Raw genomic sequence first — 115,343 nt, forward strand, 5'->3', positions numbered from 1 at the left:
AAAATTCGATGGCAAGTTCACGTTTCATAGCTGACTCATTTAGCAAACAGAATTGCCGGGGAGTTTAGCACAGGCGAGGAAAGGGGCGGGAAAGACAGAGACTGAAAGGCCCCTATTCAGGGGCCTTGTAGGGATTACTTCTCTTCGTGATCTTCCCAGGCAAGAGCGCGTTTAACCGCCTTTTGCCAGCCGGCGTAGCGGTAATTACGCTCGGTGGTTTCGATACCAGGACGGAACTCTTTCTCGATGACGGATTTCTCCTGCAGTTCGTCGAGGTTCTGCCAGAAGCCCACGGCCAGACCGGCCAGGTAAGCCGCACCCAGCGCGGTGACTTCGCGAACTTCAGGACGCTCAACGCGGGTGCCCAGAATGTCGGACTGGAACTGCATCAGGAAGTTGTTGGCTACCGCCCCGCCGTCCACGCGCAGTGCATGCAGACGAATACCGGAGTCTGCCTGCATTGCTTCCAGCACGTCACGGGTCTGGTAGGCGATCGATTCCAGCGTGGCGCGAATGATGTGATTAGAGTTCACGCCACGGGTCAGACCGAAAATAGCCCCGCGTGCATACGGATCCCAGTAAGGTGCGCCGAGGCCGGTGAACGCAGGCACAACGTATACGCCGTTGGTATCCTTCACCTTGTTGGCGAAGTACTCAGAGTCGAACGCATCGCCAATCAGCTTCATTTCGTCACGCAGCCACTGAATGGACGCACCCGCCATGAACACCGCGCCTTCCAGTGCGTAGTTCACTTCACCTTTCGGGCCGCAGGCGATGGTCGTCAGCAGACCATTGGTGGAGGCCACGGCTTTCTCACCGGTGTTCATCAGCATAAAGCAGCCGGTCCCGTAGGTGTTCTTCGCCATCCCTTCTTTCACGCACAGCTGACCAAACAGCGCGGCCTGCTGGTCACCTGCGATCCCGGCAATAGGAATACGCGTGCCGCCCTTACCGCCGATGTTGGTCTGGCCATAGACTTCAGAAGACTTACGTACTTCTGGCAGCATAGCGCGAGGAATATCCAGCGCCTCCAGCATGCGGTCATCCCAGTCCAGCTCGTGAATGTTAAACAGCATGGTACGAGAGGCGTTGGTGTAGTCGGTGACGTGTACACGCCCCTGAGTCATCTTCCAGATGAGCCAGGTATCGACGGTACCGAACAGCAGTTCACCGCGGCGAGCACGCTCGCGGGAACCTTCGACGTGGTCGAGGATCCACTTCACCTTCGTGCCGGAGAAGTACGGGTCTACCACCAGGCCGGTGTTGTGACGGACGTATTCTTCCATGCCGTTGCGCTTCAATTCTTCACAGATATCAGCGGTACGGCGGCACTGCCAGACGATAGCGTTGTAAATTGGCTTGCCGGTTTCACGCTCCCATACCACCGTGGTTTCACGCTGGTTGGTGATACCGATGGCCGCGATTTCGTCGGAGTTGATGTCGGCTTTCGCCAGCACTTCTACCAGCGTGGAGCTTTGGGTGGCCCAAATTTCCATCGGGTCATGCTCTACCCAGCCTGGCTTAGGATAGATTTGTTCAAACTCACGCTGCGCAACGCTAATAATGTTGGCGTCATGATCCAGGACGACGGCACGCGAACTGGTTGTTCCCTGGTCGAGAGCGACGATGTACTTTTTTTCTGTAGTCATAATCAAGTCCTGAAGTCAGTATTACAGTGCTTTTTGCTGAGAGGTCACCTTGCTGTCTGGTTTGTCTTCTTCGACAACGCAGACGTCGCATGGCAGGTGGCGACCAATCAATTTACGGTAGCCGAATGCACCAAGGGAGGCGCCGAGAATAGGCGCAAACAGCGGCACCAGGAAGTAAGGGATATCTTTCCCACCTGTGAAGGCGACGTCGCCCCAGCCAGCCAGCCACGCGAAGGTCTTCGGCCCAAGGTCACGTGCTGGATTCATCGCAAACCCGGTCAGTGGCCCCATGGAAGCGCCGATCACCGCGATCAGCAGGCCAATCAGCAACGGAGCCAACGGACCACGCGGCACGCCGTTGCCATCGTCGGTCAGCGCCAGAATAACGCCCATCAGAATGGCAGTGATCACCATTTCTACGGCGAATGCCTGCACGAAGTTAATGTGTGGGTTCGGATAGGTGGAGAAGATGCCGGCCAAATCCAGACTTTCTACGCTGCCGCGCACCATATGGTGCGTTTGTTCGTAGTCGAGGAACAGATTGTAATATAAGCCATAAACCAACGCGGCGGCGCAGAATGCGCCAAGGAACTGTGAAATAATAAACGGCACGACTTTGCGTCCGTCAAAACAAGCGAACAGCCAGAGTGCGATCGTTACTGCCGGATTAAGATGTGCGCCGGAAACCCCTGCGGTCATATAGATGGCCATCGCCACCCCTAAGCCCCAGATGATGCTGATTTCCCACTGCCCGAAGGTGGCACCGGCCACTTTCAATGCAGCAACACATCCCACACCGAAGAAGATCAACAACGCGGTACCCATGAATTCGGCGATGCACTGGCCTTTTAAGGTTGTTGTAGCGGTCTGACTCATAGTGGGGTCCTGAAGGCAAATTGATGATTATTGTTGTCGAGCATCCTTGTCACCTTTATGCCATGTAGGCATGGTGTTAATTTATCGTTAACGAGCACAAACGAGAAATATCGAACTTAAAATGTGCGTGGTGCGTCAAGAAAATGAGCGTTTTCGCGCTAAAAAATGAGCGGTGCTTCATGTGAACGCAGGGGGAATTACGCGTTTTGTTAACGTGTTTTTTAACAATTCGAATCGACCGTGAACCCTGGCTTTCAGCATAGGCTGAAAAACGTCATGTTACGCAAAGAGCGCGGTAAGCCGCTGGACACGGGCATCCGGGCTACTTACAATCGAGTTACGCTACGTGTTGCGCATACGTTCATAAAGGCGTCGCCGAAGAATCGGGACGAGGATAGCCATCCATCAACGCCTTGCCATTCAGGAGAGTTCGAAATGTCATTTGAAGTGTTTGAGAAACTGGAAGCAAAAGTTCAGCAGGCGGTTGACACGATTACGTTGTTACAGATGGAAATCGAAGAGCTGAAAGAGAAAAATAACGGTCTGGCTCAGGAAGTTCAGCAGGCACAAAGCAACCATGAAGAGCTGGTGCGTGAAAACAGCAGCCTGAAAGAACAACAGCATGTCTGGCAGGAGCGTTTGCACGCGCTGCTGGGCAAAATGGAAGAAGTGTAATTCCGCTTCCGACAAAACAGAACGGGCGCCTCAGGCGCCCGTTTTACTATCTACCGGCTGGATTATTCAATATCCAGCGGGTCTTCGGAGAGAATGATGCCGGTGTTGTCGGCATACAGATGATCGCCGGAGAAGAAGGTCACGCCACCAAAATTGACGCGCACATCGCTTTCGCCAATGCCTTCTCCCGCGGAGCCAGCCGGGATAGCGGCAATCGCCTGAATGCCAATATCCAGCTCTTCCAGATCGTCCACCTGACGCACCGCGCCATAAACCACAATGCCTTCCCACTCGTTTTGCAGCGCAAGACGAGCCAGTTCCGCATCAATCAGCGCGCGACGTACCGAACCACCGCCGTCTACCAGCAGGACTCGACCACGGCCATTCTCTTCGAGCAGATCGTACAGCAACCCGTTGTCCTCGAAACATTTCACCGTGATGATTTGCCCACCAAATGACGAGCGGCCACCAAAGTTAGAGAACAACGGCTCAACGACGTTGACCTCTTCCTGGTAGATGTCACAAAGCTCAGAAGTATCGTATTTCATAGGATTAAGGTTCATTTGCTGCAGGAGTTGTCAGTATATCGCGTTCTGTTAACTGTTGGCAAAATCATCAATTGTTAATTGATATTTGTCAGTCATCACGCGACGGTACTGAGGACGACGCCCAGAGCAAACAGCAGATTTGTCAGCAACGCGGCTTTGACGGTGCGTTCCAGCATCGGGCGCATCGCCACGGGATCTTGCTCCCGCAGGACATAGGCAGCCTGCTTGAGCAGAAGCGGCGCAGCCAGAACAAACAGCCATCCCCACAGGCTCTTGAGCCAGATAAGGTTAAACAGGGCGAGGCAGGCCAAAGAACCGATCAGCAGAGCGGCATGATAACGGCGTGCAACAGTGGGGCCCAGGCGCACGGCGAGCGTACTTTTACCGTTTTCACGGTCACTGTCGATATCACGTAGGTTATTGATATTCAGTACGGCCGTTGCGAGCAGACCGCAAGCGGTAGCGGGCAGAATAACCAGCGGTGCGAGTGAATGAGCCTGCAGGTACCAGGTCCCTGCGACGCTAATCCAGCCGAAGAACACCAGCACAGAAATATCCCCCAGCCCCATATAACCGTAAGGGCGGGTGCCGACGGTGTAGGTAATGGCGGCGACGATAGACATTACGCCAAGCAGCAGGAAGCCCATGAAATCAGCAAAAGTGTGACAGGCGAGGGCGACCAGCGACAGGCCCGACAGACAAATGAGGATGACGGTGATGACCAGCGCACGTCTCATCTGCGCCTGAGTAATCATCCCTTTCTGCATCCCACGCAGCGGCCCAATGCGATCCTCTTTATCGCTGCCTTTAACCGCATCGCCGTAGTCATTGGCGAGATTGGACAGGATTTGCAAGAGGCCGGCGGTCAACAGCGCCAGCAGCGCCACGGCGGGGTCAAATACGCCTTGCCAGTAGGCCAGGGCTGAACCGCAGACGATTGAAGCAAACGCCAGAGGCAGCGTGCGTGGGCGAAGGCTTTCCAGCCAGGCCTGGGTGACACTTGTAGATTGCGAATCGCTCATTATTTGGTTGCCAGTTTAGATAAAAAAATGGAGGGCATAAGCCCTCCATTTCAAATGAAGAAAATGCGTTAGCCGGATTATAGGATAAAACGGCTCAGGTCTTCATCTGCAACCAACTCATCCAGATGTTTGCCGACGTATTCGGCATCGATCAGAATGGACTGGCCATCTAACTCGCTGGCGTCATAGGAGATATCTTCCATCAGACGTTCAAGGACGGTGTGAAGGCGACGAGCACCGATGTTTTCGGTTGATTCGTTCACCTGCCAGGCCGCCTGAGCAATACGACGGATACCGTCCTCGGTAAAGTCGATGTTCACGCCTTCGGTTGCCATCAGCGCTTTGTACTGTACGGTCACGGAAGCGTTAGGTTCGGTCAGGATGCGCTCGAAATCGTCCACGGTCAGCGCCTGCAGCTCAACGCGGATAGGCAAACGCCCCTGCAGCTCAGGAATCAGGTCTGACGGGCTGGCAACCTGGAATGCGCCGGAAGCGATGAACAGGATGTGGTCAGTTTTCACCATGCCGTGCTTGGTGGATACGGTGCAGCCTTCTACCAGTGGCAGCAGGTCACGCTGTACGCCTTCGCGGGAGACATCCGGGCCGGAGCTGTTGCCGCCGCGTTTACAAATTTTGTCGATTTCGTCGATAAACACGATCCCGTGCTGCTCAACCGCGTCGATGGCGTCCTGCTTCAGCTCTTCCGGGTTCACCAGCTTCGCCGCTTCTTCTTCCACCAGCAGCTTCATCGCATCTTTGATTTTCAGCTTACGTGGTTTCTGCTTTTGGCCGCCGAGGTTCTGGAACATGGACTGCAGTTGACTGGTCATCTCTTCCATGCCAGGAGGTGCCATGATTTCTACGCCCATCGGCGCAGCGGCGAGATCGATTTCGATCTCTTTATCATCCAGTTGCCCTTCGCGCAGTTTCTTGCGGAACGACTGGCGAGCTGCAGAAGGTTCCTGCTGGGCTTCCGCCTGGCCCCAGTTGTTCTTCGCCGGCGGGATCAGCACGTCGAGAATGCGCTCTTCGGCCATCTCTTCAGCGCGGTAGCGGTTCTTCTCGATAGACTGCATGCGTACCATTTTGACTGCGGCATCGGTCAGATCGCGGATAATAGAATCCACCTCTTTACCCACATAGCCGACTTCGGTGAATTTGGTCGCTTCAACTTTGATGAACGGCGCATTGGCCAGTTTTGCCAGGCGGCGGGCAATTTCGGTTTTACCCACGCCGGTCGGGCCGATCATCAGAATGTTTTTAGGGGTAACTTCATGGCGCAGCTCTTCATCAAGCTGCATACGGCGCCAGCGGTTACGTAAGGCGATAGCGACGGAGCGCTTAGCGTTGTCCTGGCCGATAATGTGTTTATTCAGCTCGCTAACAATTTCGCGTGGGGTCATTTCAGACATGGGAGATCCTTACGCTTTAGACGGTAATTCTTCGATGGTATGGAAGTGGTTGGTATAAACGCAGATATCACCTGCAATATCCAACGCTTTCACAGCGATATCGCGCGCGCCCATTTCGGTATTTTCCAGAAGGGCACGGGCTGCGGCCTGGGCGTACGGGCCGCCGGAGCCAATGGCAATCAGATCGTTTTCAGGCTGGATGACATCGCCGTTACCGGTGATGATCAGCGACGCGCTTTCGTCGGCCACGGCCAGCAGCGCCTCAAGCTTGCGCAGCATGCGATCGGTACGCCAGTCCTTCGCCAGCTCAACAGCGGCTTTCACCAGGTGACCCTGATGCATTTCCAGCTTGCGCTCAAACAATTCGAACAGCGTGAAGGCATCCGCAGTGCCGCCGGCAAAGCCTGCGATCACTTTATCGTTGTACAGGCGACGTACTTTTTTGACGTTACCTTTCATGACGGTATTACCCAGCGTGGCCTGGCCATCGCCGGCAATAACCACATGGCCGTTACGACGTACACTTACTATTGTTGTCACGATCGGACCCCTTTTGCATCAGCTAAACAGGAGCCCTGCGCGGTGCGCAGGGCCTAATGCCATTATAAATGGGGGGCAATTTTGGGGTTTCAACCCCCGGCAGCAAGACGAATACAGCTGGTATGTCCAGCCATCTTCAGCCGATTGATGGTGCCATCGGCATTGTCTTTACCTTTGATTGGCCCAATGACGACGCGGTTCCAGCCGTTATTGGTGGTAATGCGGGAATCAAAGCCTTCAAACGCCAGCTGAGCGCGAACGGTTTCCGCCTGCTCGCTGCCTTTAAACGAACCACACTGCACCATCCAGCGTTTTTCGTCTTTTTTCTCCTGAGCAGCAGGAGCCTGCTTAGCCACTTCTGGCTCACGCGTAATTGGCGCTGGCTGCACTTCACGCTGAACCGGTTTGGTTTGCTGTGGCGCTTTTTGCTGGCTGTGCGGTGGCGTTTGCAGCAGGTCCTGATAAGGCTGCTGATTATTTGCCGTAGAGGTTTTCGGCTGTTGCTGCTGCACGGTTTTTGGCTGCTGATAAGGCTGCGTGGTTTGCTGCGTATTGCGCGGCTGCTGGTATGGCTGCTCGGCTACACGCTGCTGTGCCCGTGGCTGCTGCGTTTGCGTATTCCACTGCTGCTGTTGTACAGGTTGAGTTTGCTGGACAATCTGTTTCTGGCGCTGCAGCGTTTGCTGGCGCTGGGCAGGGGTTTGCTCATTCCATGGGACTTCATTCAGCTGCGTTGGCTGCTGGCGCATATCCGCCTGCATTTGTTCCAGCAACTGACGCTGTTCGTTGGTCAGCTGGCTTTGGTTCATGACTTCGCCGCCGGCGGTAGGTTCGGTAGGCGCACGGACGCCGGGCTGGCGGTTTTCCAGCTCTTTAATATAACGCCAGCGCTCTTCCGGTTTTGGCGGCAAACCATTGCCGGTCACTTTGTGGCCAGGGAGCGCGTCAATCTCTTCTTTCTTATGGTGAGTAATAAAGTAAAGAGCACCGACAAAGGCCACCACGACTGCGGCCGCAATGGCAACCATCGTCGGAGAGACGGAGGGCAGACTACGTTGCTTTTTGCGGGGTGTACTTTTTTTGCGCCGCGTCCCTGCCGATTGCCCGCGGCTTACATAATCTCGTTGTGCCACTATCGTTTCGCTGTCTTTATTCGTTTATCAGTCCGCCATGTTACTTAAGGGGCGGGGCTTTGACCAGTTTATGCAGTCTTAAAAACGGCTCAATTTCTGCTGCCGGGCGCGGCGGTGCTGCCTCGCTCAATAAGATCGCAGTCCAGCAGGCGTGAACCGCTGTTAACGTTTTGGCCGTTCATGTTGTCCAGCAATAGCAGCATAGCTTCCTTACCAATATCGAAACGGGGTTGCGCGACGGTGGTGAGGGGCGGGTCACAGAACTGCGACAGGGCAATGTCGTCGAAGCCCATAATCGATAAATCTTCCGGCACTTTAAGCCCGCTGCGTTTCGCCTGAGAAAGCGCACCCAGCGCCATTACGTCACTATGGCAGAAAATAGCCGTTGGGGGTTCGGGCAGAGCAATAAGCTGTGCCAGCGCTGTGGCGCCTGCTTCATAGGTAAAATCGCCGCGCGCAATATAGTGAGGGTCGACGACGATGCCGTTGCGGCGAAGCGCCTGAACGTATCCCTGTAAGCGATAATGGCAAAGCGGCATTTCTTCAGGCCCGGCAATACAGGCGATGCGCTGATGCCCCAGCTCTTGCAGATAGTAAACGGCGTTAAAGGCGGCGGTCAGATTGTCGATATGCACCGTGGGCAGTTCCAGCTCAGGGGCAAACTCATTGGCCATGACCATCGGCGGCAGATTGCGTTGCTCTTCTTTGCTGGCGTCAAACGGCAGGCGTGAGCCCAGCAGCAGCATGCCATCAATTTGTTTGGTGATGATCAGGTCGATGAAGGTTTTTTCCTGCTGATTTTGGTGGGCGCAATCGCCAATCAGCACGAGGTAGCCGTGTGAAGCTGCGGTGACTTCAATCCCGCGAATGATTTCGCTGAAAAACGGATCGCAGATATCTGGCACGATGACCAGAATAGTGCGTGATTCGCTGCGCTTGATGTTACGCCCCAGAGAATGAGGCAAATACCCCACTTCAATCGCCGCCTGTTCTACGCGATTACGGGTGCTTTGTGAAACTTTGTCCGGGTTCATTAAGGCGCGGGATACCGTTGCAGTAGACACTTTTGCCTGCACGGCGACATCTTTCATAGTGGCATTCACCACCGGTTTCTTGGGCTTCACTTCTTCTCCTCACATGCACGCCGCTATCGTCAACACTCCTGTGTGTCTGACAGTCATCACATTCTTAGCAGAAGTTGGCTGTAAGCGGTTACAAATTTTTCACAAGAAATGTGATGAGTATTAGATTTTTCGATCGGCTTCGCATAACCAGCCCGATTGTGCTACCCGTCGATAGGGTCGACATCCAGCATCCACTTCACTTTCCGGGCTTCAGGCAGCGTATTGACCAGCGTGAGCGAGTGGCTGACCAGCTTTTGCAGGCGCGCGCGCGAAGGGTGCTGTAGCAAAATTTGCCAGCGGAAACGTCCACCTCGTTTTGGCTGCAGCGAAGGAACCGGCCCCATGATCCACAGTTGCTCATCGCGCAGCGGGCTGACTTCCAGCAGATTACGTAACTGCTGCAAAAATAGCGGTGCCTGGTGGTTGTTCTGATCTTCGGCCCGGATCAACACATGGCTGGTATACGGCGGCAAAAATACCGTTTGGCGCTCGTTCAATGCCTGACTGGAAAACGCATCGTAGCCTTTGGTCAGCAGCGTTTGCAGCAAAGGGTGCTCGGGATGGTGTGTTTGCAGCAGGACTTCACCTTGCTTACCGGCTCGGCCCGCCCGGCCAGACACCTGGACGTAAAGCTGGGCAAAACGCTCAGCGGCACGGAAATCTGCGGAGAAAAGCGCGCCGTCTACATCAAGTAAGGCGACCAGCGTGACATCAGGGAAGTGGTGGCCTTTAGCCAGCATTTGTGTGCCGATAAGAATTCGTGCGCCGCCCCGGTGCACTTCGGCCAACTGTTGTTCCAGCGCGCCTTTACGGCTGGTGGTATCGCGGTCGATACGAGAAATCGGTACGTTCGGGAACAGCGGCTCAAGGCTGTGTTCAAGCTGTTCGGTCCCCATTCCTACTGGAACCAGATGCGTGGAGCCGCACTGTGGGCACTGCTGCGGGATCGCGCGCTGGCTGTCGCAATGGTGGCAACGCAGGTGGCGCTGGCCCTGGTGCAGCGTGTAGTAATGATCGCACCTTGCGCATTCCGCAATCCAGCCGCATTCGTGGCAGAGCAGGGCAGGAGCGAAGCCGCGGCGGTTAAGGAAAAGGATCACCTGGTTATCTGCGGCAAGATGTTCGCCGATCTTTTTAATAAGTGCAGGGGCTAAACCTGCTTTGAGCTGCTGCCCTTTCAGATCGACAACCTGCTGATGAGCCGGGCGCGCGTTTCCGGCTCTTTTGGTCAGGCGTAACTGGCGATATTTTCCCACCTGAACATTGTGCAGGGTTTCTAATGCTGGCGTTGCCGAGCCGAGAATGATCGGAATGTTTTCAGCATGTGCCCGGTAAACGGCTAAATCGCGAGCGTGATAACGCCAGCCTTCTTGCTGTTTATAGGAACTGTCATGCTCCTCATCGATGACGATGACGCCGAGACGGCAGAACGGCGTGAACAGAGAGGAGCGGGTACCAATGACGATGGCTGCCTCACCGCTGCGTGCTTTTAGCCACACGCTGAGCCTTTCGCTGTCATTCAGCCCGGAGTGCAGGACTTCAACCGGCGCGTTAAAGCGCTCCCGGAAGCGGGCGATAGTTTGTGGCGTCAGGCCAATTTCCGGCACCAGCACTAAAGCCTGCTTGCCCTGCGCCAGCACATTTTCAAGCACGCTGAGGTAAACCTCAGTTTTGCCGGAACCAGTGATGCCGGCGAGCAGCCAGGCAGAGAAATGGTCCGATTCGCTGTGGATTGCGCCCACGGCGGTGGCCTGTTCCGTATTCAGTCTCAGCCGCTCACCGGCCACGGCATAGTTTACCCGCCAGTCTTCTTCCGCAGGCGCCGCGCTTTTTAAATCACACAGGCCTTTTGTTCTCAGCGCCTGTAACCCAGGCTCACTGATTTCCAACTCGCCAATTTGATGCCGCCAGACAATATTGTGCCGCAATGCCGCCAGCGCCTGCTGCTGCTTAGGCGCACGTTTGAGGCTGTTCAGGTCAACGGCTTTGCCTTCTTCAGTAGCAAACCAGTACCAGAGCGGAGCATGGTGCGCAGGTTTTCCCTGGCGCAGAAGGATCGGCAGAGCGTGAAAGAGCACTTCGCCAATTGGGTGGTGATAATATTCCGCTGCCCACAGCAGCACGCGCCAGAGTGACGGCGTGAACAGCGAACTGCCATCGAGAACTTCGCCAACGGGTTTGAGTTTTTCGAGCGGCAAATCGCTCGACTGGCTGACCGACATGACGATACCGACAGCTTCGCGTTGCTTGCCAAACGGCACCTGTACGCGGCAGCCTGCGCTAACCTGCACGCCTTCTGGCAGCAGATAGTCGAAGGTACGGGCCAGCGGAACCGGCAGTGCAACGTGGGCTACGGGCATGAAAGCATCCAGGCTGAAAAAAATGACGTATTAGTGTACACTGTGCGCTTGCAAAATTGCGGATCAGTTTGCACCGGGTGAGCAATTTCTGTATGATTCGCCGCCTTTGATGCGCAGTTTTGGTATCAAAAAACCTAATTTATTAACATCGCGTGGTGTCTGGCGTTAGGGCTGGAAGAGCGACGCGGCCTTTACCGAGGTTTACCATGAAAAAAGATATCCATCCTAAATACGAAGAAATTACTGCAAACTGTTCTTGCGGTAATGTTATCAAGATCCGCTCCACCGTAGGTCACGATCTGAACCTGGACGTATGTGGTCAGTGCCACCCGTTCTACACTGGTAAACAGCGTGATGTTGCTACCGGCGGCCGTGTTGATCGCTTCAACAAGCGCTTCAGCGTACCAGGCGCGAAAAAATAAGTTTCGCACTCTGGAAAGAGAAAGGCGCCTGAAGGCGCCTTTTTTGTGTCTGTTATCCGGTAAAGCAATGAGAAAAGGCGCCCGCAGACGCCTTAACACCAGATCTTAATATTCCCACGTATCCGGATCGATCCCCAGTTCACGCATAATGACCTTAGCATCTTCCGGGATTTCATCGCTGCGCTCTTTACGCAGGTCAGCATCGTTCGGCAGCGGCTGGCCGGTGAAGGCGTGCAGAAAAGCCTCGCACAGCAATTCACTGTTGGTCGCATGACGCAGGTTATTCACCTGGCGACGCGTGCGCTCGTCGGTGAGGATCTTCAACACTTTCAGAGGAATGGAAACCGTAATTTTCTTTACTTGTTCACTCTTCTTACCGTGCTCAGCGTAGGGGCTGATATATTCGCCGCTCCATTCAGCCATGAGATACCTTAATCCTCTTAATCTATGAAAACGTGCCAAAGCCGGGTAAATCCGCGGCGTTGACGATTATCTCTTGTAGTGTACAGCACAGGATAACCCTTTCCTGAGCGCGAAACTCAGACATATACACTCTAAAACGCATAATTTTAACGGCTATTTGCCTTTTGCTCAATCTATACGCAAAGAGGTTTAGATGTCCAGATGTATTGACGTCTATACTGCGGTTGTTTACTCTGAGGCCTGACTTTTATTCGACCAGCAAGGATCGGACATACAATGACGCGTAAACAGGCAACCATCGCAGTTCGTAGCGGTTTGAATGATGACGAGCAATACGGCTGCGTCGTTCCACCTATCCACCTCTCCAGCACCTATAACTTTACCGGCTTTAATGAACCGCGTGCCCATGACTATTCACGCCGGGGTAACCCAACGCGCGACGTAGTACAGCGGGCGTTAGCGGAACTGGAAGGCGGTGCTGGGGCAGTCATGACCAATACCGGCATGTCGGCCATTCACCTGGTCACCACCGTATTCCTGAAACCTGGCGATCTGCTGGTGGCGCCTCACGACTGTTATGGGGGCAGCTACCGCCTGTTCGATAGTCTGGCAAAACGTGGGGCTTATCGCGTTTTATTCGTCGATCAGAACGATGAAGAAGCTTTAAACTCTGCGCTGGCTGAAAAACCAAAGCTGGTTCTGGTAGAAAGTCCAAGTAATCCGTTGTTGCGCGTCGTGGATATTGCGAAAATCTGTGCCGCAGCGCGTGAAGCGGGCGCAATCAGCGTGGTGGATAACACTTTCCTGAGCCCGGCACTGCAAAACCCGCTGGCGCTGGGGGCCGATCTGGTTCTGCACTCTTGCACCAAGTATCTCAACGGCCATTCGGACGTCGTTGCTGGCGTGGTGATTGCAAAAGATCCGGCCACGGTCACCGAACTGGCATGGTGGGCGAATAACATTGGCGTCACCGGTAGCGCATTTGACAGCTACCTGCTGTTGCGTGGCCTGCGCACTCTGTCGCCGCGTATGGAAGTGGCTCAGCGTAATGCTCAGGCCATTGTTGAGTTTCTCAAGCAGCAACCGTTGGTGAAAAAGCTGTATCATCCTTCACTGCCGGAAAACCAGGGCCACGAGATTGCCGCCCGTCAGCAAAAAGGGTTTGGCGCAATGCTGAGCTTTGAGCTGGATGGTGACGAGCAAACGCTGCGTCGTTTCCTGGGGGCGCTGTCGCTGTTTACCCTTGCAGAATCGCTGGGGGGCGTGGAAAGTTTGATTTCTCACGCCGCAACCATGACCCATGCGGGCATGGCGCCGGAGGCACGAGCCGCTGCCGGTATTTCTGAGACGCTGCTACGCGTTTCAACAGGTATAGAAGATAGTGAAGATTTAATTGCCGATCTGGAAAATGCCTTCCGGGTCGCTGCCGAGGGGTAAGCATGAGTGTTTCAGCACCAGCAGGGACGCCGGTTCGTCAACTGCACAAGTTTGGGGGCAGCAGTCTTGCCGATGTGAAATGTTACCTGCGCGTGGCGGGTATCATGACCGAATATTCCAGACCGGGTGACATGATGGTGGTTTCGGCCGCCGGCAGTACCACTAACCAGTTGATTAACTGGCTCAAGCTGAGCCAGAGTGACAGGCTTTCCGCGCATCAGGTGCAGCAAACGCTGCGCCGCTATCAGAGCGATTTGATCAGCGGCCTGCTGCCGCCGGAAGTGGCCGATGGCCTGATTGCCGGGTTTATCCACGACCTTGAGCGCCTTGCTGTTCTGCTCGACGGCAAAATGACCGATGCCGTTTATGCCGAAGTGGTTGGCCATGGGGAAGTGTGGTCGGCGCGTTTGATGGCCGCTGTGCTGAATCAGCAGGGCGTTGAAGCCGCGTGGCTGGACGCCCGTGATTTTATGCGCGCTGAACGTGCGGCTCAGCCACAGGTTGACGAAGGCCGTTCCTGGCCGCTGCTGCAAAACTTGCTTGCCCAGCACCCGAATAAACGCCTGGTCGTGACCGGCTTCATCTGCAGCAACGAAGCTGGTGAAACTGTTCTGCTGGGACGTAACGGTTCTGACTATTCAGCGACGCAGATTGGTGCGCTGGCTGGGGTTTCTCGCGTAACTATCTGGAGCGACGTGGCTGGGGTTTACAGCGCCGATCCGCGTAAAGTGAAAGATGCCTGCCTGTTGCCTCTGCTGCGTCTGGATGAAGCCAGCGAGCTGGCCCGTCTCGCCGCGCCGGTACTGCACGCCCGTACATTACAGCCTGTATCCGGCAGTGATATCGACTTGCAACTGCGCTGCAGCTACTCGCCAGAGCAAGGTTCGACCCGCATTGAACGCGTTCTGGCGTCCGGCACAGGTGCCAGAATTGTGACCAGTCACGACGATGTTTGCCTGATCGAATATCAGGTGCCGTCGCATCAGGATTTCAAGCTGGCGCAAAAAGAGCTGGATCTGATCCTCAAGCGTGGTCAAGTGCGTCCGCTGTCGATTGGCGTGCACCCCGATCGTAATCTGCTGCAGCTTTGCTACACCTCGGAAGTTGCCAACAGCGTGTTGCAACTTCTCCAGAACGCCAGTTTGCAGGGCGAGCTTCGCTTGCGTGAAGGCCTGGCGCTGGTGGCGATGGTCGGGGCCGGCGTTTGCCGCAACCCGCTGCATAGCCACCGCTTCTGGCAGCAGTTGAAAGATCATCCCGTGGAGTTTATCTGGCAGTCGGAAGACGGCATTAGCCTGGTGGCCGTGCTGCGCGTAGGCCCAACGGAAAGCCTGATTCAGGGGCTACACAAGTCGCTGTTTCGTGCGGAGAAGCGTATTGGTCTGATGCTGTTTGGTAAAGGCAACATCGGTTCCCGCTGGCTTGAACTGTTTGCCCGCGAACAGGAAATACTCTCCGCCCGTACCGGGTTTGAATTTGTGCTGGCTGGCGTGGTGGACAGCAGCCGTAGCTTGCTGAATTACGAAGGTCTGGATGCCAGTCGCGCGTTGGCCTTCTTCAATGATGAGGCCGTTCAGCAGGACGAAGAGTCGCTGTTCCTCTGGATGCGGGCTCATCCGTATGATGATTTAGTGGTACTGGACGTGACCGCCAGCGAGCAACTCGCCGATCAATACCTGGACTTCGCCAGTCATGGCTTCCATGTGATCAGCGCCAACAAGCTTGCCGGCGCGGGGAACGGCCAGAAGTATCGACAGATTCGTGATGCGTTTGAGAAAACGGGCCGGCACTGGCTGTATAACGCCACGGTGGGCGCAGGGCTGCCGGTTAACCATACGGTTCGCGACCTGCGCGACAGCGGCGATGCTATTTTGGCTATCAGCGGTATTTTCTCGGGGACGCTTTCATGGCTGTTCCTGCAGTTTGATGGCACCGTACCGTTTACTGAACTGGTTGATCAGGCCTGGCAACAGGGGCTAACCGAGCCGGATCCGCGCGTTGACCTGTCAGGTAAAGACGTCATGCGTAAGCTGGTGATCCTGGCCCGCGAAGCGGGTTATGACATCGAGCCGGATCAGGTTCGCGTGGAATCGCTGGTGCCTGCAGGTTGTGAAGGCGGCTCCATTGACCATTTCTTTGAAAATGGTGATGAGCTGAACGAGCAAATGCTGCAGCGGCTTGAGGCCGCGCAGGAGATGGGACTGGTGCTGCGTTATGTGGCCCGGTTTGATGCGAACGGCAAGGCGCGCGTAGGGGTTGAAGCCGTGCGGGCAGAGCATCCGCTGGCCGCTCTGCTACCGTGTGACAACGTCTTTGCGATTGAAAGTCGCTGGTACCGTGACAACCCTCTAGTGATCCGCGGACCTGGTGCCGGTCGCGATGTTACCGCCGGGGCCATCCAGTCCGATCTGAACCGTCTGGCACAATTGCTGTAGTTTCTTGCCCGCACTCTCTTGCTTCGTGAGAGAGTGCGCTTGTCTGTACGTCTTTTTCTCCGCTTCTCCTGAAAAAAATTCATCTTATGTGAGAATTCCTCCACATTTTGTGGTGACATTTTCATTGACGGCTTTCGCCTTTTCGGTCATCTTTCTATCTGGACGTCTAAACGTCTGGATAGCAATAAAACGCCACCACACGATAACGATGCGATTGACGAGGTAAGGGTATGAGCTTTTTTCACGCGAATCAGCGGGAAGCGCTGAACCAGAGTCTGGCCGAAGTGGCCGGGCATATTCATGTTTCCTTTGAATTTTTCCCGCCGCGCAGCAGTGAAATGGAACAAACCCTGTGGAAGTCTATCGACAGACTGAGCATCCTGAAGCCAACATTTGTTTCTGTGACCTACGGGGCAAACTCCGGCGAGCGTGACCGTACCCACAGCATTATCAAAGGCATCAAAGAGCGTACCGGCCTTGAAGCGGCCCCGCATCTGACCTGCGTCGATGCAACTCGCGATGAACTGCGCTCGATTGCGCAAGACTACTGGAACAACGGCATTCGCCATATCGTTGCGCTGCGGGGTGACCTGCCGCCAGGCAGCGGTAAGCCGGATATGTATGCTTCTGACCTGGTCGGGCTGCTCAAAGATGTGGGTGACTTCGATATTTCCGTTGCGGCCTACCCGGAAGTCCATCCCGAAGCCAAAAGCGCCCAGGCGGATTTGCTCAGCCTTCGTCGTAAAATTGAAGCCGGCGCTAACCGCGCGATCACTCAATTCTTCTTTGATGTTGAAAGCTATCTTCGTTTCCGCGATCGCTGTGCGGCCACAGGCATTGATGTTGAGATTATCCCGGGCATTTTGCCGGTCTCAAACTTCAGGCAGGCGAAGAAATTTGCCGATATGACTAACGTGCGTATTCCGTCGTGGATGGCGCAAATGTTTGAAGGCCTGGATAACGATGCTGAAACCCGTCAACTGGTGGGCGCGAACATCGCCATGGATATGGTGAAAATCCTGAGCCGGGAAGGCGTGAAGGATTTCCACTTCTATACGCTGAACCGGGCGGAAATGAGCTATGCGATCTGCCACACTTTAGGCGTTCGACCAAAGCTGTAGACATTGATTTCACATAAAAAAAAGCCCCGTTCATAAGTGAGCGGGGCTTTTTGCTTTATGGGCTAAGAGCGTTACTGATTACTGCCGCTATCGCCGTAAGGCAGTGAATCGTAATCCCGCAGCGCATTTTTCTCATACGGGTTGCCAATCCAGCGGGTCGCTTCGACAAACTGCGGGCTGGCGATGGCTCGCGTCGCGTCGTAGCCGTCATAGCTTAAACCGGCCAAATCAGACCAGGTATGAATCAGTTCTGAGCTGCTGTATTTGCGGTTTATATCTCCCGAGAAGTCACGCGGGTGGGCCTGCTGCCAGGTCGGTGACGTCCAGACGATGAACGGGATGGTGTACATATGGCGCGTTGGATTGCTTTCGTTACGGCCCTGAGTCTGGTGCGGCGGCGTGTCGTAAACCTCTTCCCCGTGATCGGAGAAATAAAGCAGGAAACCGTTAGGATCGCTGGCCTTGTAGTCTTTGATCAGCGTGGAAACCACGTGGTCGTTAAACAGGTTGGCGTTATCGTAGCTGTTGTAGGATTCTTGCTGATCTTTGGTTAGCCCTGCCGGTAAATCGTCCGTTTTACCATCAAACTTGTTCCAGTTTTCAGGGTAGCGGAAGTCGTACCGAATGTGCGTGCCGAGCAGGTGCACGATAATGAATTTCTTCGGAGCAGGGTCGGCCAGAACCTCTTTAAACGGCGCGAGGACGTTGGTGTCGTATTCGCGTGCGCTCTGGGTACGCTGCTGGTTCATATAGTATTGTTTGTCGGTCTGCTTTGAGAACACGGTCAGCATGGTGTTGCGTTCTGTCATGGTCTGCTGATTGGTGATCCAGAATGTTTTGTACCCGGCCTGCTTCATCAGGTTCATCAGCGAAGGCTTAGTCAGGTAGAGGTCAGGATCTTTCTCGTCGGCAAACGTCAGCGCCTGCTGCAGAATTTCAATGGTGTAAGGACGTGAAGTGACGACGTTATTAAACACTGTCATTTGCGGGTCAGTTTTATGCAGCTCATCCAATTCCGGCGTGGTCTGGCGATGGTAGCCGTAAAGGCTCATGCGGCCACGCTGTGTTGACTCCCCAATAACCAGCACCAACGTGCGCGGCGCGTTACCGGAAGTATCTTTCAGGTTAGCTAAAGGCGGCAGGGCATTGTTGGACATTAGCAGGTTATTCAGGCTGTCCAGCTGCTGGCGGTATTCGGTATAGGCAACGATAAACTGCCAGGGTGCCGCAGGCTCAAGGCGAGAAGAAATGCTTGAGAACGAGTCGGCGATGCTGCGTTTATTGATAAGGCACTCTTTACCCACCGGATTCAACACCAGGCCAAACAGAATGGCGAATGAAACCAGCCAGCGCCACGGGTTTGGAATATAGACCGGCCGCAGGCGTGTCCAAAGAAAGATGGCGACCAGCGTATAGGCAAGCGTAATCAACAGCAGTTTCAGGCTGAAATACTGGCTAAGGTATTCGCTGGCTTCGTTGGCGTTTGTTTCGAACATTACAAACAGAACGCTTTGTGAAAACTCCTGGCCATAGACAACGTAATAGCCCAGAGCGGCAACTGAGGCTGCCCAAAGGATCACGCCGATAACGGCGGCAATAATGCGCGTGCGCTGTGGAAACAGGAAAACAGGAATAAACCACAGGGAACTAAACAGCAAGGAGTCACGAAGACCCGTTGTACCACTGTAGCCTGTCGTTAATATGGCAATCTGCAAAACCGAGGAAAAATACCAAAAGTAGAGTAAAACCCATCCAAGGGCTTTAATGCTGAACTTGCGTTCAGACTGTTTCAGTGTGAAGTGCATACTCTTGCCTGTGCTATAAAATTATCATTAACCGTAATGAGAAAACCTTAAGTAAGCCTTAGTTATGAACGCTACGGTGGCTTGTACTCACGAAAAAAGCCACCCATTACTGGGTGACTTTTGCGCACAATATAGAAATGTGTCGGAATAATGACAGCGGAATTTCGAGCTTGTTCCGGGGATATTTATGCGGCCAATACTTTTGGATTTTTTGTTGTTTATTTGTTGAAGATGGCGGGGTAAATAAACGTGTTAAGTACGCTTAATAGCGATGAGCGCTTTCACTGGTTAGAAATAAAAACCCCCCGCATTTGCGGGGGCTTGATGAAGCTAAAAAGTCTTAGCCGGTATTACGCATCCCGGCGGCAACCCCGGCGATGGTGACCATCAAGGCTTGCTCTACTCGGGCATCAGGCGCTTCGCCTTTTTCTTCCGACTGGCGTGAACGGTGCAGCAGTTCGGCCTGCAGGACGTTCAGTGGATCGGTATAGATATTACGTAGGGTAATGGACTCGGCAATCCACGGTAAATCTTCCATCAGGTGCGAGTCGTTGGCGATATCCAGCACGACTTTGATGTCGGCTTCCAGCTGGTCACGCAGCTGTTTACCCAGCTTCCACAGCTCAGGCTTCACCAGGCGCTGATCATAGTATTCCGCCAGCCAAAGGTCGGCTTTGGCAAACACCATCTCCAGCATGCCGAGGCGAGTAGAGAAAAACGGCCAGTCGCGGCACATTGTTTCCAGCTCGCTTTGCTTGCCTTCTTCCACGACTTTCTGCAGCGCCGCACCTGCGCCCAGCCAGGCTGGCAGCATCAGGCGGTTTTGGGTCCAGGCGAAGATCCACGGAATCGCACGTAAAGATTCTACCCCGCCGTTTGGACGACGTTTGGCTGGGCGAGAGCCCAACGGTAGTTTGCCCAGTTCCAGCTCCGGCGTGGCGGAACGGAAATACGGCACGAAGTCTTTGTTCTCGCGAATATAGCCGCGATACATCTCGCACGATGTCGCGGAAAGTGAGTTCATGATCTGAATCCACTCTTTCTTCGGCTCCGGCGGCGGCAGAAGGTTAGCTTCAAGAATCGCGCTGGTGTAGAGAGACAGGCTGCTGATGGTGATTTCCGGCAGGCCGTATTTAAAGCGAATCATCTCGCCTTGCTCGGTGACGCGCAGGCCGCCTTTCAGGCTTCCCGGCGGCTGAGAAAGCAGGGCTGCGTGGGCTGGCGCACCGCCGCGGCCGATGGAGCCGCCGCGCCCGTGGAATAACGTCAGGGCGATACCTGCTTTCTCGCAGGTTTTGATCAGCGCATCTTGTGCTTCGTACTGCGCCCAGGATGCAGCCATTACGCCTGCGTCTTTCGCCGAGTCGGAATAGCCAATCATCACCATCTGTTTGCCCTGGATAAAGCCACGGTACCAGTCGATGTTCAGCAACTGGGTCATGACATCGTCGGCGTTATTCAGGTCGTCGAGGGTTTCGAACAGCGGCGCAACCGGCAGGGCGAAGGTACAGCCCGCTTCTTTCAGCAGCAGGTGAACGGCCAGCACGTCGGACGGTGTTTTTGCCATCGAAATAACGTAGGCAGCAATGGAACCGCGTGGCGCTTCGGCCACCACTTTGCAGGTTTCCAGCACTTCCTGAGTGTCAGCGCTTGGCTCCCACTGACGAGGCAACAGAGGGCGCTTGGAGTTCAGTTCGCGGATCAGGAAGGCTTGTTTATCGGCCTCTGACCAGCTCTCGTAGTCGCCGATGCCAAGATAGCGGGTCATTTCGCCCAGCGCTTCGCTGTGGCGGGTGCTTTCCTGACGAATATCAATACGTACCAGCGGCACGCCGAAGCATTTCACGCGGCGCAGGGTGTCCAGCAACTGCCCGTTAGCAATGATGCCCATGCCGCAGGCCTGCAAGGATTGATAACAGGCGTAGAGCGGATCCCAAAGCTGCTCGTTTTGAATGAGCAGGCCTTCCGGCTTCGGCAGGCGCTGGCCTTTCAGTCGGGCTTCAAGCCAGGCCTGGGTGGAGAGCAGCTGCTGGCGCAGGCCTTTCATGATGTGGCGGTAAGGTTCCTGTCCAGCATCCGGCCCTGCCAGTTCGCTAAGCTCAGCCGTGCATTCCACCATCGACAGCTCGGAAACCAGCACCGCGATATCGCGCAGGAACAGGTCAGTGGCTTTCCAGCGGCTGAGCAACAGGACGTGACGGGTGATGTCGGACGTTACGTTCGGGTTACCGTCGCGGTCGCCGCCCATCCAGGAGGTAAAGCGTACCGGAACGAAATCCACCGGCAGCTTGTAATTCAGATTCTCTTCGAGCTGTTCGTTAAGCTCACGCAGGTAGTTTGGCACCCCTTCCCAGAGGCTGTTTTCTACCACCGCAAAGCCCCATTTGGCTTCGTCGACCGGAGAAGGGCGATGCTTACGAATTTCGTCGGTATGCCATGCCTGAGCAACCAGCTGGCGCAGGCGGCGCATGATTTGGTTGCGCTCGTAGTCGGCGAGATCGCTGTGGTCGAGCTGCTTAAGGCAGCTGTTTACTTCGACCAGTTTGTGAATCAGGGTGCGGCGGGTGATCTCAGTGGGGTGAGCTGTGAGCACCAGCTCCAGAGAGAGAGACTCAACGGCTGCGCGAATGTCCGCTTCGCCAATGCCCGGCTGGTTTTTTAGTTTTTGCAGCGTTTTAGCGATAACTTCCGGGTTGCTGGCCGCTTCGCCCGTCGCGGAGATGCTGTGGTACTGCTCAGCGGTGTTGGCAAGATTAAGAAACTGGCTAAAGGCGCGGGCGACGGGGAGCAGTTCATCATTTGAAAGGTTCTGCAGCGTGCTCAGCAGCTCCTGACGATTGGCTTCATTACCTGCGCGGGAGGACTTGGATAACTTACGGATCGTTTCTACGCGGTCGAGAATATTTTCCCCCAGCGCATCTTTGATGGTATCTCCGAGCAGTTTTCCGAGCATGCTGACATTACTTCGCAAAGCAGAATAGCGTTCGTTCATATGACTCCAGCCCAATCTATTATGTAACTTAATTTCACCCGTGAAGGTTCAACACCGCCTTTTATAAAGCCACGTCATAAACCATTCGTCAATTGCTACGAAATCGTTTCAGCAAACGAGGAAATGACGCGAATTTATGAAATTTAATTACCAACTTCGCTCATAAGCATTTCTTATAGGAATAGCGATTATTCCAGATTAAAAAGGGGGTAAAACCCCCTTTTACCGCGATTAATTAATGCCAGCAAAAATGATGTACTACCTGAGTAATTAACTCCCGGGTTGGCTTGATGAAGCGGGTATCAATGTATTCATCCGGCTGGTGCGCCTGGTTGATGGAGCCTGGACCAAGCACCAGCGTTGGGCACACAGTCTGGATAAATGGTGCTTCAGTGCAGTAGTTCACCACTTCCGTTTGCGCGCCGAGCAGTTTCTCAACGACCTGCACGAGCTGGTGGTCCGGCGGGCATTCGTAGCCTGGAATCGGCGGATGAAGTTCAGAGACCGTCAGGCGGCCAGGCCAGCGCTGGCTTACGGGTTCTAATGCTTCAGTCAGTAAACCGTTCAGATCGTTTAATGTCATGCCCGGCAGTGGGCGAATGTCCATGTGAAGTTCGCAACATGCACAAATGCGGTTTGCCGCGTCGCCGCCGTTAATGTGCCCGAGGTTGAGGGTTGGATACGGTACGGTGAAGGCATCATGGTGATAGCGATCTTTCAGGGTATTGCGCAGCGTGAGGATATGGCCGATGGCATCATGCATCAGTTCAATAGCGTTGACGCCGCGCGCGGGATCGCTCGAGTGGCCGGACTGCCCCAGAATACGAATGGCGTTAGACAAGTGGCCTTTGTGCGCGCGTACCGGCTGTAAAGATGTTGGCTCACCGATGATCGCGCAGTCCGGGCGCAGTGAGGTTGTTTCAGCGAAATAGCGTGCACCCGCCATGGTGGTCTCTTCATCGGCGGTGGCCAGGATGTAGAGCGGTTTTTTCAGGGTTGTCACATCCACGTCGCGCAGCGCATCCAGAATGAACGCGAAAAACCCTTTCATATCGGCAGTACCCAGGCCGTAAAGCTTGTTGTCGTGCTCGGTCAGGGTAAACGGGTCCCGCGTCCAGCGGCCATCGTCGAACGGCACGGTATCGGTGTGCCCCGCCAGCAGCAGGCCGCCAGCCCCCTGGCCACTGCTCGCCAACATGTTGAATTTATTGCGAGTGCCTGGCACTGGCTGAATTTCGACGTTAAAACCGAGGTCGCGGAACCAGCCGGCCAGTAAATTGATTAAAGACTCATTGCTTTGATCCAGCGCGCTGTCGGTGGCGCTGATGGAAGGTGTCGCGATCAGGGCGCGGTAGATCTCGATAAAAGGCGGTAATTTCATCTTCACTGTTGACAGGCCTTAGGTTAGGATAGTATCAATATTCATGCATTAATTGTGAATAAAAATACAATAACGTTGAGCGTAAAGGAACAGTTAAGCGTTCCGGTGAATAAAAAACCACGCTAACGGACGTGGGTGAAAGCGTCAGGCTGGCACTCTGAGCAGACCGAAAAGACAAGGTGAACGACCCAGATGTTGAATACGCTGATTGTGGGTGCAAGCGGTTATGCAGGCGCAGAGCTTGTAAGCTATTTGAATCGCCATCCTGATATGAACATAACCGCTTTGACGGTTTCAGCGCAAAGTTCAGATGCAGGAAAATTGATATCTGATTTGCATCCGCAGTTAAAGGGCATTGTTGATCTGCCATTGCAGGCGATGTCCGACATCAGCGAGTTCAGCGAAGGCATGGATGTGGTGTTCCTCGCCACCGCCCACGAAGTCAGCCACAACCTGGCCCCGCAGTTCCTGGCGGCAGGCTGCGTGGTGATCGATCTCTCCGGCGCGTTCCGCGTTAACGACGCGGCGTTCTATGAGCGTTATTACGGTTTTACTCACCAGCATCCTGATCTGCTGGAAAAAGCGGTTTATGGCCTGGCCGAATGGCAGGGCGCTGCGCTCAAAGAGAGCAATTTAATCGCCGTGCCGGGCTGCTACCCGACGGCGTCTCAGCTGGCGCTGAAGCCGCTGATCGACGCCGATCTGCTGGATTTGAACCAGTGGCCGGTGATCAACGCCACCAGCGGCGTCAGCGGTGCCGGGCGCAAGGCCGCGATTTCCAACAGCTTCTGCGAAGTCAGCCTGCAGCCTTATGGCGTGTTTAATCACCGTCATCAGCCAGAAATTGCCACCCATCTTGGCGCGCCAGTGATTTTCACCCCGCACCTCGGCAATTTCCCGCGTGGCATTCTGGCGACGATTACTTGCCGCCTGAAAGCTGGCGTTACACAGCAGCAGATCGCGGAGACGTTTACCCAGGCCTACGGCGACAAGCCGCTGGTTCGCCTGTACGAAAAAGGCGTGCCGGCGCTGAAAAATGTGGTTGGCCTGCCGTTCTGCGACATCGGCTTTGCCGTGCAGGATGAGCATCTGATTGTTGTTGCCACCGAGGATAACCTGCTGAAAGGTGCCGCGGCGCAGGCAGTGCAGTGTCTTAATATTCGTTTTGGCTTCGCCGAAACGCAGTCCCTTATTTAACCGTCGGTCGGGTGAAATGATGAATCCTTTAATTATCAAATTGGGCGGCGTGCTGCTGGATAGCGAAGAAGCGCTGGAGCGCCTGTTTACCGCGCTGGTGAATTACCGTCAGTCCCATCAGCGTCCGCTGGTGATTGTCCACGGTGGCGGTTGCCTGGTGGATGAGCTGATGAAAAAGCTGGCGCTGCCGGTGGAAAAGAAAAATGGCCTGCGTGTGACGCCTGCCGACCAGATTGACATTATTACCGGTGCGCTGGCTGGCACGGCCAACAAGACGCTGCTGGCCTGGGCGAAGAAGCATGGCATTAACGGCGTTGGCTTGAGCCTTGGCGACGGAGATAGCGTCACTGTGACCCAGCTTGATGAAGCGCTTGGCCATGTTGGTCTGGCTAAGCCGGGTTCGCCAAAACTGATTAATACGCTGCTGGAAAATGGATTCCTGCCGATTGTCAGCTCCATCGGTGTGACCACTGAAGGCGAGCTAATGAACGTCAATGCGGATCAGGCGGCAACGGCGCTGGCCGCAACGCTCGGCGCGGATTTAATCCTGCTCTCTGATGTGAGCGGTATCCTGGACGGTAAAGGTCAGCGCATCGCCGAGATGACAGCGGCCAAAGCTGAGCAGCTGATTGAGCAAGGCATTATTACCGACGGCATGATTGTGAAAGTGAATGCGGCGCTGGATGCGGCCCGTACCCTGGGGCGTCCGGTGGATATTGCCTCGTGGCGCCACGCGGATCAGCTACCCTCTTTATTCAACGGTGTGGCTATCGGCACCCGGATTCTGGCATAGACAAAGAATAGTTTTAACAAGGACAAGACAATGCAAAATCACGGCATCAAAAAAATCGTTCTCGCATACTCTGGCGGCCTCGACACTTCAGCCATCATTCCATGGCTGAAAGAGAACTACGGCGGCTGCGAAGTGGTCGCCTGTGTGGTGGATATCGGTCAGGATCGTGAAGATCTGAAAGGCGTTGAGCAGAAAGCGCTGCGCTCCGGGGCGTCTGAGTGCTACGTGGTCGATGCGCGTGAAGAGTTTATCAGCGACTATGTTTACCCTGTGCTGCAGACCGGGGCGCTGTATGAAGGCAGCTATCTGCTCGGCACTTCTATGGCACGTCCGCTGATCGCTAAAGCGCTGGTGGATGTGGCGAATAAAGTGGGCGCAGATGCGCTGTGCCACGGTGCAACCGGTAAAGGTAACGACCAGGTGCGTTTTGAATCTACCTGGGCCGCGTTGGCTCCTCACTTGAAGGTTGTTGCCCCGTGGCGTGAGTGGAACCTGCGTTCCCGTGAAGCGCTGCTCGACTACCTGAAAGAGCGTGATATCCCGACGACTGCCTCGCTGGAAAAAATCTACAGCCGTGACGAAAACGCCTGGCATATTTCTACCGAAGGCGGCGTGCTGGAAAGCCCATGGAATGCCCCGAACAAAGACTGCTGGGTGTGGACCGTTGACCCGCAGGAAGCGCCGGATCAGGCTGAGCAGGTCACTGTGACCGTTAAGCAGGGCAAAGTTGTGGCCGTGAACGGGGAAGCGATGAGCCCGTTCAAGTGCCTGGAAACCCTGAACGCTATCGGGGCTAAGCACGGTATTGGCCGTATCGATATCGTTGAAAACCGTCTGGTGGGTATTAAGTCTCGTGGTTGCTATGAAACTCCAGGGGGCACCATTATGATGGCTGCGCTGCGTGGCGTTGAGCAGCTGGTGCTGGATCGTGACTCTTTCAAATGGCGTGAGCAGTTGGGTCTCGAAATGTCCTACGTCGTGTACGATGGCCGCTGGTTTGCACCGCTGCGTAAATCTCTGCAGGCATCTGCCGAGTCGCTGGCGGAAGAAGTGAACGGTGAAGTTGTGCTGCAGCTGTACAAAGGCCAGGTGACGGCGATTCAGAAAAAATCCCCGAACAGCCTCTACAGCGAAGAGTTTGCGACCTTTGGCGAAGATGAAGTTTACGATCACAGCCACGCGGGCGGCTTTATCCGTCTGTTCTCGCTCTCTTCCCGTATCCGTGCGTTGAACGAACTTAAGAAGTAATTTTTTACCCTCACGTGTTCCCAGACCGGGAATGCGTGAGGGGCAAACGAATATCAATATGATGAATGGAGCATGACTATGGCACTTTGGGGTGGGCGTTTTACTCAGGCAGCCGATCAACGGTTTAAGCAATTCAATGACTCTTTACGCTTTGACTATCGCCTGGCTGAGCAAGACATCGTAGGTTCTGTCGCCTGGTCCAAAGCGTTGGTCACCGTGGGTGTGCTGACTGAAGCTGAGCAACAGCAGCTTGAGCAGGCCCTGAAAGTCTTGCTGGAAGAAGTGCAGGTTAACCCGCAGGCTATTCTGGAAAGCGATGCGGAAGATATTCACAGCTGGGTGGAAGGCAAGCTGATCGATAAAGTCGGTGCGCTGGGTAAAAAACTCCATACTGGCCGTAGCCGCAACGATCAGGTCGCCACCGACCTGAAACTGTGGTGCAAAATGCAAATCAGCGAACTGCTGGCAGCTACCCGCCAGGTGCAGCAGGCGTTAATTGAAACAGCTGAAGCTAATCAGGATGCGGTGATGCCGGGCTATACGCACCTGCAGCGCGCGCAGCCGGTTACTTTTGCGCATTGGTGCCTGGCGTATGTTGAGATGCTGGCGCGCGATGAAAGTCGTTTGCAAAGCACTCTGCAGCGCCTGGACGTCAGCCCGCTGGGCAGCGGCGCGCTGGCAGGTACCGCCTATGAGATTGATCGCGAGCAGCTTGCCGGTTGGTTAGGTTTTGCTTCCGCGACCCGCAATAGCCTCGACAGCGTTTCTGACCGCGATCATGTGCTGGAACTGCTATCTAACGCTTCTATCGGCATGGTTCACCTGTCCCGTTTCGCAGAAGATCTGATCTTCTTCAATACCGGGGAAGCAGGTTTTGTTGAGCTGTCCGATCGCGTGACTTCTGGTTCCTCCCTGATGCCGCAGAAGAAAAACCCGGATGCGCTGGAGCTGATTCGCGGCAAGTGTGGCCGCGTGCAGGGCGCCCTGACCGGTATGATGATGACCCTCAAAGGCCTGCCGCTGGCGTATAACAAAGACATGCAGGAAGACAAAGAAGGTCTGTTCGATGCCCTCGATACCTGGCTTGATTGTCTGCATATGTCCGTGCTGGTGCTGGACGGCATTCAGGTTAAACGTCCTCGTTGCCAGGAAGCGGCTGAGCAAGGCTATGCCAACGCCACCGAGCTGGCGGATTACCTGGTTGCTAAAGGCGTGCCGTTCCGTGAAGCCCACCACATTGTCGGCGAGGCTGTCGTCGAAGCGATTAAACAAGGTAAGGCACTGGAAGCCTTAACCCTTGTCGATCTGCAGAAGTTCAGCGCGGTTATTGGCGACGATGTGTATCCGATCCTGTCGCTGCAGTCCTGCCTCGACAAGCGCGCCGCGAAAGGTGGTGTTTCACCTAAGCAGGTTGCTCAGGCTATCGCTGACGCGAAACAGCGCCTGGTCTAATCCCCTCGAAATTTGAACAAAAAAAAGCGGACATACTGTCCGCTAAAAGTTCACGTTGGCTTTAATAATTCGTCAGGTTCAGAGAACAGAGAGTCTCTGCAGCCGCGCGTCGTTCTGGGGTAAGTCAGAGCGATGCGCCTTGCTGTTGCTGGCTATTATTCACCAACATCGCTTGATAGGGATAATCGTTCGTTGCTATGCTATCTATCGCCATGAACTATCGTGGCGCAGGAGGATAGAGAATGAATATTCGAGATCTTGAATACCTGGTGGCGCTGGCCGAGCACCGCCATTTTCGCCGGGCAGCGGATGCCTGTCACGTTAGCCAGCCGACCCTGAGCGGCCAGATTCGCAAGCTGGAAGATGAGCTGGGCGTTATGCTGCTGGAGCGTACCAGCCGTAAAGTGCTGTTCACCCAGGCAGGTTTGCTGCTGGTGGATCAGGCGCGGACGGTGCTGCGTGAAGTCAAAGTACTGAAAGAGATGGCCAGCCAGCAGGGCGAAGCCATGTCCGGCCCGCTGCACATTGGCCTGATCCCAACCGTGGGGCCTTATCTGCTGCCGCAAATTATTCCTATGCTGCATCAGACCTTCCCTAAGCTGGAAATGTATCTGCATGAAGCTCAGACCCATCAGCTGCTGGCGCAGCTCGACAGCGGCAAGCTGGACTGCGCCATTCTGGCGCTGGTAAAAGAGAGCGAAGCGTTTATTGAGGTGCCGCTGTTTGATGAGCCGATGGTGCTGGCGGTTTATCAGGATCACCCGTGGGCGAACCGCGACCGCGTGCCGATGTCCGATTTGGCCGGTGAAAAGCTGCTGATGCTGGAAGACGGGCATTGCCTGCGCGATCAGGCTATGGGCTTTTGCTTTGAAGCGGGCGCGGATGAAGATACCCATTTCCGGGCAACAAGCTTAGAAACGCTGCGTAACATGGTAGCTGCAGGAAGTGGCATCACGCTTTTGCCAGCCCTGGCCGTGCCGCATGAGCGCCAGCGCGACGGTGTGGTTTATCTGCCGTGTTATAAACCAGAACCGCGTCGTACCATCGGCCTGGTTTATCGTCCGGGGTCACCGCTGCGTAGCCGCTATGAGCAGCTGGCAGAGGCCATCCGCACGCAGATGGATGGCCATTTCGACTCAGCGTTAAAACAGGCGATTTAAGCCGTTAAGCGCCGCTACCCGGTAGGCTTCCGCCATTGTTGGGTAGTTAAAGGTGGTGTTAACGAAGTACTCAATGGTGTTACCGCCACCTTTCTGCTCCATAATCGCCTGGCCGATGTGAATAATTTCGGCCGCGCGCTCACCAAAGCAGTGGATCCCCAGAATTTCTTTCGTCTCACGGTGGAACAGAATTTTCAGCGTCCCGATGTTCATACCCACGATTTGCGCCCGCGCGAGATGTTTAAACTGCGCCCGGCCCACTTCGTAAGGCACTTTCATCGAGGTCAGCTGTTGTTCTGTTTTGCCCACGGAGCTGATTTCTGGAATGGTGTAGATGCCGGTTGGAATATCTTCAATCAGATGCCCCGTGGCTTCCCCTTTCACCAGCGCCTGAGCGGCGATACGACCCTGATCGTAGGCTGCTGAAGCCAGACTTGGGTAGCCGATAACGTCACCCACCGCGTAAATATGCGGCAGCGCGGTCTGATACATGCTGTTGACCTTGATCAGCCCACGGCTGTCCGCTTCCAGACCGATATTTTCCAGCGCCAGTGAATCTGTATTCCCGGTACGTCCGTTGGCGTAAAGCAGGCAATCCGCCTTCACTTTTTTGCCGGACTTCAGAGAAACAATCACGCCGTCGTCCACGCCTTCAATCTTCTCAAACTCTTCGTTGTGGCGAATAACCACACCGCTGTTCCAGAAGTGATAGGAGAGCGAATCCGACATTTCCTGATCGAGGAAAGCCAGCAGGCGATCGCGAGTGTTGATCAGATCAACTTTGACGTTCATCCCGCGGAAGATCGACGCGTACTCACAGCCGATCACCCCGGCACCATAGATGATCACATGGCGCGGTTCGTGATGCAGGCTGAGAATGGAGTCGCTGTCGTAGATACGTGGGTGGGTAAAATCAACTTCTGGCGGGCGGTAAGGGCGAGAACCGCAGGCGATCACAAATTTCTCGGCGGTGTAGGTTTCGACCGACCCATCGTGGCACAGAAGCTCGACAGTGTGCTCATCCACAAAGTGTGCATCGCCCTGCAGCATCTCGCAGCGGTTACGCTCGTAAAAGCCCTGGCGCATGCGGGTTTGCTGGTTAATCACGCTGTCGGCGTGGTTCAGGATGTCGGCAAAAGAGGAGCGGAGAAGGTGAGTGTGGTCGCTGTATAACGGGTTTTGATTGAATTCAATAATGCGGCTGACGGCGTGGCGGAGGGCTTTCGAAGGGATGGTGCCCCAATGGGTGCAACCGCCGCCGACATTGTGGTAGCGCTCAATCACCGCTACCCTGGCTCCTTGTTTCACCAGCCCCATGGCGGCACCTTCGCCTCCGGGACCGGAACCAATCACTATTGCGTCATAATCGTAGGTTTGTGGCATGGTAAGGCTTACCTGTTTTTATACATAAAGGCAACACGATGGTAACATCAACCAGGAATTTCCCCAATTCTCGTTGTGCTTTTTCCCGCCTGGGCAGGTCAATGTTCCGTAAACAATCATTCACAATACACTATAAAAGCGGTAGCTTGATTCTCTGATATAGTTCCAGCTCTGTTTGAAGGATTCAGGCAATATGATGGGTGTAAGAGCGCAACAAAAAGAGAGAACCAGGCGTTCTTTAGTCGAGGCAGCATTTAGCCAGCTAAGCGCCGAAAGAAGCTTTGCCAGCCTGAGCCTGCGTGAAGTTGCCCGCGAAGCCGGTATTGCGCCAACGTCATTTTATCGCCATTTCCGCGATGTTGATGAACTCGGTCTTACAATGGTAGACGAAAGTGGCCTGATGCTGCGGCAGTTAATGCGGCAGGCGCGGCAGCGCATCGCCAAAGGCGGCAGCGTGATTCGTACCTCAGTGTCAACGTTCATGGAGTTTATCGGCAATAACCCTAACGCTTTCCGCCTGTTGCTGCGTGAACGTTCGGGCACGTCTGCGGCGTTTCGTGCCGCAGTTGCTCGTGAAATTCAGCACTTCATCGCGGAACTTGCCGACTATTTAGAACTCGAAAATCGCATGCCTCGCAGCTTCACCGAAGCGCAGGCGGAAGCGATGGTCACGATTGTGTTTAGTGCAGGTGCCGAAGCGCTGGACGTTGATATTGAACAGCGTCGTCAGCTCGAAGAGCGACTGGTGTTGCAGCTACGTATGATCTCGAAAGGGGCGTACTACTGGTATCGCCGGGAACAAGAAAAAATGGCACTGGCTCATTTATCCGAAGAGTGAAGGAACGAGCAATGAAACAGTTACAAGATAGAGGTACGCTGGCGCTGGCGTTTATCGCTGGTCTGTCGATTAACGGATCTTTTGCCGCGCTGTTCAGCTCGGTTGTTCCGTTCTCGCTATTTCCTATTATCGCTCTGGTGCTGGCGGTTTATTGCCTGCATCAGCGCTATCAGAATCGTACGATGCCTGTTGGGTTACCGAGTCTTGCGGCGGCCTGTTTTGTGTTAGGCGTGCTGCTTTTTAGCTCAGTCGTTCGCGTTGAATACCCGGCGATTGGCTCTAACTTTATCCCTTCGATTCTGTCGGTGGTTGTGCTGTTCTGGATTTTGTTTAAAGTTCGCTCCCGCAAATCAGAAGCGGCTGAGTAATCCCGATAAAAAGTAAAAAGGACGCCTTGGCGTCCTTTTTCTATTTACGCGTGAGCAGTACGCCGCATTCCATGTGATGCGTGTACGGGAACTGGTCAAACAGCGCGAGGCGGGTGATGTTGTGAGTCTGGGATAATGTCTCCAGATTTTCGCAAAGCGTTTGTGGATTGCAGGAGATATAAAGGATGTGCGGGTAGGCCTGCACCATTTTTACCGTGTCAGCATCCAGGCCGCTGCGGGGCGGATCGACAAAAATGGTTTCGCACTGATAGCTTTTGAGATCGATTCCCTGCAGGCGGTTAAACTCCCTCACGCCGTTCATTGCCTGGGTAAACTCTTCCGCCGCCATGCGGATGATCTGCACGTTCTCAATATTGTTGGCCGCGATGTTGTACTGTGCCGCAGCCACGGACGGTTTAGCGATTTCGGTCGCCAGCACGCGGTCGAAGTTGCGGGCCAGCGCCAGCGAGAAGTTGCCGTTCCCGCAGTAGAGCTCCAGCAGGTCGCCGCTTGAATTTTCTGTCGCGCTCAGTGCCCATTCCAGCATCTGAATATTCATGGCCGCGTTTGGCTGAGTAAAGCTGTTCTCAACCTGGCGGTAAATCATCTCTTTACCGGCAACCGGCAGGCTTTCGTCGATAAAATCCTGGTCCAGCTCAATTTTGGTTTTCGTCGCGCGGCCAATTAGGTGCACGTTAAAACCACGGGCACGCAGACTGTCGCGCAGCGCCTCGGCATGCTTTTGCCATTCATCATCCAGTTTGCGGTGGTAGAGCAAAGACACCACAGCCTGATTGCTCAACGTCGTCAGGTAGTCAATCTGGAAAAGCTTATGGCGCAGAGCGGGAATATCGCGGACGCCGTCCAGCATGGCGGGCATCAGAGCGTTGATAAGCTCGCTGGCCGCCGGGAAACTGTTGACCCTGATGCGGCTTTTGGTCTGCTGATCGAACATGATGTGATACAGGTCGTCACCTTCATGCCAGATGCGGAACTCAGCTCGCATGCGGTAGTGGCTTACCGGTGAGCGGAATACCTCCGGGGCCGGTGCGGCAAAAGGCGCCATCATGCCTTCGAGGCGAGTGACTTTTTCCGCCAGTTGCGCGTCGTACTGATCTGTCGGGAGGTGTTCAGGGGTCATGGCTAGCCATCCAGTCGGTCAATGAATACAAACTACGCGGCGATTGTAGGGATTCGACCCGGGATGTCCAGCCCGATCGCGTTAAGAAGTTCAGCCGGAAGTCTGGACATCCATATAAGCCTAACGGTAGCATGGCTTTTCCGGCCTCCTGAGAGTTAAAAGGGAACCCAGTGTGATTCTGGGGCTGACGCGCAGCGGTAAGGAACGGCAAGATGAACGCATTATGCAGACACTGCTTTCTTATATAAGCGGGAAGTCCTCATCTTAATTAAGCCTCCAAGCCCGAAGACCTGCCGGAACGACGTCGCAAGTGATATGGCTATCGCGTGCTATTTGCCATATCTGCGGCATCCTATTCGAAAGCGGATGCTTATATAAATGATGATAAAGAAGGTTTCGCTGTTGACGGCTTTGTCCGCAACGGCTTTTTCAGTTTGGGCGCAGGACAGCAATACTGACAATACCCTGGTAGTGACTGCAAATCGTTTTCAGCAACCCCTGGAAACCGTACTTGCGCCGACGTCGGTGGTTACGCGTGAAGATATCGACCGCTGGCAGTCAAAATCTCTGATGGACGTGATGCGCCGCCTGCCGGGGGTAGATATTGCGCAAAGCGGTGGCCTTGGTCAGCTCTCCTCCGTATTTATTCGTGGGACCAACTCCAGCCATGTGCTGGTCCTGATTGACGGCATCCGTCTGAATCAGGCCGGGGTGACCGGCTCTTCCGATCTCAGCCAAATCCCAGTCTCTCTTGTGCAGCGCGTAGAGTACATCCGTGGGCCTCGTTCAGCTGTCTATGGCTCTGATGCTATTGGCGGGGTCATCAACATTATCACTACTCGTGATAAAGACGGCACAACGCTGACGGCGGGAGTGGGCTCAAACGGCTACCAGAACTATGACGCTAGCACACAGCAAAAGCTGGGGGATAACACTCGCGTGACTCTGGCTGGCAACTATGAGTACACCAAAGGCTTTGACGTTGTGGCTGATGGTAATACCGGCGGCCTGCGTCAGCCCGATCGCGACGGCTTTATGAGTAAATCTCTGTATGGGGCGCTTGAACACAACTTCTCTGAGCAATGGAGCGGTTTTGTACGTGGCTACGGTTATGATAACCGCACGGCCTATGACGGCAGCAGCTATATCCCCGGCGTGCTGGTGGATACCCGTCAGCTTTACAGCCAGACATGGGACGCGGGGCTGCGCTTTAATAACGATATCTTCCATTCGCAGCTGATCTCCAGCTACGGACACAGCAAAGATTACAATTTCGATCCTCGCCTGGGTCGCTACGACTCAAGCGCTACTCTGGATGAAATCAAGCAGTACAACCTGCAATGGACGAACTCCGTCGATGTGGGGACAGGGAATATTGGCGCAGGCGTCGACTGGCAGAAACAGAGTACTGAGCCAGGCACAAACTATGTGACTGACGGCTACGATCAGCGTAATACCGGCGTTTATCTGACGGCGTTGCAAAAGGTGGGTGATTTCACCTTTGAAGGCGCCGCGCGTAACGATAACAACTCAGAGTTCGGTAATCACGGTACCTGGCAGAGTAGCGCCGCATGGGAATTCGTTGAGGGGTATCGCTTTATTGCCTCCTACGGTACGGCCTTTAAGGCGCCAAACCAGGGGCAACTGTTTGGCTTCTACGGGAACAGAGATCTGAACCCAGAAGAAAGCCGTCAGTGGGAAGGGGCATTTGAAGGGTTAACTTCCGGCGTGAACTGGCGCGTTTCGGGTTATCGCAACCTTGTTGATAACCTGATCGACTTCAACAGCGGGACGAATAGCTATTACAACGTCGGCAAGGCCAACATCAAAGGCATTGAAGGGACGGCTTCCTTTGATACCGGGCCCGTGCAGCACAGCGTTAGTTATGACTATGTTGATGCTCGCAATGGCCTGACCGATGCGCCGTTGGCGCGTCGCGCTAAACAACAGGTGAAGTACCAGCTTGACTGGGCGCTCTACGATCTGGACTGGAGCGTAACTTATCATTACCTGGGCTCACGCTACGACACCGATTTCAATACCTATCAAACCGTGAAAATGGGCGGTGTCAGCCTGTGGGATGTTGCCTTGTCGTATCCAGTCACGTCACAGCTGACCGTTCGTGGTAGAATAGCTAACCTGTTCGATAAAGATTACGAGACGGTTTATGGCTACCATACTGCAGGACGGGAATACTACTTGTCTGGCAGCTACACCTTCTGATGCACATCCCACCGTGCTGGTTTTTGACTCCGGCGTTGGTGGGCTGTCCGTCTACAATGAGATTCGGCAGCTTCTGCCGGATCTTCATTACATCTACGCCTTCGATAACGTGGCGTTTCCTTACGGCGAAAAGAGCGAAGAGTTTATCGTCGACCGGGTGGTCTCAATAGTGACTGCTGTCCAGCAGCATTATCCTTTAGCCCTCGCTGTTATTGCCTGTAATACTGCAAGCACTGTTTCCCTCCCTGCTTTACGCGAAAAGTTCGACTTCCCTGTTGTTGGCGTTGTGCCTGCTATTAAACCGGCTGCGCGTTTGACGACAAATGGGGTTGTGGGTCTGTTGGCCACACGCGGCACGGTCAAGCGTCCTTATACCCACGAGCTTATCTCCCGATTTGCTACCGAATGCAAAATTGAGATGCTGGGTTCTGCCGAACTGGTGGAGCTGGCTGAGGCGAAGCTTCATGGTGAGCCTGTGCCGCTGGACGAGCTGCGTAAAATCCTGCGTCCGTGGTTACGGATGTCGGAGCCGCCGGATACCGTTGTATTAGGCTGCACGCATTTCCCTCTATTACAGGAAGAGCTGCTGGAAGTGTTACCTGAGGGAACGAGGCTGATTGATTCCGGTGCCGCGATTGCAAGGCGTACCGTTTGGTTACTGGAACATGAAGCGCCTGAAGCGGCGTCTGCAGATTCGAATATTGCTTATTGTATGGCGTTTACGCCTGAAACTGCGCAATTAATGCCCGTTTTGCAACGTTACGGCTTTGAAAGGCTCGAAAAACTGGCACTTTAGCGCCATTTTGAGTAAAAAAACGACGCTTGAAAGTTTTTTTCAAATTAGGGGTTGTCAGGCTCTGAGAACTCCCTATAATGCGCCTCCACTGACACGGCGAAGCGGCTTCGAAAGCGGCTTCACAACCCGGAAGTCAGTCAGACGAAAGCGAAAATAAACGCTTGACTCTGAAAGAGGAAAGCGTAATATACGCCACCTCGAGTTAGCAAGCAAAAGCGACTGACTCACTGCTCTTTAACAATTTATCAGACAATCTGTGTGGGCACTCGCAGGATTGATATCTCAGCATCTTCGGATGCAAACAAATATCAAGTCTTGAAGAGTGACTACTGATTTTATAAACAGTTTTAATTCTTTGAGCATCAAACACTTTTAAATTGAAGAGTTTGATCATGGCTCAGATTGAACGCTGGCGGCAGGCCTAACACATGCAAGTCGAGCGGTAGCACGGGAGAGCTTGCTCTCTGGGTGACGAGCGGCGGACGGGTGAGTAATGTCTGGGGATCTGCCTGATGGAGGGGGATAACTACTGGAAACGGTAGCTAATACCGCATAACGTCGCAAGACCAAAGAGGGGGACCTTCGGGCCTCTTGCCATCAGATGAACCCAGATGGGATTAGCTAGTAGGTGGGGTAATGGCTCACCTAGGCGACGATCCCTAGCTGGTCTGAGAGGATGACCAGCCACACTGGAACTGAGACACGGTCCAGACTCCTACGGGAGGCAGCAGTGGGGAATATTGCACAATGGGCGCAAGCCTGATGCAGCCATGCCGCGTGTATGAAGAAGGCCTTCGGGTTGTAAAGTACTTTCAGCGAGGAGGAAGGCATTAAGGTTAATAACCTTAGTGATTGACGTTACTCGCAGAAGAAGCACCGGCTAACTCCGTGCCAGCAGCCGCGGTAATACGGAGGGTGCAAGCGTTAATCGGAATTACTGGGCGTAAAGCGCACGCAGGCGGTTTGTTAAGTCGGATGTGAAATCCCCGGGCTCAACCTGGGAACTGCATTCGAAACTGGCAAGCTTGAGTCTTGTAGAGGGGGGTAGAATTCCAGGTGTAGCGGTGAAATGCGTAGAGATCTGGAGGAATACCGGTGGCGAAGGCGGCCCCCTGGACAAAGACTGACGCTCAGGTGCGAAAGCGTGGGGAGCAAACAGGATTAGATACCCTGGTAGTCCACGCCGTAAACGATGTCGACTTGGAGGTTGTGCCCTTGAGGCGTGGCTTCCGGAGCTAACGCGTTAAGTCGACCGCCTGGGGAGTACGGCCGCAAGGTTAAAACTCAAATGAATTGACGGGGGCCCGCACAAGCGGTGGAGCATGTGGTTTAATTCGATGCAACGCGAAGAACCTTACCTACTCTTGACATCCAGAGAACTTTCCAGAGATGGATTGGTGCCTTCGGGAACTCTGAGACAGGTGCTGCATGGCTGTCGTCAGCTCGTGTTGTGAAATGTTGGGTTAAGTCCCGCAACGAGCGCAACCCTTATCCTTTGTTGCCAGCGGTTCGGCCGGGAACTCAAAGGAGACTGCCAGTGATAAACTGGAGGAAGGTGGGGATGACGTCAAGTCATCATGGCCCTTACGAGTAGGGCTACACACGTGCTACAATGGCGCATACAAAGAGAAGCGACCTCGCGAGAGCAAGCGGACCTCATAAAGTGCGTCGTAGTCCGGATTGGAGTCTGCAACTCGACTCCATGAAGTCGGAATCGCTAGTAATCGTAGATCAGAATGCTACGGTGAATACGTTCCCGGGCCTTGTACACACCGCCCGTCACACCATGGGAGTGGGTTGCAAAAGAAGTAGGTAGCTTAACCTTCGGGAGGGCGCTTACCACTTTGTGATTCATGACTGGGGTGAAGTCGTAACAAGGTAACCGTAGGGGAACCTGCGGTTGGATCACCTCCTTACCTAAAAGATACAACCCGCGTAGTGCTCACACAGATTGTCTGATAGATGTAGAGAAGCAAGGCGTCTTGCGATTGAGACTTCAGTGTCCCCTTCGTCTAGAGGCCCAGGACACCGCCCTTTCACGGCGGTAACAGGGGTTCGAATCCCCTAGGGGACGCCACTTGCTGGTATGTAAGTGAAAGTTGCGTGCCGATATATCTCAAAGCTGACTTGAAAGAGTCATGTTTGAGATATTTGCTCTTTAACAATCCGGAACAAGCTGAAAATTGAAACGACATGTCGTCTCGTTCTTCCGTAATAAAGAATGAGGTTAAGACATGTTCGAGTCTCTCAAATTTTCATAATCTGAAGCGAAACATCTTCGGGTTGTGAGGTTAAGCGACTAAGCGTACACGGTGGATGCCCTGGCAGTCAGAGGCGATGAAGGACGTGCTAATCTGCGATAAGCGTCGGTAAGGTGATATGAACCGTTATAGCCGGCGATTTCCGAATGGGGAAACCCAGTGTGATCCGTCACACTATCATTACGTGAATACATAGCGTAATGAAGCGAACCGGGGGAACTGAAACATCTAAGTACCCCGAGGAAAAGAAATCAACCGAGATTCCCCCAGTAGCGGCGAGCGAACGGGGAGCAGCCCAGAACCTGAATCAGTTTGTGTGTTAGTGGAAGCGTCTGGAAAGTCGCAGGGTACAGGGTGATACTCCCGTACACTAAAATGCACAGGCTGTGAGTTCGAAGAGTAGGGCGGGACACGTGGTATCCTGTCTGAATATGGGGGGACCATCCTCCAAGGCTAAATACTCCTGACTGACCGATAGTGAACCAGTACCGTGAGGGAAAGGCGAAAAGAACCCCGGCGAGGGGAGTGAAAAAGAACCTGAAACCGTGTACGTACAAGCAGTGGGAGCCTCATTTATGGGGTGACTGCGTACCTTTTGTATAATGGGTCAGCGACTTATATTCTGTAGCAAGGTTAACCGTATAGGGGAGCCGCAGGGAAACCGAGTCTTAACTGGGCGTTAAGTTGCAGGGTATAGACCCGAAACCCGGTGATCTAGCCATGGGCAGGTTGAAGGTTGGGTAACACTAACTGGAGGACCGAACCGACTAATGTTGAAAAATTAGCGGATGACTTGTGGCTGGGGGTGAAAGGCCAATCAAACCGGGAGATAGCTGGTTCTCCCCGAAAGCTATTTAGGTAGCGCCTCGTGAACTCATCTTCGGGGGTAGAGCACTGTTTCGGCTAGGGGGCCATCCCGGCTTACCAACCCGATGCAAACTACGAATACCGAAGAATGTTATCACGGGAGACACACGGCGGGTGCTAACGTCCGTCGTGAAGAGGGAAACAACCCAGACCGCCAGCTAAGGTCCCAAAGTCATGGTTAAGTGGGAAACGATGTGGGAAGGCACAGACAGCCAGGATGTTGGCTTAGAAGCAGCCATCATTTAAAGAAAGCGTAATAGCTCACTGGTCGAGTCGGCCTGCGCGGAAGATGTAACGGGGCTAAACCATGCACCGAAGCTGCGGCAGCGACACTATGTGTTGTTGGGTAGGGGAGCGTTCTGTAAGCCGTTGAAGGTGAACTGTGAGGTTTGCTGGAGGTATCAGAAGTGCGAATGCTGACATAAGTAACGATAAAGCGGGTGAAAAGCCCGCTCGCCGGAAGACCAAGGGTTCCTGTCCAACGTTAATCGGGGCAGGGTGAGTCGACCCCTAAGGCGAGGCCGAAAGGCGTAGTCGATGGGAAACAGGTTAATATTCCTGTACTCGGTGTTACTGCGAAGGGGGGACGGAGAAGGCTATGTTAGCCGGGCGACGGTTGTCCCGGTTTAAGCATGTAGGCGGGAAGTTTAGGTAAATCCGGACTTCTGTTAACGCTGAGGTGTGATGACGAGGCACTACGGTGCTGAAGTAACAAATGCCCTGCTTCCAGGAAAAGCCTCTAAGCATCAGGTAACATTGAATCGTACCCCAAACCGACACAGGTGGTCAGGTAGAGAATACCAAGGCGCTTGAGAGAACTCGGGTGAAGGAACTAGGCAAAATGGTGCCGTAACTTCGGGAGAAGGCACGCTGTCGTTAGGTGAAACGATTTACTCGTGGAGCTGAAGGCAGTCGAAGATACCAGCTGGCTGCAACTGTTTATTAAAAACACAGCACTGTGCAAACACGAAAGTGGACGTATACGGTGTGACGCCTGCCCGGTGCCGGAAGGTTAATTGATGGGGTTATCCGTAAGGAGAAGCTCTTGATCGAAGCCCCGGTAAACGGCGGCCGTAACTATAACGGTCCTAAGGTAGCGAAATTCCTTGTCGGGTAAGTTCCGACCTGCACGAATGGCGTAATGATGGCCAGGCTGTCTCCACCCGAGACTCAGTGAAATTGAAATCGCTGTGAAGATGCAGTGTACCCGCGGCAAGACGGAAAGACCCCGTGAACCTTTACTATAGCTTGACACTGAACATTGAGCCTTGATGTGTAGGATAGGTGGGAGGCTTTGAAGCGTGGACGCCAGTCTGCGTGGAGCCAACCTTGAAATACCACCCTTTAATGTTTGATGTTCTAACGTAGACCCGTGATCCGGGTTGCGGACAGTGTCTGGTGGGTAGTTTGACTGGGGCGGTCTCCTCCTAAAGCGTAACGGAGGAGCACGAAGGTTAGCTAATCACGGTCGGACATCGTGAGGTTAGTGCAAAGGCATAAGCTAGCTTGACTGCGAGAGTGACGGCTCGAGCAGGTGCGAAAGCAGGTCTTAGTGATCCGGTGGTTCTGAATGGAAGGGCCATCGCTCAACGGATAAAAGGTACTCCGGGGATAACAGGCTGATACCGCCCAAGAGTTCATATCGACGGCGGTGTTTGGCACCTCGATGTCGGCTCATCACATCCTGGGGCTGAAGTAGGTCCCAAGGGTATGGCTGTTCGCCATTTAAAGTGGTACGCGAGCTGGGTTTAGAACGTCGTGAGACAGTTCGGTCCCTATCTGCCGTGGGCGCTGGAGAATTGAGGGGGGCTGCTCCTAGTACGAGAGGACCGGAGTGGACGCATCACTGGTGTTCGGGTTGTCATGCCAATGGCATTGCCCGGTAGCTAAATGCGGAAGAGATAAGCGCTGAAAGCATCTAAGCGCGAAACTTGCCCCGAGATGAGTTCTCCCTGACTCCTTGAGAGTCCTGAAGGAACGTTGAAGACTACGACGTTGATAGGCTGGGTGTGTAAGCGTAGCGATACGTTGAGCTAACCAGTACTAATGATCCGTGAGGCTTAACCTTACAACACCGAAGGTGTTTTAGAGAGAAGTAAATTTTCAGCTTAGTTCAGGATTTAGTTGATGGTTATATAAAAATATAACGGTCAATAAACAGAATTTGCCTGGCGGCCGTAGCGCGGTGGTCCCACCTGACCCCATGCCGAACTCAGAAGTGAAACGCCGTAGCGCCGATGGTAGTGTGGGGTCTCCCCATGCGAGAGTAGGGAACTGCCAGGCATCAAATTAAGCAGTAAACCGGGGCAACAAACCGGTGATTGTAAAAAAATTCGGTGGAGCGGTAGTTCAGTCGGTTAGAATACCTGCCTGTCACGCAGGGGGTCGCGGGTTCGAGTCCCGTCCGTTCCGCCACTTATTAAAATTAAGCCTGCTATTTAAGCAGGCTTAATAGTAGAAAAATTTAGGGGCGTAGCTCAGTTGGTAGAGCACCGGTCTCCAAAACCGGGTGTCGCGAGTTCGAGTCTCTCCGCCCCTGCCATATATAATCCTTTGCTTAGGCAAAGGATTTTTTTTATCCAAAATTCCTCTCCTTTTTGTTCATTGCTATAAAAGCGCATTACTGCGCTATTAATGGCGTCTTCAATAATTCTTTAATAATGCTCTGCTTATCCGTGTTTTGTAACCAAACAGCATACAACGGTCTGGAAAGCGTTGTACTTTCGGGGACAGGCCAGATCCCGGGTTGTTCTTTTGCCCATTCAATCGGTAAGAAGGTACAACCGTTAAGTTCAGATATCAGCTTGCAGGCTACTTTTGCTGAACTGGTGGTTAGTACAGGGATATCATCACTCCCAATGAGCTCGGCCTCATGCTGGTGAAAATCTGCCCCCCACTCGATACGTAAATAGTTGAGTGAAGTTTTACGGCTTTCTGCAGCAGGACCATAAAGCGCCATGCTGAAGTAACCTAGCAACTGGCTGGCAAATTCATCCATTTTGGGCGCTTCAGTGGTGAGCAATAAATCCAGCTGGCGTTCATGAAGCTGTTTAACGAGCGACTGCCGTTGTGCAATTCGTGCTTCGAACTGCAGGCCATTATGCTGTTGATAAAGCGCAACTAGCCATTCAGAAAGCATGCATTCCCAAAGTGATGCGCTGGCACCAAGTGTGAGCTGATTATGCTGAGAAGTATGTGATACCTCTTTTTTTGCTGCTAACCACGTATTCATCAGATTTTCTGCGTAGGGCAACAGGCGCTCTCCGGCAGTTGTCAGCCGTATGTTATTGCGATGGCGGGTAAAAAGGTTTACGCCCAGCTGATTTTCGAGCTGTCGGATGCGAAAGCTTACCGCAGACTGCGTCAAATAAAGTGCTTCTGCAGCGCGTCCAAAGTGCCGTGTTCTGCTAACTTCCAGGAAGGTTTTAAGTAATTCTGTGTCCACGCCTTACTCCAAAAAATAATTTGTCGTTATGATTTAAATGTTTTGTTTTACACTCTGTCAAGCGTAACTAATACTCCGCGCCATAAATAGCTCGGCCAAGAAAATCAGGAGCGTGTAGGATGGCGGAAAGCTTTACGACGACTAATCGGTTTTTCGACAATAAACATTATCCACGTGGGTTTGCTCGTCATGGTGATTTCACCATCAAAGAGGCACAGCTGTTAGAACGTCACGGTTTTGCGTTCAATGAGCTGGATCTCGGCAAGCGCGAACCAGGCACTGAAGAAGAAGTGCAGTTTGTTGCCGTATGCCGTGGTGTGCGCGAGCCTGCTACTGAAGCGGAACGTGTCTGGAGCAAGTACATGGCGCGTATCAAACGCCCAAAACGTTTTCATACTCTGTCTGGCGGCAAACCGCAGATGGATACGGTTGAAGACTACAGCGATAGTGATGATTAAAAAATGGGGCGAAAGCCCCTTTTTTTATTCCGCAAGCCTGTGCAAATGCAGGAGCAGTCGATCAATTGTGCGATAGCTGAGTGCTTCCTGGAGATGTACCCGGGTAATGCTCTCGCAATGCTCGATATCCGCAATAGTACGGGAGACTTTCAGGAGACGTTGCCATGCCCTGACCGACAGGCCCAACTTGAGCAATGTTTCTTCGAGCCAAACTGCATCACCTGTCACAAGAGTACAGTGTTCGCGGATCTCATGATTGCTAAGTCGGGCATTTAGCTTACTCTGCCGGCAGAGTTGTCTGTTACGTGTCTCCATTACCCTCGTTCTTATTACCTCGCTCTTTTCTTCATCATGATTTGTTTTGCTCAGCATTCCTGCCGGAAGAAGCGGGATATCCACTGAGAGATCGAAACGGTCGAGAAAAGGACCTGAAAGCCGATTCATATAGCGTAAAGTCTGCTGGGGTGTGGCACGGTTATGCTTGCCCTCATAGTGCCCTGTGGGGCTGGGATTCATCGCCGCGATGAGCTGAAAATCCGCGGGGTAGGTAATTTTTGCTCGTGTGCGAGAGATATGAATCTCGCCTGATTCAATAGGTTCCCTGAGCGAGTCCAGCACGCGGCGTTCAAACTCAGGTAATTCATCCAGAAATAATACGCCGTTGTGCGCCAACGAAATTTCCCCTGGCTGCGGGATAGCTCCGCCACCCACGATGGACGTTAGAGAAGCGCTATGATGCGGAGCTCTGAACGGACGCTGGCGCCAATGGCGATGGAGATGCGAGGATTGTACCAGGCTCAGAATAGCTGCGCTCTGTAGTGCTTCAGCATCGTTCAAAGGAGGAAGGAGCGTATTAAGCCGGCTTGCCAGCATGGTTTTGCCCGTTCCTGGTGGGCCTATCAGTAACAGGTTATGCCCGCCAGCCGCCGCAATTTCCAGGGCTCGTTTTCCCAGGCTTTGCCCAATAATCTCGTTCATGTCTTCTTTGTTATCCGCTTGCCACAGTGCAGGGCTAACCGGGGTGCGGAGATCGTGCTTTCCTTCCAACCAGGCGCATACTTCGGTCAGATGCGTGGCTACAAAGCAGCCCGGTTTAGCGATCAGGCCAACTTCTTCTTCATTTTCTGCGGCAACCACAACTTCTCGTCCCGCATTCAAAGCCTCCATAGCGGATGATATGGCCCCGGAAACCCCACGTAGTTCCCCCGTTAGCGCGAGCTCGCCGATAAACTCAAGCTGGGCCAGCTTGGGCGTACTTAGCTGCTCAGAGGCAACCAGCAGCGCCAGAGCAATCGGTAAATCATATCTGCCACCTTCTTTAGGAAGATCTGCCGGGGCAAGGTTAATGGTGATTTTACGCGCCGGAAATGTGTAGCCACTGTTGATCAATGCACTTCTGACCCGATCCCGGGCTTCTCTCACGGTAGTTTCAGGCAGGCCGACAAGCGTAAGCCCGGGTAAGCCAGCACTGATATGTACCTCAACCGTAACCTGTGGGGCGTGAACGCCGAGTGCTGCTCTGGTGTAGACAACCGACAGTGACATTTTTCCTCCGCGAAAAACTTCATTCTGCCGTGCCAATAAAAGATTAAATATTGTTCTTTTAATTCACCAGGAAGCATCTTCCTGACTTTTTTATCCGCTTTCTTTTTTACAGATCTGGCTGCGAAGTCGATCGCAGAACAATAACTTTTTACTGGTATTACGCAGAAAATAGCCTCAGCAGACCCGTTTTATGAATTATTTTCACTTTCTCGTTATCCACTGAAATTAAATAGTTTTTATGCTAATTAATTTCAACGATGATCTTTTCGTCATAAAAAAATATTGTGCTTTACGTCCACTCTGTGATAACTCTGTAGGCATTACTTCGAACTAGACGTTAGAACATACAGAAAATGACAGCCCTTCTACGAGTGATTAGCCTGGTCGTGATTAGCGTGGTGGTGATTATTATCCCACCGTGCGGGGCTGCACTTGGAGAAAGAAAGGCTTAAAAATCAAGCCTGAATCGAAAAGAACCCCCGCACCGAAAGGTCCGGGGGTTTTTTGTTGACTGAAGAATGTGAAGCGAGGAACAGAGTATGTGTTGCAGAATAAAATGCTGTTTCTCCGGTAATGAGGCGGGGAACTAACTATGAATGGTGCACAGTGGGTAGTACATGCGTTGCGAGCGCAGGGGGTTGAAACAGTTTTCGGTTATCCTGGCGGCGCGATTATGCCGGTGTACGATGCGTTGTACGACGGTGGTGTGGAACATCTACTGTGTCGCCATGAACAAGGTGCGGCCATGGCGGCCATTGGTTATGCCCGCTCAACCGGCAAAACCGGTGTGTGTATTGCCACTTCAGGCCCCGGCGCGACCAACCTTTTGACCGGTCTTGCTGACGCACTTTTAGATTCTGTTCCCGTTGTTGCCATCACCGGCCAGGTGGCCGCGCCTTTGATTGGGACTGACGCCTTCCAGGAAGTTGACGTCCTCGGTCTGTCGCTTGCCTGCACCAAACACAGTTTCCTCGTCGAATCCCTTGATGAACTGCCGCGTGTCCTTGCCGAGGCATTTGAAATTGCTAATGCTGGCCGCCCGGGCCCCGTTCTGGTCGATATTCCAAAAGATATTCAGTTGGCTATCGGTGAGCCTGAGGCCTGGTTATCTGCCGTTGAAGATGATGCAGACCTGCCGTTTGCTGAATTGCAGCAAGCCCGTGAAATGCTCGTTCAGGCCAAAAAGCCTATGCTTTACGTTGGCGGCGGCGTAGGGATGGCGCAGGCAGTTCCGGCGCTTCGCGAATTTATTTCCGTAACTGGAATGCCTTCCACAGTCACCCTGAAAGGGCTGGGCGCAGTGCCGGCCGATGATGCGTTTTATACCGGTATGCTGGGGATGCACGGTACCAAAGCGGCAAACCTCGCCGTTCAGGAATGCGATTTGCTGTTGGCCGTTGGCGCCCGTTTCGATGACCGCGTCACCGGGAAGCTGAATACCTTTGCTCCGCACGCCAAAGTTATCCACATGGATATCGATCCTGCGGAGCTGAGCAAGTTACGCCAGGCGCATGTTGCGTTGCAGGGGCCGCTGAACCAGCTTTTACCTGCCTTACAACAGCCGTTGCACATTGCTTCATGGCAGCAGCATATCGCGGCCCTGAACGAAGAACACCAGTGGCGCTACGATCATCCGGGCGAGGCTATCTATGCCCCCCTGCTGCTGAAGCAACTCTCTGAACGCAAATCAGCTGAAGCTGTTGTGACCACCGACGTAGGCCAACATCAGATGTGGACCGCACAGCACATGACCTTCACCAGCCCGGAGAACTTCATCACCTCCAGCGGACTTGGCACGATGGGCTTTGGTTTACCTGCCGCCGTTGGCGCTCAGGTGGCAAGGCCGGAAGATACGGTGATCTGCGTCTCCGGCGATGGCTCTTTCATGATGAACGTTCAGGAGCTGGGCACCATCAAGCGCAAGCAGTTGCCGGTCAAAATCCTGCTGCTCGATAACCAACGTCTGGGCATGGTGAGGCAGTGGCAGCAGCTGTTTTTTGAAGAGCGCTACAGTGAAACGACCCTGACCGACAACCCCGATTTCCTCACGCTGGCCAGCGCCTTTGGCATTCCAGGCCAGCACATCACCCGTAAAGACCAGGTAGAAGCCGCGTTAGACGCCCTGTTGAACAGCGACGGCCCGTACATGCTTCACGTCTCGATCGATGAGTACGAAAACGTCTGGCCGTTGGTACCGCCCGGTGCCAGTAACTCGCAAATGCTGGAGAAATTATCATGATGCAACATCAGCTCGCAGTGCAGGCTCGCTTCCGCCCGGAAACGTTAGAACGTGTTTTACGCGTCGTGCGTCATCGTGGCTTCCAAATCTGCGCCATGAATATGGCCGCGGCGGGGAATACCGACAATATTAATATTGAATTGACCGTTGCTAGCCTGCGGCCAGTCGAATTACTGTTTACTCAATTAAGCAAGCTGGTTGACGTTGCCTGCGTTGAAATCCAGCAACCAACATCACAACAAATCCGCGCCTGAGCGCAAAAGGAAGAGAACAATGACGACCAAGAAAGCTGATTACATCTGGTTCAATGGCGAGATGACTCCGTGGGGAGAAGCGAAAGTTCACGTAATGTCCCACGCGTTGCACTACGGTACTTCGGTCTTTGAAGGTATCCGTTGCTATGACTCGCACAAAGGGCCAGTGGTGTTCCGTCATCGTGAACACATGCAGCGCTTGCGTGACTCAGCAAAAATCTATCGCTTCCCGGTATCGCAAAGTGTTGATGAGCTGATGGAAGCCTGCCGCGCGGTTATCCGTAAAAACAACCTCACCAGCGCTTACATCCGCCCTCTGGTCTTTGTTGGCGACGTAGGCATGGGCGTTAACCCGCCGGAAGGGTACACCACCGACGTGATCATTGCGGCCTTCCCGTGGGGCGCTTATCTGGGCGCTGAAGCGCTGGATCAGGGGATTGATGCAATGGTCTCTTCCTGGAACCGCGCGGCACCAAACACCATTCCTACCGCGGCAAAAGCGGGCGGTAACTACCTTTCTTCTCTGCTGGTCGGCAGCGAAGCACGCCGCCACGGCTATCAGGAAGGGATTGCGCTCGATGTGAACGGCTTCCTGTCCGAGGGCGCGGGCGAAAACCTGTTCGAAGTGAAAGATGGCGTGATTTACACCCCTCCATTCACCTCTTCAGCACTGCCGGGCATTACCCGTGATGCAATTATCAAGCTGGCAAAAGACCTGGGCATTGAAGTCCGTGAGCAGGTGCTTTCGCGAGAATCTCTGTACCTGGCCGACGAAGTCTTTATGTCCGGTACCGCCGCAGAAATCACCCCGGTACGCAGCGTAGACCGCATTCAGGTGGGCGAGGGTCGCTGTGGCCCGGTCACCAAACGTATTCAACAGGCATTCTTTGGCTTGTTCACTGGCGAAACCGAAGACAAGTGGGGCTGGTTGGATCAGGTAAACCCATAAGTCTTAAACAAAAATATAACCAGGCGGGCGGCAACTGACCGCCTGCTACCCGACAGACTGGAGTAAATAAAGCATGCCTAAGTATCGTTCCGCCACTACAACCCACGGCCGCAATATGGCGGGTGCCCGCGCCCTGTGGCGCGCAACGGGGATGACCGACGCCGATTTTGGCAAACCGATCATTGCGGTCGTCAACTCCTTTACTCAATTCGTACCGGGCCACGTTCACCTGCGCGATCTGGGTAAACTGGTTGCCGAGCAAATCGAAGCCTCCGGCGGCGTAGCGAAAGAGTTCAACACCATTGCGGTGGATGACGGTATCGCGATGGGGCATGGCGGCATGCTCTATTCCCTGCCGTCCCGCGAGCTGATTGCCGACTCGGTTGAGTACATGGTGAACGCCCACTGCGCCGATGCCATGGTCTGTATCTCCAACTGCGACAAAATCACCCCAGGGATGCTGATGGCCTCTCTGCGCCTGAACATTCCGGTGATCTTCGTTTCAGGCGGCCCGATGGAAGCCGGGAAAACCAAACTTTCCGACCAGATCATCAAGCTGGACCTGGTTGATGCGATGATTCAGGGTGCAGACCCGAAAGTTTCTGACGAGCAAAGCGAGCAAGTTGAACGCTCCGCGTGTCCAACGTGCGGCTCTTGTTCAGGGATGTTCACCGCCAACTCCATGAACTGCCTGACCGAAGCGCTGGGTCTGTCTCAGCCGGGCAACGGTTCACTACTGGCGACGCACGCCGACCGCAAAGAACTGTTCCTGAACGCAGGTAAACGCATTGTTGAACTGACCAAGCGTTACTACGAGCAGGATGATGCCACCGCACTGCCGCGTAGCATCGCCAGCAAAGAGGCGTTCGAAAACGCCATGACGCTGGATATCGCCATGGGCGGCTCTACTAACACCGTTCTGCACCTGTTGGCCGCCGCGCAAGAAGCTGAAATCGATTTCACCATGACCGACATTGACCAGCTGTCCCGCAAGGTTCCGCAGCTGTGTAAAGTTGCGCCAAGCACCCAGAAATACCATATGGAAGACGTGCACCGTGCTGGTGGCGTGCTCGGTATTCTCGGCGAGCTGGATCGCGCCGGGTTGCTCAATCGCGAAGTGAAAAACGTGCTTGGCCTTTCCCTGCCGCAGACGCTGGAACAATACGATGTAATGCTGACCAAAGACGAAGCGGTGAAAACCATGTTCCGCGCGGGTCCGGCGGGTATTCGTACTACCCAGGCTTTCTCGCAGAGCTGCCGCTGGGACACGCTGGATGACGATCGTGCTAACGGCTGTATTCGCTCACTGGAAAATGCCTACAGCAAAGACGGCGGCCTGGCCGTCCTGTACGGCAACTTCGCGGAAAATGGCTGTATTGTTAAAACCGCGGGCGTGGATGAAGGTAGCCTGGTATTCCGTGGCCCGGCCAAAGTTTATGAAAGCCAGGACGATGCGGTAGAAGCCATCCTCGGCGGCAAAGTGGTTGCGGGTGACGTGGTTGTTATTCGCTACGAAGGGCCAAAAGGCGGGCCTGGCATGCAGGAAATGCTTTATCCAACCACCTTCCTGAAATCTATGGGACTGGGCAAAGCCTGCGCGCTGGTCACCGATGGCCGTTTCTCCGGCGGGACCTCGGGTCTGTCGATCGGCCACGTTTCTCCGGAAGCAGCTAGCGGCGGCAATATTGCTCTGATTGAAGACGGCGACATGATTGCCATTGATATCCCTAATCGCGGTATTCAACTGCAGCTTACCGATCAGGAAATGGCGGCACGTCGTGAAGCGCAGGAAGCTCGCGGTGATGCAGCCTGGACTCCTCGCAATCGTGAACGTCAGGTGTCCTTCGCTCTGCGCGCTTACGCCAGCCTCGCCACCAGTGCGGATAAAGGCGCCGTGCGTGATAAAAGCAAGCTTGGAGGCTAATTATGGCTGAGTCACAACCGCTACCCGATGCCCCCGGCGGAGCCGAGTATCTGCGCGCGGTATTGCGTGCGCCGGTTTACGAAGTCGTGCAGGTAACGCCGCTGCAGAAAATGGAAAAGCTTTCTTCGCGCCTTGATAATGTCATTCTGGTTAAGCGTGAAGATCGTCAGCCAGTGCACAGCTTCAAGCTGCGCGGGGCGTATTCGATGATTGCAGGCCTGAACAGCGAGCAAAAAGCCTGTGGCGTGATCACCGCTTCTGCGGGAAACCATGCGCAGGGCGTGGCGCTTTCGTCCACGCGTTTGGGTATTAAGTCGCTGATCGTTATGCCTGTGGCTACTGCAGATATCAAAGTCGATGCTGTGCGGGCCTTCGGAGGCGAAGTGTTGCTGCATGGCGCGAATTTCGATGAGGCAAAAGCCAAAGCCATCGAACTTTCTCAGCAGCAAGGTTTCACCTACGTGCCTCCGTTTGACCACCCGGCTGTCATCGCCGGGCAGGGTACGGTTGCGCTGGAACTGCTGCAGCAGGATGCGCATATCGATCGCGTATTCGTGCCGGTTGGCGGCGGTGGCCTGGCGGCTGGCGTAGCGGTTCTGATCAAGCAACTGATGCCGCAAATCAAAGTGATTGCGGTTGAAGCCGAAGATTCTGCCTGTCTCAAAGCAGCACTGGATGCCGGGCACCCGGTTGAGCTGCCGCGCGTGGGGCTGTTTGCCGAAGGCGTTGCGGTTAAGCGTATCGGCGACGAAACCTTCCGCGTATGCCAGGAATACCTGGATGACATCATCACCGTGGACAGCGACGCTATCTGCGCGGCGATGAAGGATTTGTTCGAGGACGTGCGTGCTGTCGCCGAGCCTTCCGGGGCGCTGGCGCTGGCGGGGATGAAAAAGTACGTCCAGCAGCACAACATTCGTGGTGAACGCCTGGCGCATGTGTTGTCTGGCGCAAACGTGAATTTCCACGGGCTACGTTATGTCTCTGAGCGCTGTGAACTGGGCGAGCAGAGGGAAGCGTTGCTGGCGGTCACTATTCCCGAGCAAAAAGGCAGCTTCCTGAAGTTCTGCCAACTGCTGGGCGGTCGCTCGGTTACCGAGTTTAACTACCGCTACGCCAGTTCTGACGATGCCTGCATTTTTGTTGGGGTGCGTCTGACTCGCGGGCTGGAAGAGCGTAAAGAGATCATCGCTCAGCTCAGTGAAGGCGGCTACGGCGTGGTCGATCTCTCTGACGACGAAATGGCGAAGCTGCATGTTCGCTACATGGTGGGCGGCCGGCCGTCGAAACCGCTGCGCGAACGGTTGTACAGCTTTGAGTTCCCTGAATCACCAGGGGCGCTGCTGAAGTTCTTGAGTACGCTGGGAACGCACTGGAACATTTCTCTGTTCCACTACCGCAGCCACGGCACTGACTACGGGCGAGTTCTGGCGGCGTTTGAGTTGGGTGAAAATGAGCCGGACTTCGAAACCCGGCTCAACGAACTGGGTTACGAATGTCACGACGAAACCCAAAACCCGGCGTTCCGCTTCTTCCTGGCCGGTTAATGGCTGCCGGGTAGAAGCTTCCAGAACGCGCTGATAAGCGGCTCATTGAGCCGCTTTTTTTGTACGCAAACGCCCAGTTCAAACGGGGCTTTCTCATCGTTACGTTCCAGAACCAGCACGCGGTTGCGCACCGGTTCCGGGCTGTTTTCCAGCACGATTTCCGGGATCAGCGCGACCCCACATCCCAGCGCCACCATTGACACCATGGCTTCGTGGCCAGCGACGGTGGCATAGATCACCGGGTTACTGATTTTCTGGCGGCGGAACCACAGTTCGATACGGCGGCGAACAGGCCCCTGTTCGGGCATGATAAACGGAATTTTGGCCCAGTCTGGCTCCGGCTGGCTTACCTGCGCCCTGACAGGGCAAGGCAAAGCGGGGGCGATCAAGGCCACGGATAAATTTTCCAGCATTGAGAAAGCCACGCCAGGCGGAAGGGATTCTGGTTTTCCGGCGATCGCCAGGTCGGCTTCATTGGAATCAACTTTTTCTACCGCATCCGCGGCGTCGCCTGTGGTCAGCTTAATTTCAACGGAAGGATGTTCAGCCCGGAAGCGGTCCAGAATGGGCGGCAAATGGCTGTATGCGGCGGTCACCGAGCAAAACAGATGCAGCTCTCCACTCAGGGAAGGGCCTTGCTGGCCAAGCGTGTGGCGCATCTGCTGATATTGCAGCAGCGTGTGCTGGGCAAACTGCCGTAATTGCTCACCGGCTTCAGTTAGCGTTACGGTGCGGTTATCACGCAAAAACAGAGGTTGCCCGAGGTCGTCCTCCAGACGCTGGATTTGACGCGAAAGCGTGGAGGGGCTGACGTGCATGGCGCGTGCGCTACGCCCAAAATGGCGGCTTTCGGCCAGGTGCAGAAAGGTTTTCAGATCGCGTAAATCCATGGTCATCAAGCCTCGTTTTTGCATTGCAATAATCGCAACGCGACGTTGTTAATATATCAATTTAAGCAACGCATTTCCTGTCATATAGTGGGTTCATTCTAGGCAGCACGACACGGCTGCAGAGCCCTTACAATAAGCACAACACGACACATACGGAGTTCTACGATGGCTAATTATTTCAACACTTTGAACCTGCGTCAGCAGTTAGCGCAGTTGGGTAAATGTCGCTTCATGGGGCGCGATGAATTCGCCGATGAAGCAAGCTACCTCAAAGGTAAAAAAGTCGTCATCGTCGGCTGCGGTGCTCAGGGCCTTAACCAGGGTCTGAACATGCGCGACTCCGGGCTGGATGTTTCCTATGCCCTGCGTGCGGAAGCTATCGCCGAGAAGCGTGCTTCCTGGCGTAAAGCGACTGAAAACGGCTTCAAAGTGGGTACTTACGAAGAGCTGATCCCGCAGGCGGATCTGGTTGTTAACCTGACGCCAGACAAACAGCACTCTTCCGTTGTTCAGGCCGTACAGCCGATGATGAAAGACGGCGCAGCGCTGGGCTACTCCCACGGTTTCAACGTGGTTGAAGTCGGCGAAACCATTCGTAAAGACATCACCGTGGTGATGGTAGCACCTAAGTGCCCGGGCACCGAAGTGCGCGAAGAATACAAACGTGGTTTTGGTGTGCCAACGCTTATCGCAGTTCACCCTGAAAACGATCCGAAAGGCGAAGGCATGGCGATTGCCAAAGCCTGGGCTGCGGCCACCGGTGGCCACCGTGCGGGCGTGCTGGAGTCTTCCTTCGTTGCGGAAGTGAAATCTGACCTGATGGGCGAGCAGACTATTCTGTGCGGTATGCTACAGGCCGGTTCTCTGCTGTGCTTCGACAAGCTGGTGGCAGAGGGTACTGATGCTGCATATGCAGAAAAACTGATTCAGTTCGGCTGGGAAACCATCACCGAAGCGCTGAAACAGGGTGGGATCACGCTGATGATGGACCGTCTGTCCAACCCGGCAAAAATCCGCGCTAACGCGCTGTCCGAGCAGCTGAAAACCATCATGGCTCCGCTGTTCCAGAAACACATGGATGACATCATCTCCGGTGAGTTCTCCTCCGGCATGATGGCTGACTGGGCTAACGACGATAAGAAACTGCATACCTGGCGTGAAGAGACCGGCCAGACTGCTTTCGAAACTGCACCGCAGTTTGAAGGCAAGATTTCCGAGCAGGAATACTTCGACAAAGGCGTGGTGATGATCGCCATGGTGAAAGCGGGCGTTGAGCTGGCCTTCGAAACCATGGTTGACGCTGGCATCATCGAAGAGTCGGCATACTATGAGTCCCTGCACGAGTTGCCGCTGATTGCTAACACCATTGCTCGTAAGCGCCTGTACGAAATGAACGTGGTTATTTCTGATACCGCTGAGTACGGTAACTATCTGTTCTCCTACGCAGCTGTTCCGCTGCTGAAAGAGTTCATGACCACGCTGCAGCCAGGCGATCTGGGTAAAGAGATCCCAGCCGCTGCGGTAGACAACGCTCAGCTTCGTGACGTCAATGAAGCCATTCGCAGCCACGAAATCGAAAAAGTGGGTCAAAAACTGCGTGGCTACATGACCGACATGAAACGCATCGCCGTTGCTGGTTAATGTGTTTTTGAAATGAAAAAGGCGCTTCGGCGCCTTTTTTTGTGCCCGTTATCTTGCCGTCTCTCTTTTTATGTAATATCGTAAGTTACATGAAAATAAATAACTCCTTCTCAGCAACTTTGCACATCCTGCTTCATCTGGAGCAGATGGACAAACCGCTCACATCGGAACAAATGGCCGCCTTTATCGACGGCAATCCGGCGTTTATTCGTAAAGTGCTCGCCGGTCTGCGCGAGAACAACATCGTCTGTTCAACCAAAGGCCATCACGGCGGCTGGAGGCTCTGCCGCCCGGCCAGCGAAGTGACGCTGCTGGATATTTATCTGGCCCTGGGATCGCCGGGTCTGTTTGCGCTAGGTAACCGTAATGAAAACCCGCAATGCCTGGTGGAGCAGGGAGTCAATCGCGTGATGTCCGAGACGTTTACCGCCGCTGAAGAGCTGGTACTGGCGCGATTTAAAAGCCTGACATTGCAAGATATCGGGAGCGAATTTATTCGCTATTTCAATGAAAAGGGGAACGAGGAATGATTTCAACCTTAACCACGGATCTGCCAGTTTGTCTGATGATCGCCCTGGCCGCCGCCAGTATTTCGATGACGATAACCCAAACTGAACTGTTTGCAGGGTTGCGCAGCTGGACGGCGAAAAAGCATGCGATGCTGGGGCATCTCTTCCAGTGTTTCTACTGCCTTAGCCACTGGGTGGTGTTTGCCGGAATGCTGATTTACCGCCCCTATTTACTGCACAGCGGGATGCCGGTGATCGACTGGATTATGACGGCGTTTATTACCCTCACGCTGACCACTTTCGTCAACGGCATTATTTTCAAAGTGTTCCAGATGGCGGTCGGCACACATTTGCTGAAACATGAAGCCCAGCAGACGCTGCAGTCGACAAAATAAAGAAAGGCCGGATATCCCGGCCTTTTACTTAGTTACGGTACAGTACCTTGATGATGTGGTAGCCGAACTGAGTATGCAGTGGGCCATAAGGCTCCAGCAGTGGGCAGGAAAAGACCACTTTATCGAATGCAGGAACCATCTGTCCCTGACGGAATTCACCTAAATGGCCGCCTTTTTTGCCGGACGGGCAGGTAGAGTGCTTCTTCGCCAGTTTCTCGAAGTCGCCGCCGTTTTTAAGCTGCTCCAGAAGGTCCTGAGCCAGTTTTTCTTCCTTTACAAGGATATGCAGTGCTGCTGCGGTTTTTGCCATGATAGTGCCTTGAGTCATGTTGATTACGCTCGCTATACTACCACGCTGTTTTTGTCCCCTCCTGACTTTCATTGAGTGACCGTATGCGTTTAAACCCTGGCCAACAACAAGCCGTCGAATTTGTCACCGGACCCTGCCTGGTTTTGGCCGGAGCTGGCTCGGGTAAAACGCGCGTTATCACCAATAAGATTGCGCATCTGATTCGCGAAAGTGGCTATCAGGCGCGCCAGATCGCAGCGGTAACCTTTACCAATAAGGCCGCCCGCGAAATGAAAGAGCGCGTTTCGCAGACGCTGGGGCGCAAAGAGGCTCGCGGGTTGATGATCTCGACTTTCCACACGCTGGGGCTGGAGATTATCAAGCGTGAATATGCTGCGTTGGGGATGAAATCTAATTTCTCGTTGTTTGACGATACCGATCAGACCGCACTGCTAAAAGAGCTAACTGAAGGCCTGTTAGAAAACGATAAGGTGCTGCTCCAACAGCTGATCTCGACGATTTCCAACTGGAAGAACGGCTTGTTGTCTCCGGCACAGGCCGCCGCGCAGGCGAAGGGCGAACGGGATCGTATTTTTGCCCATTGCTACGGCCTTTACGACACGCACCTGAAGTCCTGCAACGTGCTGGATTTTGACGATCTGATTTTGCTGCCAACGCTGCTGCTGCAGCGTAATGCAGAAGTTAGGGAGCGCTGGCAAAACCGTATTCGCTATCTGCTGGTGGACGAATACCAGGATACCAACACCAGCCAGTATGAGCTGGTGAAACTGCTGGTTGGCGCGCGGGCTCGCTTTACCGTTGTAGGTGACGATGACCAATCCATTTATTCGTGGCGTGGCGCGAATCCGCAGAACCTGGTTCTGCTGAGCAAAGATTTTCCGGCGCTGCAGGTGATCAAGCTTGAGCAGAACTACCGCTCGTCCCGCCGGATTTTGAATGCGGCCAATATTCTGATCGCTAACAATCCGCACGTTTTTGAGAAGCGGCTTTTCTCTGAACTTGAACACGGCGCAGAATTGAAGGTCGTGACGGCGAATCATGAAGAGCATGAGGCCGAACGCGTTACCGGCGAACTGATCGCCCACCACTTTATTAATAAAACTAACTATAAAGATTACGCGATTCTGTACCGCGGCAATCACCAGTCGCGGGTGTTCGAAAAGATGCTGATGCAAAACCGCATCCCGTATCGCATCTCCGGCGGCACTTCATTTTTCTCGCGTCCGGAGATTAAAGATCTGCTTGCCTACCTGCGGGTGCTGACGAACCCGGATGATGACAGTGCATTTCTACGTATTGTGAACACACCCAAACGTGAAATTGGCCCGGCAACGCTGCAAAAGCTTGGCGAGTGGGCGATGCAGCGCAATAAAGGCCTGTTCACCGCCAGCTTTGATATGGGACTAAGTCAGACGCTCAGCGGGCGCGGTCTTGATGCGTTGCAGCGTTTTACCCACTGGCTGCGGGACGTGGCTGCGCTTGCCGAGCGCGAACCGGTGGCTGCCGTGCGAGATCTTATCCACGGCATCGACTATGAAAGCTGGCTGTATGAAACCTCACCCAGCCCGAAAGCCGCCGAAATGCGGATGAAAAACGTTAACCAGCTTTTCAGCTGGATGACCGAGATGCTTGAAGGCAACGACCTGAATGAGCCGATGACGTTAATCCAGGTAGTAACGCGTTTTACCCTGCGCGACATGATGGAGCGTGGTGAAAGCGAAGAAGAGGCCGATCAGGTTCAGTTGATGACCCTGCATGCTTCTAAGGGCCTGGAATTCCCCTATGTCTATCTTGTCGGCATGGAAGAAGGGATCCTGCCGCATCAAAGCAGCATCGACGAAGATAACGTGGATGAAGAGCGCCGCCTGGCTTACGTGGGAATTACTCGGGCGCAAAAAGAGCTGACGTTTACGCTGTGCCGGGAACGCCGGCAGTATGGTGAGCTGGTGCGCCCTGAACCAAGCCGGTTTCTGCTGGAGCTGCCACAGGACGATTTAAGCTGGGAAACTGAGCGTAAAGTGGTTTCTGCCGAAGAGCGGATGCAAAAAGGACAAAGTAATGTGGCCAACATCCGTGAGATGCTGGCCAAAGCGCGTAAAAGCTAGATTAATTGACGCTGAGCGGCCAGTGAACGTAGCTCTGCCACAGTTTTTCCTGTTCCAGCAGCTCGGCACCGAGAGGGTGACAGGCAAGCCAGGTGTCGGGCAATGCCAGATGCAGCGTTTCGCCGTCGGCCTGCAGTTTAATCTCGGGCAGGATATCGTCCCGGCGGCGGTTGGCGAAAATAATCGCCAGGCGTAACAGGCGGCAGAGTCTTTCCGCCACGCGCGGCGGGACAGCGTTTTGCTGGTGGAGCGAAGAGAGATCGACAGGATTGGTCTGATTAAGCAGTAGCGTTGCCAGCAATTTCTTCTGCGCGGGCGTATAGCCCGGCAAATCCAGGTTTCTCACCAGATAGGCCGCATGCTGCGGGGCATGTTTAAAATCGATGCTCAAGCCAATTTCATGCAGCAGAGCGCTGCTTGCCAACATTTGCTGACTGAGGGGATCCAGCCCCCAGGGCTCGGCGATTTGCGAAGCAAAATTCTGCGCAAGCTGCTCCACGCGAGCCGCCTGGCTGGTATCTACCATAAAACGGCGCTGGACGTTACGCAGCGTTCTCTGGCGAATCTCCTGGTCAACCGCAAGATGCAGCATCCCGTAGACCAAACCTTCACGCAGCGCGCCACCGGCAAGCGTCATGCATTCAATATCAAGCTGTTGGAAGATAGCGATGAGAATGGCCAGGCCGCTCGGGAAAACCAGCGCCCGCTCCAGCGTGAGTCCTTCAATTTCCAGCTCTTCCAGCCGGCCACACTGAATTGCTCGCTGCTTTAGCTGCTGCAGTTTTGCCAGGGTAATACGTTCGTCCATTCCCTGCGCCATCATGATTTCCTGCAGCGCCTGCACGGTACCTGAAGCGCCGACACAAATCTTCCAGCCGTGGTTTTTAAGCTCGGCAATGACCGGGCTGAGTACTTCTGCAGCTGCCGCTTCTGCAGCCGCGAAGTTCTCCTGAGCAAGATTTCTGTCGCTAAAGAAACGCTCCAGCCACGTGACACAGCCCATTGAGAGGCTGAATAACGAGGTTGTCTGCGCCCCGGTGCCCGTTACCAGTTCGGTACTGGCGCCACCGATATCAACCACCAGACGGCGATCGTCGCCCCCGGTCGTGTGGGCAACGCCCTGATAAATCAGGCGGGCTTCTTCTTCACCGCGAATCACCTGGACCGGGCAGCCGAGGATTTCCTGCGCCTTTTGCAAAAAAACATCGGCATTAACGGCGAGACGCAGCGTGGCTGTAGCCACAACGCGAATTTGATTCTGAGGGATATCCTGAAGGCGTTCGGCAAATAAGCGTAGGCATTGCCAGCCACGTTCCATGGCTTCCGGAGAGAGAACGCACTCGCTGTTGAGGCCAGCAGCGAGGCGGACTTTTCGCTTAATGCGGGTCAGGGTTTGTATGCTTCCTGCCACCTCACGCACAACCAACATATGAAAACTGTTAGAACCCAGATCAATTGCTGCATAGAGTGAGGCGGTGCTTAGCATAGATTTTTTAACCTGCGCGACGACGATTACCACGAGGAGCGCCACCGCGGCGTGGACCGTTGCCTGGGCGGCTGCGGGTCAGACGTTTTGGCGGTGGGAACTCATTTAACAGTGCTTCAGCGTTATATTTGCTCACCGGAATGGCGTGGCCAATATAGGTTTCGATTGCCGACAGGTTCAGGGCGTAATCTTCGCATGCGAGGCTGATCGAATGACCGCTTGCCCCGGCACGACCGGTACGACCAATACGGTGGACGTAGTCTTCGCAGTCGTCCGGCAAATCGTAGTTGAAGACGTGAGTAACGGCTGGAATATGCAGGCCACGAGCCGCAACGTCAGTTGCAACCAGAATATCCAGATCGCCACGGGTAAACTCTTCCAGGATGCGCAGGCGTTTTTTCTGTGCGACATCACCCGTTAACAGCCCAACGCGATGACCATCAGCGGCCAGATGGCCCCAGATATCTTCACAGCGGTGTTTGGTGTTCGCGAAGATGATGGCGCGGTCTGGCCATTCTTCTTCGAGCAGCGTTTGCAGCAGACGCATTTTCTCTTCGTTAGAAGGATAGAAAAGCTCTTCTTTAATGCGGTGACCCGTTCTCTGCTCGGGCTCAACTTCCACATATTCCGCGTTGTTCATCTGCTCGAAAGCCAGTTCACGTACGCGGTAGGAAAGTGTGGCTGAGAACAGCATATTCAGGCGCTGAGTGACCGGCGGCATGCGGCGGAACAGCCAACGAATATCTTTAATAAAGCCGAGATCGTACATGCGATCGGCTTCATCCAGGACCACAACCTGAATCGCGCCCAGGTTAATGTGATTTTGTTTGGCGTAGTCAATCAGTCGGCCGGTGGTACCGATCAAAATATCGACGCCGCTTTCCAGCACTTTCAGCTGTTTGTCATAGCCGTCGCCACCATAGGCAAGGCCAAGCTTCAGGCCAGTCGCCTGAGCTAACGGTTCCGCATCAGAGTGAATCTGTACCGCTAATTCGCGGGTTGGCGCCATAATCAAGGCGCGTGGTTGATTCACCTGACGGTTCTCTGGAACCGGGTGAGAAAGTAAATAGTGGAACGTGGACGTCAGAAACGCCATCGTTTTGCCTGTACCGGTTTGCGCCTGCCCTGCAACGTCACGATTCGCCAGAGTCAGCGGAAGTGCCAGTGCCTGAATTGGGGTGCAGTTATGGAACCCTTTATTTTCAAGGGCTTCAATCACCTTAGGGTGCAGGGCGAAGTCGGAAAACTTCTTTTCGGTCAAATGTGTTTTGCTCATAGTGTGGTAGAATATCAGTTTACTATTGCTTTACGAAAGCACATCCGTTGAAATAAACCGGGTGAAATAAAGTCACCCCAAGTTGGTTAATGCTACACCAACAAGGTAGACATAATCCTGTGGAGTTGAACATGAGCGATAAAATTATTCACCTGACTGACGGCAGTTTCGACACGGACGTGCTTCAAGCTGAAGGGTTGATTCTGGTTGATTTCTGGGCAGAGTGGTGTGGTCCGTGTAAAATGATCGCCCCGATTCTCGACGAGATCGCTGATGAATATCAGGGCAAAATCACCGTAGCTAAGCTGAACATCGACCAGAACCCGGGTACGGCGCCGAAGTACGGCATCCGTGGTATCCCAACCCTGTTGCTGTTCAAAAATGGCGAAGTCGCTGCGACCAAAGTAGGCGCGCTGTCTAAAGGCCAGTTAAAAGAGTTCCTCGACGCTAATCTGGCATAATGGAATCTCAGCCGGTGCGTGCCGCATTTGCATTTTTTTGCGAGCTGCTGGACGCCCGGCGTCACACATGCTAAGTTACCTATGACTTCGCTTTAAACTTGCCCTTAAGTTTGAATCTTTGTAATACCTTAATGCTTCCCGTTCGCTGTCAAATCAACTCTCTTTTACAGCAATCACAACGGACGCATAACCGAATTCGGGCTTATCACCCATTCCGTCTTGTCGTTTCAGTTCTGCGTTTTTCCTATGACCAGGCAGCGATCAGACATGTGTGGTAGCCACTAAACAGGCACGGATGACCCTGCCATACCATTCACGAAACTAAGTTCGAGATTTACCCCGAGTTTAAGAACCCACCATTATGAATCTTACCGAATTAAAGAATACGCCGGTTTCTGAGCTGATTACTCTCGGCGAAAATATGGGGCTGGAAAACCAAGCCCGCATGCGCAAGCAGGACATCATTTTCTCCATCCTGAAGCAACACGCTAAGAGTGGCGAAGATATCTTTGGTGACGGTGTGCTGGAGATACTGCAGGATGGATTTGGTTTCCTCCGCTCCGCAGACAGCTCCTACCTCGCCGGTCCCGACGACATCTACGTTTCTCCCAGCCAAATCCGCCGTTTCAACCTCCGCACAGGGGATACCATCTCCGGTAAGATTCGTCCGCCAAAAGAAGGCGAACGCTACTTTGCGCTGCTGAAGGTTAACGAAGTTAACTACGATAAGCCGGAAAACGCCCGTAGCAAGATTCTGTTCGAAAACTTAACGCCTCTGCATGCAAACTCTCGTCTGCGTATGGAGCGTGGTAACGGTTCTACCGAAGACTTAACCGCTCGTGTACTGGATCTGGCATCACCAATTGGTCGCGGCCAGCGTGGCCTGATCGTGGCACCGCCAAAAGCCGGTAAAACCATGCTGCTGCAGAACATCGCGCAGAGCATTGCTTATAACCATCCTGACTGTGTACTGATGGTGCTGCTGATCGACGAACGTCCAGAGGAAGTGACCGAGATGCAGCGTCTGGTTAAAGGTGAGGTTGTTGCTTCTACCTTTGACGAACCGGCTTCTCGCCACGTTCAGGTTGCCGAAATGGTTATCGAGAAAGCGAAACGTCTGGTTGAACATAAGAAAGACGTTATTATTCTGCTCGATTCCATCACTCGTCTGGCGCGTGCCTATAACACCGTTGTGCCAGCATCCGGTAAAGTTCTGACCGGTGGTGTGGACGCAAACGCCCTGCATCGTCCAAAACGTTTCTTCGGTGCTGCACGTAACGTGGAAGAGGGCGGTAGCCTGACTATTATCGCCACCGCGCTTATCGATACCGGCTCTAAAATGGATGAAGTCATCTACGAAGAGTTTAAAGGCACCGGTAACATGGAACTGCATCTGTCCCGTAAGATCGCTGAAAAACGCGTCTTCCCGGCCATCGATTACAACCGTTCCGGTACGCGTAAAGAAGAGCTGCTCACCACGCAGGAAGAGCTGCAGAAAATGTGGATCTTGCGCAAAATCATTCACCCGATGGGCGAAATTGATGCGATGGAGTTCCTCATCAACAAGTTGGCGATGACCAAAACCAACGATGACTTCTTCGACATGATGAAGCGCTCGTAAGCAACAAAAACTCGGGGAACGCCACGCTTAGTCGTGGCGTTTTTCTTTTCTGCTAGATACGATATACAGACGATGAATGTATTGGCTATCGTTATCTTTTCAAAATTCCTTTTGCCATGGAAACAATCCATCGCTAACGGTTTGTTCAGGGAGGAATTATGTTTAATCTCTTCGGGACAGTTGCATATTTTTACTATGCTGACTTTGCCCATAAATCTTGCAGAGACCTTTCACTGTGAATTTAGTCACCGCCGGAACTGACTTGCTCCTAATTTTCATCTTTACTACCGCCTTTTTATTCATTGCACGCAAGGTAGCGAAGAGAATTGGCCTTGTTGATAAACCGAATTTCCGTAAGCGCCACCAGGGGTTGATTCCCCTGGTTGGTGGGATCTCTGTTTACGCAGGTATTTGCTTTTCTTTCATACTCGGGAAGTACTACATCCCCCACGGCTGGCTTTATTTAACCTGTGCAGGCGTCCTTGTTCTGATCGGTGCACTTGATGATCGTTTTGATGTAAGAGTGAAGATTCGAGCGTCAATTCAGGCAGTTATCGGCATCGTAATGATGTTCTATGGCAATCTGCATCTCAGTAGTTTGGGTTATATATTTGGTTCATGGGAACTGGTACTGGGCCCATTTGGTTATTTCCTGACGCTATTCGCCGTGTGGGCAGCGATCAACGCCTTCAATATGGTTGATGGCATTGATGGCTTACTCGGTGGCCTATCTTCTGTTTCGTTTGCTGCGATCGGCATCATTCTGTTCTTTGATGGTCAGTACAGCCTCGCGATGTGGTGCTTTGCCATGATCGTTGCCATCCTGCCATACATTCTGCTTAACCTTGGTGTGCTTGGACGTCGTTATAAAGTCTTTATGGGAGACGCCGGCAGCACACTAATCGGTTTTACCATTATCTGGATCTTACTGGAAACGACGCAGGGGCAAACACATGCAATAAGCCCGGTGACTGCGTTATGGATCATTGCGATTCCGTTGATGGACATGATAGCAATTATGTATCGTCGCCTGCGCAAAGGCATGAGTCCATTCTCCCCCGATCGACAGCATATTCATCATTTGATCATGCGCGCTGGGTTTACTTCAAGACAGGCGTTTGTGCTGATCACCCTTGCCGCAGCGTTACTCGCTGCCATTGGTGTTACTGCTGAGTATCTACATTTTATTCCAGAGTGGGTGATGTTGGCATTATTCTTGCTAGCATTCGTGCTATACGATTTTTGTATTAAGCGGGCCTGGAAAGTGGCGCGTTTTATCAGGCGTCATAAACGTCGTGTTCGCAGAAACAACAACGTAAACATTTAGTCTGACTTGAATTGGGGAAGCGATGAAAGAGCATGTGCCAGGTAATTACCCGGTAGTGGAGAACGAGCTGGATATTCGCGGCTTGTTTCGCACGCTGTGGCAGGGCAAATTCTGGATTATCGGAATCGCCTTTGTGTTTGCCCTTATTGCGCTGATTTACACCTTCTTAGCGAAACAAGAGTGGAGTGCAACGGCGATCACCGACCGCCCGACAGTCAATATGCTGGGGGGTTACTATTCTCAGCAGCAGTTTCTGCGCAACCTCGATGTAAAAGCCAATATGGCGACGACAGATCAGCCTTCGGTCATGGATGAAGCGTACAAAGAATTCATCGTACAGCTTTCAGCCTATGATACCCGCAGGGATTTCTGGCTACAGACGGATTACTACAAGCAGCGCCAGGTGGGGAATAGCAAAGCCGATGCCGCACTGTTGGATGAGATCGTCGATAATATCCAGTACACGCCGGGCGACAGCGCTCGTAACATCAGCGATAGCGTAAAGCTGGTGGCTGAAACTGCCGCTGATGCCAATAACCTTTTGCGGCAATATGTCGCCTTTGCCAGCCAGCGTGCAGCTAGCCATTTAAATGAAGAGCTTACAGGTGCCTGGGCTGCGCGTACCGTTCAGATGAAAGCGCAGGTAAAACGGCAGGAAGCCGTGGCGAATTCTATCTACGATCGCAAAATCAAAAGCATTGAGCAGGCACTAAAAGTTGCTCAACAGCAAAATATCACCCGCAGCGAAACGAACGTTCCTGCAGAAGAACTTCCGGATTCAGAAATGTTCATGCTGGGTCGTCCTATGTTGCAGGCGCGCCTGGAAAGCCTCCAGGCCGTAGGGCCTGATTTTGATATCGATTACGATCAAAACCGGGCGATGTTAAATACGCTGAATGTTGGGCCGACAGTCGATGTTCGTTTCCAGACCTACCGCTATTTACGCACGCCGGAAGAGCCAGTTAAGCGTGATAGCCCTCGTCGTGCGTTCTTGCTGATTATGTGGGGTGCGGTTGGGGCGCTTATTGGTGCTGGCGTAGCGTTAGCTCGCCGTCAAAAGACAGCGTAAGCCCTTTCCTGGTGGAGGAGCGATGGAATGTCTCCACCTTATTCAACATAAGAGAATCACCGTGAAAGTATTAACCGTTTTTGGCACGCGCCCGGAAGCTATTAAAATGGCGCCGTTGGTAGATGCGTTGGCAAAAGACGCGTTTTTTGACGCGAAAGTATGTGTAACGGCGCAGCATCGTGAGATGCTGGATCAGGTATTACACCTTTTTTCCATTACGCCGGACTTTGACTTAAATATCATGAAGCCGGGGCAGGGCTTGACGGAAATTACCTGCCGTATTCTGGAAGGGCTAAAGCCTATTTTGGAATCCTTTAAGCCGGATGTTGTTTTGGTCCATGGCGATACCACTACTACTGTTGCGGCGAGCCTTGCTGCTTTCTATCAGCGGATCCCTGTCGGGCACGTTGAGGCAGGATTGCGCACTGGCGATCTGTACTCCCCATGGCCGGAGGAAGCAAACCGTACTTTAACCGGACATCTTGCTTCCTGGCATTTTGCGCCGACGGAAAATTCGCGTCAGAACCTGCTAAAAGAAAATATCAGCGAAGAAAAAATTTTTGTGACCGGCAACAGTGTGATTGACGCGTTACTTTCCGTCCGCGATCGGGTCCTGGCTCAAGAAAACGTGCGTCAGGACATCGCGGCGAAACACCCTTTCCTTGATGCCAGTAAAAAAATGATTCTGGTTACCGGGCACCGTCGGGAAAGTTTTGGTGATGGTTTTGAGCGTATTTGCCGCGCGCTGGCAAGAATTGCCGCGCAAAACAGCGATGTGCAGATAGTGTATCCGGTTCACCTGAATCCAAACGTCAGTGAGCCTGTGAGGCGTATTTTGGGGCATATCGAAAATGTGATTTTGATTGAGCCTCAAGAATATCTGCCCTTTGTTTATCTCATGAACCACGCATGGCTTATTTTGACGGATTCCGGTGGGATTCAGGAAGAAGCGCCTTCTCTTGGGAAGCCCGTTTTGGTGATGCGCGAAACTACTGAGCGTCCTGAAGCCGTTGCCGCAGGTACCGTACGGTTAGTGGGGACCGACGAAGAGAGAATTGTCGCCGAAGTCACCCAACTGCTCCGTAATGAGCATGAATATAATGCGATGAGCCGTGCCCATAACCCTTACGGCGATGGCGAGGCCTGCAGCCGTATTTTAAATGCCTTAAAACAAAATCAGGTGAAATTATGAATTTTTCCACCATCTCCGTAATTGGTCTTGGCTACATTGGCCTACCGACCGCTGCCGCGTTTGCTTCTCGTCAACGTAAAGTGATTGGCGTGGATATTAATCAGCGAGCGGTGGATACCATCAATCGGGGTGAAATTCACATTATTGAGCCTGATTTAGACAAAGTAGTGAAATCTGCCGTTGATGCTGGCTACCTGAGCGCCACCGTGCAGCCCGTTGAGGCTGATGCTTATCTTATTGCTGTGCCAACCCCTTTTAAAGGCGATCATGAACCGGACATGGTTTATGTGAAATCTGCAGCAGAATCCATTGCACCTGTCCTGAAAAAAGGGGCGCTGGTCGTGCTTGAGTCAACTTCTCCCGTCGGCGCGACTGAGCAAATGGCGGAATGGCTGGCTGCTTTGCGTCCGGATTTGAGTTTCCCTCAACAAGCGGGAGAGCAGGCGGATATCAATATCGCCTATTGCCCGGAGCGCGTTTTACCGGGGCAGGTGATGGTTGAACTGATCAAAAACGACCGCGTTGTTGGCGGTATGACGCCGGTATGTTCTGCTCGTGCGAGCGAGCTGTATAACATTTTCCTCGAAGGCGAATGCGTTATTACCAACTCTCGCACGGCCGAAATGTGCAAGCTCACGGAAAACAGCTTTCGTGATGTCAATATCGCCTTTGCCAACGAACTCTCCCTGATCTGTGCAGATCAGGGAATCAACGTCTGGGAATTGATTCGCCTTGCCAATCGCCATCCACGCGTGAATGTGCTGCAGCCAGGGCCGGGTGTCGGAGGGCACTGCATCGCGGTAGACCCATGGTTCATCGTATCGCAGAACCCTGAACAAGCCCGTCTTATCCGCACTGCTCGTGAAGTGAATGACGGCAAGCCTTTGTGGGTGATAAACCAGGTTAAGGCCGCGATAGCCGATTGCCTGGCTGAAACAGGCCGCCGGACCAGCGAGCTGACGATTGCCTGCTTTGGGCTTGCCTTTAAGCCGAACATTGACGATTTGCGTGAAAGCCCGGCAATGGAAATTGCTGAGCTGTTGGCCGAGTGGCACGGCGGTAAAACGCTGGTCGTCGAACCTAATATCCACACGCTACCGGCGAAGCTCGCTGGTCACTGCGAATTAACCTCGCTGGAAGCAGCCCTTAGCCAGGCTGATGTGCTGGTGATGTTAGTTGACCATAACGAATTTAAAGCTGTCCCGGCTGACAAAGTGCGTCAGCCGTGGATTGTCGATACCAAAGGTGTTTGGCGGTAACTGACGATGAGCCCAATTCACGGCACCCTGGCTCCTCTGGACTGGGAAAATCGTTTCTTTGACGTAAACAGCTGCGCGGTTCGCTTCTCTGAGGAAGCCCCTGCGCTGCTGGAAGATCAGTTAAATACCTGGTCGCGCGTCCAGGCAAAAATTCCCTCTCATCGTACCGACTGGCTGGATGGTCTGCAGCAGCTTGGTTTCCAGCTTGTCGAAGGTGAAGTGGATTTGGTCCTTTCTGTTGGCACGCAAAATGCAAATATTCCCGTCGATATCGCTCAGCCAAATGATATTCCTGCGCTTCGCCTGGCGGCTTCTCAGGTATTCACGCAAAGCCGCTTCCGCACGCCCTGGTACAAAGCCGGGGACAGCGGTCGTTTCTATGCGCAATGGATTGAAAACGCTGTCCTTGGCACGTTTGATCATCAGTGCCTGTTGCTGCAGAACGGCGACGAATGCCTGGGCTTTGTGACCTTGCGGCAGCTAAATGATGCAGAGGCCAGAATTGGCCTGCTTGCCGGACGAGGCTTGGGCGAGGAACTAATGGCTGCGGCGCAAGACTGGTGTCGTCAGCGTGGTTTGACAACTCTGCGGGTGGCTACTCAGGTGAGCAATACCGCGGCGCTGCGTCGCTATATTAAAAGCGGTGCCACCATAGAAAGCACTGCCTTCTGGTTATACAGGTGAAAAAATGATCCCATTTAACGCTCCGCCGGTCGTTGGTACAGAACTTGAATACATGCAGGCTGCTATGGGTAGCGGCAAACTGTGTGGAGACGGGGGATTTACCCGTCGCTGCCAGCAATGGATGGAGCAGCGTTTTGGCAGCAAGAAAGTGCTGCTGACGCCGTCTTGCACAGCTTCGTTGGAAATGGCCGCTATCCTGCTGGATATCAAGCCTGGCGATGAAGTGATTATGCCGAGCTACACCTTTGTTTCAACGGCTAATGCCTTTGTGCTTCGGGGCGCTGTCATCGTGTTTGTAGACGTACGTCCTGACACCATGAACATCGATGAAACCAAAATAGAAGCGGCGATTACCGAAAAAACACGCGTTATTGTGCCGGTTCATTACGCAGGTGTGGCTTGTGAAATGGATACCATCATGGCCATCGCGAAAAAACATAACCTGTTTGTGGTGGAAGATGCCGCGCAAGGCGTGATGTCTACTTATAAAGGCCGAGCGTTAGGCTCGATTGGCCACATCGGGTGCTTCAGCTTCCATGAGACCAAAAATTATACTGCGGGTGGTGAAGGCGGCGCGACGCTGATTAACGACCCTGCTTTAATTGAGCGGGCAGAAATCGTCCGTGAAAAAGGCACCAACCGCAGCCAGTTCTTCCGTGGGCAGGTGGATAAATACACCTGGCGTGATATAGGCTCAAGCTATCTGATGGCAGATCTGCAGGCCGCGTACCTTTGGGCGCAGCTCGAGGCCGCAGAGAAGATTAATCAGCAGCGCCTTAAGCTATGGCAAAACTATCACGATGCCCTTGCACCCCTGGCTAAAGCCGGGCGCATAGAACTGCCTGTTGTCCCGGAAGACTGCGTGCAGAACGCCCATATGTTCTACATCAAGCTACGCGATATCGAAGATCGCAGCGCGCTGATTTCCTACCTGAAAGAAGCGGAAATCATGGCGGTGTTCCACTATATTCCGCTGCATGCCTGCCCTGCCGGGGAAAAATTTGGTCGATTCCATGGGGAAGATCGCTTCACCACTCGTGAAAGCGAGCGCCTGCTCCGCTTGCCACTGTTCTACAACCTGTCGCCGGTGAACCAACGCACCGTTATCAATACGCTGCAAAGTTACTTCGCCTGAGATGTCGTTAGCTAAAGCTTCAGTGTGGACCGCCGGGTCCACGCTGGTAAAAATTGGTGCCGGGTTGTTGGTGGTCAAAATGCTGGCCGTGGCCTTTGGCCCCTCTGGCGTGGGACTTGCCGGCAATTTTCGCCAAATGGTGACCGTACTGGGTGTGCTTGCCGGTGCGGGTATTTTTAACGGCGTGACTAAATACGTTGCCGAACATCATGACAACCCGGAACAGCTAAAGCGGGTACTCGGCACCTCTTCTGCAATGGTGCTCGGATTTTCTTCCCTGCTGGCGGTGATATTCGTTCTTGCCGCGCAGCCAATCAGTATCGGGTTGTTTGGCCATGCGGACTACCAGAACCTGGTGCGCCTGGTGGCACTGGTCCAGATGGGGATTGCCTGGGCAAACCTGTCGCTGGCCATTATGAAAGGATTTCGCGACGCCGCAGGTAACGCCCTGGCACTGATTGCAGGCAGCTTGATTGGCGTGCTGGCTTACTATGCTTGCTATCGTTTAGGGGGTTACCAGGGGGCGTTGTTAGGCCTGGCTTTGGTGCCTGCACTGGTTGTTATCCCTGCTGTCGTCATGCTTGTGAGGCGTGAACATGTTCCGCTGAGCTACCTGAAGCCGAGCTGGGATAAGCTGCTGGCCAGCCATCTTGGTAAGTTTACTGTGATGGCGCTTATCACCTCAGTTACGCTCCCCGTGGCCTATGTGATGATGCGAAACCTGCTGGCGGAGCATTACAGCTGGGATGAAGTCGGTATCTGGCAAGGGGTAAGCAGTATTTCAGATGCTTATCTGCAGTTTATTACCGCATCTTTTAGCGTTTATTTGCTGCCTACGCTTGCGCGTCTGAAAGAAAAAAGTGCCATTACGCGAGAAATCGTGCGCTCGCTAAAGTTTGTTCTGCCCGCCGTGGCGGCGGCAAGCCTGACAGTCTGGCTGCTGCGTGATTTCGCTATCTGGCTGCTGTTTTCACCAAAATTCAGCGCCATGCGTGATTTGTTTGCCTGGCAGCTGGTGGGGGACGTGCTGAAGGTGGGGGCCTATGTGTTTGGCTATTTGGTTATCGCCAAGGCGTCGCTGCGTTTTTATATTTTGACTGAAATCAGCCAGTTTGCTCTGCTAACCGGCTTCTCGCGCTGGTTGATACCCGCCCACGGCGCACTGGGGGCGGCTCAAGCTTATATGGCGACTTATATTGTTTATTTTGCGCTCTGCTGTGGCGTTTTCCTTATTTATCGTAGACGAGCATGACAACACTGATTCACGTATTGGGATCTGATATCCCTCATCACAATCAGACGGTATTGCGTTTCTTTAACGACGTTTTAGCCGCCACGACTCCCCATGCCCGAGAATTTCTCGTGGTATCCGGAGATCAATCCCTGTTGTCCGCTTTTCCGGCGCTGTCGATCTCCCTTTACCCTTCGAAGCAGGCTATTGCCGCAGACGTTCTGGCAAAAGCCCGAGCTAACCGGCAGCAGCGTTTCTTTTTTCACGGGCAGTTTAACGGCAGCCTGTGGATTGCTTTGCTGACCGGGGGCCTGAAGCCAGAGCAAATGAACTGGCATATCTGGGGGGCCGATCTTTATGAGGTTTCCCGTAGTATTAAGTTTCGGCTTTTTTACCAGCTACGCCGTTTTGCTCAGGGGCGGGTGGGGCGCATTTTTGCCACACGTGGGGATTTAAGCTATTTCCATCAGCGCCACCCGCGGGTGCCTGGTGAGCTGCTGTATTTCCCAACGCGCATGGACCCAGGTCTCAATACAATGGCTGACGAGCCGCAACGCAGCGGGAAGTTAACATTGCTGGTGGGGAATTCCGGCGATCGAAGTAACCGGCATGTTGATGCCCTCAAAGCGATTCATCAGCAGTTTGGTGACACGGTTCGGGTTGTTGTACCAATGGGTTACCCGGCAAACAACGATGCTTATATTGCAGAGGTAAAGCAGGCTGGCAGCGATTTGTTTAGCCCGGAAAATCTCGACGTGCTGACGGAAAAAATTGAATTTAATGATTACCTTAACCTGCTGCGCGAGTGCGATCTCGGCTATTTTATCTTTGAACGCCAGCAGGGTATCGGCACCCTGTGTTTACTGATTCAGGCCGGGATCCCCTGCGTGCTGAACCGCAAAAATCCGTTCTGGCAGGATATGGTCGAGCAGCATATTCCGGTGCTCTTTACCGGGGATGCTCTTGATGAAGCGACCGTGAGAGAGGCTCAACGCCAGCTACGTTTGCTGGATAAGCAAAGCATCGCTTTCTTTAACCCCAACTATATTGATGGGTGGCATCACGCGTTGAGCATCGCGGCTGGAGAGCAAAAATGAGTCTGACGCAATTTGGCGGGTTATTTGTTGTCTGGTTCCTGTCGGTCGGGTTTATCGGATTGCTGACGTATCAGGAGTTTCGCCGCGTGCGCTTTAACTTCAACGTCTTCTTTTCGCTGCTTTACCTGTTGACCTTTTTCTTCGGCTTTCCGTTTACCTGTACCCTGGTGTTTCGTTTTGGGGTTTCGGTGGTGCCCGCGGACGTGCTGTTGCAGGCTCAGCTTGCGGCGGCCTGTTTCTATGGTATTTACTATGTGACCTATAAAACGCGGCTTAGGGCGAAGGCAGGGCATACGGAGCGGCGCTCGCTGTTTACCATGAACCGGGTTGAGACGCACCTGACGTGGCTGATGCTGGTGCTGGTGGCGTTGGTCAGCGTCGGCATCTTCTTTGCCCATAACGGTTTCTTGCTGTTCAAACTGCACTCTTACAGCCAAATCTTCTCCAGTGAAGTGTCAGGCGTCGCGCTTAAGCGTTTCTTCTATTTCTTTATTCCAGCCATGCTGGTGGTGTACTTCCTGCGTCAGGACGGCCGGGCCTGGCTCTTCTTCCTGGTCAGCACTGTCGCCTTTGGCCTGTTGACGTACATGATTGTCGGCGGGACGCGCGCGAACATCATCATTGCCTTTGCCATTTTCCTGTTTATCGGCATTATTCGCGGCTGGATCTCGCTCTGGATGCTGGCGGCGGCGGGCGTACTAGGTATCGTCGGGATGTTCTGGCTGGCACTTAAGCGCTATGGATTGAACGTTAGCGGAGACGAGGCGTTTTATACCTTCCTTTATCTGACTCGCGACACGTTCTCTCCGTGGGAAAATTTAGGTTTGCTGCTGCAAAACTACGACAAGATCGAGTTCCAGGGGCTGGCACCTATTATTCGCGATTTCTACGTATTCATCCCAAGTTGGGTATGGCCAGATCGCCCAGGGACGGTGTTGAATACCGCGAACTACTTCACGTGGCAGGTGCTAAACAACCATTCGGGACTGGCCATTTCCCCAACCTTGATCGGCTCGCTGGTGGTGATGGGCGGCGTGTGGTTTATCCCACTCGGCGCGGTTGTCGTTGGGCTGATTATCAAATGGTTTGACTGGCTCTATGAGCTGGCGAACAGGGAAAGCAACCGCTATAAAGCGGCGATTATCTACGCGTTCTGCTTTGGGGCGATTTTCAATATGATCGTTTTGGCCCGTGAGGGGCTGGACTCTTTTGTGTCGCGTGTGGTGTTCTTCCTCGTCATTTTTGGCGCGTGCCTGGTTGTGGCAAAACTACTTTACTGGCTATTTGAAAGTGCAGGGCTCATTCATCAGCGCCTGCGCCGCGTGTCTGCACCTGCTGCCGACACACAAATGCATGACAAGGATATTCATGAACAACTCTACTGAAGCCCCTTCCTATAATATTCGCGGTCTGAGCCTGCTGGGGTGGCGAGATATGCAGCATGCGCTGGATTATCTCTATGCAGGAGGGAATTTGCGGCAGGGGACATTGGTGGCAATCAATGCCGAAAAAGTCCTGACGGCAGAAGATGATGAGCAAATTCGCGGCCTTATCGATGCAGCGGAATACAAATACGCCGACGGTATCAGCGTCGTTCGTTCCATCCGTAAGAAATTCCCGGAAGCCGTAGTGAACCGCGTTGCCGGTGCCGATTTGTGGGAAGCCTTGATGCAGCGTGCGGGCCAGGAAGGCACGCCGGTATTTTTGGTGGGCGGTAAGCCTGAGGTGCTGGCACAAACTGAGGCTAAGCTAAGGCAGCTTTGGCAGGTCAATATTGTCGGCACTCAGGATGGCTATTTTACGGATGAGCAGCGGCCAGCCTTGTTTGAACGCATTCATGAAAGTGGGGCGGCGATTGTCACGGTAGCGATGGGATCTCCGCGCCAGGAAATCTTAATGCAAGAGTGCCGGAAAGTGCATTCTCAGGCACTTTATATGGGCGTCGGTGGTACATATGACGTATTTACCGGACGAGTAAAGCGAGCGCCTAAAGTCTGGCAAAACTTAGGTCTGGAATGGCTATACCGCCTGCTTTCACAGCCGACTCGCATTAAACGGCAGCTGCGTCTGCTGCGCTATCAGCGCTGGCACCTTACCGGTAAGCTTTAAACCTTTCGACGCGCCGATCCAGGCGCGTTTTGCTTTTCCTGCATGATTTTCAACCAGACTTATTCCAGTTTGTTACGCAGTTATTTGTAATTTTGTAAAAAATACGGAACCATTGCGCCCACTCGATGCAGTGCCGTAGTGATGTTGCGCCAGCAAATCTCTTGCCGACGCTGCATGGCCTGTTATTGAGTCTGGCAACAACCAAACACAATAACCGGTAAAAACCGGAGTAAAGCAAACACAATACAGAGGATTTATGGCAGAGAAAAAAGCAGAGCTGCAGCGCGGGCTGGAAGCTCGACACATTGAACTTATCGCCCTGGGAGGAACCATTGGTGTTGGCCTGTTTATGGGCGCCGCCAGTACCCTCAAATGGGCAGGGCCATCGGTATTGCTGGCGTACATTGTTGCGGGCCTGTTCGTATTCTTCATCATGCGTTCAATGGGAGAAATGCTGTTCCTTGAACCTGTAGCCGGCTCCTTTGCCGTCTATGCTCACCGCTATATGAGCCCCTTTTTTGGCTATCTGACGGCCTGGTCCTATTGGTTTATGTGGATGGCGGTCGGTATTTCCGAAATCACGGCGATTGGGGTCTACGTCCAATATTGGTTCCCGGATCTTCCCCAGTGGCTACCCGCTATTTTTGCCGTTGGTCTTGTCGCACTGGCAAACCTTGCGGCAGTGCGCCTGTACGGTGAAATAGAGTTTTGGTTTGCGATGATTAAAGTCACGACCATTATCGTGATGATCGTTGTGGGCCTGGGCGTTATCTTTTTTGGTTTTGGAAACCATGGCCAGGCGATTGGCTTTAGCAATCTGACAGAGCATGGTGGCTTTTTTGCAGGTGGCTGGAAAGGGTTTCTGACCGCCTTGTGTATAGTTGTCGCGTCCTATCAGGGCGTGGAGCTAATCGGCATCACGGCCGGAGAGGCAAAGAACCCGCAGGTCACCTTGCGCAGTGCCGTAGGGAAAGTACTGTGGCGTATTCTGATTTTCTATGTGGGCGCGATTTTCGTTATTGTCACGATCTTCCCATGGAACCAGATTGGTACCACCGGCAGCCCGTTTGTCTTGACCTTCGCGAAAATTGGTATCACTGCCGCGGCAGGGATCATTAACTTTGTTGTTTTGACGGCGGCATTGTCTGGCTGTAACAGTGGTATGTACAGCTGCGGGCGTATGCTCTACGCCCTGGCGAAAAACCGCCAGCTCCCGGCCAAAATGGCGAAGGTTTCACGTAGCGGTGTGCCTGTCGTAGGTGTGGCTATTTCAATAGGCATTTTGCTGCTCGGTTCTTGCCTCAACTACATCATTCCAAATCCGCAGCGCGTTTTTGTCTATGTCTATAGCGCCAGCGTATTACCGGGTATGGTGCCGTGGTTTGTGATCCTGATTAGCCAAATCCGCTTCCGTAAGGCACACCGTGAAGCGATTGCCAGCCACCCGTTCCGCTCCATTTTATTCCCATGGGCGAACTACCTGACCATGGCGTTCCTGGTGTGTGTGTTGGTAGGGATGGGATTGAATGAAGATACGCGGATGTCGCTGACGGTCGGCGTTGTTTTCCTTGCTGCGGTGACGCTGGTTTATAAGGTGTTTGGCCTGAATAAGCATGCCGTTAGTGAAAAACTGAACGGATAAGCATCAGGATGCGCAAAGCATAACCAAACGCGCAGTTTTGCGAGTATTTTATTGAAATAAGCACTAGACAGCTGAGCACGAAGCCCGTATTATCCGACCCCGCAACGGCGCTACGCGCCCGTAGCTCAGCTGGATAGAGCGCTGCCCTCCGGAGGCAGAGGTCTCAGGTTCGAATCCTGTCGGGCGCACCATTTATTATAATGGCGCTAGAGCTGCGGTGGTATCATGTACCGCGTGAAAGTTTTACAGTGGTGGCTATAGCTCAGTTGGTAGAGCCCTGGATTGTGATTCCAGTTGTCGTGGGTTCGAGTCCCATTAGCCACCCCATTAATTTAGATGTATGCGAAGGTGGCGGAATTGGTAGACGCGCTAGCTTCAGGTGTTAGTGTTCTTACGGACGTGAGGGTTCAAGTCCCTCTCTTCGCACCACACCTAAATTAATCAGTAGTAAAAGCAGTATTTCGGCGAGTAGCGCAGCTTGGTAGCGCAACTGGTTTGGGACCAGTGGGTCGGAGGTTCGAATCCTCTCTCGCCGACCAATTTTAAAAGCCCTTCTGAAGAAGGGTTTTTGTTTTCAGCCCGAAGCCTTAATAAGCTTTTGATGTGTTGAAGGCAGTAGTAAAAGCAGTATTTCGGCGAGTAGCGCAGCTTGGTAGCGCAACTGGTTTGGGACCAGTGGGTCGGAGGTTCGAATCCTCTCTCGCCGACCACCTTAGAAAAGGCCAGCTTTCGAGCTGGCCTTTTTGCTTTTAGTATTTCACCCATTCTCCCTCGTGAATGCCTGATACCCCAGCCCTGCCTTTTTAGTCTTTATATTTCCATATGCTGTTATTGTCGCTCAGACGCGACAATAGGGTCATTTAATGTCTCTAAATGGAGACATTTAATTCATTGTTTTAAAAATAATTTATAAATAAGGCGCTAACTCGTCTCCTTAAGGAGACAAACGCTTTTCGTGATGAATGGAATGCCAGTGCACCTGAAAGGAAAACTTCGGTCATGCTAATGCTATGAAACGACTAATATTGGTAGCCGGCTGCGTTTATAAATGCAAACCTGGCATAGATTGTGCAATAATATCTGTGTAGATGCTCATTCCACTTCTTATGTTTGCTCAGGCTTCATAAACCCAGGAATGACGCAGAGCCGATTACGGTGCTTATCGTCCACCGACAGATGTCGCCCCGATGGGGTCTCATCGAACACCCTGGACATAACGTTGAGTGAAGCACCACTTAGTTGTCAAACAGACCTGTTTAACACCTGCCTTTGGGCAGGTGTTTTTTTTTGCGTGGGGAAAAGGAAAGGGCGGCAGAATACCGCCCTGACGATCAGGTGTTAGAGGGAGTTTGCAGGGTAAGCAACAGACCGTCACGACGCATAAGAGCTGCTTCTTCAGGCTTATGCAGTTTGTCGAGAGAGTCTGCCAGCCAGGCGTAATCGTAGGCATCCGGGCGCTGTTTAATGGCTTCACGAAATGCATCACACGCCTGCTGCCATTCACCGTGTTTCATCAGCAACTGGCCAAGAGTACTCTGCAGTAAAGGAAGATCGCCCTGCGTTTTGATCTGCTGACGTAAGGCTTTTTCTAACTGTTCCGGGTTACCTGACTTCAGACGCGGCATCAGCAACACCAGACGATCGTCATACTGGCGCTTCAGCCCGTCGAGAATGATCTCCTGGGCTGCATCGTGGTCATCACACTCAATAAGATGCTCTGCCATGGCTACCTGCAGAGTGGTCTGATGGCGCGTTTTACGGCTTTGGTTACGCCACCAGGCTTTCAGACCTTCATTACCCTGATCGGCCATTGCCTGATCCATGAGGCCGATCCAGGCCTGCTGTTGCAGCGCATCGCGGTGGGCTTCATCACCGATCTGCACTTTCTCCATGGCGGGCAGAATATCCAGTAGCGAACTCCACGCGCCGGTTCGCAGGTAAGCCTGCTCAGCCAGACGAAGTACCTCAGGATGGCGCGGCGCAATTTCCAGAAGCTTATCAATGCCATGACGTGCGGCATGATTTTCATTGCGGGCAAGCTGCAGGCGAACGCGTGTGATTTCGACTGGAAGCTGATCGCTATCCGCCAGTTCGGCGGCGCGTTCTAAATGCTGGTTCGCACGAATCTCATCACCACGTTGCTGTGCCGCTTCGGCAGCCAGCAAGTAGTTGACCACGGGCTGTTCGGCGTGATCGGCATTCTTACTCATCAGCTTCTCAACCTGCTGGTAATCGCCTTCGGCCAGTTTCAACAATGCGGCTTTGGTTTGTTTACGGGCACGGCTGCGTTTGCGGCCCAGGAACCACCCACGAGTACGGGCACCGGTGCGGAAAATACGACGCAGCACCCATTCGATGGCGAACAACACCACCATTGTCAGGATCAGAATAATGACTAACCCGGTCACGCTGGTTTCAATGTTGTAATTATCGGTCTGGATTAAAACATAGCCCTGATGGCCTGCCAGCATTGGGCCCAGCACGATGCCCGCAATCAACAACAGGAAAAGTAATAAGACTTTGATCATGCTTATTCCCCCTGGCTTACGGCAGGTGCTGGCTGCGACTGTACCGCTTCCTGCTGGGTGTTATTGGCAGCGGGACTCGCCGGCTGAGCAAGTAAATTGCGAACCCGGGTCTGCATTAGTTTTTCAAGCAGCGCCTGGCTTTGCAGCGTTTGCGGGATGTCCATATGAATGCTTTGCTGGCTCAGGCCATCAAGCTCTTCAAGGAACGCTTTGGTGGCAGAATCATTGGTGTCGTAATAGGCGCGAACCCAGGTCGAAACGTTATCCAGCGCCTGCTTGTAAGTCTCTTCCTGATGGCGTGGCACCGCCTGCGCGGCAACCAGCAAGCGGGAGCGGATGTTTTCGCGCAGGTAGATATCCTGATTTGGTGCCAAGAGCGGAACGGCGGTTTCATCGCGACGGCGGATAGTAATAAAACTGTCCATGAAGCTGTGCCAGCTTTTCACCAGATTCTGACGCCATTCGGTAATTGTGCCTGACAGCTCGCTGCTGTCTGAATCCATCGGGGAATCATCGCTATCGTTGTCGGCCAGGCGCAAATTATCCAGGCCGTTAGAGAGCTGATTTAGCTTGAGGATAATCCCGTCGTAGTCGACCTGCGTTACCGTAGACAGCGTTGAAATATCATCGGTTAGCGCGCGTCGAGCGGTGATCAGACTCGGATCGTTCATATCAGCCAGGCTGGTATCCGCACTTTTTAATAACGCGGCGGCCGTCGTAACGTCTTGATCGCTCCACAGCTTGCGGCCTGCCAGTTTCACAAGGAAATCGGCCTGTGCCAGCAGCCAGGTTTTGGAATCACTGCCGGATATTGTCGCGACTTTTTGCTGCACTTCGTCGAGTTGATGTGCCAGTGCGGCCTGCTGTTTATTTGCGTCGCTAAGCGCAGTAGCCTGTTGCTTGAGCGTCGCTTCAAATTCGCCTTTTTGTTCTTCCTGCTGTTTTTGCAGGGCAATAAGCTGATTTGCCAGCGCATCGCTGGTCGCCGTCTGTGTTGAGACCTGGTGCTTGCCATAGCTATAAAGCCCGCCGCCTAAGGCCAGAGCAATTGCAATGGCAATCGCTCCCAGCGCGATACCCGCCACGCCGGAACGATTTTTCTTCGGCGATGGCTCGGGCTGCGATGGTGTCTCCACCGCGGGTGTAGTTTCCTCAACTATGGCGGAGGAAGTATTTTGTTCCGTCATTGTGGCGTCCTGTTATTGTTAGGTGTGTTGTAACGCACGTAGCAGCGCGTCATTGTCCGCATTCGCGGCGACCCGAATATTCTGCCAACCCAATGTCCTGGCAAGGCTTGCCAAACGCTCGCTGACAACCAGTAACTGGCAGCGAAGTAACCAGTTCTCACGATACCAGTCAGGCGTTAGCGTATATAACTGCTGTAGCATTTCACCGCTGGTGACTACCAACGTCGAGATCCCTCTGGCGTGCCAACGGTGGGCTTCTTCTATTCCATCGTAAACAATGGCGCTTCGCTGATAGCACTCGCAGAAGCTAACTTCTGCGCCTCGCGCTTCAAGCGTTTCGCCCAACAGTTCACGCCCGCCATTACCGCGTAAAATCAAGGCGCGCTTACCAGCAACATTTTGTAATTCCGGTAATTGTAGCAAGATTTCGCTGGTTTCCCGATCTTGTGGGTAACGAATAGGAATATGGCTGACGGTATGGAAAGCCAGCGCGGTCGTTCTGCCGATGGCGAACCAGCTTAGATTGCCCGGCCACTGGATGCTGTTACGACGCAAAAGTGGCGCGGCATAGTCAATGACGTGCTGTGAGAGGACAAAGACCAGATCGCCGGGCGCGAGCGCCGCAAGCTGGGCCGGAAGCTGCGATAGCTGCCGACCGGGCGAGAACTCAATAAGCGGGAAGCTGTAAGCCACCTGCCCGAGTGCGCGCAGTCGGCTCACTAACTCTTCCCCGGCTGGGGAGGGGCGGGTGACAAGGATCGTCATGCGGGAGCATCTCCATCATAAACGTCGGCAAGGATTTCCCTGGCGCCGTTATTCAGCAATTCTTCCGCCAGTGAAACACCCATTGCCACGGCATCTTCCGGCTTACCTCGACGTTCACCACGAACCATAATGGAACCGTCTGGCGCGCCAACTAATGCGCGCAACCAAAGCTCGTTATCTTTCAGTTCTGCATAGCTGCCGATCGGCACCTGGCAACCGCCTTCAAGGCGCATATTCATCGCACGTTCGGCGCTAACGCGAACGGCGGTTTCATGGTGATTCAGCGGTGCCAGCAGCGCTCTGGTTCGTTCATCATCGAGGCGGCATTCAATGCCAACTGCACCCTGACCGACTGCGGGTAAAGACACCTCCGGCGGTAAGGCGTAGCGAATGCGATCCTGCATCTCAAGGCGATTTAGGCCGGCGACGGCAAGAATAATGGCATCGTATTCGCCTTTATCCAGTTTCCCAAGGCGGGTGCCAAGATTACCGCGTAGGGAACGAATCACCAGATCTGGACGCTGTTCGGCTATCTGACACTGGCGGCGCAGGCTTGAGGTGCCCACAATGCTGCCGGCAGGCAACTCATCCAGCGTTTGATAATGATTAGAAACAAAAGCGTCGCGAGGATCGTCGCGCTCGCAGATGGTGACCAGCCCCAGACCTTCGGGGAATGCCACCGGCACATCTTTCAGGGAATGGACGGCGATGTCCGCGCGCCCGTCCAGCATTGCCAGCTCCAGCTCTTTAACAAACAGTCCTTTCCCGCCAACTTTGGCAAGCGGCGTATCCAGCAAGACGTCGCCGCGGGTGACCATTGGCACCAGCTCAACGGTTAGCTGCGGGTGAAAAGCTTCAAGACGTTGCTTAACATAATGTGCTTGCCAGAGTGCAAGGGGACTTTGGCGAGTGGCAATTCTGAGTATATTGTCTAACATGCTTGTTACCGTAATTATCGTCCACCGACCATCCTACCACTCTTCGCGGAAGGCTGTCAGGTTCGGCGGTTTTTGCGGCAACAGAGGGACGTGATTCGTATTATGGAAGAAACAGCCTGTGGCCAGGGCCTCTACCACTTTGGTAGCTCATCTTTCTTTACGGTCAACAGGCAAGGTGTTAAATTGATCACGTTTCCAGCAATTGCTGTCCCGATCGTTTATAATAATGGGGACAACAACCAGGAAACGGGTTTTTTCGTAATACTGAAACCATCAGGCGATACGTCTTGTACCTCTATATTGAGACACTTAAACAGAGACTGGATGCCATCAACCAACTGCGCGTAGATCGTGCGCTTGCTGCTATGGGGCCTGCCTTCCAACAGGTCTACAGTCTACTGCCAACGTTATTACATTATCATCACCCGCTGATGCCGGGTTACCTTGACGGTAACGTTCCCCGCGGCATTTGCCTCTACACGCCTGATGAAACCCAACGCCACTACCTGGACGAACTCGAACTGCAGCGCGGCATGCCGCCTCAGGAGACGCCAGCGGGCGAACTGCCGATCACCGGCCTCTATTCTATGGGCAGCACCTCCTCCGTGGGGCAGAGCTGCTCATCTGACCTTGATATCTGGGTTTGCCACCAGGCCTGGCTCGATAACGACGAGCGCCAACTGCTGCAGCGAAAATGCAGCCTGCTGGAAAGCTGGGCGGCCTCCCTTGGCGTTGAGGTTAGTTTCTTTCTGATTGATGAAAACCGCTTCCGCCACAACGAAAGCGGCAGCCTGGGCGGCGAAGACTGCGGTTCTACTCAGCACATCTTGCTGTTGGACGAATTTTACCGCACAGCGGTACGTCTGGCCGGGAAACGCATTCTGTGGAACATGGTGCCGGGCGATGAAGAAGAGCATTACGACGATTACGTGATGACCCTTTACGCGCAGGGCGTGCTAACACCAAACGAATGGCTCGATCTTGGCGGTCTCAGCTCGCTGTCTGCTGAAGAGTACTTTGGTGCCAGCCTGTGGCAGCTATATAAAAGCATCGACTCGCCGTATAAGGCCGTGCTGAAAACACTGCTGTTGGAGGCGTATTCCTGGGAATACCCAAACACGCGCCTGCTGGCAAAAGACATTAAACAGCGCCTGCACGACGGTGAAATTGTCTCCTTTGGCCTCGATCCGTACTGCATGATGCTGGAACGCGTCACCGAGTACCTGACGCAAATCGAAGATCATGCCCGTCTGGATCTGGTGCGTCGCTGTTTCTACCTGAAAGTTTGTGAAAAACTCTCGCGGGAGCGCGCCTGTGTTGGCTGGCGTCGTGAAGTCTTAAGCCAGTTGGTGAAGAGCTGGGGCTGGGACGAAGAACGCCTGGCGATGTTGGACAACCGTGCAAACTGGAAAATCGACCAGGTACGCGAGGCGCATAACGAACTGCTCGACGCAATGATGCAAAGCTACCGCAACCTTATCCGCTTTGCGCGCCGCAACAACCTGAGTGTTTCCGCCAGTCCGCAGGATATCGGCGTGTTAACGCGTAAGTTGTACGCTGCGTTTGAAGCGCTGCCGGGCAAAGTCACTCTCGTTAACCCGCAAATTTCCCCGGATCTGTCTGAACCGAACCTGACCTTTATCCATGTGCCGCTTGGCCGTGCGAACCGCTCTGGCTGGTATCTCTACAACCGCGCGCCGAACATGGACTCTATCGTCAGCCATCAACCGCTGGAATATAACCGTTATCTTAATAAGCTGGTGGCGTGGGCCTACTTTAACGGCCTGCTGACCTCGCGTACCCGCCTGTTTATTAAGGGCAACGGTATTTGTGATTTACCTAAGTTGCAGGAGATGGTGGCGGATGTCTCCCATCACTTCCCGCTGCGCCTCCCGGCACCGACGCCGAAAGCGTTGTATAGCCCGTGCGAGATTCGCCATCTGGCGATTATCGTTAACCTTGAATATGACCCGACGGCCGCCTTCCGCAATCAGGTTGTGCACTTCGACTTCCGCAAGCTGGATGTGTTTAGCTTCGGCGAGCAGCAGCAATGCCTGATTGGCAGCGTTGACCTGCTGTATCGCAACTCGTGGAATGAAGTGCGTACTCTGCACTTTAACGGCGAGCAGGCGATGATCGAGGCATTAAAAACCATTCTCGGGAAAATGCACCAGGATGCCGCGCCGCCGGATAGCGTTGAAGTCTTCTGCTACAGTCAGCATCTGCGTGGCCTGATCCGCACTCGTGTGCAGCAGCTTGTGTCTGAATGCATCGAATTCCGCCTTTCCAGTACGCGCCAGGAACCGGGCCGCTTTAAAGCGCTGCGCGTTTCCGGGCAGACATGGGGCCTGTTCTTCGAGCGTCTGAATGTCTCGGTACAGAAACTGGAAAACGCCGTTGAGTTTTATGGCGCCATCTCGCACAACAAGCTGCATGGCCTGTCGGTGCAGGTTGGCACTAACCAGGTTCAGTTGCCGGCGGTGGTAGATGGTTTTGCCAGTGAAGGGATTATTCAGTTCTTCTTTGAAGAAGCCAGTGAAGACCAGGGCTTCAACATCTATATCCTGGATGAAAGCAACCGGGCGGAAGTTTATCATCATTGCGAAGGTAGCAAGGAAGAGCTGGTGCGCGATGTGAGCCGCTTCTACTCCTCGTCCCACGATCGCTTTACCTACGGCTCAAGCTTTATCAACTTCAACCTGCCGCAGTTCTATCAGATTGTGAAAACAGATGGCCGGGTGCAGGTCATTCCGTTCCGCACCCAGTCAATCACAACAGCCGCGCCGGTTAATCAGGACGACAACTCAGCGCCGCTGCTGCAGCAGTACCAGCCGTAGTCAGCGGAAGCTAACCGCTTCACCTGCCTGCTGCGTGCTGGCTTCTTCCAGCAATTGCCAAAACTCTGCGCCGCTCCGGTCGCATATCCATTCGTCACCCTTCAGGTTGAAATGGTAGCCGCCGCTTTTGGTCGCCAGCCAAACCTGATGCAAAGGCTCCTGACGGTTGATAATGATCTTGCTGCCGTTTTCAAAGCTGATGGTCAGCACGCCGCCGTTGATCTCACAATCAATATCGCTATCGCCGTCCCAGTCATCCAGACGCTCTTCAATCGTGCGCCACAGGTTATCGGCTAAAAGGTGAAATTCGCTGTCGTTCATGTCTGTTTCCTGTTGGGATTTCAGGGCAGTATAAGAGCATCGCCGGTAATTAGAAACTGCGGCTCAGGCATCATTCGTGGCCGTAATACTCATCCGTTTCATCTGTGCCATCTTTTGAAAGACAACCTGCGTCAGCGATGAGAAGGGGCCCGGTATCAGAGATTATTTTCTTGCCCGGTTTGCTGTCAGGTGATTTTCAGCGGTCTGGGCGACGAAGAGTATTGCTTTTCAGGGTTCACCTGCGATGATAGACGGCAGAATAGTGAATCACAGGCTACCCGATAATGAAGAAGATTTTCTGCCCTCTAGCTTTGGCACTGACGCTTGTCAGCCTCACCGGCTGCGGCCTGAAGGGGCCTCTGTATTTCCCTCCGGCTGATAAAAAAGCGACGCCGACAACACATAGCGCAACCACGGAACAATCTATCCAGACGGCACCGGTCCGTAACAGTCGCGGCATTGATGATGCGCCGACTCAGGTTGTTTACTAGCTAAATCGTGCTTTGTAACCGCGCTAATGGAGCAGAAGATGCAGTTCTCTAAAATGCATGGCCTTGGTAATGACTTTATGGTCGTCGACGCGGTGACGCAGAATGTTTATTTCTCTCCGGAGCTGATTCGTCGACTTGCGGATCGTCATCTTGGCGTCGGCTTTGATCAGTTACTGATCGTTGAGCCTCCCTACGATCCCGATCTCGACTTTCATTACCGGATCTTTAACGCCGACGGCAGTGAAGTTTCCCAATGTGGCAACGGCGCGCGCTGTTTTGCCCGATTTGTGCGCCTGAAAGGGCTGACCAATAAGCGTGAGATTCGCGTCAGTACCGCCAATGGCAGAATGGTACTGAGCGTGACGGAAGATGAGATGGTGCGCGTCAATATGGGCGAGCCTAACTTCGATCCTTCCCAGGTACCGTTCCGGGCAAACAAAGCAGAAAAGACCTATATTATGCGTGCCGCCGAACAAACCATTATGTGCGGCGTCGTTTCAATGGGTAACCCGCATTGCGTTATTCAGGTCGATGACATTGAAACCGCCGCGGTTGAAAGCCTGGGCCCGGTGATGGAAAGCCATGAACGCTTCCCTGAGCGAGCCAACATCGGCTTCATGCAGGTGGTGAGTCGCGAACACATACGCCTGCGTGTTTACGAACGCGGTGCAGGTGAAACCCAGGCCTGCGGCAGCGGCGCCTGTGGCGCAGTGGCGGTTGGTATTCAGCAAGGATTACTGGCGGAGCAGGTGCGCGTTGAGCTGCCTGGCGGCCGTCTTGATATCGCCTGGAAAGGGCCTGGGTCACCGCTTTACATGACCGGCCCGGCGGCCCACGTCTATGATGGATTTATACATCTATGAAGAATGCCGAGGAACAGCAAGAAGCCCTTCTTGAGCTTAACGATGTCGCGGTTGCCGAATACTTACAGCGCAACCCCGATTTCTTTATTCGCAATGCCCACCAGGTGGAGAGCATGCAGGTTCCTCACCCGGTGCGCGGCAGCGTTTCGCTGGTGGAGTGGCATATGGCGCGCAGCCGTAACCACATCAATCACCTCGAAGAGAACATGACGCTGCTGATGGAGCAGGCGAGCGCTAACGAAGGTCTGTTCTATCGGCTACTGAAGCTTCAGGGGCGACTGGCTTCGGCGTCCAGCCTGCAGGAGATGCTGAACCGGCTGCATCGCTGGGCGCGGGACATGGGGCTCGCCGGAGCGAATATCCGGCTTTTTGCTGACCGCTGGCGTATCGGCGCTCCGTCAGACTTTACGCATCTCGCGCTGAACCGCCAGGCTTTTGAGCCGCTGCGTATTCAGCGTCTTGGCGAAAGCCAGCACTATCTCGGCCCGCTTAATGGCCCGGAACTTTTGTTGGTCTTGCCGCAGGCAAAAGCCATTGGTTCCGTTGCCCTGTCGCTGATGGGCAATGAGGGCGATCTTGGCGTTCTGCTGTTCAGCAGCCGCGACCCGCAACATTATCAACAGGGGCAGGGCACTCAGCTGCTGCACGAGCTGGCGCTGATGCTGCCAGACTTGCTGGAGCGTTGGATTGAACGGGCATGACCACTTCCGTATTAACGCCTCACGTTGATGGTTTTCTGCGATACCTCAAGGTTGAGCGTCAGCTCAGCCCGCTCACTCTCCTGAACTACCAGCGCCAGCTCACGGCGATTATTCACATTGTCGAAGAGATGAAGCTCACCGGCTGGCAACAATGCGATGCCGCCGCCGTGCGTTCACTGGCCGTGCGCAGCCGCCGGGCAGGCCTGCAGGCCTCCAGCCTGGCGTTAAGACTTTCGGCACTACGCAGCTTTTTTGACTGGATGGTTAGCCAGGGTGAGCTAAAAGCGAATCCCGCCAAAGGGATTACTACGCCAAAAGCTGGTCGGCACTTGCCTAAAAATATCGAAGTCGATGATGTGAATCATCTGCTGGATATCGATCTGAACGATCCGCTGGCAGTACGCGATCGCGCGATGCTGGAAGTGATGTACGGCGCAGGCCTGCGTCTTTCCGAACTGGTGAATATGAACTGTGGTCACATCGATCTTTCGACCGGAGAGGTCTGGGTGATGGGGAAAGGCAGCAAAGAGCGCCGCGTACCCGTTGGTCGGAGCGCGGTGACCTGGGTTGAACACTGGCTGGATTTACGCGAACTTTTTGGCCCGGACGACGATGCGTTATTTCTGGCGAAGACGGGAAAGCGAATATCCGCCCGCAATGTGCAAAAGCGGTTTGGTGAATGGGGTATCAAGCAGGGGCTAAGCAGCCATGTGCATCCCCATAAACTGCGTCACTCGTTTGCCACCCACATGCTGGAATCCAGCGGCGATTTGCGCGCCGTTCAGGAACTGCTTGGGCACGCCAACCTGTCCACTACGCAAATCTATACCCATCTCGACTTTCAACACTTAGCCTCGGTGTATGATGCCGCGCATCCACGCGCCAAACGGGGGAAATCGTAATGCATTTTTACCGCCCGCTCGGGCAAATTGCTGCTCTGACGTTCGATCTCGACGATACGCTTTATGACAACCACCCGGTGATCCTGCGTACCACTCAGGAGTCGCTGGCCTTTGTGCAGAATTATCACCCGAAGCTCAGCGCGTTTACCGCCTTGGATTTCCATCGCAGCCGTGAAACGCTGCGCGCGAAAGAACCGGAAATTTATCATGATGTCACTGAATGGCGCCGCCGTGCCGTCGAGCAGATGATGCTGGATGCCGGACTTAGCACGGAAGAGGCCTTTACCGGTGCCAGTGCCGCCATGGAAAACTTTGCAAAATGGCGCAGCCGCATCGACATTCCGCAGGAAACGCACGACACACTGGCAAAGCTTGCTAAAAAATGGCCGCTGGTGGCGATCACCAACGGTAACGCAGAGCCGCACTTGTTCGGGCTGGATAACTACTTTGAATTCATTCTGCGGGCCGGGCCGGACGGGCGAGCTAAACCTTTCAGCGATATGTATCATACTGCTGCGCAGCGTTTAGATGTGCCGCTGGAGCAAATCCTGCATGTCGGCGATGATCTGACCACCGACGTGGCCGGTGCCGTGCGCTGCGGAATGCAGGCCTGCTGGATTAACCTGCGCGAAGGCGACCTGATGCGGATAGATGACAGCCGTTTATTACCGCATCTGGAGATTTCGCGGTTGGCATCCCTTCTCGCGCTGATATAATCAACAGCAACTCTGTACAAATCACCAGTAGTTGGCTGAGCCAACTCTTTCTCTTTTTCGGCGGTGCCAATGGACGTTTCTTACCTGCTCGACAGCCTCAACGACAAACAGCGCGAAGCGGTTGCCGCCACGCGTAGCAATATGCTGGTGCTGGCCGGGGCGGGCAGTGGTAAGACGCGTGTGCTTGTGCACCGCATTGCGTGGTTGATGACGGTCGAAAACTGTTCGCCGTACTCCATCATGGCGGTAACCTTTACCAACAAAGCGGCGGCGGAAATGCGCCACCGTATCGGTCAACTGATGGGCACCAGCCAGGGCGGCATGTGGGTGGGTACCTTCCATGGCCTGGCACACCGCCTGCTGCGCGCGCACCACATGGACGCCAACCTGCCGCAGGACTTTCAAATCCTCGACAGCGAAGATCAGCTACGTTTGCTGAAGCGCCTGATTAAAGCGATGAACCTGGACGAGAAACAGTGGCCGCCGCGCCAGGCGATGTGGTACATCAACGGCAAAAAGGACGAAGGCCTGCGTCCGCATCACGTTGAAAGCTACGGTAACCCGGTGGAGCAAACCTGGCAGAAGGTATACCAGGCCTATCAGGAAGCCTGCGACCGCGCCGGGCTGGTGGATTTTGCTGAGCTATTGCTGCGAGCCCACGAGCTGTGGTTAAACAAGCCGCATATCCTGAACCATTACCGCGAACGCTTCACCAACATCCTGGTGGACGAATTCCAGGACACCAACAGCATTCAGTATGCGTGGATCCGCCTGCTGGCCGGTGATACCGGCAAAGTGATGATCGTGGGCGATGATGACCAGTCGATCTACGGCTGGCGCGGGGCGCAGGTTGAAAACATCCAGCGCTTCCTGAATGACTTCCCGGGGGCACAAACGATTCGTCTGGAGCAAAACTATCGCTCGACGAACAATATTCTGAATGCAGCCAACGCCCTGATCGCCAATAACTCTGGCCGCCTCGGCAAAGAGCTGTGGACCGACGGCAGCGACGGCGAACCTATCTCGATTTACTGCGCTTTCAACGAACTGGATGAAGCCCGCTTCGTGGTTAACCGTATTAAAACCTGGCAGGAAAACGGCGGGGCGCTGGAGCAATGCGCCATTCTGTACCGCAGCAACGCCCAGTCGCGCGTGCTGGAAGAGGCGCTGCTGCAGGGCAGTATGCCGTACCGCATTTACGGCGGGATGCGCTTCTTCGAACGTCAGGAGATCAAAGACGCACTTTCCTATCTGCGCCTGATTGCCAACCGCAACGACGATGCGGCCTTTGAACGCGTGGTCAATACGCCAACCCGCGGCATTGGTGACCGCACGCTCGACGTCGTGCGCCAGACCGCGCGCGACCAGCAGCTAACGCTGTGGCAATCTTGCCGCCTGCTGCTGCAGGAAAAAGCGCTGGCCGGTCGTGCGGCGTCTGCCCTGCAGCGCTTTATGGAGCTGATTGACGCGCTTGCCCATGAAACGGCGGATATGCCGCTGCACGTCCAGACAGACCGGGTGATTAAAGATTCCGGCCTGTTCATTATGTATGAACAGGAGAAAGGCGAGAAAGGTCAGACTCGAATTGAGAACTTAGAAGAGCTGGTGACGGCCACGCGCCAGTTCAGCTACAACGACGAAGACGAAGATCTGATGCCGCTGCAGGCGTTTCTCTCCCACGCCGCGCTGGAAGCGGGAGAAGGTCAGGCGGATACCTGGCAGGATGCGGTGCAACTCATGACGCTGCACTCGGCCAAGGGTCTGGAGTTCCCGCAGGTGTTTATCGTAGGGATGGAAGAAGGCATGTTCCCGAGCCAGATGTCCCTCGACGAGGGCGGCCGTCTGGAAGAAGAGCGCCGTCTGGCCTACGTGGGCGTAACCCGTGCAATGCAAAAGCTGACGCTGACCTATGCGGAAACTCGCCGCCTGTACGGCAAAGAAGCCTACCATCGTCCGTCTCGCTTTATTGGCGAGCTGCCCGAAAACTGCGTGGAAGAGGTTCGACTGCGCGCAAGTATCAGCCGCCCGGTCAGCCATCAGCGTATGGGCACACCGATTGCGCAGAACGATTCTGGCTTCAGCCTGGGGCAGCGCGTACGCCATCCTAAGTTCGGTGAAGGCACCATCGTGAACCTGGAAGGCAGCGGGGAGCACAGCCGCCTGCAGGTGGCGTTCCAGGGGCAGGGAATCAAGTGGTTAGTTGCCGCTTATGCGCGTCTGGAAACCGTGTAACCTACAGAAATTAATTATAATTTTCTGTGGGTGGGCTACCCTTAATATGTCACTGGCATGAACTTGTTCAGCCGTGTCCCGTTGCGTGTTGACGCCATATTAGTGGTGGCGTAACATGCGCGCACGAATACGCTAAGAGGACACTCGCCTTGGACACACCCAGTAGATGCTGGCTCAATAACCTGTCATCCAGGTACAACTTCTAAGGCTATCCTCTGATGCTGATAGCCTTCGTGGTTGTCAGCGACCTCGTGTATTTTCATTCCGTCGCCCCTTGAGTCAGACTGTTTAATGGTCTGAAACCTCTATTGTTTCTGTCTGTGTGCCAACCGAATTGTCCCTGATCTTTTTTTGCATTGGGAGTCCCGGTCATGCTGAGCGCATTTCAACTGGAAAATAATCGCCTTGCCCGCATTGAGCTGGACGAGACGGATACCCTTGCCAATTCGGTATGGGTCGATCTCGTCGAGCCGGAAGAGAGCGAGCGAGAGCGAGTGCAAACGGAACTTGGCCAAAGCCTGGCAACCCGACCAGAGCTGGAAGACATCGAAGCGTCCGCGCGTTTTTTTGAGGACGAAGACGGCCTTCACATTCACTCCTTTTTCTTCTTTGAAGATGCCGATGACCACGCCGGTAACAGCACGGTCGCTTTTACCATTCGTGAAGGCCGCTTGTACACGCTGCGTGAACGTGAGCTACCTGCGTTTCGCCTTTACCGCATGCGCGCCCGCAATCAGTCCATGGCGGACGGCAACGCGTGGGAGCTGCTGCTGGATCTGTTTGAAACCAAAATCGAACAGCTGGCGGATGAAATCGAAAACATTTATAGCGATCTGGAACAGCTTAGCCGCGTGATCATGGAAGGGCATCAAGGCGATGAATACGATGCCGCGCTTTCGACGCTGGCGGAGCTGGAGGATATCGGCTGGAAGGTTCGCCTGTGCCTGATGGATACCCAGCGCGCGCTGAACTTCCTGGTGCGTAAGGCACGTTTGCCGGGCAGCCAGCTGGAACAGGCTCGCGAAATCCTGCGAGACATCGAATCCCTGCTGCCGCATAACGAATCCCTTTTCCAGAAGGTTAACTTCCTGATGCAGGCGGCGATGGGCTTTATCAACATCGAGCAGAACCGCATCATCAAGATCTTCTCGGTGGTTTCGGTTGTCTTCCTGCCGCCAACGCTGGTGGCATCCAGCTATGGGATGAACTTCGAGTTTATGCCTGAGCTGAAGTGGAGCTTTGGCTACCCCGGCGCGATTATCTTTATGATGCTCGCTGGCTTAGCGCCTTATCTCTACTTTAAGCGTAAGAACTGGTTGTAAGAAAAAAGGAGCCAAAAGGCTCCTTTTTCACTTCTATTTCAGCGACGTTGCTTTCGTGCGCCGCTGAGTATAAATCGCATCGGCAATAAACAGCGCCAGCGCCGCCCAGATAAAGCCAAAAGTAATCAGCTTATCTTCAGTCACTACCTCGCCGTAGAACGTCACCGCCAGCAGGAACATCAGCGTCGGCCCCAGATACTGGAAGAAGCCCAACGTTGAAAGGCGCAAGCGGGTTGCGGCCGCAGTAAAGCAAAGCAGCGGCACCGTGGTGATCACCCCGGCGGCAATAAGCATCAGGTTCAGCGTCCACGGGTTCATTCCCATATGGCTGGTGGCGCTATCGGCGATACCAAACAGATAAATACCCGCGATCGGCAGCAGCCACAGCGTTTCAAACAGCATCCCAGTTTGTGCATCTACGGCAATCTTTTTGCGGATCAGGCCATAGAAAGCGAAGCTGAAGGCCAGACCCAGGCCGATTATCGGCAGCGAACCGAAAGTCCAGAGCTGAACCAGCACGCCACAGAAGGCCAGCAATACCGCGACCCACTGCATCCGCCGGAAGCGTTCACCCAAAAACAGCATCCCCAGCAGCACGTTCACCAGCGGGTTAATGAAGTAACCCAGGCTGGCTTCCAGCATGTGCTGGTTATTCACCGCCCAGATATAAAGCAGCCAGTTACCGCCAATCAGCACCGCGCTTAACGCCAGCGCGAGGATCTTTTTACGGTTCTGGCAGGAGCGTTTCACCTGCGGCCACTGGCGGCAGACGGTGATCAGCGCCAGCATAAAGAAGAACGACCAGATAACGCGGTGGGTTAGGATTTCTGTCGCCGGTACATAGTGAATCAGTTTGAAATATACCGGCGCGATGCCCCAGATAAAGTAGGCCGTCAGGGCAAGCAAGATCCCCTGACGTGTCTGTTTCGGATCCATGAAAAAAACTCAGTAAAAAAATAGTGAGCAAATAATAACAGGGTTTACATCCTTACCCTACCATGTAGGTAGCCGTTGCACTGGCGATGTGCAGTTGATCCTGGTTATGCAGTTCTACGCGCGCCACGGCAACTTTATTACCGGCACGCAGGAGGCTACTGCTGGCCGTGAAACGTTCTCCGCGTCCTGGACGCAGATAATCCACGCGCAAATCGATGGTGCCCATTTTTGACAGGCGCTGGCGAAGCTCGTCTTCGGTGATGGTGTCATGGCGCGTCAGCGTGCTGCCTACGCAGACCAGGCCTGCCGCCACGTCCAGCGCGGAGGCAATAACGCCGCCGTGCAAAATACTTTGCGCCCAGTTGCCGACCATCATCGGTTGATTGTTAAAGCTCAGTTGGGCGAACGCTTTTTCGTAGCGCTCCAGCTCCAGGCCAAGCGCGCGGTTGAACGGCATGTGGTACACGAAGATTTCGCCCACCAGCTTCAGGGCGGCTTCTGTGGTCAGTACAGGGGAAGACATCGTTCATTCCTCGAACAAATAACGAATAAGTTAACAAAGTGTGTAGTTTATGCTTCTCAATTGTTGCTTTCCACTTTCGGAACCGCAGAGGCGTGCTTTGGTGCATCCTGCTGTAAAATGTTTGGCGATAAATATTTAGACACTTTTTTGTTATGGAGAACGGGACTAATGCTGAAACCTCTGGGGTGGGGAGTAGCCGCGATGCTGCCTTTGACCGCCTTCGCACAAGAAACCACCATCGATAAGATCCACGACAAGCCCGCGGTGCGCGGCAGTATCATTGCTAACCTGCTGCAGGAACACGACAACCCTTTCACGCTGTACCCGTACGACACGAATTATCTGCTGTACACCTGGACCAGCGATATGAACAAAGAGGCAATCAGCTCTTATGACTGGGCCAGCAACGCGCGTAAAGATGAGGTGAAGTTCCAGCTCAGCCTGGCCTTCCCGTTGTGGCGCGGTATTTTGGGGGATAACTCCGTGCTGGCCGCCTCCTATACCCAAAAATCCTGGTGGCAGCTGTCTAACCGCAATGAATCCTCCCCGTTTCGTGAAACCAACTACGAGCCTCAGCTATTCCTCGGTTTCGCAACGGATGCAACGTTTGCGGGCTGGACGTTGCGAGATGTTGAGTTTGGCTATAACCACGATTCAAACGGTCGTTCTGACCCAACCTCGCGCGGCTGGAACCGCCTGTACACCCGCCTGATGGCACAAAACGGCGACTGGCAGGTGGAAGTGAAACCCTGGTATGTGGTGGGGAGCGTTGAGGACAACCCGGATATCACCAAATACATGGGCTACTACCAGCTTAAGGTTGGCTATGCGCTGGGTGAGGCTATTTTCAGCGTGAAGGGGCAATACAACTGGAACAGCGGCTACGGTGGAGCAGAATTTGGCGTGAGTTACCCGATCTCGAAAAACGTTCGCTTCTATACCCAAGTCTACAGCGGCTACGGTGAATCGCTCATCGATTATAACTTTAACCAGACACGGGTTGGCGTAGGCGTTATGCTAAACGATCTTTTCTAAAGCATTGCAGTTTCTCTTCCAGGCGCTGAAAATGGCGCCTGAATTTTAGGTAGTGGGGATAGCGTGGCACAGGCGGAAGTAATCAATCAGGCGTCGCTGGCGAGACAGGTTCTGCAGGATACCTTCGGGTATCAACAGTTCCGTCCGGGTCAGGAAACCATCATCGACACGGTGCTGGAGGGGCGTGACTGCCTGGTAGTGATGCCGACCGGTGGCGGTAAATCCCTGTGTTATCAAATTCCTGCGTTGGTGTTTGGCGGCCTGACAGTGGTGGTCTCCCCGCTGATTTCCCTGATGAAAGACCAGGTCGATCAGCTGCTGGCGAACGGCGTGGCGGCGGCCTGCCTTAACTCGACCCAAACCCGCGAACAGCAGCTGGAAGTGATGACCGGCTGCCGTACCGGGCAAATTCGCCTGCTGTATATCGCCCCTGAACGCCTGATGATGGACAATTTTATTGACCATCTCAGCAACTGGCAGCTTTCGATGGTGGCGGTCGATGAAGCCCACTGCATTTCACAGTGGGGACACGATTTCCGCCCGGAATATGCCGCCCTTGGTCAGCTTCGCGAGCGGCTACCTGCGGTGCCGTTTGTGGCGCTGACGGCCACGGCGGACGACACCACCAGGCTCGATATCGTGCGCCTGCTGGGGCTTCACGATCCGTTTATCCAAATCAGCAGCTTCGACCGGCCGAATATTCGCTACATGTTGATGGAAAAGTTTAAGCCGCTCGATCAGCTCACCCGCTATATTCAGGAACAGCGCGGTAAGTCCGGGATTATTTACTGCAACAGCCGGGCAAAAGTGGAAGACATCGCCGCCCGGCTGCAAAGCAAAGGCATCAGCGCCGGCGCTTATCACGCAGGGCTGGAGCATCAGGTTCGCGGTGACGTGCAGGAAAAATTCCAGCGCGACGATCTGCAAATAGTGGTCGCTACCGTCGCGTTTGGCATGGGTATAAACAAGCCGAACGTGCGTTTTGTCGCCCACTTCGATATTCCCCGCAACATCGAATCTTACTATCAGGAAACGGGCCGTGCCGGGCGTGATGGCCTGCCTGCGGAAGCGATGTTGTTTTACGACCCAGCGGATATGGCCTGGCTGCGTAAATGCCTTGAAGAAAAAGCGCCAGGACAGCTGCAGGACATCGAGCGCCATAAGCTCAACGCCATGGGCGCGTTTGCCGAAGCGCAAACCTGTCGCCGCCTCGTGCTGCTGAACTACTTCGGCGAAGGTCGTCAACAGTCTTGCGGCAACTGCGACATCTGCCTCGATCCGCCTCGTCGCTATGACGGCCTGATGGACGCGCAAAAAGCGCTGTCCTGCATTTACCGTGTCGGCCAGCGCTTTGGGATGGGCTATGTGGTTGAAGTGCTGCGTGGGTCTAACAATCAGCGTATCCGCGACCTTGGTCACGATAAGCTGAAGGTTTACGGTGAAGGCCGTGAACATACGACGGAGCACTGGGTCAGCGTGATCCGCCAGCTCATCCATCTCGGCGTGGTGACGCAAAATATCGCTGCACACTCGGCGCTGCAGCTCACGGAAGCGGCTCGCCCTTATTTACGTGGTGAAGAGCCGCTGATGCTGGCGGTACCGCGCGTCGTCGCTATTAAGCCGCGTGCCAGCCAGAAAGTCTTTGGTGGCAATTACGATCGCAAGCTGTTCGCCAAACTCAGAAAGCTGCGTAAATCTATCGCGGATGAAGAAAACATCCCGCCTTATGTGGTATTCAACGATGCCACACTGATTGAAATGGCGGAACAGATGCCGCTGTCGCCGGGCGAGATGCTGGGCATCAACGGGGTGGGGACGCGCAAACTCGAGCGCTTTGGCCGCCCGTTTATGACGCTGATTCGCGACCACGTTGACGGCGTGGATGAAGAGTAGCCTGCCGCGAGGAAAAGTGGCAGGATAATGACTCTTCGAATTATCTGCACGCGAGCTATTCCCTATGTTAATGCTATTTCTGACCGTGGCTCTGGTGCACATCGTTGCCCTGATGAGCCCGGGTCCTGACTTTTTCTTTGTTTCCCAGACTGCCGTAAGCCGCTCTCGCAAAGAGGCAATGATGGGCGTGCTGGGGATCACCGCTGGCGTCATGGTTTGGGCGGGCGTGGCGCTGCTTGGCCTGCACCTGATCCTCGAAAAAATGGCCTGGCTGCATAACATCATCATGGTCGGCGGCGGGCTGTATCTGTGCTGGATGGGTTATCAGATGCTGCGCGGCGCATTCAAGAAAGAAGTTAAAGGCGAAGAAACGCCGAAAGTTGAGCTGGCGAGCGGTGGAAAGAGCTTTGTGAAAGGGCTGCTGACGAACCTGGCTAACCCGAAAGCGATTATCTACTTCGGCAGCGTGTTCTCGCTGTTTGTTGGCGACAACGTAGGCAGCGCTGAGCGCTGGGGCCTGTTTGTGCTGATCGCGATTGAAACATTCGCCTGGTTCACTATCGTGGCGAGCTTGTTTGCCTTACCAAAAATGCGTCGCGGCTATCAGCGCCTCGCCAAATGGATCGACGGTATGGCGGGCGCTCTGTTCACCGGCTTTGGTATTCACCTGATCATCTCCCGATAATCAGGCCTGGCGCGCTCCTGCAAGCAGCGCGCCAACCAGCATAAATAGCGACCCGAAGACCCGGTTCAAGGCTTTCATCTGGCGCGGCCCCTTAATCCAGGCGGCAATTCTCTTGGCCAGGGTCGCGTAGCCAATCATCACAATAATATCGACGACGACTGTGGTAACACCGAGCACAACGTACTGCATCGCCTGGGGTTGATGCGGGACGATAAACTGCGGGAACAGCGCGGCAAGAAACACGATGCTTTTCGGGTTGGTCAGGTTAACAAACACCGCTCGCTTGAACAGTTTGCTGCGCGGTTGCGTGGTGGCCAGCGTGTTTAAATCCAGCGCGCCAGCGGCTCTCCATTGCTGGATCCCCAGCCAGATAAGATAGGCCACCCCTGCCCATTTCAGGACTTCAAAGGCCAGCAGCGAACGTGAAAACAGGGCGCCAAGCCCAACGCCGACCAGCACAATATGCAGCGCCAGCCCGGTTTGCAGTCCGGTAATTGACGCAGCCGCACCGCGATAGCCATGGCTGATGGCGGTGGTCATCGTATTGATGGCACCGGAGCCGGGGGAAAGGCTAAGAATTATTGTGGTTAGCAGATAGGTAAACCACCACTCGAAGGTCATGCGAAACTCCCTGAACGCGCGCTTTTATGCCACAATACGCTATTGTTGATAAGCGTGCCACGGGCCCTAAAAAAACCACAGATACCTGATGCCGACCCCTATGTCTCAGCATAAAAATGGATGGTTAGAACGGGAAGGCGCATTTGCTGCTTTTGCCACAGGCCCACTGACGGACTTTTGGCGCAAGCGGGAAGAGCGCGAATTCACCGGCGTGGATGACGTGCCGGTTCGCTATGTTCGCTTCTGTTCGGCGCAGCACGATCGCGTGATTGTTGTCTGTCCTGGCAGAATAGAAAGCTACGTGAAATATGCTGAGCTGGCGTATGACCTTTTCCACAGCGGGTTTGATGTTTTGATCATCGACCACCGCGGGCAAGGGCGTTCAGGACGAATGCTGTCGGACTCCCATCGTGGCCACGTCGTCAACTTTAGTGACTATGTCGAAGATTTTGACCGCTTTTACCAGCAGGAAGTGGCGTCAGGGCACTGGCGTAAACGCTATCTGTTGGCCCATTCGATGGGCGGCGCGATTGCCGCGTTATGGCTACAGCAAGCACCGGACGCTTTTGATGCGGTCGCGCTCTGCGCCCCGATGTTTGGTATTATCCTGCGCTGGCCGGAATGGATGGTGCGCCATATTCTTGACTGGGCCGAAGGGCATCCACGTATTCGGGAAGGATACGCCATTGGGACGGGCCGCTGGCGCGCGCTGCCGTTTAGCGTTAACGTCCTGACCCACAGCGAAGAGCGATACCGCCGCAGCCTGCGTTTTTATGCTGATGAGCCAGCATTGCGGGTGGGCGGGCCAACGTTCCATTGGGTACGAGAAGGGATCCTCGCCGGAGAAAAGGTGTTAGCAGGAGCCACTGCTATTACCACGCCGATCTTTTTACTCCAGGCGGAAGAGGAGCGAGTGGTCGATAACCGCGCGCACCAGCAATTCTGCGAAATTATGGCCGCGGCGGGCCACCCTTGTGAGGGGGAAACACCTTACGTCATTGAAGGCGCGTATCACGAGATCCTGTTTGAGAAGGACGCTATGCGAGCCAGAGCATTGTCTGCCGTGCTTGAGTTTTTCGACCGGCATAACTAATTGAAAATATCTCTCCAGAGGATCCCTATGTACCATGTTGTTGCTTCAGATTTAGATGGCACCTTGCTGTCTCCCGATCATTTCCTCTCCGCTTATGCGAAAGAAACGTTAAAGCTGCTCACTGCGGAAGGCGTTAACTTTGTTTTTGCGACCGGCCGACACCATATCGACGTGGCGCAAATTCGTGACAACCTTGAGATCAAGGCGTACATGATCACCTCGAACGGGGCGCGTGTGCACGATACCGACGGTAACCTGTTCTTCTCTCACGATCTCGACCATGACATCGCTCAGGACTTGTTTGGCGTGGTGCATAACAACCCGGACATCGTGACCAACGTCTACAAAGGCGACGAGTGGTTTATGAACCGCCACCGCCCGGAAGAGATGAAATACTTCCAGGAAGCTAAATTCAGCTACACCCTGTTTGAGCCGGGCCTGCTGGAAGCTGACGGCGTCAGCAAAGTATTCTTTACCTGCGACGATCATGACACACTGCTGCCGCTGGAGCAGGCAATTAACGCCCGCTGGGGTGATCGCGTGAACGTCAGCTTCTCGACGCTGACCTGTCTGGAAGTGATGGCGGGCGGTGTTTCCAAAGGGCACGCGCTGGAAGCCGTCTCGAAAGCGATGGGTTACAGCCTGAAGGATTGCATTGCCTTCGGTGACGGTATGAACGACGCCGAGATGCTGAGCATGGCGGGCAAAGGCTGCATCATGGGCAACGCTCACCAGCGCCTGAAAGATCTGCTGCCTGAGCTGGAAGTCATCGGCACCAACGGCGATAACGCCGTGCCACACTATCTGCGCAAGCTGTTCCTCAAGGCGGAGTGATCGGCCAATGACGAGTGGTTTATTAATAACCACTCGTCAACTAAATAGTTAAGCCAATGTAGCATCCTCTCAGTACAATGGCGCAATCTTGTTCGTTGTGGATTGCTCATTGTGCCATTACTCATCATTACCACCATTCTGTGGGCCTTCTCGTTTAGCCTGATTGGGGAATACCTCGCCGGGCATGTGGACAGCTATTTCTCGGTGCTGATGCGCGTTGGCCTGGCGGCGTTGGTGTTTCTGCCATTCCTGCGTTTTAAAGGCTACCCGCTCAAAACCCTGCTGCTTTACATGCTGGTGGGGGCGCTACAGCTGGGTGTGATGTACCTCTTCAGCTTCCGCGCTTACCTCTATCTCACGGTATCCGAATTCCTGCTTTTCACGGTAATGACGCCGCTGTACGTCACGCTGATCTACGACTTACTGAGCGGCAATAAACTGCGCTGGGGCTATGCGCTGAGTGCGGGGCTGGCGGTGATTGGTGCGGCGATTATTCGTTACGACAAAGTGAGCGATCATTTCTGGATTGGCCTGCTGCTGGTGCAAGGGGCCAATATCTGCTTCGCCATCGGCATGGTGGGCTACAAGCGCCTGATGGAAACGCATCCGATGCCGCAACACTGTGCATTTTCGTGGTTCTATCTGGGGGCGTTTATTGTCGCTGTTGTGGCCTGGTTTGCGCTTGGCAATCCGCAGAAACTGCCCACCACGACGCTACAGTGGGGGATTTTGGTCTGGCTTGGCGTGGTTGCTTCCGGACTGGGCTATTTTATGTGGAACTACGGTGCAACGCAGGTGGATGCCGGCACGCTCGGCATCATGAACAACGTGCATGTCCCGGCCGGGCTGCTGGTGAATCTTGCTATCTGGCAGGAGCAGCCCCACTGGCCGAGCTTTATTATTGGGGGAACGGTGATAATGGCCTCGCTATGGGTACATCGCCGATGGGTCGCTCCGCGTTCTTCACAAACGGTAAATGGTCGCAGGCATGCTGGCGCGTCGAGCGAATAAATGCCTCAGTCACCGGCTGGCGCTGTTCGCCGTCGCGTACCGCGGCGTAGAGCCGGCTCCATAAACCTTCACCCAGGGTTCTGGTGACAATCAGGCCCTGGTGCTCAAAGCTTTCCACCACCCAATGCGGCAGGGCAGCAATCCCCATCCGCGCCGACACCATCTGAATCAGCAGCAGCGTGTTATCGACGTTTTTCAGTGACGGGCTAACCCCTGCTGGCTGCAGGAAATGACGCCAGATATCCATGCGTTCACGCTGTACCGGGTAGATGAGCAGCGTTTCAAGCGTTAAGTCATCAGGCTCAATGCTCTCTTTCTTCGCCAGTGGGTGGTCGGTCGCCATCACCAGGCGCACTTCAAAATCAAACATCGGCGAATAATGTAACCCGCTGCGCGGCAAAATATCGGAAGTCAGAACGATATCCAGCTCGCCCTGCTGCAGCGCAGGCTGCGGATCAAAAGTGACGCCGGATTTAAAGTCCATCTCCACCTGCGGCCAGTGCTGGCGGAAATTCTCCAGCGCAGGCGTCAGCCACTGAATACAGCTGTGGCACTCAATTGCAATGCGCAGTCGAGTCTGGTGCGGCTCATTGCAGGCCTGCAGGGCTCGGCCAATCTGCGGCAACACTTGTTCCGCCAGCTGCAGCAGGATTTCCCCCTGCGGCGTAAAGCGAAGTGGCTGACTTTTACGGATAAACAGGCGGAAGCCGAGCCGCTGCTCCAGATCGCTGAACTGGTGAGAGAGGGCCGACTGAGTCTGATGCAGGGCGGCAGCAGCGGCGGCCAGCGAACCGCTGTGTCGTAACGCTTGCAGCGTCCGCAGGTGTTTAATCTCGATCATGAAAGTCCTTCACTTCGGCATGAACAAATTGCGCTTGAGGATTATACAGTACCTGCTGATTATAGAAGTGTAAACATCTGGACGTCTAAATCCAGCGTCTTTCGAATTTATGGCGCGTTGGTTTCACTCACTTACACCGGTCACTTACTTATGTAAGCTCCCGGTGATAAGCGAGCTTACCGCCTTCCCTAAATCCGAAATCCATCTGGATTAAGCTTATAAATAAAGAGGCGATAATATGACAATCCATAATCACACCCTGGGGTTCCCTCGCGTCGGCCTTAAGCGCGAGTTGAAAAAAGCACAGGAAAGCTACTGGGCAGGGAATACTTCCCGCGAAGAATTACTGGCGGTTGGCCGCGAACTGCGTGCCCGCCACTGGGACCAACAAAAACAAGCTGGCGTCGAATTACTGCCGGTAGGCGATTTCGCCTGGTACGACCATGTTCTGACCACCAGCCTACTGCTCGGTAACGTACCGGCTCGTCATCAGAACAAAGACGGCAGCGTCGATATCGATACGCTGTTTCGCATCGGCCGTGGCCGTGCACCAACTGGTGAGCCTGCCGCCGCCGCAGAAATGACCAAATGGTTCAATACCAACTACCACTACATGGTGCCGGAATTTACTAAGGGACAGCAGTTCAAACTGACCTGGACGCAGCTGCTGGAAGAAGTCGACGAGGCACTTGCGTTGGGCCATAAGGTGAAACCTGTCCTGCTTGGGCCAGTGACTTACCTGTGGCTGGGCAAAGTGAAAGGTGAACAGTTTGATCGCCTGGGCCTGTTGAAAGATATTTTGCCGGTCTACCAGCAGGTGCTGGCCGAATTGGCGAAGCGTGGCGTTGAGTGGGTACAAATCGATGAGCCTGCGCTGGTGCTGGAGCTGCCAAAAGCATGGCTGGATGCCTTCAAACCCGCTTACGACGCGCTGACCGGCCAGGTGAAGCTGCTGCTTACCACCTACTTCGAAGGCGTAGGGCCAAACCTGAACACCATCACCGAGCTGCCGGTGCAGGGTCTGCACGTTGATTTTGTGCATGGCAAAGATGACGTGAATGACATCCATAAGAAACTGCCTGCAAACTGGCTGCTGTCTGCAGGTGTTATCAATGGTCGTAACGTCTGGCGTGCCGATCTGACGGAGAAATATGCTCAGTTAAAAGATCTGGTGGGTAAACGTGAATTGTGGGTGGCATCTTCCTGCTCCCTGCTGCACAGTCCAATCGATCTGAGCGTAGAAACTCGTCTGGATGCCGAAGTGAAAAGCTGGTTTGCTTTTGCTCTGCAGAAGTGTGCCGAGCTGTCTCTGCTGACTGAAGCGTTAAACAGCGGGAATACCGCAAAAATTGCTGAATGGAGCGCACCGATTCAGGCTCGTCGCCAGTCCAAACGTGTGCACAATGCCGCTGTCAGCGAGCGTCTGGCTAAAATTACCGCCCAGGATAGCCAGCGCCAGAATGCTTACACTGCCCGTGCAGCAGCCCAGCGTGAACGTTTCAACCTGCCAGCCTGGCCAACAACGACCATCGGCTCCTTCCCGCAAACAACTGAAATTCGCGGCCTGCGCCTGGACTTCAAAAAAGGCAAGCTGGACGCCAACAACTATCGCACCGGTATCGCCGAACATATTAAACAGGCGATTGCAGAACAGGAACGTCTGGGCCTTGATGTACTGGTTCATGGCGAAGCCGAGCGTAACGACATGGTCGAGTATTTCGGCGAGCATCTTGACGGCTTCGTCTTTACTCAAAACGGCTGGGTGCAGAGCTACGGCTCCCGCTGCGTGAAGCCACCGATTGTTATCGGTGATATCAGTCGCCCGGAGCCGATCACCGTTGAGTGGGCCAAATACGCGCAGTCCCTGACCGACAAACCGGTTAAAGGCATGCTGACCGGTCCGGTAACGATTCTTTGCTGGTCCTTCCCGCGTGAAGATGTTTCCCGTGAGACTATCGCGAAGCAGATTGCGTTGGCCTTGCGTGACGAAGTAGCGGATCTGGAAGCCGCAGGTATCGGTATCATCCAGATTGATGAACCCGCTCTGCGTGAAGGTTTGCCGCTGCGCCAGTCTGACTGGCAGGCTTATCTGGAGTGGGGCGTGGAAGCCTTCCGTCTGAACGCCGCCGTGGTGCGAGATGACACCCAAATCCACACCCACATGTGCTACTGCGAGTTCAACGACATTATGGACTCCATTGCGGCGCTGGATGCGGACGTGATCACCATCGAAACTTCCCGTTCCGATATGGATCTGCTGGAGGCGTTTAAAGAGTTCGAGTACCCGAATGAAATCGGGCCGGGGGTATACGACATCCACTCTCCAAACGTTCCAGATGTGCAATGGATTGAAGCCCTGCTCAAGAAAGCGGCGGAATCCGTTCCGGCAGAGCGCTTGTGGGTTAACCCTGACTGCGGCCTGAAAACCCGTGGCTGGCCGGAAACCCGTGCGGCGCTGGCAAACATGGTACAAGCGGCTCAGAATCTGCGCACTGCTTGATGCTAAGAGTAAAGGGGGCTTTTAGCCCCCTTTCTTATTACTTCCTCACGCCATAGCGTTTAAACCACGCCAGCATTCTTTCCCAACCATCTTTGGCCGACTCTTCATGGTAGCTCGGGCGATAATCTGCGTTAAAAGCATGCCCGGCTTCCGGGTAAATAATGATTTCCGCATTGGCATTGGCCGCTCTTAGTGCCTGGCGCATGGTCTCAACGCTTTCCTGAGAGATCCCGGTATCCTGGCCACCATACAGGCCTAGCACTGGCGCATTAAGATTGACGGCGATATCTACCGGGTGGTGATGAGAGTTCAACGTCTTTTCACCTGTCAGCTTGCCGTACCAGGCGACGGCCGCTTTGAGCTGTGGATTGTGTGCCGCATAAAGCCAGGCGATTCGCCCGCCCCAGCAAAAACCGGTGACCATCAGGCGGTGCGCGTCGCCGCCGTTGCGTGAAGCCCAACTTGCCACATGGTCAAGATCGCCCAGCACCTGGTTGTCCGGCACTTTTGAGACCAGGCCGCTTAGCAAGGTGGGAATATCGGCGAAGTCACCCGGTTCGCCCTGGCGAAAATAGAGCTCCGGGGCAATGGCCAGGTAGCCTTCAAGCGCTAGCCGGCGACAGAGATCGCGGATATGTTCGTGTACGCCAAAAATCTCCTGAATGACAATAACGACCGGCAGCGGGCCATCGGCATTTTTGGGCCTGGCGTGGTAAGCCGGCATATTGTCGCCCTGGCTTGGAATTGACGTTTCCCCAGAAAGAATAGCGTCGTCCGGCGTTAGCAAAGCGGTGGGGGCGATGGGTGAGGCCGCCGGTGCGAAACCTTCGCCCGGTGTGTTATGTGTTGTTTGCTTTTGTTTCATGGTTTTCTCCGAACCAGCATTAGCGCAGTGTGATAACTATAGCCAGGATTAGTAGCAAATCTGTCGGGCAAAAAACGCCGTCAAAGTTCAAAAAATAGCCCGATCGACACCTAATTGTGATGCCGATCGCATATAAACATACAAATAATGTAATTTGTTTCATTCAAAGTGAGCGTCATCACGAAATTATGCTCAGGGGTTCTGTAAAGTGTCGCTTTGCTTCTCCTGAAACCTACTCAACAGAGGAGTCTGTTATGTCCAAGTCTGATGTTTTCCATCTCGGCCTCACTAAAAATGACCTGCAAGGGGCTACGCTTGCCATCGTCCCAGGCGATCCTGAGCGTGTGGAAAAAATCGCCGCGCTGATGGACAAGCCGGTTAAGCTGGCTTCCCACCGTGAATTCACTTCCTGGCGCGCCGAACTCGACGGCAAGCCGGTTATCATCTGTTCTACCGGTATCGGCGGCCCATCGACCTCTATTGCTGTTGAAGAACTGGCGCAGCTTGGCATCCGTACTTTCCTGCGCGTCGGGACGACCGGGGCGATTCAGCCGAACATCAACGTGGGCGATGTGCTTGTGACCACCGCCTCCGTTCGCCTTGATGGTGCCAGCCTGCACTTCGCGCCTATGGAATACCCGGCTGTGGCAGACTTCGCATGTACCACTGCGCTGGTTGAAGCGGCAAAAGCCGTGGGCGCAACGACGCACATCGGCGTGACCGCATCCTCCGACACCTTCTACCCTGGGCAGGAGCGTTACGACACGTTGTCCGGCCGCGTGGTTAGCCGCTTCAAAGGCTCAATGAAAGAGTGGCAGGAAATGGGCGTGATGAACTATGAAATGGAATCCGCCACTCTGCTGACCATGTGTTCAAGCCAGGGCCTGCGTGCGGGTATGGTTGCTGGAGTAATCGTGAACCGTACTCAGCAAGAGATCCCTAATGCGGAAACCATGAAGAAAACGGAAAGCCACGCGGTGAAAATCGTGGTCGAGGCGGCGCGTCGCCTGCTGTAGTTTTGCTTTTCCGTTCATAAGGCCGGCGCTCGCCGGCTTTTTTTATGCTTTGCGCGCTCCCTTCCGGAAAATCCCTTTTCATCTGGACATTTATACAGCAGAATTTTATTTTGCCGATGTTGATATCGTTTTGGGGGATGCATGGATATTTCACTGTTGTTTGGGCTGGGCATCGGGCTGGTGGGCTTGCTGACCGGCTGGCTTATCGCCAGTCTGCGTGCGGCACAGCGGCTGTCGGCTTTACATGAAGAACAGCGTGAAATCTACGGTGAGCTTACAGCCGCGCGGCAGGAGCTTCAGCAAAACCAGCACTGGCGGGAAGAGTGCGACCAGCTTAACCGTGAAGTCCGCACCCAAATGGAAATTAACAGCGGGCAGGAAGCAGATATCCGTGAATTAACCACATTGCTGGAGCAAACGCGCCTCAATGCTGAAGACAAGCACCGTCAAATGCTCAATAGCGAGCAGCGCCTGAATGAGCAGTTTGAGAATCTGGCCCACCGTATTTTTGAGCAAAGCGGGCGCAAAGTTGAAGAGCAGAACCGCCAAAGCCTGAACATGTTGCTCTCTCCACTTCGTGAGCAGCTCGATGGTTTCCGTCGCCAGGTCCAGGAAAGTTTTGGTCAGGAGGCCCGTGAACGCCATACGCTGACGCACGAAATCCGTAACCTGCAGCAGCTCAATGCACAAATGGCGCAAGAGGCGCTCAATCTCACCAAAGCGCTAAAGGGCGACAACAAAACCCAGGGTAACTGGGGGGAAGTGGTGTTAACTCGGGTACTGGAAGCTTCTGGCCTGCGTGAAGGCCATGAGTATCAGACTCAGGTGAATATCCAGCTCGAAAATAACAGCCGCATGCAGCCGGATGTTATCGTTCGCCTGCCGCAGGGCAAAGACGTTGTTATTGATGCAAAAATGACGCTGGTGGCCTACGAGCGTTACTTCAATGGTGAAGATGAACTCACGCGTGAAAGTGCGCTGAATGAACACATCGCCGCTATCCGCAGCCATATTCGCCTTCTGGGTCGTAAGGATTACCAGCAACTGCCGGGATTGCGTTCCCTGGACTACGTGTTGATGTTTATTCCCGTTGAGCCCGCTTTCCTGCTGGCTATCGACAGACAGCCTGAACTGATTAGCGAGGCGCTGAAAAATAACATTATGCTGGTGAGCCCGACGACGCTGCTGGTGGCGTTGCGCACGATTGCTAACCTGTGGCGCTATGAACATCAAAGCCGTAATGCCCAACAAATCGCCGACAGGGCGGGGCGACTGTACGATAAAATGCGCCTGTTCGTGGATGATATGTCTGCCATTGGGCAAAGCCTTGATAAGGCCCAGGACAACTATCGGCAGGCGATGAAAAAGCTTTCGTCCGGGCGTGGGAATATCCTGGTTCAGGCTGATGCGTTTCGCGGGCTTGGCGTAGAAGTCAAACGTGAGATGAATCCAGATCTGGTTGAACGCGCTCGTCAGGAAGATGAGGATGATTCGGCGCGACTGGGCCATGAGGGCGAAGAACCTGAGGCTGAATTCGATGCTTTGTCTTCATTGCGCACAGGTGAAGAGCGTTAAACTGAGGCTGAGTAGCACGGTTGAATCATAGGGCTTTCGCGCCCATTCTGTTACACTTCCCGAACATTTTCTTGATTAAGCAGGCATTGAGATGGTTGATGAATCCCAGGAGTCCGGATCCCAGGAAACAACGCACTTTGGCTTCCGTACCGTAGCTAAAGAGCAAAAGGTCGATATGGTGGCGAACGTGTTCCACTCTGTTGCGGCGAAATACGACGTAATGAACGACCTGATGTCTTTTGGTATCCACAGGTTGTGGAAACGCTACACGATAGATTGTAGCGGTGTGCGTCGTGGCCAGCGCGTGCTGGATCTTGCGGGCGGTACGGGCGATCTGACGGCGAAATTTTCTCGTCTGGTCGGTGAGACCGGTGAAGTCGTATTGGCCGATATTAACGATTCGATGCTGAAAATGGGGCGTGAAAAGCTGCGCAATATCGGCATTGTGGGGAACGTCAGATACGTGCAGGCTAACGCCGAAGCGCTGCCATTCCCGGACAACACCTTTGACTGCATCACCATCTCCTTTGGCCTGCGTAACGTCACGGATAAAGACGCTGCATTGCGCTCTATGTTCCGCGTGCTCAAACCCGGTGGCCGCCTGCTGGTGCTTGAGTTCTCGAAACCGGCTTTCGAGCCGCTGAACAAAGCCTACGACGCGTATTCCTTCCACATTCTGCCGCGCATCGGTGAAATGGTCGCTCAGGACGGCGAAAGCTATCGCTACCTGGCAGAATCCATTCGCATGCACCCGGATCAGGAAACGCTGAAAGGCATGATGGAAGAAGCCGGGTTTGAAAACACCACCTATTACAATATGACCGGTGGGATTGTCGCCCTGCACCGTGGCTATAAATTCTAACCAGGGAGCCGCGATGCCATTTATGTCGCTGATGACTGCCGGAATCGAAGGTGTGCTGAACACCTTCCTTTGGCGCGATCGTAGCCTGAAATCCGCGCGTCAACGCCTGCAGGGCAAGACGTTGCGCGTTAACCTGAAAGAATTTTCAGCGCCGCTGGTGCTGGTGTTCAGTGAACAACAGCTGGACGTCCTGAGCCAGTGGGAAGGTGAGGCGGATTGCAGCGTCACAATCCATATCGGCGTGTTGCCGAAACTGCGCGATCGCCAGCAACTTACCACCCTGATTCGCAGCGGTGAACTTGACGTGGCGGGTGACATTCAGGTTGTACAAAATCTGGCATCGCTGATGGACCTCGCGGAGTTTGACCCTGCTGAACTGCTGGCCCCGTATATAGGCGATATTGCTTCTGAAGGTATCAGTAAGTTTGCGCGTCATGGCGGCAAGCTGTTGAAAAAAGGATTTATCCGCAATCAGCAGTATCTGGGGGAAGCGCTCACTGAAGAGTGGCGTGTGGCGCCGGGTTCTCTCGAAGTGGCCTGGTTCGCAGAGGAAACTGAAGCGCTGGCACGCTCGGTGGACGCACTCAGCCAACGGCTTGATAAGCTGGAGGGCAAATGACGCCAGGAGAAATTCGCCGCCTTTATTTCATTGTCCGTACCTTCCTGAGCTATGGTCTCGATGAGCTGATTCCCAAAATGCGCATTACGCTGCCGCTGCGTTTGTGGCGGCGTTGCCTGTTCTGGATGCCTAATCGTCACCGCGATAAGCCTTTGGGGGAGCGCCTTCGCCTTGCGCTGCAGGAGCTTGGGCCCGTTTGGATCAAGTTTGGCCAGATGCTTTCCACCCGTCGCGATCTGTTCCCACCGATCATTGCCGATCAGCTGGCTATGCTGCAGGACAGAGTTGCGCCCTTTGACGGCGCGCTGGCGAAAAAACAGATTGAACTGGCGATGGGCGGCATTCCCGTTGAAAGCTGGTTCGATGATTTTGACATCAAGCCTCTGGCCTCCGCCTCCATTGCTCAGGTGCACACCGCACGCCTGAAAGAGAGCGGCAAAGAGGTGGTGATTAAGGTCATTCGGCCTGACATCCTGCCGGTGATCAAAGCCGATATGAAGCTTATCTATCGCCTTGCTCGCTGGGTACCTCGACTGCTGCCGGATGGCCGACGTCTTCGCCCGCTGGAAGTGGTGCGTGAATACGAAAAAACGCTAATCGATGAGTTAAACCTGCTGCGTGAAGCGGCCAACGCCATCCAACTTCGCCGTAACTTCGAAAACAGCCCGATGCTGTATGTGCCGGAGGTTTATTCGGATTACTGCAGCGAGAGCATGATGGTGATGGAGCGGATTTACGGTGTTCCAGTTTCTGACACCGTTGCGCTTGAAGCGCAGGGCACCAACATGAAACTGCTAGCTGAACGGGGCGTGCAGGTCTTCTTTACCCAGGTATTCCGCGACAGCTTCTTCCATGCGGATATGCACCCGGGCAATATTTTCGTAAGTTACGAGCATCCGGAAGATCCGCAATACATTGGTATCGACTGCGGCATTGTGGGCTCACTGAACAAAGACGATAAGCGCTATCTGGCAGAAAACTTTATTGCCTTCTTCAACCGGGATTACCGCAAAGTGGCCGAGCTGCATGTGGACTCCGGCTGGGTGCCGGCAGATACGAATGTCGAAGAGTTCGAGTTCGCTATTCGCACCGTTTGTGAACCTATTTTTGAGAAACCTTTGGCTGAGATTTCCTTCGGTCACGTACTGCTGAATTTGTTCAATACCGCGCGCCGTTTCAACATGGAAGTTCAACCACAGCTGGTTTTACTGCAAAAGACCCTTTTATATGTCGAAGGCGTCGGTAGGCAGCTTTATCCGCAGCTAGATCTGTGGAAAACGGCGAAACCTTTCCTGGAAAGCTGGATCAAAGATCAGGTTGGTATTCCTGCTCTGGTACGCGCTTTCAAAGAAAAAGCCCCTTTTTGGGTGGAAAAAATGCCGGAATTGCCGGAACTGGTGTACAACAGTTTGCGCCAGGGCAAGCAATTACAGCTTAGCGTTGATAAAATTCAGCGCGACCTGCAACTTCATCACGTGCGGCAGGGACAGTCGCGTTACCTGTTCGGCATCGGTGCCACGCTTATACTGAGCGGGACGCTGCTGCTGATCAACAAACCTGAGTGGGACTTTATGCCTGCCTGGTTGATGGCAGGGGGAATCGTTGTCTGGCTGATTGGCTGGCGGCGCTCTGCCTGAACTTTAATCGGAATTAACGGGTGATTGCCGTATAATAGCGGTTCTCATTGCCTTAACATCTTTATTCAGGAGTAGGTATGGGCATCAGTTGGCCACAATTGCTAATCATTGTTGTTATCGTTGTTTTATTGTTTGGCACCAAGAAGTTGGGCTCTTTAGGTTCAGACCTTGGCGCGTCTATTAAGGGCTTCAAGAAAGCCATGAGCGACGACGACAGCAAAGAGAAAGAAAATGGTGAGAAGGATGCTGATTTCACAGCGAAATCCCTCTCTGAAAAACCGAGCGACGTGAAAAAAGACGAAGCGAAAAGCAACGACAAAGAGCAGGTATAAACCGTGTTCGACATTGGTTTTGGCGAACTGCTGCTGGTGTTTGTGATTGGCCTGATTGTTCTGGGTCCACAACGCTTACCGGTGGCGGTAAAAACAGTTGTTGGCTGGGTGCGCGCGCTGCGCTCTCTGGCTACCACGGTGCAGAACGAACTCGCTCAGGAACTGAAACTGCAGGAACTGCAGGACAGCCTGAAAAAGGTCGAGAAAGCCAGTATGGATAATTTGACGCCTGAACTGAAGGCGTCAATGGACGAACTGCGCCAGGCCGCTGAGTCGATGAAGCGTTCCTATACCCAGCACGATCCTGAAAAGAACAGCGACGAAGCGCATACCATCCATAACCCGTTGGTTAAGGATGAGCAGCAAAGTCATGAAGGCGTCACGCCAGCCAATGCGGCACATCAGGCGGCTTCGCCTGATGCCGTACCGCCAGAGGCTGTGCCTACGGCGCCAGTGGCGGTCGAAAACGTCGTCGAATCTGCTGTAGAGCCTCAGGTGAAGCCTTTGCCCGAGGCTGCACCCGCTGTCACCCCAACGCAACCTCCAGGTGAAAAATCGTAACTATGGCTGTTGAAGATACCCAACCGCTCATTAGCCATCTGATCGAGCTGCGTAAGCGTCTGCTGAACAGCATGATCGCCGTGCTGGTGATTTTCCTGGCGCTGGTCTATTTCGCCAATGACATCTATCAAGTGGTTTCCGCCCCGCTGATCAAACACATGCCACTGGGTTCAACGATGATTGCGACCGATGTCGCGTCACCGTTCTTTACCCCGATAAAATTAACTATTTACGTTTCGGTGTTCCTGGCGGCGCCGGTCATTCTGTACCAGATCTGGGCTTTTGTTGCCCCTGCGTTGTACAAACATGAGCGTAAGCTGGTGATGCCGTTGCTGTTCTCCAGCACCCTGCTTTTTTATATCGGAATTGCCTTTGCTTACTTTGTCGTCTTCCCGCTGGCCTTTGGTTTCCTGACAAAAACCGCACCAATAGGGGTGGTCGTCTCGACGGACATCACGAAATATCTCGATTTTGTCATGTCGCTGTTCATGGCCTTTGGCGTGGCGTTTGAAGTGCCCGTCGCCATTATCCTGCTGTGCTGGATGGGAGTGACGACACCGGAATCACTGAAACAGAAGCGCCCTTATATTCTGGTCGGGGCTTTTGTTGTCGGCATGCTGTTAACGCCGCCGGATGTTTTCTCGCAAACCCTTCTGGCGGTGCCAATGTACTGCCTGTTTGAGGTTGGCGTCTTCTTCTCCCGTTTCTACGTCGGTAAAGGGCGTAATGGTGATGAAGATGATGAGTCTGAATCTGAAGAGACGCGCTCTGAAAAAGAGCAGTAATGAAATAGCCGCCCTCAGGGGCGGTTGTCGTTTGGAGGGAGAGATGTTTGATATTGGCGTGAATCTAACCAGTTCTCAATTCGCAAAAGATCACGAGGATGTGGTCGAGCGCGCATGGCAGGCTGGCCTGAGTGGCATGATGTTGACCGGTACCAACCTCCACGAAAGTGAACAAGCGTTACTCATGGCGCAGCGATATGAAAATTGCTGGTCCACCGCCGGAGTGCATCCCCATGATGCCAGCCAGTGGAATGACGAAACTGCGGACGCCATCCGTCGTTTAGCGGCGGCACCCCAGGTCGTCGCTATCGGCGAATGTGGTCTCGATTTTAACCGTAACTTCTCCACTCCGGCAGAGCAGGAGCGCGCTTTCACCGCCCAGCTGGCGCTGGCTGCGGAGCTGATGATGCCGGTCTTTTTGCACTGCCGGGATGCCCACGAACGCTTTCTTGCACTGCTTGATCCCTGGCTGGATCAACTGCCCGGCGTAGTACTGCACTGCTTTACCGGTACTGAAGAGGAAGCCCGCGATTGCCTGCTCCGAGGGTTATTCATCGGTATCACCGGCTGGGTTTGCGATGAGCGCCGTGGCCTGGCCTTAAGAGAGTTACTTCCGGTTATCCCCGCTCAGCAATTGCTGCTGGAAACCGATGCGCCCTATTTGTTGCCCCGGGATTTACAACCAAAACCTGCGTCCCGCCGCAACGAACCCTGTTATCTGCCCCATATCCTGAATAAGGTCGCCGAATGGCGCGGTGAAGACCCGGCTTGGCTTGCGCAGGTAACAGATGACAATGCTCGTCGGTTATTCCGACTGGGTTTTAATCAGGAGAAAGTTAAATGAGCTATGCATTTCCCGGTACGTTTCCCGGGCGCCGTATGCGCCGCGTACGCCGCCATGACTTCAGCCGTCGTCTTGTGGCTGAAAACCAGCTGACGGTAAACGACCTTATTTACCCTGTGTTTGTCATGGAAGGCCACAACCAGCAGCAGGAAGTGCCGTCCATGCCGGGTGTTTATCGTATGACTATCGATCAACTGCTGAAAGAAGCTGAGGCGGTAGCGAAACTGGGTGTACCGGTGCTCTCTCTGTTCCCGGTCATTGAAAGCGACGGGAAATCGCTGCATGCGGAAGAAGCCTATAACCCAAACGGGCTGGTACAGCGCGCTGTGCGTGCGCTGAAAGATGCTGTGCCTGAGCTTGGGTTGCTGACTGACGTTGCCCTGGATCCTTACACCACCCACGGGCAGGACGGTGTCATTGACGCTGATGGTTATGTGATCAACGACATCACTCGTGAGATTCTGGTTCGTCAGGCACTTTCCCATGCTGAAGCCGGGGCCGAAATCGTTGCACCTAGCGATATGATGGATGGACGTATTGGCTCAATCCGGGAACAGTTAGAAGCTGATGGCTTCGTGAACACCCAGATTATGTCCTATGCCGCAAAATATGCTTCCTGCTACTACGGCCCGTTCCGGGATGCCATTGGCTCTTCCGGTAACCTGAAGGGCGGCAATAAGAAGACTTACCAGATGGATCCGGCTAATAGCGACGAAGCCTTGCAGGAAGTGGCGCAAGATCTGCAGGAAGGGGCCGACATGGTGATGGTGAAACCTGGAATGCCTTACCTCGACGTTGTGCGCCGCGTGAAAGACACCTTTGGCGTGCCTACCTTTGCCTATCAGGTCTCCGGTGAATATGCGATGCATATGGCTGCGATTCAGAACGGCTGGCTGGCCGAAAAACCGGCCATTATGGAATCGTTGATGTGCTTTAAGCGTGCTGGTGCGGATGGCGTGCTGACGTACTTCTCAAAACGTGTTGCCCAATGGCTGCACGATGAGCAGATGCAGCGCTAGTTGTGATTCAGGAACAAAAAGGCCAGCAGATGCTGGCCTTTTTGCATTAAACCTTGCGAAAGTCAGTATTCCTGATGCTTTGCTGTACCTGCTTGTTCAGTAAGTTCAGCAGTAACATCGAGCGGGCCTCGCCGTCTGGCTCAGCAAAAATGGCTTCTAATCCCTTGAATGCCCCTTCAGTAATCACCACGCTGTCGCCGGGATACGGCGTTTCCGGGTCGATGATGTTCTCTATTTGATAGTGCATCAGTTCATGAATCACGGTTTCCGGTACTGTTGCCGGCTGCGCGCCGAAGCGAACAAAATGGCTGACCCCACGGGTGGAATGCACCGTGGTGGTATGGATGGATTCCGGATCGAACTCGACAAACAGGTAATTAGGGAACAGAGGCTCGCTGACCGCAGTTCTTTTACCACGCACCATTTTTTCCAGCGTGATCATTGGTGTAAGGCAATTAACTTCCTGGCGCTCAAGATGCTCTTTGGCGCGCAGTAATTGACCACGTTTACAGTAAAGAAGATACCAGGATTGCATAATTTCTCTTTTCGCCCGCTTAAGCGCGTCAGAATAACAAAACGTCCTTCGCAGAGATACACAGCTTCAGTATAACCTGTCCGGACGCGGTCGCAGGCGGCCGGTTTCACGCTAATTTAACAAAAATACAGCATGCCGGCGGTGAAGTCCGTATAATGACGGCCAAATCCGACGTCACGATAAATTGCATGAAATACCACGACCTACGCGAATTTCTTGCGCTGCTTGAGCAGCAGGGCGAACTCAAACGTATCGCATTGCCTGTCGATCCGAATCTGGAAATGACTGAAATTGCCGATCGCACGCTGCGAGCCGGTGGCCCGGCTTTGCTGTTTGAAAACCCGAAAGGCTACGCCATGCCGGTGCTGTGTAACCTGTTTGGGACGCCGAAACGCGTAGCGATGGGCATGGGGCAGGAAGACGTTACTGCCCTGCGTGAAGTAGGGAAACTGCTGGCCTTCCTGAAAGAACCGGAGCCGCCAAAAGGTTTCCGTGACCTGTTTGATAAGCTGCCGCAGTTCAAACAAGTTCTCAATATGCCGACTAAACGTCTGCGTAATGCACCTTGCCAGGAACAGGTTTGGGAAGGGGATGAAGTCGATCTTAATCGCATTCCGATCATGCGCTGCTGGCCGGAAGACGTTGCCCCGCTGATTACCTGGGGGCTCACTGTGACCCGTGGTCCGCACAAAGAGCGCCAGAATCTGGGGATCTACCGCCAGCAGCTGATTGGCAAAAACAAGCTGATTATGCGCTGGTTGTCTCATCGCGGCGGTGCCCTGGATTTCCAGGAGTGGTGCGAGGCTCACCCGGGTGAACGCTTCCCTGTCTCTGTAGCGCTTGGTGCAGATCCCGCAACCATTCTTGGGGCGGTGACGCCGGTGCCGGATACGCTGTCCGAATATGCTTTTGCCGGGCTGCTGCGCGGGACTAAAACCGAGGTCGTGAAATGTATCTCCAACGATCTTGAAATTCCTGCAGGTGCGGAAATTGTGCTGGAAGGTTACATTGAGCCTGGTGAAATGGCACCGGAAGGCCCATATGGCGACCATACGGGATACTACAACGAAGTGGATAGCTTCCCTGTGTTCACCGTAACCCATGTCACTCAGCGGCAGGATGCGATTTATCATTCAACGTATACCGGCCGCCCACCGGATGAGCCTGCGGTGTTGGGTGTGGCGCTGAATGAAGTGCTGGTGCCCATCCTGCAAAAACAATTTCCGGAGATTATTGATTTCTATCTCCCGCCGGAAGGGTGTTCATACCGCCTGGCTGTGGTAACGATCAAAAAGCAGTATGCCGGGCATGCCAAGCGAGTGATGATGGGGGTTTGGTCGTTCCTGCGTCAGTTTATGTACACCAAGTTTGTTATCGTATGCGATGACGACGTTAATGCGCGCGACTGGAACGATGTTATCTGGGCGATCACTACGCGCATGGATCCGTCCCGTGATACGGTGCTGGTGGATAACACGCCGATAGACTATCTGGATTTTGCCTCCCCGGTTTCCGGGCTGGGCTCTAAAATGGGACTGGACGCCACCAATAAATGGCCGGGCGAAACCCAGCGTGAATGGGGGCGCCCAATCAAGAAAGATGTTGAGGTATGCGCGCGTATTGATGCAATCTGGGATGAACTGGCTATTTTTGATAACGACAAAGGCGCCTGAGCGGCGACCTTTACGGTTTAGCATTATTGACCCGACAGAGGGGACGCATGACAACCTTAAGCTGTAAAGTGACCTCGGTAGAAGCGATAACCGACACGGTATATCGCGTTCGATTGCTGCCGGAAGGCGATTTCTCATTCCAGGCCGGGCAGTATTTGATGGTAGTGATGGATGAGCGGGATAAACGCCCGTTCTCTATGGCTTCCACGCCGAGCGAGCGTGAGTTCATTGAGCTACATATTGGTGCCTCTGAGCTCAACCTCTACGCCATGGCGGTCATGGACCGTATTCTGAAAGAGCAGGAAATTGTGGTTGATATGCCACACGGTGATGCGTGGCTGCGCGAGGACGAAGATCGTCCAC

General features: G+C 53.9%; 99 protein-coding genes, 8 tRNA genes, 3 rRNA genes and 1 riboswitch (2 of these 111 cut by a window edge). Of the genes, 77 read left to right on the plus strand and 33 right to left on the minus strand.

Going from position 1 to position 115,343, the window contains the following annotated elements:
- The 3 genes from glpX to LH23_RS05665 form a co-directional block, all read right to left on the minus strand.
- A protein-coding gene (gene glpX, locus LH23_RS05655; RefSeq protein WP_039289177.1) for a class II fructose-bisphosphatase crosses the window boundary here: on the minus strand, nt 1-28 show its start. The gene continues 983 nt to the left of window position 1, outside the view; the window shows 28 of its 1,011 coding nt (coding positions 1-28); the start codon lies at nt 26-28; the stop codon falls past the left edge of the window.
- Between the two features lie 106 nt (nt 29-134).
- Nucleotides 135-1,649 (minus strand): glycerol kinase GlpK, encoded by a 1,515-nt coding sequence (gene glpK / locus LH23_RS05660; protein ID WP_008457520.1) that lies wholly within the window; start codon nt 1,647-1,649, stop codon nt 135-137.
- 21 nt (nt 1,650-1,670) lie between these two features.
- On the minus strand, nt 1,671-2,525 hold the full coding sequence (locus LH23_RS05665; protein WP_008457530.1) for an MIP/aquaporin family protein: 855 nt from the start codon (nt 2,523-2,525) through the stop codon (nt 1,671-1,673).
- 435 nt (nt 2,526-2,960) lie between these two features.
- Here LH23_RS05665 and zapB point away from each other — a divergent pair, with 435 nt between their 5' ends.
- A complete protein-coding gene (gene zapB / locus LH23_RS05670; RefSeq protein WP_008457532.1) occupies nt 2,961-3,200 on the plus strand; it encodes a septal ring assembly protein ZapB in 240 nt (79 codons plus the stop codon).
- A 62-nt stretch (nt 3,201-3,262) separates the two neighbouring features.
- Here the strand turns inward: zapB and rraA are convergent, their stop codons facing one another.
- The 7 genes from rraA to priA form a co-directional block, all read right to left on the minus strand.
- Entirely contained in the window at nt 3,263-3,748 is a 486-nt protein-coding gene (rraA, locus tag LH23_RS05675; protein WP_008457535.1) for a ribonuclease E activity regulator RraA, read from the minus strand.
- Nucleotides 3,749-3,843: 95 nt separating this feature from the next.
- The gene (gene menA, locus LH23_RS05680; protein WP_039289178.1) at nt 3,844-4,770 is read right to left on the minus strand and encodes a 1,4-dihydroxy-2-naphthoate polyprenyltransferase; all 927 of its coding nucleotides are present in this window, start codon (nt 4,768-4,770) and stop codon (nt 3,844-3,846) included.
- A gap of 77 nt (nt 4,771-4,847) precedes the next feature.
- Entirely contained in the window at nt 4,848-6,182 is a 1,335-nt protein-coding gene (gene hslU / locus LH23_RS05685) for an HslU--HslV peptidase ATPase subunit (protein ID WP_008457542.1), read from the minus strand.
- 9 nt (nt 6,183-6,191) lie between these two features.
- The gene (hslV, locus tag LH23_RS05690; protein WP_008457544.1) at nt 6,192-6,722 is read right to left on the minus strand and encodes an ATP-dependent protease subunit HslV; all 531 of its coding nucleotides are present in this window, start codon (nt 6,720-6,722) and stop codon (nt 6,192-6,194) included.
- 89 nt (nt 6,723-6,811) lie between these two features.
- A complete protein-coding gene (ftsN, locus tag LH23_RS05695; protein WP_039289179.1) occupies nt 6,812-7,855 on the minus strand; it encodes a cell division protein FtsN in 1,044 nt (347 codons plus the stop codon).
- An 89-nt stretch (nt 7,856-7,944) separates the two neighbouring features.
- The gene (gene cytR, locus LH23_RS05700) at nt 7,945-8,979 is read right to left on the minus strand and encodes a DNA-binding transcriptional regulator CytR (RefSeq protein ID WP_039289180.1); all 1,035 of its coding nucleotides are present in this window, start codon (nt 8,977-8,979) and stop codon (nt 7,945-7,947) included.
- Between the two features lie 161 nt (nt 8,980-9,140).
- Complete coding sequence (gene priA, locus LH23_RS05705) at nt 9,141-11,339, minus strand: primosomal protein N' (protein WP_039289181.1); 2,199 nt, start codon at nt 11,337-11,339, stop codon at nt 9,141-9,143.
- Between the two features lie 206 nt (nt 11,340-11,545).
- On the opposite strand from priA, the gene rpmE reads away from it, so the two are divergent.
- Nucleotides 11,546-11,761, plus strand: coding sequence for a 50S ribosomal protein L31 (gene rpmE, locus LH23_RS05710; protein WP_008457552.1), 216 nt, complete (start codon nt 11,546-11,548; stop codon nt 11,759-11,761).
- Between the two features lie 105 nt (nt 11,762-11,866).
- On the opposite strand, the gene metJ is transcribed toward rpmE, so the two are convergent.
- Entirely contained in the window at nt 11,867-12,184 is a 318-nt protein-coding gene (gene metJ / locus LH23_RS05715; RefSeq protein WP_008457553.1) for a met regulon transcriptional regulator MetJ, read from the minus strand.
- A gap of 276 nt (nt 12,185-12,460) precedes the next feature.
- Here metJ and metB point away from each other — a divergent pair, with 276 nt between their 5' ends.
- The 3 genes from metB (at nt 12,461) to metF (ending at nt 17,177) form a co-directional block, all read left to right on the plus strand.
- Complete coding sequence (metB, locus tag LH23_RS05720) at nt 12,461-13,621, plus strand: cystathionine gamma-synthase (RefSeq protein ID WP_039289182.1); 1,161 nt, start codon at nt 12,461-12,463, stop codon at nt 13,619-13,621.
- A 2-nt stretch (nt 13,622-13,623) separates the two neighbouring features.
- Entirely contained in the window at nt 13,624-16,056 is a 2,433-nt protein-coding gene (locus tag LH23_RS05725) for a bifunctional aspartate kinase/homoserine dehydrogenase II (protein ID WP_039289183.1), read from the plus strand.
- Between the two features lie 230 nt (nt 16,057-16,286).
- Nucleotides 16,287-17,177 (plus strand): methylenetetrahydrofolate reductase, encoded by an 891-nt coding sequence (gene metF, locus LH23_RS05730; RefSeq protein WP_039289184.1) that lies wholly within the window; start codon nt 16,287-16,289, stop codon nt 17,175-17,177.
- Between the two features lie 71 nt (nt 17,178-17,248).
- Here the strand turns inward: metF and LH23_RS05735 are convergent, their stop codons facing one another.
- The 3 genes from LH23_RS05735 to argE form a co-directional block, all read right to left on the minus strand.
- Nucleotides 17,249-18,982 carry a phosphoethanolamine transferase CptA gene (locus LH23_RS05735; protein ID WP_039289185.1) on the minus strand — a complete coding sequence of 578 codons (1,734 nt, stop codon included), beginning with the start codon at nt 18,980-18,982 and terminating at the stop codon, nt 17,249-17,251.
- Between the two features lie 340 nt (nt 18,983-19,322).
- The gene (gene ppc / locus LH23_RS05740) at nt 19,323-21,974 is read right to left on the minus strand and encodes a phosphoenolpyruvate carboxylase (RefSeq protein ID WP_039289186.1); all 2,652 of its coding nucleotides are present in this window, start codon (nt 21,972-21,974) and stop codon (nt 19,323-19,325) included.
- A gap of 235 nt (nt 21,975-22,209) precedes the next feature.
- Complete coding sequence (gene argE, locus LH23_RS05745) at nt 22,210-23,361, minus strand: acetylornithine deacetylase (RefSeq protein WP_034808745.1); 1,152 nt, start codon at nt 23,359-23,361, stop codon at nt 22,210-22,212.
- A 186-nt stretch (nt 23,362-23,547) separates the two neighbouring features.
- On the opposite strand from argE, the gene argC reads away from it, so the two are divergent.
- The 5 genes from argC to oxyR all read left to right on the plus strand — a co-directional run bounded on the left by argC (nt 23,548) and on the right by oxyR (nt 29,205).
- Entirely contained in the window at nt 23,548-24,552 is a 1,005-nt protein-coding gene (gene argC / locus LH23_RS05750) for an N-acetyl-gamma-glutamyl-phosphate reductase (RefSeq protein ID WP_039289187.1), read from the plus strand.
- Between the two features lie 16 nt (nt 24,553-24,568).
- Nucleotides 24,569-25,345 (plus strand): acetylglutamate kinase, encoded by a 777-nt coding sequence (gene argB, locus LH23_RS05755; protein WP_139827415.1) that lies wholly within the window; start codon nt 24,569-24,571, stop codon nt 25,343-25,345.
- A gap of 30 nt (nt 25,346-25,375) precedes the next feature.
- Entirely contained in the window at nt 25,376-26,593 is a 1,218-nt protein-coding gene (locus tag LH23_RS05760) for an argininosuccinate synthase (protein ID WP_039289189.1), read from the plus strand.
- Between the two features lie 78 nt (nt 26,594-26,671).
- Nucleotides 26,672-28,045, plus strand: coding sequence for an argininosuccinate lyase (argH, locus tag LH23_RS05765; RefSeq protein ID WP_039289190.1), 1,374 nt, complete (start codon nt 26,672-26,674; stop codon nt 28,043-28,045).
- A gap of 242 nt (nt 28,046-28,287) precedes the next feature.
- Entirely contained in the window at nt 28,288-29,205 is a 918-nt protein-coding gene (oxyR, locus tag LH23_RS05770) for a DNA-binding transcriptional regulator OxyR (protein WP_039289191.1), read from the plus strand.
- Here the strand turns inward: oxyR and sthA are convergent.
- Nucleotides 29,188-30,588 carry a Si-specific NAD(P)(+) transhydrogenase gene (sthA, locus tag LH23_RS05775; RefSeq protein ID WP_039289192.1) on the minus strand — a complete coding sequence of 467 codons (1,401 nt, stop codon included), beginning with the start codon at nt 30,586-30,588 and terminating at the stop codon, nt 29,188-29,190. The two genes, oxyR and sthA, sit on opposite strands and share 18 nt — an antisense overlap.
- Nucleotides 30,589-30,784: 196 nt before the next feature.
- Between sthA and fabR the strand changes: the two genes are divergently transcribed.
- Nucleotides 30,785-31,426: an HTH-type transcriptional repressor FabR gene (fabR, locus tag LH23_RS05780; protein ID WP_039289193.1), complete on the plus strand. Its 642-nt coding sequence runs from the start codon at nt 30,785-30,787 to the stop codon at nt 31,424-31,426.
- An 11-nt stretch (nt 31,427-31,437) separates the two neighbouring features.
- The gene (locus LH23_RS05785; protein WP_039289194.1) at nt 31,438-31,794 is read left to right on the plus strand and encodes a YijD family membrane protein; all 357 of its coding nucleotides are present in this window, start codon (nt 31,438-31,440) and stop codon (nt 31,792-31,794) included.
- Nucleotides 31,795-31,834: 40 nt separating this feature from the next.
- Here the strand turns inward: LH23_RS05785 and trmA are convergent, their stop codons facing one another.
- A complete protein-coding gene (gene trmA / locus LH23_RS05790; RefSeq protein WP_039289195.1) occupies nt 31,835-32,935 on the minus strand; it encodes a tRNA (uridine(54)-C5)-methyltransferase TrmA in 1,101 nt (366 codons plus the stop codon).
- Between the two features lie 124 nt (nt 32,936-33,059).
- A riboswitch (cobalamin riboswitch) is annotated at nt 33,060-33,248 on the plus strand.
- Nucleotides 33,249-33,316: 68 nt separating this feature from the next.
- Between trmA and btuB the strand changes: the two genes are divergently transcribed.
- The 8 genes from btuB (at nt 33,317) to LH23_RS05830 (ending at nt 41,624) form a co-directional block, all read left to right on the plus strand.
- The gene (gene btuB, locus LH23_RS05795) at nt 33,317-35,158 is read left to right on the plus strand and encodes a TonB-dependent vitamin B12 receptor BtuB (protein ID WP_039296407.1); all 1,842 of its coding nucleotides are present in this window, start codon (nt 33,317-33,319) and stop codon (nt 35,156-35,158) included.
- Nucleotides 35,103-35,954 (plus strand): glutamate racemase, encoded by an 852-nt coding sequence (gene murI / locus LH23_RS05800; RefSeq protein ID WP_071842697.1) that lies wholly within the window; start codon nt 35,103-35,105, stop codon nt 35,952-35,954. The genes btuB and murI overlap by 56 nt, the downstream gene beginning before the upstream one ends.
- A gap of 374 nt (nt 35,955-36,328) precedes the next feature.
- Nucleotides 36,329-37,870 (plus strand): 16S ribosomal RNA (locus LH23_RS05805).
- A gap of 85 nt (nt 37,871-37,955) precedes the next feature.
- Nucleotides 37,956-38,031, plus strand: a tRNA-Glu gene (locus tag LH23_RS05810).
- 212 nt (nt 38,032-38,243) lie between these two features.
- A 23S ribosomal RNA gene (locus tag LH23_RS05815) occupies nt 38,244-41,150 on the plus strand.
- Between the two features lie 99 nt (nt 41,151-41,249).
- Nucleotides 41,250-41,365 (plus strand): 5S ribosomal RNA (gene rrf, locus LH23_RS05820).
- The 16S, 23S and 5S rRNA genes sit together here with 3 tRNA genes alongside, the layout of an rRNA operon.
- Before the next feature lie 55 nt (nt 41,366-41,420).
- Nucleotides 41,421-41,497, plus strand: a tRNA-Asp gene (locus LH23_RS05825).
- Nucleotides 41,498-41,548: 51 nt separating this feature from the next.
- Nucleotides 41,549-41,624: transfer RNA gene (locus tag LH23_RS05830), tRNA-Trp, on the plus strand.
- A 78-nt stretch (nt 41,625-41,702) separates the two neighbouring features.
- Here LH23_RS05830 and hdfR read toward each other — a convergent pair.
- On the minus strand, nt 41,703-42,527 hold the full coding sequence (hdfR, locus tag LH23_RS05835; protein ID WP_039289197.1) for an HTH-type transcriptional regulator HdfR: 825 nt from the start codon (nt 42,525-42,527) through the stop codon (nt 41,703-41,705).
- Nucleotides 42,528-42,646: 119 nt separating this feature from the next.
- On the opposite strand from hdfR, the gene LH23_RS05840 reads away from it, so the two are divergent.
- The gene (locus LH23_RS05840; protein WP_039289198.1) at nt 42,647-42,985 is read left to right on the plus strand and encodes a DUF413 domain-containing protein; all 339 of its coding nucleotides are present in this window, start codon (nt 42,647-42,649) and stop codon (nt 42,983-42,985) included.
- A gap of 24 nt (nt 42,986-43,009) precedes the next feature.
- Here the strand turns inward: LH23_RS05840 and LH23_RS05845 are convergent, their stop codons facing one another.
- Nucleotides 43,010-44,530, minus strand: coding sequence for a YifB family Mg chelatase-like AAA ATPase (locus tag LH23_RS05845; protein ID WP_039289199.1), 1,521 nt, complete (start codon nt 44,528-44,530; stop codon nt 43,010-43,012).
- Between the two features lie 353 nt (nt 44,531-44,883).
- On the opposite strand from LH23_RS05845, the gene ilvL reads away from it, so the two are divergent.
- The 6 genes from ilvL (at nt 44,884) to ilvA (ending at nt 51,443) form a co-directional block, all read left to right on the plus strand.
- Nucleotides 44,884-44,982, plus strand: a complete 99-nt coding sequence (gene ilvL / locus LH23_RS23320; RefSeq protein WP_071530467.1) for an ilv operon leader peptide — start codon at nt 44,884-44,886, stop codon at nt 44,980-44,982.
- Nucleotides 44,983-45,122: 140 nt separating this feature from the next.
- Nucleotides 45,123-46,769 (plus strand): acetolactate synthase 2 catalytic subunit, encoded by a 1,647-nt coding sequence (gene ilvG / locus LH23_RS05850; protein WP_039289200.1) that lies wholly within the window; start codon nt 45,123-45,125, stop codon nt 46,767-46,769.
- Complete coding sequence (gene ilvM, locus LH23_RS05855) at nt 46,766-47,023, plus strand: acetolactate synthase 2 small subunit (protein WP_016538957.1); 258 nt, start codon at nt 46,766-46,768, stop codon at nt 47,021-47,023. The genes ilvG and ilvM overlap by 4 nt, the downstream gene beginning before the upstream one ends.
- Nucleotides 47,024-47,042: 19 nt before the next feature.
- The gene (locus LH23_RS05860; RefSeq protein WP_039289201.1) at nt 47,043-47,972 is read left to right on the plus strand and encodes a branched-chain amino acid transaminase; all 930 of its coding nucleotides are present in this window, start codon (nt 47,043-47,045) and stop codon (nt 47,970-47,972) included.
- A 73-nt stretch (nt 47,973-48,045) separates the two neighbouring features.
- Nucleotides 48,046-49,896 (plus strand): dihydroxy-acid dehydratase, encoded by a 1,851-nt coding sequence (gene ilvD / locus LH23_RS05865; protein ID WP_039289202.1) that lies wholly within the window; start codon nt 48,046-48,048, stop codon nt 49,894-49,896.
- Nucleotides 49,897-49,898: 2 nt separating this feature from the next.
- The gene (ilvA, locus tag LH23_RS05870) at nt 49,899-51,443 is read left to right on the plus strand and encodes a threonine ammonia-lyase, biosynthetic (RefSeq protein ID WP_039289203.1); all 1,545 of its coding nucleotides are present in this window, start codon (nt 49,899-49,901) and stop codon (nt 51,441-51,443) included.
- On the opposite strand, the gene ilvY is transcribed toward ilvA, so the two are convergent.
- Nucleotides 51,440-52,333: an HTH-type transcriptional activator IlvY gene (ilvY, locus tag LH23_RS05875; RefSeq protein ID WP_039289204.1), complete on the minus strand. Its 894-nt coding sequence runs from the start codon at nt 52,331-52,333 to the stop codon at nt 51,440-51,442. The two genes, ilvA and ilvY, sit on opposite strands and share 4 nt — an antisense overlap.
- A gap of 165 nt (nt 52,334-52,498) precedes the next feature.
- Between ilvY and ilvC the strand changes: the two genes are divergently transcribed.
- The 3 genes from ilvC to LH23_RS05890 all read left to right on the plus strand — a co-directional run bounded on the left by ilvC (nt 52,499) and on the right by LH23_RS05890 (nt 54,878).
- The gene (gene ilvC / locus LH23_RS05880) at nt 52,499-53,974 is read left to right on the plus strand and encodes a ketol-acid reductoisomerase (RefSeq protein WP_008455576.1); all 1,476 of its coding nucleotides are present in this window, start codon (nt 52,499-52,501) and stop codon (nt 53,972-53,974) included.
- Nucleotides 53,975-54,063: 89 nt separating this feature from the next.
- Nucleotides 54,064-54,504: an Rrf2 family transcriptional regulator gene (locus tag LH23_RS05885; protein WP_039289205.1), complete on the plus strand. Its 441-nt coding sequence runs from the start codon at nt 54,064-54,066 to the stop codon at nt 54,502-54,504.
- Nucleotides 54,501-54,878 (plus strand): hypothetical protein, encoded by a 378-nt coding sequence (locus LH23_RS05890; protein ID WP_039289206.1) that lies wholly within the window; start codon nt 54,501-54,503, stop codon nt 54,876-54,878. The genes LH23_RS05885 and LH23_RS05890 overlap by 4 nt, the downstream gene beginning before the upstream one ends.
- A 28-nt stretch (nt 54,879-54,906) precedes the next feature.
- Here the strand turns inward: LH23_RS05890 and ppiC are convergent, their stop codons facing one another.
- Complete coding sequence (ppiC, locus tag LH23_RS05895; protein WP_039289207.1) at nt 54,907-55,188, minus strand: peptidylprolyl isomerase PpiC; 282 nt, start codon at nt 55,186-55,188, stop codon at nt 54,907-54,909.
- 83 nt (nt 55,189-55,271) lie between these two features.
- On the opposite strand from ppiC, the gene rep reads away from it, so the two are divergent.
- The gene (rep, locus tag LH23_RS05900) at nt 55,272-57,293 is read left to right on the plus strand and encodes a DNA helicase Rep (RefSeq protein WP_039289208.1); all 2,022 of its coding nucleotides are present in this window, start codon (nt 55,272-55,274) and stop codon (nt 57,291-57,293) included.
- A gap of 1 nt (nt 57,294) precedes the next feature.
- Here the strand turns inward: rep and gppA are convergent, their stop codons facing one another.
- Entirely contained in the window at nt 57,295-58,779 is a 1,485-nt protein-coding gene (gppA, locus tag LH23_RS05905) for a guanosine-5'-triphosphate,3'-diphosphate diphosphatase (RefSeq protein ID WP_039296409.1), read from the minus strand.
- 7 nt (nt 58,780-58,786) lie between these two features.
- Complete coding sequence (rhlB, locus tag LH23_RS05910) at nt 58,787-60,055, minus strand: ATP-dependent RNA helicase RhlB (RefSeq protein WP_008455563.1); 1,269 nt, start codon at nt 60,053-60,055, stop codon at nt 58,787-58,789.
- A 131-nt stretch (nt 60,056-60,186) separates the two neighbouring features.
- Here rhlB and trxA point away from each other — a divergent pair, with 131 nt between their 5' ends.
- The 18 genes from trxA (at nt 60,187) to LH23_RS06000 (ending at nt 75,592) form a co-directional block, all read left to right on the plus strand.
- Complete coding sequence (trxA, locus tag LH23_RS05915) at nt 60,187-60,516, plus strand: thioredoxin TrxA (protein WP_008455560.1); 330 nt, start codon at nt 60,187-60,189, stop codon at nt 60,514-60,516.
- Between the two features lie 361 nt (nt 60,517-60,877).
- Nucleotides 60,878-62,137 (plus strand): transcription termination factor Rho, encoded by a 1,260-nt coding sequence (gene rho / locus LH23_RS05920; RefSeq protein ID WP_008455558.1) that lies wholly within the window; start codon nt 60,878-60,880, stop codon nt 62,135-62,137.
- A gap of 235 nt (nt 62,138-62,372) precedes the next feature.
- Entirely contained in the window at nt 62,373-63,464 is a 1,092-nt protein-coding gene (gene wecA / locus LH23_RS05925) for a UDP-N-acetylglucosamine--undecaprenyl-phosphate N-acetylglucosaminephosphotransferase (protein WP_039289209.1), read from the plus strand.
- 22 nt (nt 63,465-63,486) lie between these two features.
- Nucleotides 63,487-64,533 carry an ECA polysaccharide chain length modulation protein gene (gene wzzE / locus LH23_RS05930; protein WP_039289210.1) on the plus strand — a complete coding sequence of 349 codons (1,047 nt, stop codon included), beginning with the start codon at nt 63,487-63,489 and terminating at the stop codon, nt 64,531-64,533.
- 61 nt (nt 64,534-64,594) lie between these two features.
- Nucleotides 64,595-65,725 (plus strand): non-hydrolyzing UDP-N-acetylglucosamine 2-epimerase, encoded by a 1,131-nt coding sequence (gene wecB, locus LH23_RS05935; RefSeq protein ID WP_039296412.1) that lies wholly within the window; start codon nt 64,595-64,597, stop codon nt 65,723-65,725.
- The gene (wecC, locus tag LH23_RS05940; protein ID WP_039289211.1) at nt 65,722-66,984 is read left to right on the plus strand and encodes a UDP-N-acetyl-D-mannosamine dehydrogenase; all 1,263 of its coding nucleotides are present in this window, start codon (nt 65,722-65,724) and stop codon (nt 66,982-66,984) included. The genes wecB and wecC overlap by 4 nt, the downstream gene beginning before the upstream one ends.
- A 6-nt stretch (nt 66,985-66,990) precedes the next feature.
- Nucleotides 66,991-67,668 (plus strand): dTDP-4-amino-4,6-dideoxy-D-galactose acyltransferase, encoded by a 678-nt coding sequence (gene rffC / locus LH23_RS05945; RefSeq protein ID WP_039289212.1) that lies wholly within the window; start codon nt 66,991-66,993, stop codon nt 67,666-67,668.
- A gap of 4 nt (nt 67,669-67,672) precedes the next feature.
- Nucleotides 67,673-68,803: a dTDP-4-amino-4,6-dideoxygalactose transaminase gene (gene rffA, locus LH23_RS05950; RefSeq protein ID WP_039289213.1), complete on the plus strand. Its 1,131-nt coding sequence runs from the start codon at nt 67,673-67,675 to the stop codon at nt 68,801-68,803.
- Nucleotide 68,804: 1 nt separating this feature from the next.
- Nucleotides 68,805-70,055 (plus strand): lipid III flippase WzxE, encoded by a 1,251-nt coding sequence (gene wzxE / locus LH23_RS05955; RefSeq protein WP_039289214.1) that lies wholly within the window; start codon nt 68,805-68,807, stop codon nt 70,053-70,055.
- Nucleotides 70,052-71,131, plus strand: a complete 1,080-nt coding sequence (locus LH23_RS05960) for a TDP-N-acetylfucosamine:lipid II N-acetylfucosaminyltransferase (RefSeq protein WP_039289215.1) — start codon at nt 70,052-70,054, stop codon at nt 71,129-71,131. The genes wzxE and LH23_RS05960 overlap by 4 nt, the downstream gene beginning before the upstream one ends.
- Nucleotides 71,128-72,516 (plus strand): ECA oligosaccharide polymerase, encoded by a 1,389-nt coding sequence (wzyE, locus tag LH23_RS05965; RefSeq protein WP_039289216.1) that lies wholly within the window; start codon nt 71,128-71,130, stop codon nt 72,514-72,516. Before LH23_RS05960 ends, wzyE begins: the two co-directional genes overlap by 4 nt.
- Entirely contained in the window at nt 72,500-73,240 is a 741-nt protein-coding gene (wecG, locus tag LH23_RS05970) for a lipopolysaccharide N-acetylmannosaminouronosyltransferase (RefSeq protein WP_039289217.1), read from the plus strand. The genes wzyE and wecG overlap by 17 nt, the downstream gene beginning before the upstream one ends.
- Before the next feature lie 256 nt (nt 73,241-73,496).
- Nucleotides 73,497-74,882: a bifunctional threonine/serine APC transporter ThrP gene (thrP, locus tag LH23_RS05975; protein ID WP_039289218.1), complete on the plus strand. Its 1,386-nt coding sequence runs from the start codon at nt 73,497-73,499 to the stop codon at nt 74,880-74,882.
- 114 nt (nt 74,883-74,996) lie between these two features.
- A tRNA-Arg gene (locus tag LH23_RS05980) sits at nt 74,997-75,073 on the plus strand.
- Between the two features lie 60 nt (nt 75,074-75,133).
- Nucleotides 75,134-75,209 (plus strand) — tRNA-His (locus LH23_RS05985).
- A gap of 15 nt (nt 75,210-75,224) precedes the next feature.
- Nucleotides 75,225-75,311 (plus strand) — tRNA-Leu (locus LH23_RS05990).
- Between the two features lie 33 nt (nt 75,312-75,344).
- Nucleotides 75,345-75,421 (plus strand) — tRNA-Pro (locus LH23_RS05995).
- 94 nt (nt 75,422-75,515) lie between these two features.
- Nucleotides 75,516-75,592, plus strand: a tRNA-Pro gene (locus tag LH23_RS06000).
- A gap of 621 nt (nt 75,593-76,213) precedes the next feature.
- Here the strand turns inward: LH23_RS06000 and hemY are convergent.
- From hemY to hemC, 4 genes are read right to left on the minus strand one after another with little or no spacing between them, the layout of a single operon-like run.
- On the minus strand, nt 76,214-77,410 hold the full coding sequence (hemY, locus tag LH23_RS06005; RefSeq protein WP_039289219.1) for a protoheme IX biogenesis protein HemY: 1,197 nt from the start codon (nt 77,408-77,410) through the stop codon (nt 76,214-76,216).
- A gap of 2 nt (nt 77,411-77,412) precedes the next feature.
- Nucleotides 77,413-78,597: a uroporphyrinogen-III C-methyltransferase gene (gene hemX, locus LH23_RS06010; protein ID WP_039289220.1), complete on the minus strand. Its 1,185-nt coding sequence runs from the start codon at nt 78,595-78,597 to the stop codon at nt 77,413-77,415.
- Nucleotides 78,598-78,615: 18 nt separating this feature from the next.
- Complete coding sequence (gene hemD / locus LH23_RS06015) at nt 78,616-79,362, minus strand: uroporphyrinogen-III synthase (protein ID WP_039289221.1); 747 nt, start codon at nt 79,360-79,362, stop codon at nt 78,616-78,618.
- Entirely contained in the window at nt 79,359-80,300 is a 942-nt protein-coding gene (hemC, locus tag LH23_RS06020; RefSeq protein ID WP_039289222.1) for a hydroxymethylbilane synthase, read from the minus strand. The genes hemD and hemC overlap by 4 nt, the downstream gene beginning before the upstream one ends.
- Before the next feature lie 287 nt (nt 80,301-80,587).
- Here hemC and cyaA point away from each other — a divergent pair, with 287 nt between their 5' ends.
- A complete protein-coding gene (gene cyaA / locus LH23_RS06025) occupies nt 80,588-83,137 on the plus strand; it encodes a class I adenylate cyclase (protein ID WP_039289223.1) in 2,550 nt (849 codons plus the stop codon).
- Here the strand turns inward: cyaA and cyaY are convergent, their stop codons facing one another.
- On the minus strand, nt 83,138-83,458 hold the full coding sequence (gene cyaY / locus LH23_RS06030; RefSeq protein WP_008455522.1) for an iron donor protein CyaY: 321 nt from the start codon (nt 83,456-83,458) through the stop codon (nt 83,138-83,140).
- A 284-nt stretch (nt 83,459-83,742) separates the two neighbouring features.
- On the opposite strand from cyaY, the gene lptM reads away from it, so the two are divergent.
- The 8 genes from lptM (at nt 83,743) to corA (ending at nt 90,685) form a co-directional block, all read left to right on the plus strand.
- Nucleotides 83,743-83,949: an LPS translocon maturation chaperone LptM gene (gene lptM / locus LH23_RS06035; protein ID WP_039289224.1), complete on the plus strand. Its 207-nt coding sequence runs from the start codon at nt 83,743-83,745 to the stop codon at nt 83,947-83,949.
- Between the two features lie 38 nt (nt 83,950-83,987).
- A complete protein-coding gene (gene dapF / locus LH23_RS06040; protein ID WP_008455518.1) occupies nt 83,988-84,812 on the plus strand; it encodes a diaminopimelate epimerase in 825 nt (274 codons plus the stop codon).
- Nucleotides 84,809-85,513 carry a DUF484 domain-containing protein gene (locus tag LH23_RS06045; protein ID WP_008455517.1) on the plus strand — a complete coding sequence of 235 codons (705 nt, stop codon included), beginning with the start codon at nt 84,809-84,811 and terminating at the stop codon, nt 85,511-85,513. The genes dapF and LH23_RS06045 overlap by 4 nt, the downstream gene beginning before the upstream one ends.
- Entirely contained in the window at nt 85,510-86,415 is a 906-nt protein-coding gene (gene xerC, locus LH23_RS06050; RefSeq protein WP_039289225.1) for a tyrosine recombinase XerC, read from the plus strand. Before LH23_RS06045 ends, xerC begins: the two co-directional genes overlap by 4 nt.
- On the plus strand, nt 86,415-87,131 hold the full coding sequence (gene yigB / locus LH23_RS06055; protein ID WP_039289226.1) for a 5-amino-6-(5-phospho-D-ribitylamino)uracil phosphatase YigB: 717 nt from the start codon (nt 86,415-86,417) through the stop codon (nt 87,129-87,131). The genes xerC and yigB overlap by 1 nt, the downstream gene beginning before the upstream one ends.
- A gap of 69 nt (nt 87,132-87,200) precedes the next feature.
- Complete coding sequence (gene uvrD, locus LH23_RS06060) at nt 87,201-89,363, plus strand: DNA helicase II (RefSeq protein ID WP_039289227.1); 2,163 nt, start codon at nt 87,201-87,203, stop codon at nt 89,361-89,363.
- A 149-nt stretch (nt 89,364-89,512) separates the two neighbouring features.
- A complete protein-coding gene (gene ysgD, locus LH23_RS24425) occupies nt 89,513-89,569 on the plus strand; it encodes a YsgD/CorL family protein (RefSeq protein WP_353591484.1) in 57 nt (18 codons plus the stop codon).
- Between the two features lie 165 nt (nt 89,570-89,734).
- Nucleotides 89,735-90,685: a magnesium/cobalt transporter CorA gene (gene corA / locus LH23_RS06065; protein ID WP_039289228.1), complete on the plus strand. Its 951-nt coding sequence runs from the start codon at nt 89,735-89,737 to the stop codon at nt 90,683-90,685.
- A 33-nt stretch (nt 90,686-90,718) separates the two neighbouring features.
- Here corA and rarD read toward each other — a convergent pair whose 3' ends face one another.
- On the minus strand, nt 90,719-91,621 hold the full coding sequence (gene rarD / locus LH23_RS06070; protein ID WP_039289229.1) for an EamA family transporter RarD: 903 nt from the start codon (nt 91,619-91,621) through the stop codon (nt 90,719-90,721).
- A gap of 52 nt (nt 91,622-91,673) precedes the next feature.
- The gene (gene yigI / locus LH23_RS06075; RefSeq protein WP_008455502.1) at nt 91,674-92,144 is read right to left on the minus strand and encodes an acyl-CoA thioesterase YigI; all 471 of its coding nucleotides are present in this window, start codon (nt 92,142-92,144) and stop codon (nt 91,674-91,676) included.
- Between the two features lie 168 nt (nt 92,145-92,312).
- Between yigI and pldA the strand changes: the two genes are divergently transcribed.
- From pldA to rhtC, 3 genes are all read left to right on the plus strand, one after another.
- Nucleotides 92,313-93,179 (plus strand): phospholipase A, encoded by an 867-nt coding sequence (gene pldA, locus LH23_RS06080; protein WP_039289230.1) that lies wholly within the window; start codon nt 92,313-92,315, stop codon nt 93,177-93,179.
- Between the two features lie 63 nt (nt 93,180-93,242).
- Complete coding sequence (gene recQ / locus LH23_RS06085; protein WP_039289231.1) at nt 93,243-95,072, plus strand: ATP-dependent DNA helicase RecQ; 1,830 nt, start codon at nt 93,243-93,245, stop codon at nt 95,070-95,072.
- 64 nt (nt 95,073-95,136) lie between these two features.
- Entirely contained in the window at nt 95,137-95,757 is a 621-nt protein-coding gene (gene rhtC / locus LH23_RS06090) for a threonine export protein RhtC (protein WP_039289232.1), read from the plus strand.
- Here the strand turns inward: rhtC and rhtB are convergent, their stop codons facing one another.
- The gene (gene rhtB / locus LH23_RS06095; RefSeq protein WP_008455495.1) at nt 95,758-96,378 is read right to left on the minus strand and encodes a homoserine/homoserine lactone efflux protein; all 621 of its coding nucleotides are present in this window, start codon (nt 96,376-96,378) and stop codon (nt 95,758-95,760) included. It lies immediately after the preceding gene.
- A gap of 100 nt (nt 96,379-96,478) precedes the next feature.
- Between rhtB and pldB the strand changes: the two genes are divergently transcribed.
- From pldB to LH23_RS06110, 3 genes are all read left to right on the plus strand, one after another.
- Complete coding sequence (gene pldB / locus LH23_RS06100; protein ID WP_039296415.1) at nt 96,479-97,471, plus strand: lysophospholipase L2; 993 nt, start codon at nt 96,479-96,481, stop codon at nt 97,469-97,471.
- Between the two features lie 27 nt (nt 97,472-97,498).
- Nucleotides 97,499-98,305 (plus strand): sugar/pyridoxal phosphate phosphatase YigL, encoded by an 807-nt coding sequence (yigL, locus tag LH23_RS06105; protein WP_039289233.1) that lies wholly within the window; start codon nt 97,499-97,501, stop codon nt 98,303-98,305.
- Between the two features lie 111 nt (nt 98,306-98,416).
- Nucleotides 98,417-99,316 carry a carboxylate/amino acid/amine transporter gene (locus tag LH23_RS06110; RefSeq protein ID WP_039289234.1) on the plus strand — a complete coding sequence of 300 codons (900 nt, stop codon included), beginning with the start codon at nt 98,417-98,419 and terminating at the stop codon, nt 99,314-99,316.
- On the opposite strand, the gene metR is transcribed toward LH23_RS06110, so the two are convergent.
- A complete protein-coding gene (metR, locus tag LH23_RS06115; RefSeq protein WP_039289235.1) occupies nt 99,204-100,157 on the minus strand; it encodes an HTH-type transcriptional regulator MetR in 954 nt (317 codons plus the stop codon). The two genes, LH23_RS06110 and metR, sit on opposite strands and share 113 nt — an antisense overlap.
- 238 nt (nt 100,158-100,395) lie before the next feature.
- Here metR and metE point away from each other — a divergent pair, with 238 nt between their 5' ends.
- A complete protein-coding gene (gene metE, locus LH23_RS06120; RefSeq protein ID WP_039289236.1) occupies nt 100,396-102,657 on the plus strand; it encodes a 5-methyltetrahydropteroyltriglutamate--homocysteine S-methyltransferase in 2,262 nt (753 codons plus the stop codon).
- Nucleotides 102,658-102,694: 37 nt separating this feature from the next.
- Here metE and LH23_RS06125 read toward each other — a convergent pair whose 3' ends face one another.
- Complete coding sequence (locus LH23_RS06125) at nt 102,695-103,522, minus strand: dienelactone hydrolase family protein (RefSeq protein ID WP_039289237.1); 828 nt, start codon at nt 103,520-103,522, stop codon at nt 102,695-102,697.
- Nucleotides 103,523-103,776: 254 nt separating this feature from the next.
- Here LH23_RS06125 and udp point away from each other — a divergent pair, with 254 nt between their 5' ends.
- From udp to hemB, 10 genes are all read left to right on the plus strand, one after another.
- Nucleotides 103,777-104,538, plus strand: a complete 762-nt coding sequence (udp, locus tag LH23_RS06130) for a uridine phosphorylase (RefSeq protein ID WP_008455474.1) — start codon at nt 103,777-103,779, stop codon at nt 104,536-104,538.
- Between the two features lie 141 nt (nt 104,539-104,679).
- On the plus strand, nt 104,680-106,113 hold the full coding sequence (gene rmuC, locus LH23_RS06135) for a DNA recombination protein RmuC (RefSeq protein ID WP_039289238.1): 1,434 nt from the start codon (nt 104,680-104,682) through the stop codon (nt 106,111-106,113).
- Between the two features lie 91 nt (nt 106,114-106,204).
- The gene (gene ubiE, locus LH23_RS06140; protein ID WP_008455469.1) at nt 106,205-106,975 is read left to right on the plus strand and encodes a bifunctional demethylmenaquinone methyltransferase/2-methoxy-6-polyprenyl-1,4-benzoquinol methylase UbiE; all 771 of its coding nucleotides are present in this window, start codon (nt 106,205-106,207) and stop codon (nt 106,973-106,975) included.
- 13 nt (nt 106,976-106,988) lie between these two features.
- A complete protein-coding gene (gene ubiJ, locus LH23_RS06145) occupies nt 106,989-107,594 on the plus strand; it encodes a ubiquinone biosynthesis protein UbiJ (RefSeq protein WP_039289239.1) in 606 nt (201 codons plus the stop codon).
- Complete coding sequence (gene ubiB / locus LH23_RS06150) at nt 107,591-109,231, plus strand: ubiquinone biosynthesis regulatory protein kinase UbiB (RefSeq protein WP_039289240.1); 1,641 nt, start codon at nt 107,591-107,593, stop codon at nt 109,229-109,231. The genes ubiJ and ubiB overlap by 4 nt, the downstream gene beginning before the upstream one ends.
- Nucleotides 109,232-109,308: 77 nt before the next feature.
- Nucleotides 109,309-109,563, plus strand: a complete 255-nt coding sequence (gene tatA, locus LH23_RS06155) for a twin-arginine translocase TatA/TatE family subunit (RefSeq protein ID WP_039289241.1) — start codon at nt 109,309-109,311, stop codon at nt 109,561-109,563.
- A gap of 3 nt (nt 109,564-109,566) precedes the next feature.
- A complete protein-coding gene (tatB, locus tag LH23_RS06160) occupies nt 109,567-110,124 on the plus strand; it encodes a Sec-independent protein translocase protein TatB (RefSeq protein WP_039289242.1) in 558 nt (185 codons plus the stop codon).
- Nucleotides 110,125-110,126: 2 nt separating this feature from the next.
- The gene (gene tatC, locus LH23_RS06165) at nt 110,127-110,909 is read left to right on the plus strand and encodes a Sec-independent protein translocase subunit TatC (RefSeq protein ID WP_039289243.1); all 783 of its coding nucleotides are present in this window, start codon (nt 110,127-110,129) and stop codon (nt 110,907-110,909) included.
- Between the two features lie 43 nt (nt 110,910-110,952).
- Complete coding sequence (gene tatD / locus LH23_RS06170) at nt 110,953-111,753, plus strand: 3'-5' ssDNA/RNA exonuclease TatD (protein WP_039289244.1); 801 nt, start codon at nt 110,953-110,955, stop codon at nt 111,751-111,753.
- Complete coding sequence (gene hemB / locus LH23_RS06175; RefSeq protein ID WP_039289245.1) at nt 111,750-112,772, plus strand: porphobilinogen synthase; 1,023 nt, start codon at nt 111,750-111,752, stop codon at nt 112,770-112,772. Before tatD ends, hemB begins: the two co-directional genes overlap by 4 nt.
- Nucleotides 112,773-112,818: 46 nt before the next feature.
- Here the strand turns inward: hemB and rfaH are convergent, their stop codons facing one another.
- Nucleotides 112,819-113,307, minus strand: a complete 489-nt coding sequence (rfaH, locus tag LH23_RS06180; RefSeq protein ID WP_039289246.1) for a transcription/translation regulatory transformer protein RfaH — start codon at nt 113,305-113,307, stop codon at nt 112,819-112,821.
- Nucleotides 113,308-113,486: 179 nt separating this feature from the next.
- Between rfaH and ubiD the strand changes: the two genes are divergently transcribed.
- Nucleotides 113,487-114,980, plus strand: coding sequence for a 4-hydroxy-3-polyprenylbenzoate decarboxylase (gene ubiD / locus LH23_RS06185; protein ID WP_156108084.1), 1,494 nt, complete (start codon nt 113,487-113,489; stop codon nt 114,978-114,980).
- Between the two features lie 47 nt (nt 114,981-115,027).
- A protein-coding gene (gene fre / locus LH23_RS06190; protein WP_039289248.1) for an NAD(P)H-flavin reductase crosses the window boundary here: on the plus strand, nt 115,028-115,343 show its start. 386 nt of this gene lie beyond the right edge of the window; only the first 316 of its 702 coding nucleotides appear in the window; the start codon lies at nt 115,028-115,030; the stop codon falls past the right edge of the window.

The organism is Cedecea neteri (genome assembly GCF_000758305.1).
Taxonomy (GTDB): domain Bacteria; phylum Pseudomonadota; class Gammaproteobacteria; order Enterobacterales; family Enterobacteriaceae; genus Cedecea; species Cedecea neteri_C.

What these genes read in the sequence shown, in the direction of transcription:
- glpK (WP_008457520.1), bottom strand. Translation starts at nt 1,649, where the DNA reads ATGACTACAGAAAAAAAGTACATCGTCGCTCTCGACCAGGGAACAACC.
- LH23_RS05665 (WP_008457530.1), bottom strand. Translation starts at nt 2,525, where the DNA reads ATGAGTCAGACCGCTACAACAACCTTAAAAGGCCAGTGCATCGCCGAA.
- zapB (WP_008457532.1), top strand. Translation starts at nt 2,961, where the DNA reads ATGTCATTTGAAGTGTTTGAGAAACTGGAAGCAAAAGTTCAGCAGGCG.
- rraA (WP_008457535.1), bottom strand. Translation starts at nt 3,748, where the DNA reads ATGAAATACGATACTTCTGAGCTTTGTGACATCTACCAGGAAGAGGTC.
- menA (WP_039289178.1), bottom strand. Translation starts at nt 4,770, where the DNA reads ATGAGCGATTCGCAATCTACAAGTGTCACCCAGGCCTGGCTGGAAAGC.
- hslU (WP_008457542.1), bottom strand. Translation starts at nt 6,182, where the DNA reads ATGTCTGAAATGACCCCACGCGAAATTGTTAGCGAGCTGAATAAACAC.
- priA (WP_039289181.1), bottom strand. Translation starts at nt 11,339, where the DNA reads ATGCCCGTAGCCCACGTTGCACTGCCGGTTCCGCTGGCCCGTACCTTC.
- rpmE (WP_008457552.1), top strand. Translation starts at nt 11,546, where the DNA reads ATGAAAAAAGATATCCATCCTAAATACGAAGAAATTACTGCAAACTGT.
- metJ (WP_008457553.1), bottom strand. Translation starts at nt 12,184, where the DNA reads ATGGCTGAATGGAGCGGCGAATATATCAGCCCCTACGCTGAGCACGGT.
- metB (WP_039289182.1), top strand. Translation starts at nt 12,461, where the DNA reads ATGACGCGTAAACAGGCAACCATCGCAGTTCGTAGCGGTTTGAATGAT.
- LH23_RS05725 (WP_039289183.1), top strand. Translation starts at nt 13,624, where the DNA reads ATGAGTGTTTCAGCACCAGCAGGGACGCCGGTTCGTCAACTGCACAAG.
- metF (WP_039289184.1), top strand. Translation starts at nt 16,287, where the DNA reads ATGAGCTTTTTTCACGCGAATCAGCGGGAAGCGCTGAACCAGAGTCTG.
- LH23_RS05735 (WP_039289185.1), bottom strand. Translation starts at nt 18,982, where the DNA reads ATGCACTTCACACTGAAACAGTCTGAACGCAAGTTCAGCATTAAAGCC.
- ppc (WP_039289186.1), bottom strand. Translation starts at nt 21,974, where the DNA reads ATGAACGAACGCTATTCTGCTTTGCGAAGTAATGTCAGCATGCTCGGA.
- argC (WP_039289187.1), top strand. Translation starts at nt 23,548, where the DNA reads ATGTTGAATACGCTGATTGTGGGTGCAAGCGGTTATGCAGGCGCAGAG.
- argB (WP_139827415.1), top strand. Translation starts at nt 24,569, where the DNA reads ATGATGAATCCTTTAATTATCAAATTGGGCGGCGTGCTGCTGGATAGC.
- LH23_RS05760 (WP_039289189.1), top strand. Translation starts at nt 25,376, where the DNA reads ATGCAAAATCACGGCATCAAAAAAATCGTTCTCGCATACTCTGGCGGC.
- argH (WP_039289190.1), top strand. Translation starts at nt 26,672, where the DNA reads ATGGCACTTTGGGGTGGGCGTTTTACTCAGGCAGCCGATCAACGGTTT.
- oxyR (WP_039289191.1), top strand. Translation starts at nt 28,288, where the DNA reads ATGAATATTCGAGATCTTGAATACCTGGTGGCGCTGGCCGAGCACCGC.
- sthA (WP_039289192.1), bottom strand. Translation starts at nt 30,588, where the DNA reads ATGCCACAAACCTACGATTATGACGCAATAGTGATTGGTTCCGGTCCC.
- fabR (WP_039289193.1), top strand. Translation starts at nt 30,785, where the DNA reads ATGGGTGTAAGAGCGCAACAAAAAGAGAGAACCAGGCGTTCTTTAGTC.
- LH23_RS05785 (WP_039289194.1), top strand. Translation starts at nt 31,438, where the DNA reads ATGAAACAGTTACAAGATAGAGGTACGCTGGCGCTGGCGTTTATCGCT.
- trmA (WP_039289195.1), bottom strand. Translation starts at nt 32,935, where the DNA reads ATGACCCCTGAACACCTCCCGACAGATCAGTACGACGCGCAACTGGCG.
- btuB (WP_039296407.1), top strand. Translation starts at nt 33,317, where the DNA reads ATGATAAAGAAGGTTTCGCTGTTGACGGCTTTGTCCGCAACGGCTTTT.
- murI (WP_071842697.1), top strand. Translation starts at nt 35,103, where the DNA reads ATGGCTACCATACTGCAGGACGGGAATACTACTTGTCTGGCAGCTACA.
- LH23_RS05840 (WP_039289198.1), top strand. Translation starts at nt 42,647, where the DNA reads ATGGCGGAAAGCTTTACGACGACTAATCGGTTTTTCGACAATAAACAT.
- LH23_RS05845 (WP_039289199.1), bottom strand. Translation starts at nt 44,530, where the DNA reads ATGTCACTGTCGGTTGTCTACACCAGAGCAGCACTCGGCGTTCACGCC.
- ilvL (WP_071530467.1), top strand. Translation starts at nt 44,884, where the DNA reads ATGACAGCCCTTCTACGAGTGATTAGCCTGGTCGTGATTAGCGTGGTG.
- ilvG (WP_039289200.1), top strand. Translation starts at nt 45,123, where the DNA reads ATGAATGGTGCACAGTGGGTAGTACATGCGTTGCGAGCGCAGGGGGTT.
- ilvM (WP_016538957.1), top strand. Translation starts at nt 46,766, where the DNA reads ATGATGCAACATCAGCTCGCAGTGCAGGCTCGCTTCCGCCCGGAAACG.
- LH23_RS05860 (WP_039289201.1), top strand. Translation starts at nt 47,043, where the DNA reads ATGACGACCAAGAAAGCTGATTACATCTGGTTCAATGGCGAGATGACT.
- ilvD (WP_039289202.1), top strand. Translation starts at nt 48,046, where the DNA reads ATGCCTAAGTATCGTTCCGCCACTACAACCCACGGCCGCAATATGGCG.
- ilvA (WP_039289203.1), top strand. Translation starts at nt 49,899, where the DNA reads ATGGCTGAGTCACAACCGCTACCCGATGCCCCCGGCGGAGCCGAGTAT.
- ilvY (WP_039289204.1), bottom strand. Translation starts at nt 52,333, where the DNA reads ATGGATTTACGCGATCTGAAAACCTTTCTGCACCTGGCCGAAAGCCGC.
- ilvC (WP_008455576.1), top strand. Translation starts at nt 52,499, where the DNA reads ATGGCTAATTATTTCAACACTTTGAACCTGCGTCAGCAGTTAGCGCAG.
- LH23_RS05885 (WP_039289205.1), top strand. Translation starts at nt 54,064, where the DNA reads ATGAAAATAAATAACTCCTTCTCAGCAACTTTGCACATCCTGCTTCAT.
- LH23_RS05890 (WP_039289206.1), top strand. Translation starts at nt 54,501, where the DNA reads ATGATTTCAACCTTAACCACGGATCTGCCAGTTTGTCTGATGATCGCC.
- ppiC (WP_039289207.1), bottom strand. Translation starts at nt 55,188, where the DNA reads ATGGCAAAAACCGCAGCAGCACTGCATATCCTTGTAAAGGAAGAAAAA.
- rep (WP_039289208.1), top strand. Translation starts at nt 55,272, where the DNA reads ATGCGTTTAAACCCTGGCCAACAACAAGCCGTCGAATTTGTCACCGGA.
- gppA (WP_039296409.1), bottom strand. Translation starts at nt 58,779, where the DNA reads ATGCTAAGCACCGCCTCACTCTATGCAGCAATTGATCTGGGTTCTAAC.
- rhlB (WP_008455563.1), bottom strand. Translation starts at nt 60,055, where the DNA reads ATGAGCAAAACACATTTGACCGAAAAGAAGTTTTCCGACTTCGCCCTG.
- trxA (WP_008455560.1), top strand. Translation starts at nt 60,187, where the DNA reads ATGAGCGATAAAATTATTCACCTGACTGACGGCAGTTTCGACACGGAC.
- rho (WP_008455558.1), top strand. Translation starts at nt 60,878, where the DNA reads ATGAATCTTACCGAATTAAAGAATACGCCGGTTTCTGAGCTGATTACT.
- wzzE (WP_039289210.1), top strand. Translation starts at nt 63,487, where the DNA reads ATGAAAGAGCATGTGCCAGGTAATTACCCGGTAGTGGAGAACGAGCTG.
- wecC (WP_039289211.1), top strand. Translation starts at nt 65,722, where the DNA reads ATGAATTTTTCCACCATCTCCGTAATTGGTCTTGGCTACATTGGCCTA.
- rffC (WP_039289212.1), top strand. Translation starts at nt 66,991, where the DNA reads ATGAGCCCAATTCACGGCACCCTGGCTCCTCTGGACTGGGAAAATCGT.
- rffA (WP_039289213.1), top strand. Translation starts at nt 67,673, where the DNA reads ATGATCCCATTTAACGCTCCGCCGGTCGTTGGTACAGAACTTGAATAC.
- wzxE (WP_039289214.1), top strand. Translation starts at nt 68,805, where the DNA reads ATGTCGTTAGCTAAAGCTTCAGTGTGGACCGCCGGGTCCACGCTGGTA.
- LH23_RS05960 (WP_039289215.1), top strand. Translation starts at nt 70,052, where the DNA reads ATGACAACACTGATTCACGTATTGGGATCTGATATCCCTCATCACAAT.
- wzyE (WP_039289216.1), top strand. Translation starts at nt 71,128, where the DNA reads ATGAGTCTGACGCAATTTGGCGGGTTATTTGTTGTCTGGTTCCTGTCG.
- wecG (WP_039289217.1), top strand. Translation starts at nt 72,500, where the DNA reads ATGAACAACTCTACTGAAGCCCCTTCCTATAATATTCGCGGTCTGAGC.
- thrP (WP_039289218.1), top strand. Translation starts at nt 73,497, where the DNA reads ATGGCAGAGAAAAAAGCAGAGCTGCAGCGCGGGCTGGAAGCTCGACAC.
- hemY (WP_039289219.1), bottom strand. Translation starts at nt 77,410, where the DNA reads ATGATCAAAGTCTTATTACTTTTCCTGTTGTTGATTGCGGGCATCGTG.
- hemX (WP_039289220.1), bottom strand. Translation starts at nt 78,597, where the DNA reads ATGACGGAACAAAATACTTCCTCCGCCATAGTTGAGGAAACTACACCC.
- hemD (WP_039289221.1), bottom strand. Translation starts at nt 79,362, where the DNA reads ATGACGATCCTTGTCACCCGCCCCTCCCCAGCCGGGGAAGAGTTAGTG.
- hemC (WP_039289222.1), bottom strand. Translation starts at nt 80,300, where the DNA reads ATGTTAGACAATATACTCAGAATTGCCACTCGCCAAAGTCCCCTTGCA.
- cyaY (WP_008455522.1), bottom strand. Translation starts at nt 83,458, where the DNA reads ATGAACGACAGCGAATTTCACCTTTTAGCCGATAACCTGTGGCGCACG.
- lptM (WP_039289224.1), top strand. Translation starts at nt 83,743, where the DNA reads ATGAAGAAGATTTTCTGCCCTCTAGCTTTGGCACTGACGCTTGTCAGC.
- dapF (WP_008455518.1), top strand. Translation starts at nt 83,988, where the DNA reads ATGCAGTTCTCTAAAATGCATGGCCTTGGTAATGACTTTATGGTCGTC.
- LH23_RS06045 (WP_008455517.1), top strand. Translation starts at nt 84,809, where the DNA reads ATGAAGAATGCCGAGGAACAGCAAGAAGCCCTTCTTGAGCTTAACGAT.
- xerC (WP_039289225.1), top strand. Translation starts at nt 85,510, where the DNA reads ATGACCACTTCCGTATTAACGCCTCACGTTGATGGTTTTCTGCGATAC.
- yigB (WP_039289226.1), top strand. Translation starts at nt 86,415, where the DNA reads ATGCATTTTTACCGCCCGCTCGGGCAAATTGCTGCTCTGACGTTCGAT.
- uvrD (WP_039289227.1), top strand. Translation starts at nt 87,201, where the DNA reads ATGGACGTTTCTTACCTGCTCGACAGCCTCAACGACAAACAGCGCGAA.
- corA (WP_039289228.1), top strand. Translation starts at nt 89,735, where the DNA reads ATGCTGAGCGCATTTCAACTGGAAAATAATCGCCTTGCCCGCATTGAG.
- rarD (WP_039289229.1), bottom strand. Translation starts at nt 91,621, where the DNA reads ATGGATCCGAAACAGACACGTCAGGGGATCTTGCTTGCCCTGACGGCC.
- yigI (WP_008455502.1), bottom strand. Translation starts at nt 92,144, where the DNA reads ATGTCTTCCCCTGTACTGACCACAGAAGCCGCCCTGAAGCTGGTGGGC.
- pldA (WP_039289230.1), top strand. Translation starts at nt 92,313, where the DNA reads ATGCTGAAACCTCTGGGGTGGGGAGTAGCCGCGATGCTGCCTTTGACC.
- rhtC (WP_039289232.1), top strand. Translation starts at nt 95,137, where the DNA reads ATGTTAATGCTATTTCTGACCGTGGCTCTGGTGCACATCGTTGCCCTG.
- rhtB (WP_008455495.1), bottom strand. Translation starts at nt 96,378, where the DNA reads ATGACCTTCGAGTGGTGGTTTACCTATCTGCTAACCACAATAATTCTT.
- pldB (WP_039296415.1), top strand. Translation starts at nt 96,479, where the DNA reads ATGTCTCAGCATAAAAATGGATGGTTAGAACGGGAAGGCGCATTTGCT.
- yigL (WP_039289233.1), top strand. Translation starts at nt 97,499, where the DNA reads ATGTACCATGTTGTTGCTTCAGATTTAGATGGCACCTTGCTGTCTCCC.
- metR (WP_039289235.1), bottom strand. Translation starts at nt 100,157, where the DNA reads ATGATCGAGATTAAACACCTGCGGACGCTGCAAGCGTTACGACACAGC.
- metE (WP_039289236.1), top strand. Translation starts at nt 100,396, where the DNA reads ATGACAATCCATAATCACACCCTGGGGTTCCCTCGCGTCGGCCTTAAG.
- LH23_RS06125 (WP_039289237.1), bottom strand. Translation starts at nt 103,522, where the DNA reads ATGAAACAAAAGCAAACAACACATAACACACCGGGCGAAGGTTTCGCA.
- udp (WP_008455474.1), top strand. Translation starts at nt 103,777, where the DNA reads ATGTCCAAGTCTGATGTTTTCCATCTCGGCCTCACTAAAAATGACCTG.
- rmuC (WP_039289238.1), top strand. Translation starts at nt 104,680, where the DNA reads ATGGATATTTCACTGTTGTTTGGGCTGGGCATCGGGCTGGTGGGCTTG.
- ubiE (WP_008455469.1), top strand. Translation starts at nt 106,205, where the DNA reads ATGGTTGATGAATCCCAGGAGTCCGGATCCCAGGAAACAACGCACTTT.
- ubiJ (WP_039289239.1), top strand. Translation starts at nt 106,989, where the DNA reads ATGCCATTTATGTCGCTGATGACTGCCGGAATCGAAGGTGTGCTGAAC.
- ubiB (WP_039289240.1), top strand. Translation starts at nt 107,591, where the DNA reads ATGACGCCAGGAGAAATTCGCCGCCTTTATTTCATTGTCCGTACCTTC.
- tatA (WP_039289241.1), top strand. Translation starts at nt 109,309, where the DNA reads ATGGGCATCAGTTGGCCACAATTGCTAATCATTGTTGTTATCGTTGTT.
- tatC (WP_039289243.1), top strand. Translation starts at nt 110,127, where the DNA reads ATGGCTGTTGAAGATACCCAACCGCTCATTAGCCATCTGATCGAGCTG.
- tatD (WP_039289244.1), top strand. Translation starts at nt 110,953, where the DNA reads ATGTTTGATATTGGCGTGAATCTAACCAGTTCTCAATTCGCAAAAGAT.
- hemB (WP_039289245.1), top strand. Translation starts at nt 111,750, where the DNA reads ATGAGCTATGCATTTCCCGGTACGTTTCCCGGGCGCCGTATGCGCCGC.
- rfaH (WP_039289246.1), bottom strand. Translation starts at nt 113,307, where the DNA reads ATGCAATCCTGGTATCTTCTTTACTGTAAACGTGGTCAATTACTGCGC.